90 protein-coding genes, 1 tRNA gene and 2 pseudogenes (2 of these 93 running past the window's edge) are annotated in these 115,343 nt (G+C 71.1%); 41 read left to right on the top strand and 52 right to left on the bottom strand.

The window, feature by feature from the left end; all coding sequences use genetic code 11:
- A protein-coding gene (uvrC, locus tag OG510_RS29400; RefSeq protein ID WP_406140770.1) for an excinuclease ABC subunit UvrC crosses the window boundary here: on the bottom strand, window positions 1-1,645 show its 5' portion. It extends 335 nt beyond the left edge of the window; only the first 1,645 of its 1,980 coding nucleotides appear in the window; the start codon lies at window positions 1,643-1,645; its stop codon lies beyond the left edge, outside the window.
- Window positions 1,646-1,763: 118 nt separating this feature from the next.
- Window positions 1,764-2,189 carry a Rieske (2Fe-2S) protein gene (locus OG510_RS29395; RefSeq protein ID WP_406140769.1) on the bottom strand — a complete coding sequence of 142 codons (426 nt, stop codon included), beginning with the start codon at window positions 2,187-2,189 and terminating at the stop codon, window positions 1,764-1,766.
- Between the two features lie 123 nt (window positions 2,190-2,312).
- Here OG510_RS29395 and OG510_RS29390 point away from each other — a divergent pair, with 123 nt between their 5' ends.
- Complete coding sequence (locus tag OG510_RS29390; protein ID WP_406140768.1) at window positions 2,313-3,230, top strand: carbohydrate kinase; 918 nt, start codon at window positions 2,313-2,315, stop codon at window positions 3,228-3,230.
- Between the two features lie 109 nt (window positions 3,231-3,339).
- Here the strand turns inward: OG510_RS29390 and uvrA are convergent, their stop codons facing one another.
- The gene (gene uvrA / locus OG510_RS29385; RefSeq protein ID WP_406140766.1) at window positions 3,340-6,390 is read right to left on the bottom strand and encodes an excinuclease ABC subunit UvrA; all 3,051 of its coding nucleotides are present in this window, start codon (window positions 6,388-6,390) and stop codon (window positions 3,340-3,342) included.
- Between the two features lie 188 nt (window positions 6,391-6,578).
- Between uvrA and OG510_RS29380 the strand changes: the two genes are divergently transcribed.
- Window positions 6,579-7,202, top strand: a complete 624-nt coding sequence (locus OG510_RS29380) for a maleylpyruvate isomerase family mycothiol-dependent enzyme (RefSeq protein ID WP_406140765.1) — start codon at window positions 6,579-6,581, stop codon at window positions 7,200-7,202.
- A 77-nt stretch (window positions 7,203-7,279) separates the two neighbouring features.
- Window positions 7,280-7,936 carry an MBL fold metallo-hydrolase gene (locus OG510_RS29375; RefSeq protein WP_406140764.1) on the top strand — a complete coding sequence of 219 codons (657 nt, stop codon included), beginning with the start codon at window positions 7,280-7,282 and terminating at the stop codon, window positions 7,934-7,936.
- Between the two features lie 21 nt (window positions 7,937-7,957).
- On the opposite strand, the gene OG510_RS29370 is transcribed toward OG510_RS29375, so the two are convergent.
- The 4 genes from OG510_RS29370 to uvrB all read right to left on the bottom strand — a co-directional run bounded on the left by OG510_RS29370 (window position 7,958) and on the right by uvrB (window position 14,221).
- Window positions 7,958-8,956: a TerC family protein gene (locus OG510_RS29370; protein WP_406140763.1), complete on the bottom strand. Its 999-nt coding sequence runs from the start codon at window positions 8,954-8,956 to the stop codon at window positions 7,958-7,960.
- A 294-nt stretch (window positions 8,957-9,250) separates the two neighbouring features.
- The gene (locus OG510_RS29365) at window positions 9,251-11,164 is read right to left on the bottom strand and encodes a TerD family protein (protein ID WP_406140762.1); all 1,914 of its coding nucleotides are present in this window, start codon (window positions 11,162-11,164) and stop codon (window positions 9,251-9,253) included.
- Between the two features lie 203 nt (window positions 11,165-11,367).
- Window positions 11,368-11,934, bottom strand: coding sequence for a TerD family protein (locus tag OG510_RS29360; RefSeq protein WP_164264775.1), 567 nt, complete (start codon window positions 11,932-11,934; stop codon window positions 11,368-11,370).
- 145 nt (window positions 11,935-12,079) lie between these two features.
- Window positions 12,080-14,221, bottom strand: coding sequence for an excinuclease ABC subunit UvrB (gene uvrB, locus OG510_RS29355; protein WP_406140761.1), 2,142 nt, complete (start codon window positions 14,219-14,221; stop codon window positions 12,080-12,082).
- A gap of 84 nt (window positions 14,222-14,305) precedes the next feature.
- Between uvrB and OG510_RS29350 the strand changes: the two genes are divergently transcribed.
- Window positions 14,306-14,851, top strand: coding sequence for a methylated-DNA--[protein]-cysteine S-methyltransferase (locus tag OG510_RS29350; RefSeq protein WP_406140759.1), 546 nt, complete (start codon window positions 14,306-14,308; stop codon window positions 14,849-14,851).
- Window positions 14,852-14,935: 84 nt separating this feature from the next.
- Here OG510_RS29350 and OG510_RS29345 read toward each other — a convergent pair whose 3' ends face one another.
- Window positions 14,936-15,298, bottom strand: a complete 363-nt coding sequence (locus OG510_RS29345; protein WP_406140757.1) for a cupin domain-containing protein — start codon at window positions 15,296-15,298, stop codon at window positions 14,936-14,938.
- 239 nt (window positions 15,299-15,537) lie between these two features.
- Between OG510_RS29345 and OG510_RS29340 the strand changes: the two genes are divergently transcribed.
- A complete protein-coding gene (locus OG510_RS29340; protein WP_406140756.1) occupies window positions 15,538-16,986 on the top strand; it encodes a WGR domain-containing protein in 1,449 nt (482 codons plus the stop codon).
- Window positions 16,987-17,038: 52 nt separating this feature from the next.
- On the opposite strand, the gene OG510_RS29335 is transcribed toward OG510_RS29340, so the two are convergent.
- Window positions 17,039-17,680, bottom strand: a complete 642-nt coding sequence (locus OG510_RS29335) for a uridine kinase (RefSeq protein ID WP_406140755.1) — start codon at window positions 17,678-17,680, stop codon at window positions 17,039-17,041.
- Between the two features lie 39 nt (window positions 17,681-17,719).
- Here OG510_RS29335 and OG510_RS29330 point away from each other — a divergent pair, with 39 nt between their 5' ends.
- Complete coding sequence (locus tag OG510_RS29330) at window positions 17,720-18,241, top strand: nuclear transport factor 2 family protein (protein WP_406140754.1); 522 nt, start codon at window positions 17,720-17,722, stop codon at window positions 18,239-18,241.
- Between the two features lie 347 nt (window positions 18,242-18,588).
- Here OG510_RS29330 and OG510_RS29325 read toward each other — a convergent pair whose 3' ends face one another.
- Entirely contained in the window at window positions 18,589-19,332 is a 744-nt protein-coding gene (locus tag OG510_RS29325; RefSeq protein ID WP_406140753.1) for a hypothetical protein, read from the bottom strand.
- A gap of 189 nt (window positions 19,333-19,521) precedes the next feature.
- Between OG510_RS29325 and OG510_RS29320 the strand changes: the two genes are divergently transcribed.
- Complete coding sequence (locus OG510_RS29320; protein WP_406140752.1) at window positions 19,522-21,327, top strand: translation initiation factor 2; 1,806 nt, start codon at window positions 19,522-19,524, stop codon at window positions 21,325-21,327.
- A 10-nt stretch (window positions 21,328-21,337) separates the two neighbouring features.
- On the opposite strand, the gene OG510_RS29315 is transcribed toward OG510_RS29320, so the two are convergent.
- Entirely contained in the window at window positions 21,338-23,494 is a 2,157-nt protein-coding gene (locus OG510_RS29315) for an NB-ARC domain-containing protein (RefSeq protein WP_406140751.1), read from the bottom strand.
- 60 nt (window positions 23,495-23,554) lie between these two features.
- Between OG510_RS29315 and OG510_RS29310 the strand changes: the two genes are divergently transcribed.
- From OG510_RS29310 to OG510_RS29275, 8 genes and pseudogenes are all read left to right on the top strand, one after another.
- A complete protein-coding gene (locus OG510_RS29310) occupies window positions 23,555-24,088 on the top strand; it encodes a hypothetical protein (RefSeq protein ID WP_406140750.1) in 534 nt (177 codons plus the stop codon).
- Between the two features lie 180 nt (window positions 24,089-24,268).
- Window positions 24,269-25,537: pseudogene (locus OG510_RS29305) on the top strand (glycosyltransferase); the annotation flags it as partial.
- Window positions 25,520-27,790 carry an RNA polymerase recycling motor ATPase HelR gene (helR, locus tag OG510_RS29300; protein WP_406142615.1) on the top strand — a complete coding sequence of 757 codons (2,271 nt, stop codon included), beginning with the start codon at window positions 25,520-25,522 and terminating at the stop codon, window positions 27,788-27,790. The pseudogene OG510_RS29305 and the gene helR, both read left to right, overlap by 18 nt.
- A 197-nt stretch (window positions 27,791-27,987) precedes the next feature.
- The gene (locus OG510_RS29295; protein WP_406140749.1) at window positions 27,988-29,280 is read left to right on the top strand and encodes an ABC transporter substrate-binding protein; all 1,293 of its coding nucleotides are present in this window, start codon (window positions 27,988-27,990) and stop codon (window positions 29,278-29,280) included.
- Between the two features lie 12 nt (window positions 29,281-29,292).
- Complete coding sequence (locus tag OG510_RS29290) at window positions 29,293-30,222, top strand: carbohydrate ABC transporter permease (RefSeq protein WP_406140748.1); 930 nt, start codon at window positions 29,293-29,295, stop codon at window positions 30,220-30,222.
- Between the two features lie 24 nt (window positions 30,223-30,246).
- Window positions 30,247-31,074 carry a carbohydrate ABC transporter permease gene (locus OG510_RS29285; protein WP_164266585.1) on the top strand — a complete coding sequence of 276 codons (828 nt, stop codon included), beginning with the start codon at window positions 30,247-30,249 and terminating at the stop codon, window positions 31,072-31,074.
- Window positions 31,071-32,066, top strand: a complete 996-nt coding sequence (locus OG510_RS29280; RefSeq protein WP_406140747.1) for a LacI family DNA-binding transcriptional regulator — start codon at window positions 31,071-31,073, stop codon at window positions 32,064-32,066. Before OG510_RS29285 ends, OG510_RS29280 begins: the two co-directional genes overlap by 4 nt.
- Window positions 32,067-32,090: 24 nt before the next feature.
- Window positions 32,091-34,022: a cellulase family glycosylhydrolase gene (locus tag OG510_RS29275; protein WP_406140746.1), complete on the top strand. Its 1,932-nt coding sequence runs from the start codon at window positions 32,091-32,093 to the stop codon at window positions 34,020-34,022.
- 107 nt (window positions 34,023-34,129) lie between these two features.
- Here the strand turns inward: OG510_RS29275 and OG510_RS29270 are convergent, their stop codons facing one another.
- The 4 genes from OG510_RS29270 to OG510_RS29255 all read right to left on the bottom strand — a co-directional run bounded on the left by OG510_RS29270 (window position 34,130) and on the right by OG510_RS29255 (window position 40,522).
- Entirely contained in the window at window positions 34,130-34,576 is a 447-nt protein-coding gene (locus OG510_RS29270; protein ID WP_406140745.1) for a hypothetical protein, read from the bottom strand.
- 108 nt (window positions 34,577-34,684) lie between these two features.
- Window positions 34,685-35,851, bottom strand: a complete 1,167-nt coding sequence (locus OG510_RS29265) for an SWIM zinc finger family protein (protein WP_406140744.1) — start codon at window positions 35,849-35,851, stop codon at window positions 34,685-34,687.
- On the bottom strand, window positions 35,848-38,922 hold the full coding sequence (locus OG510_RS29260; RefSeq protein WP_406140743.1) for a DEAD/DEAH box helicase: 3,075 nt from the start codon (window positions 38,920-38,922) through the stop codon (window positions 35,848-35,850). The genes OG510_RS29265 and OG510_RS29260 overlap by 4 nt, the downstream gene beginning before the upstream one ends.
- Window positions 38,923-39,064: 142 nt before the next feature.
- The gene (locus OG510_RS29255) at window positions 39,065-40,522 is read right to left on the bottom strand and encodes a carboxylesterase/lipase family protein (protein ID WP_406142613.1); all 1,458 of its coding nucleotides are present in this window, start codon (window positions 40,520-40,522) and stop codon (window positions 39,065-39,067) included.
- 220 nt (window positions 40,523-40,742) lie between these two features.
- Here OG510_RS29255 and OG510_RS29250 point away from each other — a divergent pair, with 220 nt between their 5' ends.
- Window positions 40,743-41,087, top strand: a complete 345-nt coding sequence (locus OG510_RS29250; RefSeq protein WP_164267222.1) for a hypothetical protein — start codon at window positions 40,743-40,745, stop codon at window positions 41,085-41,087.
- A gap of 88 nt (window positions 41,088-41,175) precedes the next feature.
- Here OG510_RS29250 and OG510_RS29245 read toward each other — a convergent pair whose 3' ends face one another.
- From OG510_RS29245 to rpsA, 5 genes are all read right to left on the bottom strand, one after another.
- Entirely contained in the window at window positions 41,176-41,877 is a 702-nt protein-coding gene (locus OG510_RS29245; protein WP_406140741.1) for a class I SAM-dependent methyltransferase, read from the bottom strand.
- A gap of 57 nt (window positions 41,878-41,934) precedes the next feature.
- Complete coding sequence (locus OG510_RS29240; RefSeq protein WP_406140739.1) at window positions 41,935-42,303, bottom strand: tetratricopeptide repeat protein; 369 nt, start codon at window positions 42,301-42,303, stop codon at window positions 41,935-41,937.
- A gap of 92 nt (window positions 42,304-42,395) precedes the next feature.
- A complete protein-coding gene (gene coaE, locus OG510_RS29235; protein ID WP_406140738.1) occupies window positions 42,396-42,995 on the bottom strand; it encodes a dephospho-CoA kinase in 600 nt (199 codons plus the stop codon).
- Between the two features lie 45 nt (window positions 42,996-43,040).
- A complete protein-coding gene (locus tag OG510_RS29230) occupies window positions 43,041-43,979 on the bottom strand; it encodes a PAC2 family protein (RefSeq protein ID WP_406140737.1) in 939 nt (312 codons plus the stop codon).
- Window positions 43,980-44,226: 247 nt separating this feature from the next.
- Window positions 44,227-45,741 carry a 30S ribosomal protein S1 gene (gene rpsA / locus OG510_RS29225; RefSeq protein ID WP_406140735.1) on the bottom strand — a complete coding sequence of 505 codons (1,515 nt, stop codon included), beginning with the start codon at window positions 45,739-45,741 and terminating at the stop codon, window positions 44,227-44,229.
- 398 nt (window positions 45,742-46,139) lie between these two features.
- Here rpsA and OG510_RS29220 point away from each other — a divergent pair, with 398 nt between their 5' ends.
- A complete protein-coding gene (locus tag OG510_RS29220) occupies window positions 46,140-46,979 on the top strand; it encodes a class I SAM-dependent methyltransferase (protein ID WP_406140734.1) in 840 nt (279 codons plus the stop codon).
- 4 nt (window positions 46,980-46,983) lie between these two features.
- Window positions 46,984-49,680: an ATP-dependent RNA helicase gene (locus OG510_RS29215; protein ID WP_406140733.1), complete on the top strand. Its 2,697-nt coding sequence runs from the start codon at window positions 46,984-46,986 to the stop codon at window positions 49,678-49,680.
- Window positions 49,681-49,695: 15 nt separating this feature from the next.
- Here OG510_RS29215 and OG510_RS29210 read toward each other — a convergent pair whose 3' ends face one another.
- The 4 genes from OG510_RS29210 to polA form a co-directional block, all read right to left on the bottom strand.
- A complete protein-coding gene (locus tag OG510_RS29210; RefSeq protein WP_406140732.1) occupies window positions 49,696-50,694 on the bottom strand; it encodes a DUF3068 domain-containing protein in 999 nt (332 codons plus the stop codon).
- Between the two features lie 27 nt (window positions 50,695-50,721).
- Complete coding sequence (locus OG510_RS29205; RefSeq protein ID WP_406140731.1) at window positions 50,722-50,862, bottom strand: SPW_0924 family protein; 141 nt, start codon at window positions 50,860-50,862, stop codon at window positions 50,722-50,724.
- 256 nt (window positions 50,863-51,118) lie between these two features.
- The gene (locus OG510_RS29200) at window positions 51,119-52,366 is read right to left on the bottom strand and encodes a lytic transglycosylase domain-containing protein (RefSeq protein WP_406140729.1); all 1,248 of its coding nucleotides are present in this window, start codon (window positions 52,364-52,366) and stop codon (window positions 51,119-51,121) included.
- Between the two features lie 242 nt (window positions 52,367-52,608).
- The gene (gene polA / locus OG510_RS29195) at window positions 52,609-55,320 is read right to left on the bottom strand and encodes a DNA polymerase I (protein WP_406140728.1); all 2,712 of its coding nucleotides are present in this window, start codon (window positions 55,318-55,320) and stop codon (window positions 52,609-52,611) included.
- A gap of 124 nt (window positions 55,321-55,444) precedes the next feature.
- Here polA and OG510_RS29190 point away from each other — a divergent pair, with 124 nt between their 5' ends.
- The 7 genes from OG510_RS29190 to OG510_RS29160 all read left to right on the top strand — a co-directional run bounded on the left by OG510_RS29190 (window position 55,445) and on the right by OG510_RS29160 (window position 64,704).
- The gene (locus tag OG510_RS29190; protein ID WP_406140726.1) at window positions 55,445-57,724 is read left to right on the top strand and encodes an FdhF/YdeP family oxidoreductase; all 2,280 of its coding nucleotides are present in this window, start codon (window positions 55,445-55,447) and stop codon (window positions 57,722-57,724) included.
- A gap of 90 nt (window positions 57,725-57,814) precedes the next feature.
- Window positions 57,815-58,288, top strand: a complete 474-nt coding sequence (locus OG510_RS29185; protein ID WP_406140725.1) for a PaaI family thioesterase — start codon at window positions 57,815-57,817, stop codon at window positions 58,286-58,288.
- 625 nt (window positions 58,289-58,913) lie between these two features.
- A complete protein-coding gene (locus tag OG510_RS29180) occupies window positions 58,914-60,143 on the top strand; it encodes a branched-chain amino acid ABC transporter substrate-binding protein (protein WP_406140723.1) in 1,230 nt (409 codons plus the stop codon).
- Between the two features lie 103 nt (window positions 60,144-60,246).
- Window positions 60,247-61,179 carry a branched-chain amino acid ABC transporter permease gene (locus tag OG510_RS29175; protein WP_164266957.1) on the top strand — a complete coding sequence of 311 codons (933 nt, stop codon included), beginning with the start codon at window positions 60,247-60,249 and terminating at the stop codon, window positions 61,177-61,179.
- 20 nt (window positions 61,180-61,199) lie between these two features.
- Window positions 61,200-62,987 carry a branched-chain amino acid ABC transporter permease gene (locus OG510_RS29170; protein WP_406142611.1) on the top strand — a complete coding sequence of 596 codons (1,788 nt, stop codon included), beginning with the start codon at window positions 61,200-61,202 and terminating at the stop codon, window positions 62,985-62,987.
- Window positions 62,988-62,995: 8 nt separating this feature from the next.
- Window positions 62,996-63,991, top strand: a complete 996-nt coding sequence (locus OG510_RS29165; RefSeq protein ID WP_406140722.1) for an ABC transporter ATP-binding protein — start codon at window positions 62,996-62,998, stop codon at window positions 63,989-63,991.
- A complete protein-coding gene (locus tag OG510_RS29160; RefSeq protein ID WP_164266955.1) occupies window positions 63,988-64,704 on the top strand; it encodes an ABC transporter ATP-binding protein in 717 nt (238 codons plus the stop codon). The genes OG510_RS29165 and OG510_RS29160 overlap by 4 nt, the downstream gene beginning before the upstream one ends.
- Before the next feature lie 100 nt (window positions 64,705-64,804).
- On the opposite strand, the gene OG510_RS29155 is transcribed toward OG510_RS29160, so the two are convergent.
- Window positions 64,805-65,458, bottom strand: a complete 654-nt coding sequence (locus tag OG510_RS29155; RefSeq protein ID WP_406140721.1) for an ANTAR domain-containing response regulator — start codon at window positions 65,456-65,458, stop codon at window positions 64,805-64,807.
- 99 nt (window positions 65,459-65,557) lie between these two features.
- Here OG510_RS29155 and OG510_RS29150 point away from each other — a divergent pair.
- Window positions 65,558-65,632, top strand: a tRNA-Leu gene (locus OG510_RS29150).
- A gap of 119 nt (window positions 65,633-65,751) precedes the next feature.
- Here OG510_RS29150 and pyk read toward each other — a convergent pair.
- On the bottom strand, window positions 65,752-67,188 hold the full coding sequence (gene pyk / locus OG510_RS29145; RefSeq protein ID WP_406140720.1) for a pyruvate kinase: 1,437 nt from the start codon (window positions 67,186-67,188) through the stop codon (window positions 65,752-65,754).
- Between the two features lie 182 nt (window positions 67,189-67,370).
- Window positions 67,371-68,165 (bottom strand): SIMPL domain-containing protein, encoded by a 795-nt coding sequence (locus OG510_RS29140; RefSeq protein WP_406140718.1) that lies wholly within the window; start codon window positions 68,163-68,165, stop codon window positions 67,371-67,373.
- Between the two features lie 158 nt (window positions 68,166-68,323).
- Here OG510_RS29140 and OG510_RS29135 point away from each other — a divergent pair, with 158 nt between their 5' ends.
- Window positions 68,324-70,129: a bifunctional metallophosphatase/5'-nucleotidase gene (locus tag OG510_RS29135; RefSeq protein ID WP_406140717.1), complete on the top strand. Its 1,806-nt coding sequence runs from the start codon at window positions 68,324-68,326 to the stop codon at window positions 70,127-70,129.
- A 126-nt stretch (window positions 70,130-70,255) separates the two neighbouring features.
- Here the strand turns inward: OG510_RS29135 and OG510_RS29130 are convergent, their stop codons facing one another.
- From OG510_RS29130 to OG510_RS29105, 6 genes are all read right to left on the bottom strand, one after another.
- The gene (locus OG510_RS29130) at window positions 70,256-71,659 is read right to left on the bottom strand and encodes a lysine N(6)-hydroxylase/L-ornithine N(5)-oxygenase family protein (RefSeq protein ID WP_406140716.1); all 1,404 of its coding nucleotides are present in this window, start codon (window positions 71,657-71,659) and stop codon (window positions 70,256-70,258) included.
- A complete protein-coding gene (locus OG510_RS29125) occupies window positions 71,656-73,020 on the bottom strand; it encodes a pyridoxal phosphate-dependent decarboxylase family protein (RefSeq protein WP_406140715.1) in 1,365 nt (454 codons plus the stop codon). Before OG510_RS29125 ends, OG510_RS29130 begins: the two co-directional genes overlap by 4 nt.
- Window positions 73,021-73,186: 166 nt before the next feature.
- Window positions 73,187-75,679 carry an aminopeptidase N gene (gene pepN / locus OG510_RS29120; RefSeq protein ID WP_406140714.1) on the bottom strand — a complete coding sequence of 831 codons (2,493 nt, stop codon included), beginning with the start codon at window positions 75,677-75,679 and terminating at the stop codon, window positions 73,187-73,189.
- A 42-nt stretch (window positions 75,680-75,721) separates the two neighbouring features.
- Window positions 75,722-76,558, bottom strand: coding sequence for a phosphotransferase family protein (locus OG510_RS29115; protein ID WP_406140713.1), 837 nt, complete (start codon window positions 76,556-76,558; stop codon window positions 75,722-75,724).
- 13 nt (window positions 76,559-76,571) lie between these two features.
- Window positions 76,572-76,934, bottom strand: coding sequence for a chorismate mutase (locus OG510_RS29110; protein WP_406140711.1), 363 nt, complete (start codon window positions 76,932-76,934; stop codon window positions 76,572-76,574).
- 11 nt (window positions 76,935-76,945) lie between these two features.
- Window positions 76,946-77,824 (bottom strand): helix-turn-helix domain-containing protein, encoded by an 879-nt coding sequence (locus OG510_RS29105; RefSeq protein ID WP_406140710.1) that lies wholly within the window; start codon window positions 77,822-77,824, stop codon window positions 76,946-76,948.
- 89 nt (window positions 77,825-77,913) lie between these two features.
- On the opposite strand from OG510_RS29105, the gene OG510_RS29100 reads away from it, so the two are divergent.
- Entirely contained in the window at window positions 77,914-79,662 is a 1,749-nt protein-coding gene (locus OG510_RS29100) for a glycoside hydrolase family 35 protein (RefSeq protein ID WP_406140708.1), read from the top strand.
- A gap of 101 nt (window positions 79,663-79,763) precedes the next feature.
- Here OG510_RS29100 and OG510_RS29095 read toward each other — a convergent pair whose 3' ends face one another.
- Both OG510_RS29095 and OG510_RS29090 read right to left on the bottom strand, forming a co-directional pair.
- Window positions 79,764-82,871: an endo-alpha-N-acetylgalactosaminidase family protein gene (locus tag OG510_RS29095; RefSeq protein ID WP_406140706.1), complete on the bottom strand. Its 3,108-nt coding sequence runs from the start codon at window positions 82,869-82,871 to the stop codon at window positions 79,764-79,766.
- 121 nt (window positions 82,872-82,992) lie between these two features.
- A complete protein-coding gene (locus OG510_RS29090; protein ID WP_406140705.1) occupies window positions 82,993-83,775 on the bottom strand; it encodes a S1 family peptidase in 783 nt (260 codons plus the stop codon).
- A gap of 134 nt (window positions 83,776-83,909) precedes the next feature.
- On the opposite strand from OG510_RS29090, the gene OG510_RS29085 reads away from it, so the two are divergent.
- Both OG510_RS29085 and OG510_RS29080 read left to right on the top strand, forming a co-directional pair.
- Window positions 83,910-84,800 (top strand): hypothetical protein, encoded by an 891-nt coding sequence (locus tag OG510_RS29085; RefSeq protein ID WP_406140704.1) that lies wholly within the window; start codon window positions 83,910-83,912, stop codon window positions 84,798-84,800.
- A 26-nt stretch (window positions 84,801-84,826) separates the two neighbouring features.
- On the top strand, window positions 84,827-85,270 hold the full coding sequence (locus tag OG510_RS29080; RefSeq protein WP_406140703.1) for a nitroreductase/quinone reductase family protein: 444 nt from the start codon (window positions 84,827-84,829) through the stop codon (window positions 85,268-85,270).
- A 46-nt stretch (window positions 85,271-85,316) separates the two neighbouring features.
- Here OG510_RS29080 and OG510_RS29075 read toward each other — a convergent pair whose 3' ends face one another.
- Window positions 85,317-86,894, bottom strand: coding sequence for a DEAD/DEAH box helicase (locus OG510_RS29075; RefSeq protein WP_406140701.1), 1,578 nt, complete (start codon window positions 86,892-86,894; stop codon window positions 85,317-85,319).
- 95 nt (window positions 86,895-86,989) lie between these two features.
- On the bottom strand, window positions 86,990-87,193 hold the full coding sequence (locus tag OG510_RS29070; protein ID WP_015607926.1) for a cold-shock protein: 204 nt from the start codon (window positions 87,191-87,193) through the stop codon (window positions 86,990-86,992).
- Window positions 87,194-87,670: 477 nt separating this feature from the next.
- Between OG510_RS29070 and OG510_RS29065 the strand changes: the two genes are divergently transcribed.
- Window positions 87,671-88,042 carry a VOC family protein gene (locus OG510_RS29065; protein ID WP_164265988.1) on the top strand — a complete coding sequence of 124 codons (372 nt, stop codon included), beginning with the start codon at window positions 87,671-87,673 and terminating at the stop codon, window positions 88,040-88,042.
- Window positions 88,043-88,067: 25 nt separating this feature from the next.
- Here OG510_RS29065 and OG510_RS29060 read toward each other — a convergent pair.
- The 5 genes and pseudogenes from OG510_RS29060 to OG510_RS29040 all read right to left on the bottom strand — a co-directional run.
- A pseudogene (locus OG510_RS29060) lies at window positions 88,068-88,436 on the bottom strand (VOC family protein); the annotation flags it as partial.
- A gap of 40 nt (window positions 88,437-88,476) precedes the next feature.
- Window positions 88,477-89,088: a HutD family protein gene (locus OG510_RS29055; RefSeq protein ID WP_406140700.1), complete on the bottom strand. Its 612-nt coding sequence runs from the start codon at window positions 89,086-89,088 to the stop codon at window positions 88,477-88,479.
- Window positions 89,089-89,218: 130 nt separating this feature from the next.
- On the bottom strand, window positions 89,219-90,697 hold the full coding sequence (locus OG510_RS29050) for a glutamate synthase subunit beta (protein ID WP_406140699.1): 1,479 nt from the start codon (window positions 90,695-90,697) through the stop codon (window positions 89,219-89,221).
- On the bottom strand, window positions 90,690-95,267 hold the full coding sequence (gene gltB, locus OG510_RS29045) for a glutamate synthase large subunit (protein ID WP_406140697.1): 4,578 nt from the start codon (window positions 95,265-95,267) through the stop codon (window positions 90,690-90,692). Before gltB ends, OG510_RS29050 begins: the two co-directional genes overlap by 8 nt.
- A gap of 334 nt (window positions 95,268-95,601) precedes the next feature.
- Entirely contained in the window at window positions 95,602-96,333 is a 732-nt protein-coding gene (locus OG510_RS29040) for a VIT1/CCC1 transporter family protein (RefSeq protein WP_164265993.1), read from the bottom strand.
- A 304-nt stretch (window positions 96,334-96,637) separates the two neighbouring features.
- Between OG510_RS29040 and OG510_RS29035 the strand changes: the two genes are divergently transcribed.
- The 10 genes from OG510_RS29035 to OG510_RS28990 are packed head-to-tail and all read left to right on the top strand — an operon-like array spanning window position 96,638 to window position 107,960.
- Window positions 96,638-97,675 carry a LacI family DNA-binding transcriptional regulator gene (locus OG510_RS29035; protein ID WP_406140696.1) on the top strand — a complete coding sequence of 346 codons (1,038 nt, stop codon included), beginning with the start codon at window positions 96,638-96,640 and terminating at the stop codon, window positions 97,673-97,675.
- Window positions 97,672-98,631, top strand: coding sequence for a carbohydrate ABC transporter permease (locus OG510_RS29030; protein WP_406140695.1), 960 nt, complete (start codon window positions 97,672-97,674; stop codon window positions 98,629-98,631). The genes OG510_RS29035 and OG510_RS29030 overlap by 4 nt, the downstream gene beginning before the upstream one ends.
- Window positions 98,628-99,482 (top strand): carbohydrate ABC transporter permease, encoded by an 855-nt coding sequence (locus OG510_RS29025; protein ID WP_164265996.1) that lies wholly within the window; start codon window positions 98,628-98,630, stop codon window positions 99,480-99,482. The genes OG510_RS29030 and OG510_RS29025 overlap by 4 nt, the downstream gene beginning before the upstream one ends.
- Entirely contained in the window at window positions 99,482-100,867 is a 1,386-nt protein-coding gene (locus OG510_RS29020; protein ID WP_406140693.1) for an ABC transporter substrate-binding protein, read from the top strand. Before OG510_RS29025 ends, OG510_RS29020 begins: the two co-directional genes overlap by 1 nt.
- Window positions 100,868-100,918: 51 nt before the next feature.
- Window positions 100,919-102,058: an ADP-ribosylglycohydrolase family protein gene (locus OG510_RS29015; protein ID WP_406140691.1), complete on the top strand. Its 1,140-nt coding sequence runs from the start codon at window positions 100,919-100,921 to the stop codon at window positions 102,056-102,058.
- Window positions 102,055-103,248, top strand: coding sequence for an ADP-ribosylglycohydrolase family protein (locus tag OG510_RS29010; protein WP_406140690.1), 1,194 nt, complete (start codon window positions 102,055-102,057; stop codon window positions 103,246-103,248). The genes OG510_RS29015 and OG510_RS29010 overlap by 4 nt, the downstream gene beginning before the upstream one ends.
- On the top strand, window positions 103,245-104,402 hold the full coding sequence (locus OG510_RS29005; protein WP_406140689.1) for an ADP-ribosylglycohydrolase family protein: 1,158 nt from the start codon (window positions 103,245-103,247) through the stop codon (window positions 104,400-104,402). Before OG510_RS29010 ends, OG510_RS29005 begins: the two co-directional genes overlap by 4 nt.
- Entirely contained in the window at window positions 104,399-105,829 is a 1,431-nt protein-coding gene (locus tag OG510_RS29000) for an ADP-ribosylglycohydrolase family protein (protein ID WP_406140687.1), read from the top strand. The genes OG510_RS29005 and OG510_RS29000 overlap by 4 nt, the downstream gene beginning before the upstream one ends.
- Window positions 105,830-105,852: 23 nt before the next feature.
- Window positions 105,853-107,085 (top strand): CaiB/BaiF CoA transferase family protein, encoded by a 1,233-nt coding sequence (locus tag OG510_RS28995; protein WP_406142609.1) that lies wholly within the window; start codon window positions 105,853-105,855, stop codon window positions 107,083-107,085.
- Window positions 107,082-107,960 (top strand): HpcH/HpaI aldolase/citrate lyase family protein, encoded by an 879-nt coding sequence (locus tag OG510_RS28990; RefSeq protein WP_406140686.1) that lies wholly within the window; start codon window positions 107,082-107,084, stop codon window positions 107,958-107,960. The genes OG510_RS28995 and OG510_RS28990 overlap by 4 nt, the downstream gene beginning before the upstream one ends.
- 25 nt (window positions 107,961-107,985) lie before the next feature.
- On the opposite strand, the gene lgt is transcribed toward OG510_RS28990, so the two are convergent.
- The 10 genes from lgt to OG510_RS28940 form a co-directional block, all read right to left on the bottom strand.
- Window positions 107,986-108,969 carry a prolipoprotein diacylglyceryl transferase gene (gene lgt, locus OG510_RS28985; protein ID WP_406140685.1) on the bottom strand — a complete coding sequence of 328 codons (984 nt, stop codon included), beginning with the start codon at window positions 108,967-108,969 and terminating at the stop codon, window positions 107,986-107,988.
- Between the two features lie 85 nt (window positions 108,970-109,054).
- A complete protein-coding gene (locus OG510_RS28980) occupies window positions 109,055-109,879 on the bottom strand; it encodes a DsbA family protein (RefSeq protein ID WP_406140684.1) in 825 nt (274 codons plus the stop codon).
- A gap of 72 nt (window positions 109,880-109,951) precedes the next feature.
- Window positions 109,952-110,800 (bottom strand): tryptophan synthase subunit alpha, encoded by an 849-nt coding sequence (gene trpA, locus OG510_RS28975; RefSeq protein ID WP_406140682.1) that lies wholly within the window; start codon window positions 110,798-110,800, stop codon window positions 109,952-109,954.
- Window positions 110,797-112,044 carry a tryptophan synthase subunit beta gene (gene trpB, locus OG510_RS28970; RefSeq protein ID WP_406140680.1) on the bottom strand — a complete coding sequence of 416 codons (1,248 nt, stop codon included), beginning with the start codon at window positions 112,042-112,044 and terminating at the stop codon, window positions 110,797-110,799. Before trpB ends, trpA begins: the two co-directional genes overlap by 4 nt.
- A 66-nt stretch (window positions 112,045-112,110) precedes the next feature.
- Entirely contained in the window at window positions 112,111-112,257 is a 147-nt protein-coding gene (gene trpM / locus OG510_RS28965) for a tryptophan biosynthesis modulator TrpM (RefSeq protein WP_406142607.1), read from the bottom strand.
- Window positions 112,254-113,063 (bottom strand): indole-3-glycerol phosphate synthase TrpC, encoded by an 810-nt coding sequence (gene trpC / locus OG510_RS28960; protein ID WP_406140679.1) that lies wholly within the window; start codon window positions 113,061-113,063, stop codon window positions 112,254-112,256. Before trpC ends, trpM begins: the two co-directional genes overlap by 4 nt.
- 114 nt (window positions 113,064-113,177) lie before the next feature.
- Window positions 113,178-113,714 carry a DUF2752 domain-containing protein gene (locus tag OG510_RS28955; RefSeq protein WP_406140678.1) on the bottom strand — a complete coding sequence of 179 codons (537 nt, stop codon included), beginning with the start codon at window positions 113,712-113,714 and terminating at the stop codon, window positions 113,178-113,180.
- Between the two features lie 107 nt (window positions 113,715-113,821).
- On the bottom strand, window positions 113,822-114,070 hold the full coding sequence (locus tag OG510_RS28950) for an HGxxPAAW family protein (protein WP_406140677.1): 249 nt from the start codon (window positions 114,068-114,070) through the stop codon (window positions 113,822-113,824).
- Between the two features lie 149 nt (window positions 114,071-114,219).
- Window positions 114,220-114,870, bottom strand: coding sequence for a TIGR02234 family membrane protein (locus OG510_RS28945; RefSeq protein WP_406140675.1), 651 nt, complete (start codon window positions 114,868-114,870; stop codon window positions 114,220-114,222).
- Window positions 114,870-115,343: the 3' portion of an anthranilate synthase component I gene (locus OG510_RS28940; RefSeq protein ID WP_406140674.1), read on the bottom strand. 1,029 nt of this gene lie beyond the right edge of the window; only the last 474 of its 1,503 coding nucleotides appear in the window; its start codon lies beyond the right edge, outside the window; it ends in the stop codon at window positions 114,870-114,872. The genes OG510_RS28945 and OG510_RS28940 overlap by 1 nt, the downstream gene beginning before the upstream one ends.

The raw sequence follows: 115,343 nt of genomic DNA, 5'->3' as shown, positions 1-115,343 counted from the left end.
CGCTCGACCGGGGCAGGACCACCGGGTCGTCGTCGCCCGGCAGCCAGACCTCCTCCAGGCGCTTGGCCAGACCGCAGACGGCGACGTCATCGATGCCCAGCTCGTCCAGCGCGCGCTTCGCGGCCGCCACCTGGGGCTGGCCGCCGTCGACCACCACCAGCTGCGGCGGGTACGCGAACCGCTTGGGGCGGCCGTCCTCCTCGACCGCCTCGGCGGCCTGCTCCTCGGTCCACTCCCCCGTCCGCTCCTTCTCCTGGAGATACCGCCGGAAGCGCCGGGTGAGCACCTCGTGCATGGACCGGACGTCGTCCTGGCCCTCGAAACCCTTGATCTGGAAGCGGCGGTACTCCCCCTTGCGGACCAGACCGTCCTCGAAGACCACCATCGAACCGACCACGTCGTCGCCCTGGAGGTGGGAGATGTCGTAGCACTCGATCCGCAGCGGCGCGCTGTCGAGGCCGAGCGCGGCGGCGATCTCCTCCAGGGCCCGGGAGCGGGTCGTGAGGTCGGACGCGCGCTTGGTCTTGTGCAGCACCAGCGCCTGCTGGGCGTTGCGCTGCACGGTCGCCATCAGGTCCTTCTTGTCGCCGCGCTGCGGGATACGCAGCGAGACATGCGAGCCCCGGCGGTCGGCCAGCCACTGGGTGACGGCGTCGGTCTGCTCCGGGAGGGCCGGGACCAGCACCTCCTTGGGCACGCCCTCGCCCTTCTCCTCGCCGTACAGCTGCTGGAGCGCGTGCTCGACGAGGCCGGAGGTCTCCACGGCCTCGACCTTGTCGGTGACCCAGCCGCGCTGGCCGCGGACCCGGCCGCCCCGTACGTGGAAGATCTGGACGGCGGCCTCCAGCTCGTCCTCGGCGACGGCGATCAGGTCGGCGTCGGTGGCGTCGTTGAAGACGACCGCGTTCTTCTCCAGAGCGCGCTTGAGCGCCTCTATGTCGTCGCGGAGCCTGGCCGCCTTCTCGTACTCCATCTCCTCGGCCGCGTCCCGCATCTCCTGCTCGATGCGCCGTATGTACGCGCCGGTGCGGCCGGCCATGAAGTCGCAGAACTCCTCGGCCAGTTCGCGGTGCTCCTCGGGGGTGACACGGCCGACGCAGGGCGCCGAGCACTTGCCGATGTAGCCGAGGAGGCAGGGGCGGCCGATCTGCGCGGAGCGCTTGAACACCCCGGCGGAGCAGGTGCGTACGGGGAAGACGCGGAGCATCAGGTCGACGGTCTCGCGGATGGCCCAGGCATGGCCGTAGGGGCCGAAGTAGCGCACGCCCTTCTTCTTGGGGCCGCGCATCACCTGCACCCGGGGGAATTCCTCGTTCATCGTCACCGCGAGGGACGGATAGCTCTTGTCGTCGCGGTACTTGACGTTGAAACGGGGGTCGAATTCCTTGATCCAGGAGTATTCGAGCTGGAGCGCCTCGACCTCGGTGGAGACCACCGTCCACTCCACGGACGCGGCGGTGGTGACCATCGTGCGGGTGCGCGGGTGGAGATGGGCCACGTCCTGGAAGTACGAGGACAGGCGTGGGCGCAGGCTCTTCGCCTTCCCGACGTAGATCACCCGGTGGTGCTCGTCGCGGAATTTGTAGACCCCCGGGGAGTCGGGGATCTGTCCCGGCTTGGGGCGGTAACTGGAGGGGTCTGCCATGTCTCCCACCCTACTGGCGGTGACTGACAGCGCGGAGTCACCGCGGGCGGAGTCACCGCGGAGGGCGTACTGCGGGCGGGGTCGCAGCGGGCGGCGTACCGCCTGCGGGGTGGCGGGGTCAGACCTTCTTGTCGGGGCCGGCGATCAGCTTGCCGCCCACCACCTTGACCGGCACGTCAGCGAGCGGCCGGCCGGCCGGGCCCTGCAGCACCTTGCCGGTCGTGACATCGAAGCGGCTGCCGTGGCAGGGGCAGATGCCGACCTTGCCCTCGATCTTCTGCAGGGGGCAGTTCTGGTGGGTGCACCGCGACCAGAGCGCCTTGTACGCGTCGGCGCTCGGCCGGCTCACGATCAGGAACTGGTCCCGGTAGTACTTGACCCCGCCGACCGGTACGGCGTCGGCGGCCCCCAGGTCGACGGGCTTGTCGGGGCCCGACGATGTGCTGCTGCCACCGCCCGAGCAGGCGGTGAGCCCGAGCCCCGCGGCGCCCGCCAGGGCGGCTCCCATGAGGACGGAACGACGGGCGGGCGGCAGACCGGACATGTGAGGCTCCACTGTTCAACAGGCATCGGCGACGGAACCGACCATACCGGTGGAGATCTCCGCCGCCGCAGGCGGTGTTCACGGCGTTTACGGGCCTGGGAACTTCGGCTACGTTCGGGATCTGTGATCACCGTCGCCGGAGAATCCCTGATCGACCTGGTGCCGCAGCACGCCGCCGCGCCCGGTGAACCCCTGCCCGCACTGCTGCCACGGCTGGGCGGCGGGCCCTACAACACGGCTGTCGCCCTGGGCCGGCTCGGTGCCCGGGTGGGCTTCTGCTCCCGGGTGTCGACCGACGGCTTCGGCGACGCGCTGCTCGGCGGGCTGCGGGCGGCCGGGGTGGACCTCTCCCTGGTCCAGCGGGGCCCTGAGCCGACGACGCTCGCGGTGGCGTCGCTGAGCACCGACGGCTCCGCGGGCTTCGGCTTCTACGCCGAGGGGAGCGCGGACCGCCTGTTCGAGCTGCCGGAGCAACTGCCCCACGAGGTGACGGCGTTGTCCCTGGGCACCTGTTCGCTGGTCCTCGAACCGGGTGCGAGTGCGTACGAGGCGCTGCTGCGGCGGGAATCGGCGCGCGGGGTGTTCACATTGCTCGACCCGAACATCAGGGCGGGGCTGATCCAGGACGGTGACGCCTACCGGAAGCGGTTCAGGGGCTGGCTGCCGGATGTCACCCTCCTGAAGCTGTCGGAGGAGGACGCCCAGTGGCTCGGCGGCACCCCGGAGGAGTGGCTGGCCGCGGGGCCGCAGGCGGTGGTGGTCACCCACGGCGGCGACGGGCTGACCGTACGCACCAGGGCGGGCGGCGAGTACGCGGTCCCCGGTGCGGCGGTCGATGTGGTGGACACGATCGGCGCGGGCGACACGGTCAACGCGGCGCTGCTGCACGGTCTCGCGGAGCGGGACGCGCTGTCGGCGACGGCGGTCGCCGCACTGTCCTGCGACGACTGGGCCGAGGTCCTGGCCTTCGCGGCCCGGGCGGCCGCGGTGACCTGCTCACGTACCGGGGCCGAACCGCCGTACGCCCACGAGCTGGCCTGAGCTCCAGCGGCGGGGAAGGGCGCGGGGCCCCGCCCCGCCGGGAGGCCCCGTCCCTCCCCGCCGCTGGAGTCACACCGGCGTCACGCCGGCGTCACGCCTGCCGTCGGCCTCACGAAGAGCGCCGGGCGCGCACCGCCTTCTTCGCCGCCGGCTTCTTCGCGGCCGGCTTCTTCGCCGCCGTCCCAGCCGTGGCCGCCTTGGCCGTGGCGCCGCCCTTCGCCGCTGCCGCCTTCTGTGCCGCTGTCTTCTTCACCGCGGCCTTCTTTACAGCGGCCTTCTTCGCCGGCGCCTTCGTGACCTGGGTGGCGTCGCTGATCCGCTCGGCGTCCAGGATGTCCCGCAGGAACTTCCCGGTGTGGCTGGCCGGGACCCCGGCGACCTGCTCGGGAGTGCCCTCGGCGATGACCAGGCCACCGCCGTTGCCGCCCTCGGGGCCCATGTCGACGACCCAGTCGGCGGTCTTGACGACATCCAGGTTGTGCTCGATGACGATCACCGTGTTGCCCTTGTCGACCAGACCCGACAGCACGTTGATCAGCTTGCTGATGTCCTCGAAGTGAAGGCCCGTCGTCGGCTCGTCCAGGACGTAGACCGTGCGGCCGGTGGAGCGCTTCTGGAGCTCGCTCGCCAGCTTCACCCGCTGCGCCTCACCGCCCGACAGCGTCGGCGCGGACTGGCCGAGCCTGACGTAGCCCAGGCCCACCTCGTGGAGCGTGCGCAGATGACGCGCGATCGTCGGGACGGCCTCGAAGAAGTCCAGGCCCTCCTCGATCGGCATGTCCAGGACCTCGGCGATGGACTTGCCCTTGTAGTGGACCTCCAGGGTCTCCCGGTTGTAGCGCGCACCGTGGCAGACCTCGCACGGGACGTACACATCCGGCAGGAAGTTCATCTCGATCTTGATCGTGCCGTCGCCCGAGCAGTTCTCGCAGCGGCCGCCCTTGACGTTGAAGGAGAAGCGCCCGGGCAGATAGCCCCGGACCTTCGCCTCCATGGTCTCGGCGAACAGCCTGCGCACATGGTCGAAGACCCCGGTGTACGTCGCCGGGTTGGACCGGGGGGTGCGGCCGATCGGCGACTGGTCGACGTGGACGACCTTGTCGACCAGGTCGTCGCCGTCGACCCGGGTGTGCCGGCCGGGGACCGTACGCGCGCCGTTGAGCTCACGTGCGAGGTGGGTGTAGAGGATGTCGTTGACCAGGGTCGACTTGCCGGAGCCGGAGACACCGGTGACCGCGGTCAGCACCCCCAGCGGGAAGGACACGTCGATGTCCCTGAGGTTGTTCTCCCGGGCGCCGTGCACCGTCAGCCGCCGGCCCGGGTCCACGGGCCTGCGCAGGTCCGGGATCGGGATGGCCTTCTTGCCCGCCAGATACTGGCCGGTCAGGGACTCCTTGTTGGTGAGGAGGTCCTTCAGCGACCCGGAGTGCACGACCTTGCCGCCGTGCTCACCCGCGCCGGGACCGATGTCCACGACCCAGTCGGCGACCTTGATGGTGTCCTCGTCGTGCTCGACGACGATCAGGGTGTTGCCCATGTCGCGCAGCCGGACGAGTGTCTCGATGAGGCGGTGGTTGTCGCGCTGGTGCAGACCGATGGACGGCTCGTCCAGTACGTACAGCACCCCGACCAGACCGGAACCGATCTGGGTGGCCAGCCTGATGCGCTGTGCCTCGCCGCCGGAGAGCGTGCCCGCCGCGCGGTTGAGCGAGAGGTAGTCGAGGCCGACGTCGACCAGGAACTTCAGCCGTTCGTTGACCTCCTTGAGCACCCGCTCGGCGATCTTCTTGTCGCGGGCGTTGAGCTTCAGCCGGCCCAGGAAGTCCGCGCACTCGCTGATCGACATCGCCGCGACCTCGGCGATGGACTTCTCCATCACGGTGACCGCGAGGACGATCGGCTTCAGCCGGGTGCCCTCACAGGTCGGGCAGGGCACCTCGCGCATATAGCCCTCGAAGCGCTCCCTGCTGGAGTCGCTCTCCGCCTCGGAGTGCCGCCGCTTGACGAAGGGCACCACGCCCTCGAAGGAGGTCGTGTAGGCGCGCTCGCGCCCGTACCTGTTGCGGTAGCGGACCTCGATCTGGGTCTTGTGGCCGTTCAGCAGGGCCTTCTTGGCGCGCTGCGGCAGCCCGGCCCAGGGGATGTCGGTCCGGAAGCCGAGCTCGCCGGAGAGGGCGCCGACCAGCCGTGCGAAGTACTCCTTGGTGTGGCCGTGTGACCACGGGGAGATCGCGCCCTCGTCGAGGGACTTGTCCTCGTCCGGGACGATCAGCTCGGGGTCGACCTCCATCCGCGTCCCGATCCCGGTGCAGTCCGGGCAGGCGCCGAAGGGCGAGTTGAACGAGAAGGAGCGCGGCTCAAGCTCCTCGAAGGACAGGTCGTCATGGGCGCAGTAGAGGTGCTCGGAGTACATCCGCTCACGCTCGGGGTCGTCCGCCGGCAGATCCACGAAGTCCAGGATGACCATGCCGCCGGCCAGCCCGAGCGCGGTCTCTACCGAGTCGGTGAGGCGGCGCTTGGCGCTGTCCTTCACCGTGAGACGGTCGATGACCACCTCGATGGTGTGCTTCTCCTGCTTCTTCAGCTTGGGCGGATCGGAGAGCTGGATCGTCTCGCCGTCCACCCGGGCACGGCTGTACCCCTTGGTCTGAAGGTCGGAGAAGAGGTCGACGAATTCGCCCTTGCGCTCCCGCACGAGCGGCGAGAGCACCTGGAAGCGGCTGCCCTCGGGCAGTTCGAGGACCTTGTCGACGATGGCCTGCGGGGACTGGCGCGAGATGGGCCGGCCGCACTGGGGGCAGTGCGGCTTGCCGATACGGGCGAAGAGCAGCCGGAGGTAGTCGTAGACCTCGGTGATCGTGCCGACCGTCGAGCGCGGGTTGCGCGAGGTCGACTTCTGGTCGATCGAGACAGCGGGGGACAGACCCTCGATGAAGTCCACATCGGGCTTGTCCATCTGCCCGAGGAACTGCCGGGCGTACGAGGAGAGCGACTCGACATAGCGGCGCTGCCCCTCGGCGAAGATCGTGTCGAACGCGAGGGAGGACTTGCCCGATCCGGAGAGCCCGGTGAAGACGATCAGGGAGTCACGCGGGAGGTCGATCGAGACGTTTTTGAGGTTGTGCTCGCGAGCGCCACGAACGATGAGACGGTCGGCCACGCCGGTCCGCACCTTTCTGAGAGAAGAAGCAGGGGCGGAGCCCCCTCCCCAGGGTATGGGGGGCGCCTCAGCGATGTCGGATGATGCCTTGTTGGATGTCTCTCACGAGCCTATAGCACGCGCATTCGATTAACGGCCATCGGTAAACAGCTTCACCCGAAGGAGTGGAGGGGCCTATCGTCAGCTGCATGATCGACCACGCGCGCGACCTGAGATCTGTGGATGAGGCGACCGAACGGCTCCTGGCCGCGGCCGCCGGACTGGACAACGTCACGGTCGCGGAACCGTCACGGCTTCCCGGCTGGTCCCGCGGTCATGTACTCGCCCACCTCTCACGTAACGCCGACGCGATCGGAAATGTTCTCGCCGGTCTGCCGATGTACGCGTCGGCCGAGGCCCGCGACGCCGACATCGAGCGTGACGCGCACCGCACGCTCGCCGTGCAGCTCGCGGACGTACGTGAGAGCGCAGCCCGGTTCCGTGAGCGCTCGGAGCTTCCCGCGGACTGGTCAAGGACCGTGACCCTCCGCAACGGCGTCACCGACACCGCCGCCCGCATCCCCTTCCGCCGCTGGGTCGAGCTCGAGCTGCACCATGTCGACCTCGGGATCGGCTACGAGCTGGATGACCTTTCCGCGGAATTCACCGAGCGGGAGATCGCCTTCCTGCGTGAGCGCTTCTCCGCCGACCCCGCGGTGGCCGGGGTCACGGGCCCGCCCGCTGCGCTGGTGGGCTGGCTGTCGGGGCGCGGCGACGGCGAGGGGCTGACGGTCCCCGGCGGTGGGGCGCTGCCGGCCCTGCCGCCGCTCTAGAACAACGGCCGGGGCAGCGGCTCCTGAGTCCGCACTCCGGGCACCCGGCCCCACACAGCCGCTCTAGACTCGGCACCATGACGTACAGCGGAGTGGTGAAGGTCGACGGCCCGGCGGACGTACACGAGCTGACAGCTCTGATGATCTCCAAGGTCGCGGTGGGCCCGATGAACAACAACGCGTATCTGCTGCGCTGCCGGGAGTCCGGGGAGCAGATGCTGATCGACGCGGCCAACGACACCGCGACGCTGCTGCAGCTGATCGGTGACGACTCCATCGCCTCCGTGGTCACCACCCACCGCCACGGCGACCACTGGCAGTCCTTGCAGGCCGTCGTGGACGCCACCGGCGCCCGCACCTACGCGGGGCGGTACGACGTCGGCGGCATTCCGGTCGCCACCGATGTCCCGGTGGAGGACGGTGACACGATCAGGGTGGGCCGGGTCGAGCTGAACGTCCGCCGGCTGATCGGCCACACCCCGGGCTCCATCGTGCTCATCTACGACGACCCGCACGGCCACCCGCATGTCTTCACCGGCGACTGCCTCTTCCCCGGCGGGGTCGGGAACACCCATGACGACCCCGAGGCGTTCGCCAGCCTGCTCGGCGGTATCGAGGAGAAGCTCTTCGACCGGCTCTCCGACGAGACCTGGGTCTATCCGGGGCACGGGCACGACACCACGCTGGGCGCCGAGCGCCCGCACCTCGCGGAGTGGCGCGCACGCGGCTGGTGAGCCGGCACCTGCACCCGCCCCTCACACGTCGACGCTGTCCTGGTTGCCCTTGTCCGGCGTCCCGGCCTGTCCAGCGGCTGCTTGCTTCCGGTTGGCGAGGAGGCTGGTGACCGTGGTGACGATCAGGACACCGCAGATGACCGCCAGCGAGACCGGGATGGAGATCTCCGGCACGGGCGCCCCGGACTCGTGCAGCGCGTGCAGCAGCAGTTTGACGCCGATGAAGCCGAGGATGACCGACAGCCCGTAGCTGAGGTGCACCAGCTTCTTCAGCAGGCCGCCTATGAGGAAGTACAGCTGGCGCAGGCCCATCAGGGCGAAGGCGTTGGCGGTGAAGACGATGTACGGGTCCTTGGTGAGGCCGAAGATCGCCGGGATCGAGTCCATCGCGAACAGCACGTCGGTGGTGCCGATGGCCAGCATCACGACCATCAGCGGCGTCATGATCCGCTTGCCGTTCTGCCGGATGAAGAGCTTGGTGCCGTGGTAGCGGTCGGCCACGCCGAGCCGCCGCTCGACCGACTTGAGGAGGCGGTTCTCCTCGAACTCCTCTTCCTCGTCGCCGGATCGCGCTTCCTTGATGAGCTTCCAGGCGGTGTAGATCAGGAACGCGCCGAAGAGGAAGAAGACCCACGAGAAACCGGCGATGATCGCCGCGCCCGCCGCGATGAAGACCGCGCGCAGCACCAGAGCTATCAGGACACCGAACAGCAGCACCCGCTGCTGCAGGTGGGACGGCACCGAGAACTTCGCCATGATCAGGATGAAGACGAAGAGGTTGTCGACGCTCAGCGACTTCTCGGTGATGAAACCGGCGAAGAACTCTCCGGACGCCTGGCCACCGCTGAAGAGCAGCAGACCGAGGCCGAAGAGCGCGGCCAGGACGATCCAGACCACGGTCCAGACACTGGCTTCCCTGACCGATACGTCGTGCGGTTTGCGCCCGATCACGAAGTCGACCGCGATCAGCGCGCCCAGACCAAGAATGGTCAGCGCCCACAGGGTCAGTGAAACGTCCATCACGCCTCCGGCGATTGCTACGGCTACTTGATCAGCGTCGTCGCTGCCGGAGGTCTCTTCCACCCGCGCCGGACGGACCGGCACATCGGGCCGGCGCCCCGGAACCCGAACAGGTCCGTACTGACGGGTGCGCCGCACTTGGGGAGTACTCCCCTCCGCACCAAGAACAGTACAGGGAACACCAAGGGAAGGTAAAGGGATTGGTAAAGGTTAATCCAAAGACCCAGGTCATCAGGCCAGTAGGTCAGTAGGTCAGTAGGTCAGTAGGTCAGTAAGTGAGTAGGTCAGCGAGTGTCAGGCGCGGCGAGCTGTCGCGACCTGGGCGAGCACCGTCCGGAGCACCGCACTGCCCGGCGGCGGCAGCGACGGCTCGTACGTCCAGGCGTGCCCGACCCAGGGGTCGGCGAGGTGGTCATCAGGAACCGGAGTGATACGCAGAAGCGAACGCCACAGCGGATCGAGCACAGGACCGAACTCCCGGGCGTCCTCACGGTCCGCGACCAGCAGCAGATGGACGCCGACGGAAGGCCCTTCGTCGGCCAGGTAGCGCAGCTGTGTGAGGGCGCGGTCGTCGAAGCCGTGCGGGAAGTCATTGACGATCAGCAGCTGCTCCGCCGTGTCCAGCTCGGGCGGGAGAGCGTCGGCCGCGTCCCCGCGCACCGCCATCTGCACCAGATCCACCCACTGCACCAGCCGCGCCAGTACGGCGCCCACGCCCTTGGCACCGGTCGCCGGTGGTGCGTCGAGCACCCCGGAGGCGGTCAGCGGAGCGAGCGGCCCTGTACCCGAACCCGCCGGATCGATCACCTGCACGGTGAACTCCCCCACCGGGTGGACGGCGAGCAGACGGACGGCCAGGGCGACCGCGGTGTCCAGGGCGCGCGCCCGCAGCGCGCCGGAATCGAGCCCGGCACCGGATGCGGAGTCCGGCCCGGCGCCGGTACGGCCGCTGTCGACCCAGAGTCCGCGCTCCAGCGGCAGCCGCACCAGCATGGGGATACGCAGCTCGGGGCGGACCGGCAGGTGCAGATCTCCGAGGCGCAGGGCCAGCGGGGCCCGGGTCGGCGCGCGGTATCCGTGCCAGACCGGGTGGTCCCAGCGGGCGAAGGCCGGCGCCAGGGCCGGCTCGACCACCCGGGACTCGGCGAGCAACTGGCCGAGGTCCCGGTCGAGCACCTCGCGTGCCTGAGCGGTCAGCCCGTCCCGCTTCTCCTGGGCCTGCCGCCTGGCCTCGGCGCCCGCGGGACCGGTACGGCCGCGGGGGTCGGAGAGCGCCTCGTCGATCTCGCGCTCCAGACGTGAATCGGCGAAGTCGACGGCGCTGCGGTACGCGGCTGCTGTGCGGGCCAGATCCTCGAACATGCCCCAGATCTGGTTGTACAGGCGCTCCTCCATGGACCAGCCGGTGGCGTCACCCGCGAGGGGCTGTGGCGGTCCGTCGGGCCGGGCGCCGGGCGGTGTGGAAGGCGACGCCGGGGGCGTTGTCGGGGGCGGTGTCGGGGGCGCGGTGCGCCGCCGTCGCGGATGCGTGTAGTCGACCGGGCCGCCGGGACGGTGGCTGCTCGTTCCGGGGCTGCCGGGGCCCTCGTCGCGTACGGGTCGCGGTTCCTCGTCCCGTACGGCTACGGCCTGCGGGGCCGGCGCCACCGAGCGGGCCGCGCCGTCGGCAACCGAGGTCTGGATCACGTCCGCGAGCTGACGGGCGTCCGGCAGTCCCTGGTCACCGAGCAGATCGGCGAGGCCGCCCGCGTACCCCTGGCCGACGGCACGGACCTTCCAGGCGCCCTGTCTGCGGTAGAGCTCCAGGGCGATGACCGCGGACTCGGCGCCGAGTCCGGTGATGGAGTAGCTGACGATTTCCGCACCGGCCGGCCCGGTGACAGCGGTGAAGGGTGCGGTGACCGAGGCGAACGCGGTGGGTCCGCCGGTGCCTGTGGGCAGCGCCAGCAGGACCTGCACCCGGTGCACGGCCTCCGGCAGCGCCGCCAGGTCCACCGCGAGCCGGTGGTCCGCCGCCGCCTGCCGGGGCACTTCGACACCGGGCAGCCGCGGCGATCCGGGGTGGGCGACCCACTCCGCGCCGCGGACCCTGCCCTGCTCGTCGCTGAGCGTCGCACCGGCCAGGACCGGTTTCCCGGCCGACACCCGGATTTCCAGTCGGGCCACGGGCAAGGGGTGGTTCTGCCCCCGGACCAGCTCGGCCGTCATCGCACGTGCCCCCTCGTCGCGTTGCGCTTCCCGCGTTGCGCTTCGTCACGTTTCAGTTGGTCGTCAGCATGCGGTTCCACGCGCCGGAGCCACGTCGGAACCCGCTCGGGAACCGCTCGGCCCCCCCGCTGGAACGGCCGGTTCCCGGCAGCCTCGGGCCGCCGGGAACCGCTTTCGCGCTCTTCGAGAGCGCCGGGTCGTGCCTACAGGTGCGGCAGGATCGCCGGCATCAGGTCCTGGAACGTACGGCCGTTGGCCGGGTTGCCGATGGCCGTCATCTGCCAGCCGCCGCCCGAGCGGTGCACCTTCGCCATGATCTGGGCGGTGAACTGGCCGCCGCCGTCGAGCGTGTAGCGGGCGAGCTCCTCGCCGTTGGTCTCGTCGACGATGCGGCAGAAGGCGTTCTGCACCTCCTGGAACGTCTGGCCGGTGAAGGAGTTCACCGTGAAGACGATCTGGTCGATGTGGACGGGAACCCGCGCGAGGTCGACCAGGATCGCCTCGTCGTCGCCGCCCTGGCCGGCGCCGCCCACCAGGTTGTCACCGGTGTGCTTCACAGAGCCGTCGTCGCTGACGAGGTGGCGGAAGAACACCACGTCCACCGGCTGCTTGTCGGCGAAGAGCACCGCCGACGCGTCGAGGTCGATCTCCCGCGTGCGGGAACCGAACAGCCCACGGCGCGGCGCCGCCTGCCATCCCAGTCCCATCCGCACCGCGGTCAGGGAACCCCCGTCGTTCTTCTGCAGGCTGATGGCCTGCCCCTTGGTCAGGTTGACGCCAGGGCCCTTGGCAAAATTGGCCGTCACGCGCTGTCCCTTCTTCCTGTTTTCCCCACGTTTTCCCCGCACCCTACGCAGTCGCGCGGACGCCGCAGGAGGGCCGGGACGTTTTTGTGTCGTTCTTGCAACAACGGGGTCAGGCCAGCCCGCCCTCCTTCATCTGGCGCAACTCCTTCTTCAGCTCGCCGACTTCGTCACGGAGCCGGGCGGCCACCTCGAACTGCAGATCCGCGGCCGCGGCGCGCATCCGCTCGGTCATCTCCTCGATGATTCCGGCCAGTTCCTCGGCGGGGCGGTCGGTCGGGACCGCCCGCCCTCCCTTCGCACCCTTGCTGCCCTTGCCGCCCTTGGCGGCCGCACCGCTGAGCGTCGGCACCGGAGTCACCGGCTGCTTGCCGTCCTTGGCCTTGCGGTAGCCCGTGCCGAGCAGCTGCTCGGTGTCGACCTCCTCGCGAGCGATCGTCGCGACGATGTCGTTGATCTTCTTGCGCAGCGGCTGCGGGTCGAGCCCGCGCTCCTTGTTGTACGCGACCTGCTTCTCGCGGCGCCGGTTGGTCTCCTCGATGGCCTTCTCCATCGCCGGGGTGACCCGGTCCGCGTACATGTGGACCTGCCCGGAGACGTTCCGCGCCGCACGGCCGATGGTCTGGATCAGTGATGTGCCCGACCGGAGGAAGCCCTCCTTGTCCGCGTCGAGGATGGCGACCAGCGACACCTCGGGGAGGTCGAGCCCCTCACGCAGCAGGTTGATGCCGACCAGTACGTCGTACTCCCCGGCGCGCAGTTCGCGCAGCAGCTCGATACGGCGCAGCGTGTCGACATCACTGTGCAGATAGCGCACCTGGATGCCCAGATTGAGGAAGTAGTCGGTCAGGTCCTCGGCCATCTTCTTGGTGAGGGTGGTGACCAGGACCCGCTCGTCCTTCTCCGTACGCAGACGGATCTCGTGGACCAGGTCGTCGATCTGGCCCTCGGTGGGTTTGACGACGACCTCGGGGTCGACGAGCCCGGTGGGGCGGATGATCTGCTCCACGAAGCCGTCGCCCCGCGACAGTTCGTACTTTCCGGGCGTGGCCGAGAGGTAGACCGTCTGCCCGATCCGCTTCTGGAACTCCTCCCACTTCAGCGGCCTGTTGTCCAGGGCTGACGGCAGCCGGAAGCCGTGGTCCACCAGGGTGCGCTTGCGGGAGGCGTCGCCCTCGTACATCGCGCCGATCTGCGGGACGGTGACATGCGACTCGTCCAGGACGAGGAGGAAGTCCTCCGGGAAGTAGTCCAGGAGCGTGTTGGGCGCCGTGCCGGGGTCTCGGCCGTCGAAGTGCATCGAGTAGTTCTCGACGCCGGAGCAGCTGCCGATCTGGCGCAGCATCTCCAGGTCGTACGTGGTGCGCATGCGCAGCCGCTGGGACTCCAGCATCTTGCCCTGCTTGTCCAGCTCGGCGAGCCGCTCCTCCAGCTCCTTCTCGATGCCGTTGACCGCTTTCTCCATGCGCTCAGGGCCCGCCACGTAGTGGGTGGCCGGGAAGACATAGAGGGACTCGTCCTCGCTGATGATCTCGCCGGTGAGCGGGTGCAGCGTCGAGAGCGCCTCGATCTCGTCGCCGAACATCTCGATCCGGACGGCGAGCTCCTCGTACACGGGGAAGATCTCGATGGTGTCGCCGCGCACCCGGAAGGTGCCGCGGGTGAACGCCACGTCATTGCGTGTGTACTGGATGTCGACGAACCGGCGCAGCAGCTCGTCCCTGTCCAGCTCCTGGCCGACCTTGAGCGACACCATCCGGTCCACGTACTCCTGCGGCGTGCCGAGGCCGTAGATGCAGGAGACCGAGGCGACCACGACCACGTCGCGGCGGGTCAGCAGCGAGTTCGTCGCGGAGTGGCGCAGGCGCTCGACCTCTTCGTTGATCGAGGAGTCCTTCTCGATGTACGTATCGGACTGCGGGACGTACGCCTCGGGCTGGTAGTAGTCGTAGTACGAGACGAAGTACTCGACGGCGTTGTTGGGGAGCAGCTCGCGGAACTCGTTCGCCAGCTGGGCGGCGAGCGTCTTGTTCGGCGCCATCACGAGGGTGGGGCGCTGCAGCTTCTCGATCATCCAGGCAGTGGTCGCCGACTTGCCGGTGCCGGTCGCGCCGAGCAGGACGACATCCTTCTCACCTGCACGGATACGCTTGTCGAGCTCGGCGATGGCCGTCGGCTGGTCACCGCTGGGCTGGTAGGGACTGACGACCTCGAAAGGCGCCACCGTGCGTTCGATCTTGGAAACGGGCCGCATGCAACCACCGTACGACCACCCACTGACAACCGGGTCCGTTCGCCGTCCGGCCGCGCTGTCGGTGGGCCGCCGTACGGTGGTGTCGTGGAGAAAGAAACGCAGGGTGTCGAGTGGACCACGGTCGGCAGCAGCATCGGCCCGCTGCTGCTGGCCGCGACCAGCAGGGGGCTGGCCGGGGTCGTCTTCCACGCCGCTCCGGCGGTGCGCCGCACCGCGCTGGAGCGGCTGGCCGTCCGGTTCGCGGCCCCGCCCGTCGAGGCGCCGGAGTCGGCGCGGCTGGCCGAGCCCATACGTCAGCTGGCCGCCTACTTCGACGGTGAGCTGCGCGCCTTCACACTGCCGCTGGACTGGACGCTGACCGGGGGGTTCAACCGCCGGGTGCTGCGCGAGCTGGCGGCCGGCGTGCCCTACGGCTCCGTCGTGGGGTACGGCGACCTGGCCCGGCGGGTGGGGCAGCCGGGCGCCGCGCAGGCGGTGGGCGTCGCGATGGCGTCGAACCCGCTGCCCGTCGTCGTGCCCTGCCACCGGGTGGTGGAGAGCGACGGCGGCCTGGGCGGATTCGGCGGCGGCCAGGAGACGAAGCGGCAGCTCCTGGCCCTGGAGGGCGTGCTGCCGCAGCCTCTGTTCTGAGCGGTCGTTCCGTACGGCTGCTCCGGACGGCTGCTCCGGGCGGTTGCTCCGGCGCGGTTGTTCCGGGCTTCGGAGGACCGGGGCTCAGAGGCTGATGTGGTACGCCTTGCGCAACGTCTCGTGGACGGTCCAGGTCGTACGGTCTCCCTCGCGCAGCACACACGCGTCGCCGGGGCCGATCCGCAGCGTCTCGCCGCCCTCGACCGCGACGGTCGCCCGCCCGCTGACGACCACGAACAGCTCGTTCGCCTCGGTGTCGGTCACCACTCCGGGCGTGATCTGCCAGATACCGCGCAGCTGCGTACCGTCAGCCGACTCCCACAGGACCTTGCCGGTGACCACGGGGTCTCCGGAGACGATCTGTGCGGGGTCGAGCGGTTCGGGCTCGAGGTCGGCATCCGGTATGTGCACGGCGAAGGAGGCGGGGGTCTGATCATGTGTCGTCATGGCGGGAACCTTAGCGACCGGGACGGGCTGGATGAATCCGGTGTCCACGGGGACGTGCCGGCCGGTCTCCGTGAAGCCCCCGGTCCCCGGAACCGGCCGTCACGTTCGGGTCCAGGGCGCGCGGGCCAACCGGGCCTGACCAGCCCGATCAGCGCGGCGGGCCGATTGTCAGTGGTGGGATCTAGCTTGGATTCAGTGAGGAACGGCCGAACGGGCCGGTCCCTGGGGAGGGGTGTGCTGTGGTCACTGTCGGGTCGGGAGAGACGACGTATCTGGAGCTGTCCCAGGAGGGCGCCGGGGCGCACAAGTTCTACGAAGTGACCGTCAGCGAGACGACGGTGGCCGTGCGGTACGGAAGGATCGGCGCGGATGGACAGCGCCAGGTCTCGACCTTCCCGACCGCCGCCAAGGCGCAGGCCGCCGCGGCGAAGAAGGTGGGCGAGAAGGTCCGCAAGGGATATGCGCCCGCCGTGCGGGGACAGCGTGCGGCACGCGCGGTGACCCGCCGTCAGGTGACCTCCGCCCCCTCGACGGCACGGGCCACGGCGCCCGTCATCTGGCGCTTCCGCACCGGCACTTCGGCGTTCGGGATCCATATCGACGAGGACCACTGCTGGGTGGGGAACCAGCGCGGCGATGTCTACACGCTGGGTCACGACGGCGAGGTGCTGGCCCGGTTCTCGCTGCCCGACGGCGTCAAGTGCCTGGTCGCGGACGACTTCTGGATCTATGCGGGCTGCGACGACGGCAAGGTGTACGACCTGTCGTCCAAAGTGCCCTTCGCCGCCTACGAGATCGCGGAGGACGTGGACATCTTCTGGCTGGACATCCACGAGGGCGTGCTGAATGTGTCCGACCACAACGGCGGGCTCACGGTCATCGACCACGAGGACGAGTTCCAGTGGTCGCGCCGCTCCAAGGGCAGGAACGCGTGGATGGTCCGGGCCGACGACCACGCGGTCTACCACGGACACACCCACGGCGTGACGGCGTACGCGGCGGACGGCAGCGGCGAGTTGTGGCACACGGACACCTTCGGCGGCGTGCTCTTCGGCTGGCAGGAGGAGACGTCGGTGTACGCGGGCACCGGCCGCCAGGTGGTCGAGCGGCTCGCCAAGGCGACCGGCAGGAGCGAAGCGCGGTACCAGTGCGACGCCGCGGTGTACTCCTGTGCGACATCTGCCGACGGGGAGTACGTCTTCGCGGGCGACCTGGCCTCGTCCGTCTACTGCTTCACCTCGGACGGCACCCGGCTGTGGAAGCTGGGGACGGGCGGCGGTTCTGCGCTCTCCATGCAGTACCACGACGAGAAGCTCTATATCGTCACCACCGACGGCTCGCTGGCCTGCATCGACGCAAGTGAGGCGGCGATCACCGCGGCGCAGGGCGGGAGCCTGCCGGTCGCCGTGGATGTCAAGCAGGCGGCCGCCCTGCCCACCTACACGCCGACGGCGGACGTGGCCACGGTGAGCGCCGTTCCCGCCCCGGGCGCCGGGATCGTCGTGGAGTGCGTACAGGTCGGGGGCCGGCTGCGGGTCCAGGTGGTGTCGGACGGCTATGAGCCGACCTGGCACGTCCAGTTCCCCCGGGGGATACGGCAGGCCGGCGCCCGTTATGTGGTCGACGCCCTGCACTCGTCGTCGGGTGGCTTCTACCGGGTGCGGGGCGAGATAAAGCGCCTCGTGTAGCGGGGCGGTTGCCGGTTCCCGGGCGGGTGGTCCTCGGGCCGCCGGTTCGTTCTCAGGACGGTGGCCCGCTCCAGGCGAGGTGGTCGGGGTGGTCGGCCCGTACGACGACGTCCGCGGTGTCCGCGGGAGCGACCTCCTCCTCGTACCGCTCGAAGGCGGACAGCGTCCACTGCTCGTCCGTACCGGTGCGGCGGCTGAGAGCGCCCGGCGACAGCCGAAGATGGACGCTCAGATCGAAAGGAAACCAGTGTCCGAAGAGCAGTGGCCCGTGCACGATGAGCACGGCTCCATCCGGCAGCTTCTGATACGGGCTGCGGGTGGCACGGTCGGTCACCGGGTCCCAGAGGTCGGGCAGCACGCGTCCGCTGCCGCCCGCCTCCAGCGGCCCGAAGACCTCGCGCCAGAGCGCACCGGTGTCGAACCAGCCGCTGTAGTACGTGTCCGGGTCCCGCTTGCCGTACTCGTACCGCAGTGAGGCCGGGCGCAGGAAGCCCTGCGTACTGACCACATGGGCGGACCGGCCCCTGACCCGCAGCCCCTCGGCGACGGCGGCGGCCAGTTCTCCGGTGGGTGCGGCGGGCGCACCGTCCACCGCGATCTTGGGCCAGGGCCCGCCGTCCGCGGCCTTCAGTTCATCGGCGCTCCGGACCAGAGCACCGGTCAGCCGTTCCCAGGAGATCGCTTCGAGTCGCACACGTTCATCATCGCCGAACCGGTCTCTACGATCGGGCGCATGGATCTGGAATTCGCGCAGAAGTTCGCCGCGGAGTGGCGGGAGGACTGGAACTCGCACGACGTGGAGCGCATCCTCGCGCACTACCACGAGGAGGTGACCTTCAGTTCGCCGATGATCGCGCGCTTCACCGGCGATGCGTCGGGGACGGTTCGCGGCAAGGACGAGCTGCGCGCGTACTGGCGGACGGGGCTCGCCCGCATCCCCGATCTGCACTTCGACGTCATGGACGTACGGGCGGGGGTGGACTCGCTCGTGATCGACTACCGGAACCAGATCGGGGGGCGGGTCTATGAGGTGCTGACGTTCCGGGACGGGCTGGTGATCTCGGGGTTCGGTGCGTACGGGGCGGTCCTCGCCGTCGAGGAGCGGGAAGGAGAGGGGCGCGGCGCCGCAGAACAGGGCGTCGGAGAACAGGGCGTCGGGGCACAGGGCATCGGGGCACAGGGCATCGGGGCACAGGGCATCGGGGCACAGGGCATCGGGGCACAGGGCGTCGGGGCACAGGGAGCCGGAGAGTAACGCGCGGGTGGCATGGAGCGGGCCCGGAGGTATGTCCAACCCCCGGGCCCTGATGATGCCGCCCCACTGCACACGCCGGCGCGCTTGAGGGCACGGGTCAGCTGTTACGTCGTCGCGCTCTGCCATTGAGCTACCGCCCCACGGAGAGGGGCGGGCCGGGGTCGAACCGGCAACCGACGACCAAGCCCGCGCCCGGTCGGACCGGCGATGAGCGGCGAATGCTGAGTCTGGAGCGAGAGTCTGAGACAAAACGCGGCTCATGCCGCTTCATCACGACGAACTTCAGTTTCAGCTTGCGCTCCTCGCGCACCCCGGGCCGCACTGAGGCGGCCGGGGAGTCTTTGACGCTACCCCTGCCCGGTCCCGAAGAGGTAGCCGAATACCGCGTCACCCACATGCTCGTCGGAGACATCGGCGCCGTTCGCGTCCTCGCGTGCGAACTTCACCGCCTGCTGCAGCTTCTCGATCCGGCCCACCAGCTCATTGACCCGGCGGGCGGGCAGCGCGCCGGAGAACTTCACGGTGGTCCAGTAGCCGACCGGTACATCCTCGTAATACACCTCGACCTGCGCCGGGTGATTCTCGGTCGCCTCGACCTTGACGTGGTTACGGGGCACTTTCCTCGTACGGACCGTGCGCACCGGCTCGGTCTTCCAGGCGTCGGTGGAGGGGTCCTGCACCCAGAATTCGGATGCGTCGAGAATCGGCAGCTTCCGCGCGAAGGTATGGAGATCGGTGAGTTGTTTCTCCAGGAACAGCAGATAGGAGACCGGCACGGCGGTGAGCAGTACGCGGCCATCGACCTTCACATCGGCGCGGGCGGAGCAGTTCGCCCAGTCCTTGGTGGCAGTGACGTCGAAGAGCCTGGTCAGGGTGGCGGCCGTATCACGCAGCACGTCCTCGGCCTGCACCTGGACCCGGGTGGACTCGGGCGGCAACTGCTCGCCCTCTTCGTCCTTCGGCTGGTAGGTGCGGGAAATTCCCGACAGCAGGACCGGCTTCTGCAGTCCCTGCTGGGCCGCGGTGAGGTCCTGGTGGGACTTGGACTTGATTCCCTTTTCGACTGCGATGATCTGATTGAGTTTCACCACGGATGGAACGTAGCAGCGACAACTCCCGTGGATCCAGGGATTATTAATGCCGCCGTTCAGGGGGAGAAGGAGCGGGACGGCGCTCCCGGTAGGATCTCGGCATGCCACTGTCCAGGCCGTCGAATCCGCCCACCGCATCCGTCATCAGATGGCAAAAACACCATTCACGACAGCACGCCACGGCCTAGAATGAACAATCCAAACAGCGGGCAGCGGGCAGCGGGCAGCGGGCAGCGGGCAGCGGGCAGCGGGCAGCGGGCAGCGGGCAGCGGGCAGCGGGCAGCGGGCAGCGGGCAGCGGGCAGCGGGCAGCGGGCAGCGGGCAGCGGGCAGCGGGCAGCCTCAAGAAGTCGGTAAGAAGTCGGTTCTCTTCGCGGCGCGTTCCGCGACCGCCCTGCACCGGCTCCTCGACGTCGCACCGGTCTTCGCCGGTGACAACAGGATCGGCCCCCGCCGGTTCACCCTGATCCCCGGCTCGGAGTTCGGGGTCGACGCGCTCACCGCGATAGAGCAGGCAGGCGCGCGCACCATCCCCTGGGAGCAGGCCCTGCGGCAGCCGTACGACTTGATCGTCGCCGCCAGCCCCAAGGGCGATCTGGATCTGCTGACCGGCCCGCTCGCCCTCCTCCCGCACGGTGCGGGCTTCAACAAGTCACTCGCCGGTGAGGGCTCACCCGATTCCGCGTCCGGGCTCGACCCGGCATGGCTGCTGCGTGACGGCCGGCCCCTCGCCGATCTGCACGGACTCGCCCACCCCGGCCAGGTCGCACGGCTCGCGGCCCGGAGCCCGGCCGCCGCCGCCCGTGCGGCCGTGGTCGGCGACCCTGTACTGGACCGGTTGCTCGCCTCGCTGCCGCGCCGTGACACCTACCGCAGCGCCCTGGGGACCGGTGGCCGCCGGCTCATCGCCCTCACCTCGACCTGGGGGCCGGAGTCGCTGCTGGCGCGGCGGCCCGGCCTGCCCGCCGAACTGACTACCCAACTCGACTACGACGCTTATCAGTTCGCGCTCATCCTGCATCCGAACGAGCACAGCAGGACCGGCGAGTACGACCTGCGGCAGGCTCTCGCCCCCGCGCTCGCGTCGGGAATGCTCCTGGCCCGGCCGTACGAGGAGTGGGCCTCGGTCCTCGTGGCTGCCGACGGTGTCATCACCGATCACGGTTCGACGGCGCTGTACGCGGCGGCGCTGGGCATCCCGTTGGCAGCGGCGTGCGACGGCGGCAGCGAACTCATCCCCGGCACCCCGATGGCCGGGATCCTCTCCCGGGTGGCGGCCCTGGATACCCCGGCCGCTCTGGAACCGGCGCTGGCAGCCCACTCCCCCCAGGCCGTACGGGCCCTGGCCGCCCCGGCCTTCGCCGAACGGGGCAGGTCCCTGGAGCAGCTACGGACCGGGCTCTACGCACTGCTGGGCATCGCTCCGCCCACTGACGCGATCGGCGCTCGCCCCCTTCCCTCGCCCGCTCCCGCCTCCCGCACCCCGGCGGCCTTCGCCGTGCGGACGGAAGTGAACGGCGAGCACATCCGCGTCGAACGGCGCCCCGCCCACACCGACCTCCCCGCCCACCACCTCGCGGCCGAGCCGGAACACGCCGCGGTCCCCCAGTCCCAGAGCGCGGCGCTGCTCTTCCGCCGCCGCGCCCGGCAGCGCCGGACCGGGCCGCACTCCGTCACCTGGACAGCGGCAGGCTGGACCGCCCGCGCCCTCGCCGACCACCCGGGGCCCCGTACCGCAGCGGCCGAACTGTCGGGCTCCCGCTGGCTGCTCCGCAGCGCGGAGGCACCGCTGCTCACCGTCCGTATCGAGGGCTCCACCGGCGAAGGGACCGTCGTACGGACCGATCCGGCCGCCGCCCTCTCCGGCGTGCACGCCTGGCTCGCCGACAACCCGCACCCGTGTGCCCCGGTCACCCTGTACTGCCGGGTGGCGGGCCGTACGTACCGCACGCACCTGGCCCCGGCCACCGACGATGAAGCGGCCCACGAGCTGTAAGCGGGACCCGTCAGGAGGGGCTGCCCGTGTCGTCGGATTCCGCGTCCGGAAGGCCCCCTCCCCGTTCGCGGATCGCCCGGGCCGACGCGCGGTGTGCCGATGCCGTCTCCTCGTCGCCGCCGTCCGCCGCGAGTGAGGCGAGCGCCTCCAGGATCCGCACCTCGTCCCGCCCTGAGCCGCGCTCGCGAGCCCCGTCCAGAGCGAGCGCGTACAGCTCGGCGGCCTCCTCCCGGCGGGTGAGCGCCTGCAGCACCCGGCCCAGTTCGAAACCGGTCCTGGCGGTCATCCTTGCGCGCTGCTGCTCGCCGGCCATCGCATGGGCCCGCCCCAACAGCTGTGCCGCCCGCTCCAGTTCACCCAGGGCTGCGGCGGCCTGTCCCAGCAGATGGGTCTGGAGCAGCACCCCGTACGGGTTCTCGATCCGGGTGTGGATCTGCCGGGACTCCTCGAAGTCCCGCGCGGCGGCCGCCCAGTCCCCCTGTTCGGAGCGGACCCGGCCGCGGAACTCCAGTGCGGACGGCCACAGTTTCCGCTCGTTCCCGGCCGGCGCTTCACCGAGCAGCCGGGCGCCGTTCACCGCGAGCCGTACCTCGGTCTCCGCTTCCTCGTACCGCTGCTGTTCCCAGAGTGGGCGGGCCAGTTGGCAGCGCATCCGTGCGAGGGCCGCGATGTGCCCGGCCCGTTGTGCGGCGTCCCGGCCCGTACGGAATGCCTCGGTCACCTCGCCGTAGTGCGCGTGGTCGAGAAAGTGCGTCCACAAGGGCTCGCAGAGCGCCCATGCCTCGGTGTCCATGCCGTGCGCGTACGCGGCACGGACACATCCGTACAGCGCGAGCCGCTCGCCCTCCAGCCACCGCAGGGCACGCTGCTTGCTCGACCCGAACTCCACATCCGGCGCCCCCTCGATCGCGGGCGCGGGCTCGGCGAACGTCATACGCTCTCCCGCGGCCAGCTTGTCCGCCCGCTGCGCCTGTCGCAGATACCAGCGGATCACCCGCCCGCGCGCCTCGGCAGCCTCGGCCTCCCCGCCGTGCCGCCGCGCGCAGCGGACCGCGTGGGCCAGCACCAGATCGTGCATCGCCGGGCGTCCGCCCCGCCCCGGCAGCAGCAGACCGGCCCGCTCCAGCTCCTCCAGGGCGTCCTCGGCCGCTTCCGTGCCCTCGCCGAGCAGTGCGGTCACTGTCTCCTGCGCGAGATACCGGCCGGGGTGCACCGCGAGCAGCCGGTACAGCCGGGCGGCGTCAGGACCGAGGTCCCCGTACGCCGCGTCCCAGACGGCTTCGACCACGGGCAGGCCCCTCTCCGTCAGCTCGTCGGTCAGCTGGGCGGCCAGCCGCAGCAGCCCCCTCCTGCGATGCTTGCGGAGCCACTCGCCCGCGACCTCCAGTGCGGCCGGCAGGCCCCCGCACACCCGGGCCAGGGCTTCGGCTGCCTCGGGTTCGGCGGAGAAGCGCGGGTCGTCGGCGAGTCCGCGCAGCAACCGCGCGGCGTGCTCGTCGCCGAGCGGCCCCAGCGGAATCTCCAGGTCGGCGCCGCCCTTCAGATCGTCGAGCCGGCCCTGGCTGAGGGCGATCACGACGGAGTCCGCCGATGCGGGCAGCAGCTGCTCCAGCTCAAGCCCGACCCGGACGTTGTCGACCACGACGACCAGACGTCTGCCCTGGGTACGGGCCCAGTACTGCCGCCTGCGTCCGGCGTATGCCGGCTCGACCCAGTCCGGCTGCACCCCGAGCGAGCGGAGCAGCTCGCCCAGGACCTCGGCGGTCTCGACGCCGCCGTCCCTGCGGTGGTCGTCCAGGTCGACGAACCGCAGGGCATCGGGGAACTCCCCGGCCAGCGCCCGCGCGAGCCGCACCCCGAGCGCCGTCTTGCCGACGCCGCGCAGCCCATGGACCGTTACGACGAGTGGCCGCCCCGCGGCATTCGCGGTGGCGCCCCTGTCCGTTCCGCCACCGGCCCCTCTGCGGCCGTGAACGGCTCTGATCACAGCGCTCTGTTCGTCGTCCCGGTTGACGAAGTACGCCACGTCGGGCGGTAACTGGACCGCGGTGATCTCGGGGCCCGTATCCGTACTCCCATGAATGTGGACCTCCCCCACGCTTCCGGCCTGGACGACCGTCCCCACTTCGGCATGCCCGCTCACGCTGTTCCGCGTCTCTTCGACCACGTATCAACTCTATGCAGCACCACTGACATTGGGGCACGCCGCAACGGGAAGTAACGTGTCATGACGGATCGCCCGCTGCTCCTCATCGACGTGGATGGCCCCCTCAACCCGTACACCGCCCGGTTCGCCCGGCTGCGCGGCTACACGCCCCACCGGTTCCACCCGGCGAACTGGCTCGCCCGCCAGACCCCGGGGTCGCGGGCCCACCGCCGCGGCCTGCGCGTCCGGCTCCACCCGGAGCACGGCGCCCGACTGACCGCTCTCCCCTTCGAACTGGCGTGGGCCACCACCTGGATGCACCAGGCGAACGAGATGATCGCCCCGGTCATCGGCCTGCCGGGCCCGCTCCCGGTCATCGAATGGCCCGAGCTGTTCGCCAAGGACCCGGACGGCCTCTACTGGAAGACCCGTCCGCTCCTGGAGTGGGCCGCCGGGCGCCCGTTCGCCTGGGTGGACGACCTGATCACGGACCTGGACACGGCGCACGTCGCGACGCACCACGACGCACCCGCGCTGCTCCTGCGGATCAAGCCCCGGCACGGCTTGCGGGCCAGGGACTTCACTACCCTGGCCAACTGGTCGAATTCGCTCTGACCCCGTGCGAATTCGTGCTGACGTGTGCGGCTTCGCGGCGGCCGGAAGCGCGGAGGGCAAAACAAAAGGCAAGGAGGTTTCCCACTCCTTGCCACTTTTAACTTATAGCGCACTGGGGGGCTTGCGGCAAGGGCCCGGTCGTACCGCAGAATCGTCGGCCGAAGCCGGAGCCTACGAAAAATGCGGGGTCGCGAAGTGCGTGTGCTGTTGTCGACGTATGGGTCGCGCGGGGACGTCGAACCGCTGGTGGGGCTCGCGGCGCGGCTGCGGGACCTCGGCGCGGAGGTACGGGTGTGCGCACCGCCGGACGAGGAGTTCGCCGGGCGGCTGGCCGGGGTGGGCGTGCCGCTGGTGCCGGTCGGCCGTCCGGCGCGGGCGCTGACGACCGCCGCGCCACAGCCGTCGGCGCTGCCCCGGCGCGCGGCCGAACTGATCGCCTCCCAGTTCGCCGCGGTGCCCCCGGCGGCCGATGGCTGCGATCTGGTGGTGGCGACCGGTGTGATGCCGGCCGTGGCCGGTGCGCGGTCGGTGGCCGAGAAGCTGGGCATCCGCTCGGTGTCCGTGACCTTCCAGCAGCTCACCCTGCCGTCGCCGCACCACCCGCCACTGGCGTATCCGGGGCGGCCGTTCCCGCCGGAGGTGACCGACAACGAGACGCTGTGGGACCTGGATGCCCGGAGTATCGACGCGCTGTTCGGTACGGCGCTCAACACGAACCGGGCGTCGGCCGGCCTGCCGCCGGTGGACAGCGTCCGCGACTATGCCATCGGCGGCCGACCCTGGCTGGCCACGGACCCGGTCCTGGACCCGTGGTACGAGATCCCGGGCCTCGATGTGGTCCAGACCGGCGCGTGGATCCTGCCCGATGTCCACCCGCTCCCGGCGGACCTCGAGGCGTTCTTGGCCGCGGGGGCACCGCCCGTGTACGTCGGTTTCGGCAGCATGCCCCTGCACGCGTCGAAGGACCGGGCGCCGAAAGGCCGGTCGTCGCAGGATCGTACGGCGCACGACATCGCCCGGGTCGCCGTGGAGGCGGTCCGCGCTCGGGGCCGCCGCGTGATCGTGTCCCGCGGCTGGGCCGAACTGGCTCCGGCCGACGACCGGGACGACTGCTTCGTCGTCGGCGAGGTCAACCAGCAGCGGTTGTTCGGCCGGGTGGCCGCCGTCGTCCACCACGGCGGCGCCGGTACGACGACCACGGCGGCCAGGGCCGGTGCGCCGCAGGTGGTGGTACCGCAGGCGGTTGACCAGCCGTACTGGGCCGGCCGGGTGGCCGACCTGGGCATCGGCGCCGCACACGAGGGTCCGGCCCCGACCGTCGATTCCCTGTCGGCCGCACTCCGGACGGCGCTGTCCCCCGGGACACGCGCCCGGGCGGCCGCCGTCGCCGACTTGGTCCGCACCGACGGGACGGCCGTGGCCGCCCGGCTGCTGCTCGACACGGCCGACCGAACCGAGCCGCCGCCCCCGCCACCGTCCACTCCCACTCCCACCCCCACTCCCACTCCCACTGCCGCAGCCGCAGCCGCAGCCGCAGCCGCAGCCGCAGCCGCGAAGGATCACACCACCGGAGCGTTCGCCCTTCCCCAAGCCCTCGCCGCCAAAGCCGACCCGGCGCTGATCGCCCGTGACGAGCAGCACTTCGCCGCCGTCGCGGAGTGCCTCGACCAGTCCATCGCCGAGCTGTCCGGCCGTCTGGACGCCGAGCGCAAGGCACCGGGTGGCATCGGCCGGCAGGCCATGGACCGGGACCTGGAGATCCACCGGCTGACCGCCCGTCTGCGCACTCTGCGCCGCTTCGGTCTCGACCTGTGCCTCGGACGCATGGTGGGCGCGGACGGTCAAGAGCCCGTGTACGTCGGCCGTATCGGCCTCAAGGACAGCGCCGGCCGCCGTCTGCTCATCGACTGGCGCTCCCCCGCCGCCGAGCCGTTCTTCGGCGCCACCCACGCCCGTCCGATGGGCCTGGCGAGCCGCCGCAGATACCGCTGGACCCGCGGCCGGATCAGCGACTACTGGGACGAGGTGTTCACATCGGACGGGTTCGCCGGGCACGCCGCGCTCGACGACCAGTCCGCCTTCATCGCCAGTCTGGGCGGCAACCGGTCGCCACGGATGCGCGATGTGCTCGGCACCATCCAGGCCGACCAGGACGCCATCATCCGTGCGGGGTCCCGTGGCGCCCTCGTCGTCGACGGCGGTCCGGGTACGGGCAAGACGGTCGTCGCGCTGCACCGCTCCGCCTATCTGCTCCACTCCGACCCCCGCCTGGGCCACCACCGCGGCGGGGTGCTGTTCGTCGGTCCGCACCAGCCGTATCTGGGGTACGTCGCCGATGTTCTGCCCAGCCTCGGCGAGGACGGCGTCCAGACCTGCACCCTGCGGGACCTCGTCCCCGAGGGTGCCGCGGCGGTGACCGAGGCCGACCCGGGTGTCGCTCTCCTGAAGTCCTCGGCCGGCCTGGTCAAGGCGGTGGAGACGGCGGTGAGGTTCTACGAGGAGCCGCCCGCCGAGGCGATGACGGTGACGACCCGCTGGTCCGACATCCGGCTGAGCGCCGACGACTGGGCCCTGGCGTTCGAAGCGGCGGAACCAGGCACTCCGCACAACGAGGCACGCGACCAGGTCTGGGAGGAGCTGCTCACGATCCTGGTGGACAAGCACGACGACGCAGACGCGCCGGCCGGTCAGCTCCGCGGGTCGCTGCTGCGGAACAGGGAGCTGCTCACCGCCTTCCACCGCGCCTGGCCGCTGCTCGAAGCGGCCGACCTGGTCGCAGACCTGTGGTCGGTACCCGCCTATCTGCGGATGTGCGCGCCCTGGCTCGGCCCCGACGACGTACGGCGGTTGCAGCGCCGGGACGCCCGCGCCTGGACCGTGTCCGACCTGCCGATCCTGGACGCGGCACGGCAGCGGCTCGGCGACCCGGAGGCGGCACGGCGCGAGCGCCGGCACCGCGCGTCCGTCGCCGCCGAACGCGAGCAGATGGCCAAGGTCGTCGACAATCTGCTCGCCGCCGACGACGACGGCGAAGGCGTGCTGACGATGCTGCACGGTGAGGACGTACGGAGCAGCCTCATCGACGAGAGCGCACCGTCCGGCGCCGAACCGGACCTGCTGGCCGGGCCGTTCGCGCATATCGTGGTGGACGAGGCCCAGGAACTGACCGACGCCGAGTGGCAGATGCTGCTGCTCCGGTGTCCGTCCCGCAGCTTCACCATCGTCGGGGACCGCGCCCAGGCCAGACACGGGTTCACCGAGTCGTGGCAGGAGCGGCTGGAACGCATCGGGCTCGACGGGATCAGGCTCGCGTCGCTGAGCATCAACTACCGGACCCCGGAAGAGATCATGGCGGAGGCCGCCCCCGTCATCAGGGCCGCGCTTCCGGACGCAAATGTGCCGGTCTCGGTCCGCGGCACCGGCGTCCCCGTCGTCCACGGGCCCGCCTCGGAGCTGACCGCGATCCTCGACGCCTGGCCGGCCGCGCACACCGAGGGGATCGCGTGTGTCATCGGCGATCCCGGATTCCGCTCGACGCGCCGCGTCCGGTCGCTGACCCCGGAGCTGTCGAAGGGCCTCGAATTCGACCTGGTGGTTCTCGTCGACCCGGAGGCGTTCGGTACGGGCATCGAAGGGGCGGTCGACCGCTATGTCGCGATGACCCGGGCGACTCAGCGACTCGTCATCCTCACCAGCTCCTGACCCCGGCGTGGCCAACGGCCCCCGTACCAGGCCAAAATCGCCGGATTCCCCCATCTCCCAGCCCCCCGTTCACCATGTGCAACGGGGGGTTGACCGCGCCCCCGCCGCCTCGTACGGTGCTCGCACCTCGCGGGTGTATCGATTAACCACCTCCCGGGGTTCCCACTCCCCTGCTCCCCCGTAGGAGGCCGCACGCCGTGCGTTCCAAGCTGAATCGCCGTGGGTTCATCTCCGCGGGGGCGGCCGTCGCCGCCGGTGTCGCCGTGCCCGGGCTCTCCGGGTGCGGGCTGGTCGGAGGGGACGAGTCCGACCCCGACACCCTGGTCGTCCACAGTTCGCTGGGCGGCACCGCGCCCGGCTCCGCGACCTTCCGTGCCGTTCTCGACATGTTCCGCAAGGAGAACCCGGGGCTCAAGGTCAAGAGCCTGATCAACGGGGACGAGCTGGGGCAGGTCTACGAGACCTCGCGGCTGGCGCACAAAGAGGCCGACGTCGTCATGGTCAACCTCTACGACAAGACCGTCTCCTGGACGGAACTCGGCGCCACCGTGACCGTCAACGGCTATCTGGACGACTGGGACCTGCGTAAACGTATCCTGCCCGCCGCGCTCGACGAGTGGACCGACGACAAGGGCCGGCTCCGCGCCCTCCCGTACATCGCGAGCAACTGGCCCGTCGCCTTCAACCGCCGGCTGCTGCGCAGGGCCGGTGTCGAGGACATCCCGCTCACCGGCGACGCCCTGATCGCCGCCGCGAAGAAGCTCCGCGCCAAGGGCACCGCCCCCGTCACCATCGGCGGCAACGACTGGACCGGGCAGAAGCTCCTCGCCCAGATCATCCAGTCCTTCCTCACCGCGGACCAGGCCAAGAAGCTCTACGCCACCGGGGACTTCAGCGGGATCAAGGGAGCCAGGGAAGGCATCGAGTACTTCGTCGAGCTGCGGGACGCCGGGGTCTTCACCGACAAGGCCCAGGGGCTCACCACCGACACGATGACCACCCAGTTCAACACCGAGGCCGCCGCGATGCAGTCGGCGATGTCCTCGGCGCTCGCCCGCGTCCCTGACAACGTTGCCGACCATACGGACGTGGGAGGCTGGCCGCTGCCGCCGGGCGCTGTGCACGACAGGCCGACCATTCTGCGGACCTTCACCGTCTCCGGGTTCTGGGTCAGCCCCAACGGCACCAAGAAGATCGGGACCGTCGAGAAGTTCGTCCGCTTCATGTACCGGCCTGAGGTCGTCAGCCGGTTCATCGAGGAGGGCGGCCGGGACATGGCCGTACGCACGGACACCCTGAGCGACCGGTTCCCGCTGGTCGCCAAGGCCCAGCAACTGGGCAGCGACGTCAGCCAGGTCGTGCTGCCCGACCTGTACGTACCCCCGTCGGCCGTCCAGCCGATGATCCAGGCCACCAGCACCGCCTTCACCCCGGGCGTCAGCTCCCGCCGTATTCTCTCCGCGCTCCAGGGCGCGTACCGCAACGCCTGAGGAGGCAACCCCATGACGATGACCTCGTCCGTCAGGCCCGCCTCCCGGCCGGCCGCACCACCCGCGGCCGCCGGGCGCGGGCAGCGCGGGCCGCGCACCACGGTCCTCGCGCTGCCCGCCCTCGTCTGGTATCTGGTCTTCATGGTCGGCCCGATGGTGGCGATCTTCGTGATCGCCGCCCTGCACTGGCCCGGCATGCTCCAGCCGACGTCCTTCGCCGGGGCCGACAACTTCCGCGCACTCTTCGACGACCCGGTCTTCTGGCAGGCCGTGCGCAACACCGGTCTGCAGATGGTCATCGCACTTCCGGTGATGATCGTCTGTGCCTACATGGTCGGCTACTACGTCGCGCAGAAGCCGCCCGGCCACCGGGTGATCCGCTATCTGCTGTTCGTCCCCGGGCTCATCTCCACCCCGGCCAAGGCCATGGTCTTCTACGCCGCCCTCTCCCCGGACGGCCTGGTCAACGGCGCCCTCAAGTCCGTCGGCCTGGGGTCGGTCACCGACGCGTGGCTCGCCAACCCCGACACCGCGCTCTACTGTCTGATCGCCCTGGACGTCTGGGCCGGTATCGGCTTCACCGCCGTCCTCTTCGCCGCGCGCCTCGACAGCGTGCCCGAGGAGATCGGCGAGGCGGCGCAGCTGGACGGCGCCGGGCACTGGCGCGCCATGTGGCGCATCCACTTCCCGGTCATCAAGGAGTACGTCGGCGTCGTCACGATGCTCCAGTTCCTGTGGACGCTCTTCGGCTCCGCGCAGCAGGTGCTGCTGCTGACCCAGGGCGGGCCCGCCAACTCCTCGACCACGCTGTCGTTCCTCGTCTACGAGAAGGCGTTCATGGAGAGCGACCTGGGCTACAGCCAGGCCGTCGGTGTGGTCCTCTTCCTCGCGGGGCTGGCCGGGCTGCTCGCCATCCGCCGCGCCTTCCGCCAGAGCTACTGATCGGAGCCCGACCCCATGGCCACCATGAAGTTCAGAAAGTCCTGGCTCCCCGCGCACATTCTGGTGTGGGCGTACGCCGTCCTGCTCGCGATCCCGCTGTACTACTTCCTGGCGTCGGCGTTCAAGTCCAACGAGGCGATCTTCGCGCACCCGCTCGCCCCGCCGACCTCGCTCGGGTTCGGGAACTTCCGCACCGCCTTCGAGAGCGCCGATCTGGGGATGGCGATCCTCAACTCCGGGATCGTCACGGTGTTCTCGCTGGCGCTGACGCTGGGGCTCGCCATCCCCGCGGCGTTCTCGCTGGCCCGTGCGCGCGGCAGGACCGGCGCAGCCATCGAACGGATCTTCTCGCTCGGCTTCCTCATCCCCACCTTCGCGGCCCTCTTCCCCACCTTCCTGCTCTCGGCGGCCACCGGGCTCTTCCACACCCGCCTTTTCATGGTGCTGTTCCTGCCCGCCACCGCGATGCCGCTGTCGGTGGTCATCCTCATCCAGTTCATGCGGACCATCCCGGCCGAGATGGAGGAGGCCGCCCGGATCGACGGAGCTTCGACGTTCGGGGTGCTGCGGCACATCTACACCCCGATGTGCATGCCGGGCATCGCGACGGTGCTGCTGCTGAACTTCCTGACCTTCTGGAACGAGTATCTGTACTCGCTGATCATCATCGGCCCCGATCCTGACCTGCGGACCATCCAGGTCGCGCTGCCCACCCTCAAATCGCAGATCGGCACCGACTACGGCATCCTCACGGCCGGCACGATCCTCACCCTCGTCCCGGTGTGGATCATGTACACGCTGCTGCAGAAGCGGATGCAGCAGGCCCTGGTCAGCGGCGCGGTGAAGATGTGAGTCCGGCTCCCGCGGCCGGTCCCCGGCCCACGATCAAGGACGTCGCCGCGCAGGCCGGGGTCTCCACGGCGGCGGTGTCCAAGGTCTTCAACAACACCGGCCGGATCTCCGAGCCGACCCGGCGCCGCGTCCTGGAGGCGGCCGGGCGGCTCGGCTGGTCGCCGAGCGCGTCCGCCAGTGCGCTGCGCAGGTCCCGTACCCGTACGGTCGCGATGGTCGTACGCCGTCCCACCGATGTCCTCGGCACCGATCTGCACTTCTCCGAGCTGATCACGGGCCTGGAGAGCGAGCTGTCGCCGCGCGGGTACGGGCTGCTGCTGCACCTGGCCGGCGATGTGCGCGAGGAGACCGCGCTGTACGAGCGGCTCGCCGCCGAGGGCCGGGTCGACGGGGCCGTACTGACCGAGCACCGGGCCGACGACCCGCGGCCGCCCCTGCTGGAACGGCTCGGGCTGCCCGCGGTCCTGCTGGGCGCCGCGCACCGCAGCGGGGTGAGCGAAACGGTCCGCCATCTGCTGGACCTGGGCCACCGGCGCATCGCCTATGTGACCGGGCCGACCGCCCTGCTGCACACCCGTTTCCGGCAGCAGGTCCTCGAGGAGACCCTGGCCGCGGCCGGCCTGGCCCCGGTCGCCGTGCACCACACGGACTTCACCGAGGCCGCGGCCACCGCCGCAACCGAGCGGCTGCTCGCCCTGGAACCGCGGCCGACCGCCATCGTCTTCGCCAATGACTCGATGGCGGTGTGCGGGATCGGCACCGCGCAGCGCGCGGGGCTCTCGGTACCCGCCGACCTGTCCGTCGTCGGCTACGACAACCTGCCCGTGGGCAGCTGGATCCATCCCCGGCTGACCACGGTCGACCAGTACGTCCAGCGGGCCGGCGCGGCCGCCGCACGGACGCTGCTGGCGCGGTGCGGCGAGGACATCCCCCCTGAACCCCTCACCGGACAACCCCGGCTCGTCGTACGCGAGTCGACCGGTCCCGTCTGATTTCCCTTCCCTGGAGCACTACACATGCAGCGCCACAGCGCCCAGCTCGCCCACGACCCGGCCGTTCTGCCCTGGCTCGGCGCCAACTTCTGGTCCCGCACCGGCGGCCCCCTGATGTGGCGGAACTACGACCCGGGGGTGGTGCGCGAGGAGCTCGCCGTGCTGCGCGAGCACGGACTGACCATGACCCGTTCGTTCTTCTACTGGCCGGACTTCCACCCGGAGCCGCACCGGATCGACGAGGACCTGTGCGACCGCTTCCGGGACTTCCTGGACGCGCATGGCGAGTACGGGATGGGTACGGTCCCCACCTTCATCGTCGGCCATATGTCAGGTGAGAACTGGGACCCGGTCTGGCGTGCGGGGCGCGATCTGTACGAGGACGTGTGGATGGTCGGCCGGCAGGCGTGGTTCGCGAGCGAGATGACCCGGCGCTTCAAGGACCACGCCGCGGTCACCGGGTGGCTGATCACCAATGAGATGCCGGGGTACGGGCGGATCTACCAGGTCGACCCGCCGACGTCGGACGTGGTGACGGCATGGGCGCAGTCGATGTGCAACGCGGTGCGGGCGGCGGGCGGGACCCAGCCCGTCTCGCTCGGCGACGGCGCCTGGGGGCAGGAGGTCACCGGGCGCGACAACGGTTTCTCGCTGCGCGAGACCGCAGAGTACGTCGATTTCGTCGGGCCGCACGTCTACCGCTCCGACACCGACACGGTCCGCCAGCACTACCGGGCGGCCTTCGAGTGCGAGCTGGCTTCGGTGACCGGACAGCCGGTGATCCTGGAGGAGTTCGGTCTCTCCACGGACACCGTGTCGGCGCGGAACGCGGGGGTGTACTACCGGCAGACGCTGCACAATTCGCTGCTGGGCGGGGCGACGGGCTGGATGGCCTGGAACAACACCGACTACGACGACCTGTGGGACCAGTCGCCCTACGACCACCACCCGTTCGAGATGCACTTCGGCATCACGGACAGCGAGGGGCGCCCGAAGGAGCCGCTGCGGGAACTCGCCGCTTTCGCCACCGTGCTCGGGCAGGTCGACTTCGCGCACTGCCGGCGCACGGACGCCGGTGCGGCGCTGGTCGTCCCGGCGTTCCTGGAGCGCGGCTACCCATACAGCAGGCCGGCGGACCGCCCGCTGATCTTCTCCTCGCTCCATCAGGGGTATGTCGCGGCGCACGGCGCCGATCTGCCGGTCGGTTTCGTACGGGAGGCGGACGGGCTCGCCGACGACGTACAGCTGTATCTGCTGCCTTCGACCCGCCAGTTGACGACCCGGACCCGGCGGGACCTGGAACGGCGGGCGCGCGCGGGGGCGACCGTCTATCTGTCGTTCTGCTCGGGCGAGCACCCGGCGACCCGGGGGCCGTGGTTCCACGATCTGGACGGGCTCTTCGGGGTGGAGCACCAGCTGTCGTACGGGGTCGCCGAGCCGGTCGAGGACAGCGTCGTCGACCTGACGTTCACGGAGGACTTCGGCCCGTTGAAGGCCGGTGAGACGCTGCGCTTCCCGGTCGCGGGGAACGAGGACAGCGTCGCCTATCTGCCCGTGGTGCCGGTGGACGCACGCGTGGTGGCGACCGACGCGCACGGCCGGCCGGCGCTCCTGGTGAACCAGACGGGGGCGGGGCGGACCGTGCTCGCCACCTACCCGCTGGAGCACATGGCCGCCCGTACGGCGCGCGTCAACCCGGAGCAGACGCACCGGTTGTACGAGGCTCTGGCGGAGGTCGCGGGGGTGGACCGCCCGGTGACGGTGGACACTCCGTACGTCAGCGCCGATGTGCTGGTCCACGAGGACGGACGGCGGTTCGTGTGGCTGGTCAGCCAGTCGCCGGAGACGCTGACCGTGCGGCCGGGCGGCGGCAGGTTCTTCGGCCTCGGCACGGGGGCGGAGTCGCCCGAGGTGACGCTGGAGCCGTACGGGGTCCAGGTCCTCGAACTGCGCTGAGGACCCGGACCGGACCGGGCGGGGCTGTCGGGGTCGGCTGGGCTGTCGGCCGGGTGGCGGCCTCCGGGGGGGGGACGGGCTGTCGGGGGCCGGGGGTGTGGTGTCCGTCAGCGCTGTCTGTCAGATCCCATGCCCCCGGTGTTTCCGACGTTCCCGATGTTCCCGGCCTGGATCACCGTGCTGTGGTGGGCGACCCCGCTGAAGCTGTTGCTGACACTGCCGATCTGCGGGGCGGTCTCCGGTGGCGCCAACTCGTCCAGCAGTGTGCGCAGTTCCGCCGCCGCCCCGGGGTCGGCCAGCAGGGCGCGGCGCATCCGCAACCGCCACTCGCCCTGCACATCGGCGGCGGTCTCCTCGTCGCCGTCCTGCCGGGCCGTCGCCAGTTCGGCGCGGGCCGCGTCCAGTTCGGCCGCGACCGCCGTGGGATCCGCACTGCCGCGACGGGCCAGGAAGGCGGCCACCCGGTCCCGTGTGCGCGACCACGCGTCGGTCGCCATCTGCTGTACGAGCGTGGTCGCCCCCGCCGTCACCAGCGCCGTCAACTCCGCGTCCATCGTGCCCCCTTGTCGGTCCGTGACCCTGTTCGTCCACCGCTTCTGAAGGTTAGGGTCTGTCGTCAAAGTGCCGCCCTCCGGGCAACGACGGCACTTTGACGACAGACCCTAGCGCCGGAGCGCCTCCACCGGGTCGGGGTGCGGGGCGTCGCGCGGCCACCAGTCGTCCCGGCCCGGGTCCGATTCGTACGGGTACCAGCGGTTGTCCCGGCCGAAGCGGAGCTGGAGGGCGCCGCCCGGCACGGTCAGTCTGTTGCGCGAGGGCTGGAAGCGCGGCAGTCCGGCGACGGCCAGGGCGGGCCTGGCCCGGTCGAAGGGGCCGGCCGGCGGGTCCCACGGCGTTTCGAGTACGGCCAGCCCTTCGGCGCCGCCCTGCCGCCAGGCGGCGACCGCGCGCGCCAGATCGGTGGGCGTGCGCCCGGTGGCCGAAGCGAGACCGCGGTAGAGGGCACGGGTGGTGGCGGTCAGCCCGGCGGTGGGGCGGGCCGCCGCCAGCCGGACCGCGTCCTGCCAGGGGGTGAGGCCGCTGACCGGATCGGTGCCGGTGGTGAGCAGCGTGTGGGCGCGCGCGGCGGCGTCGGTGGCCAGGTCGTCGAGGGCCGACGGGTCGGGCGCTCCGGGGGCCTCGGGGTAGGCGGGCGGACGGCCGGGGTACGGCCCGGCGCCCAGCGGCGGTGGCAGTGGCGGCAGGAAGTGCGGGGCGAGTGCCTCCCGTGCGGGGACTCCGGCGGCGGGTGGTGCGGCGGGCTGCTCCCGTGCGGAGTGGGCCGCGTTGCGCCGGGCCAGCTCGTCGAGGAGTTCCCGCTCGCCCCTGCCGCGCATCAGGAGCAGGACGAACGGGTCGGCGTCGAGGAGCCGGGCCGTCTCGTAGCAGAGGGCGGCGGCGTGCTTGCAGGGGCGGCCGGTGTCCGGGCAGGTGCAGGACGGAACGAGGTCGCCCGGCGCCGGGAGCAGGGCGACACCGGCCTCGGCGGCGGCGTCGACCAGCGAGTGGGGCATGTCCTTGTCGAGCAGCGCGGCGATATGGCCCGGCTGGGCGGCGGCCGCTGCCAGGAAGTGGTCCCAGTCGGCGGCGGAGAGCGTACGCAGCCGCAGTTCGGCCCGGTAGGGGCGCGGACGGCTCCCGTGCACATAGGCGAGGATGCGTCCCGGTGCCACGTTCACAGCGGCCACATGGCCGCCGTCCGCGTAGCTCCTGCCCCGTTCGAGGCGTCCGGCGTCGAGCGACAGCGCTTCCAGGGCTGCCACCCAGGCGTTCCCCCACCAGCTACTCATGCGGACCTCCGCAGGGACACCAGGTCGGCCAGTTCCGCGTCGCCCAGCTCGGTGAGGGCGCTCTCACCGGAGCCGAGCACCGCGTCGGCCAGTGCCCGCTTGGCTGTCAGCATCTCGGCGATCCGGTCCTCCACGGTGCCTTCGGTGATCAGCCGGTGGACCTGTACGGGCTGGGTCTGGCCGATGCGGTACGCGCGGTCCGTCGCCTGTTCCTCGACGGCCGGGTTCCACCAGCGGTCGTAGTGGATGACATGGCCGGCTCTGGTGAGGTTCAGCCCGGTGCCGGCCGCCTTGAGGGAGAGCAGGAAGACGGGGCACTCACCGGCCTGGAAGCGGTCCACCATCTCCTCGCGCCTGGCCACCGGCGTCCCGCCGTGCAGGAGCTGGGAGGGGATGCCGCGCGCGGTGAGGTGTTCGGAGAGCAGCCGGGCCATCGCCACGTACTGGGTGAAGACCAGGACGGCGCCGCCCGAGCCGCCCTCGGCGAGGATGGTGTCGAGGAGTTCGTCGAGGAGGGCGAGCTTCCCCGAGCGTCCGGCGAGGCGGGAGGGGCCTTCTTTCAGATACTGCGCCGGGTGGTTGCAGATCTGCTTGAGGGCGGTGAGCAGCTTCATGATCTGGGCGCGCCTGCCGAGGCCCTCACCGGCTTCGATGACCGCCATCGACTCGCGGACGACCGCCTGGTAGAGCGACGCCTGTTCCCTGGTGAGCGGGACGGGGTGATCGGTCTCCGTCTTGGGCGGCAGCTCGGGGGCGATACCGGGATCGGACTTCCTGCGGCGCAGGAGGAACGGTCTGACGAGCCGGGCCAGCCGCTCGACCGCGCCGTCCTCCTCGCCGTTCTCGACGATCCTCGCGTGGCGGGCGCGGAACGTCTTCAGCGGCCCGAGGAGTCCGGGGGTCGTCCAGTCGAGGAGGGCCCACAGCTCGGAGAGGTTGTTCTCCACGGGTGTGCCGGTGAGTGCGACGCGCGCCGGGGCGGGGATGGTGCGCAGGGCCTTCGCCGTCGCCGCGTGGGGATTCTTGATGTGCTGTGCTTCATCGGCGACGACCATCCCCCAGGGGTGCCCGGCCAGTTGGGCGGCGTTGGTGCGCATCGTCCCGTACGTGGTGAGGACGAAGCCGCCGTCGGTACCGGTCAGGGAGCGGTCGGTGCCGTGGAAGCGGCGGACGGGCACGCCGGGGGCGAAGCGGGTGATCTCGCGCTGCCAGTTGCCGAGCAGTGAGGCGGGGCAGACCACCAGCGTGGGCTCGCGGCGGGCGCGGTGCAGATGGAGGGCGATGAGCGTGATGGTCTTGCCGAGTCCCATGTCGTCGGCGAGGCAGCCGCCGAGTCCCAGCGAGGTCATCAGATCGAGCCAGCCGAGACCGCGCAGCTGGTAGTCCCTGAGGGTGGCGTCCAGCCCCGGGGGCTGCGGCAGCGGCGCGGTGTCGGACGTGAGCCTGGAGCGCAGGGCGGCGAGCGCGCCGACCGGGACCGCTTCGACCGTCTCGCCGTCCACGTCGGCGCTGCCGGTCAGGGCCACCGACAGGGCGTCGACCGGTGCGAGGAGCCCCAGCTCCCGCTTGCGTGCCTTCCGTACGAGGGCCGGGTCGACGACGACCCACTGGTCCCGCAGGCGCACGATCGGGCGGTGGGCCTCGGCCAGGACGTCCATCTCCGCCTCGGTCAGCCGGTCGTCGCCGATGGCAAGCTGCCAGCTGAACGAGAAGAGCTGTTCCGCGTCGAAGAACGGGGTGCCGTCGGTGGCCGATCCCGGCGCGGGTCTGACGACCGCGGCCGCGGACAGCGACCGGACCAGCTCCCGCGGCCAGTGCACGGCCACGCCCGCCGCGGCGAGCCGGGGAGCTGCCGGGCCGAGCAGCTCGTACAACTCGTCCTCGGACAGCGGCAGTACGTCGGGCACGGGCCGCTCCAGGAGTCCGGCCAGCGGAGGCCAGACGCGCGCGGCGCGGCGCAGAGCCAGCACGGCGTCGATCCGGACCCGCGGCCCGAAGTGCTCGTCGCCGTCGCCCGCCCAGAGGCGTCCGGCGTCGGCCACCAGTGTCGGATCGGCGAGGCTGTGCACCTGGACGACGGCCGCGGCGGCCCGCCGCTCCCGCGCCGCCACATGCCCGTGACCGGCTGCTCCGGTGTCAGCGACGGGTGTGCTGCCCGCGGGCCTGGAACCGGTGGCCGGGTCACCGGGGCCGGGGCCGGGGCCGGGGCCGGGGCCGGGGCCGGGGCCGTCGAGGACCATCCCGTCAGCGCCCGTGCCATCGGCGGCCATGTCGTCGCCGCCCATCCCGTCGGCGCCTGTCCCGTCGGCGCCCGTATCATCCGGGATGTCGTCCGGCGGGGTGGCCACGTCGTCGGCGCGGTCGAACAGCTCGTAGTTGGAGAGGTCGAGCCGGAGCGAGACCTCTACGCCCGCGTCCGCCCCGGCCGCCACCTCGGCCGCCCACTCACGGAGCCCCGGCAGCCGCTGCGGTGCACGGGCGGCATAGGCGGCCCCGGCCGCGTCCGGAGCGGCCGGGGTGCGCGGCAGGGTGTCGGCGACGGCGTCGTAGAACGCGCGGAGCAGCCCCTCGGGCTCGGGAAGCTCCAGGGGTGTGCGGCCGGGCAGCGGGACGGCGTGTGCCTCGGGCGGCATGGCCGCTGCCACCGACCGCAGATGTGCGACGTCCTCCGCGTCGAGCGGTCCGGCCCGCCAGGCGTCGTGGTCGTCCGCGGTCAGTCCGGGCAGGAACCGCCCGCGCGCCGCCAGGTGCAGCGCGTGCAGTGTCGCCGCGCTCCAGCAGCGGGCGGCGGGGTGGGCCACCGGGGAGTGCCGGGCGGCGACCAGCAGCGGCAGCGCCTCGGTGAGGGGCAGCAGAACGGCGGGCACGGTACTGCGGCGGGCCGCCGCGCCGTGTCGCCTGACGACCACGAGCTCGTCGGGACCGGCGGCCTCGCCCTCCGGATCCCAGAAGGCGAACCGGCCGTCGCGAGGCAGGGCAGCGGGCAGGAAGACCACGGCCTGCCGGGTGAGCGCCGCGGGTCCGGCCCCGCTCGCCCCTTGCGTCTCCGCTGTCTGCCGCACCGCGCTCACCTGCCCTTCCGCCCTGGTTTCCAGCTCTCTGCGAGTGTAGGCGGGGGGTCTGACAGCGGGGCCCGGCAGCTGGGACGGGGCTCGGCCCGCCCCTCAGCAGCCCGCCCCTCAACCGCCCAGCCCTCCAGCGGCCCGCCGCCCCTCAGCGCACCCCTTCCCACAGGGTCCGCTCCGCGGGGCGCGGGTCGTCGACCGGGCCGGACTCGTCGGCGAAGATCATCGTGGTGCGGTGGTCGGGCCCGTACGCCGGCCACCCCGGGTCCCCGGTCTCCGCGAAGGACACCCACGCGCCGTGCATGGTGTCCGCCAGGGCCTGTGGCGGTCGGCTCCCCAGCATCGGGAGATACGTGGGGTCACGCAGATTGTCGAAGACGAAGCCCAGCTCGGAGGCGTGGCAGGCGCCGAGCCTGCCGCCGAACTGCGGGGAGCGCCAGGCGAATTCGTACACATGCGATCCGGGCACGGCCTCGGCCAGCCGGAGCGCGGGAATCCGGTAGAACCAGTCGGTCACCAGCGCGTCGAACAGCTCACCCGGACCGGCCTGCGGGCGGCCGGTCCGGTAGACGTCGAGTGCCAGGTCGGGATCGAGGCCGTACGCCGTCGCGGCCAGTCGCAGCCGCTCGTCCGTGATCGCGTCCAGCCGTCCGGTCGGGACCATGAAGAGGCGGTTCTCCTCCCGGTTGCTGCCGACGAGCAGCTCGACTCCGCAGTCCGGGCCGGGCAGGGCGAGGCCGGAAGCGACCGGTTCGAAGGGCATCGCGTTGAGCGCGGCGTCCCCCCACAGCCGCGGATCGGGACGGCGCCCGATCTCGGCGCGCAGTTCCGTCTGCGCGGCGAGCAGCGTCGCGAGCGGCAGCGCGGCGAATTCATCGGCGGTCGGAGCGACGCCGAGCCGCTCCGCGAGCTGCGCGGCGACCAGCCGGGCGGAGTGGGGGCGCAGAAAGTGATGTGCGCCCCCACTCTGCAGAATGGCCCGCCGGAAGAGCCCGCGGGTCTGTTCCATCCCGAGCAGCACCCCGATGCTCATCGCGCCTGCGGACTCCCCGAAGACCGTGATCCGGTCGGGGGCGCCGCCGAAGGAGGCGATGTTCTCGCGCACCCACTCCAGGGCCGCGATCTGGTCGAGCAGTCCGCGGTTGTCGGGTGCGCCCTCCAGGCTCAGGAAGCCGTCCGTGCCCAGCCGGTAGTTGACCGTCACACAGACCACGCCGTCACGGGCGAACGCGCTGCCGTCGTACGCGGACGCCGACCCCGAGCCGTTCGAGAACGCCCCTCCGTGCAGCCACACCATGACCGGCAGTCCGCCGTTGGGGCCCGGTTCGGGCGTCCGGACACTGAGGTTGAGGCAGTTCTCGCCGTCCTGGCCGAGGTCCTCGGGGATGAGGGCGTCGAATGGGGGCGCGTACGGCGCTCTGGGCGCGGTCGGACCGTGCACATGCGCTTCCCTGACCCCCTGCCACGGTGCGGGCGGCGCCGGCGCACGGAACCGGCGCGCACCGAACGGCGGCGCCGCGTAAGGGATTCCGAGGAAGGACGCCACCCCCGCGTCGTCCATCCGGCCGCGAACGGCGCCCTGACGCGTCATGCACACCGGTTCCATCTGGTTCACGTCTCCACTCTGTGCTTCGGGGGTCCGAGTGTCCGGGGCGACCGGGCCGACCCGCGGTATCCGGGGTCCGGGGCCCGGCCGGTGGAGATCGCTGCGGCCGCCGTCGCGGACCGGGCGCCGTACCCCGCGCGGCCCAGCACCGGATGCCGCGCGGCCCGGAAGCGGGCAGGGTTGCTCCCACCAGTGACTCTCCGTACAGACGGGACCGCGCATGTCCGATCACCGGCGTCACCGGCGCCTCGGCTTCATCGCCGGCGCAGTGCTCCTGCCGTTCGCCGTAGCCGGGTGCTCCGGTCTCAGCCGCACGGCGGTCGGCACGATCTCGTACACCACGCCGGATTCGAAGGTCGTCACCGTCTCGAATCCGTCCGTGAAGGGCTGCCACCCGCTGCCACGCGGGGGTGCGGCAGCCATCGCCAACAACACACTGGTCGACATGTGGCTGTACCCGGGAGCCAAGTGCACGGGGAAGCCGTCGATGTACAACGCGACCACTCTGTCGAACAAGGTGACCCCACCGCTCGTGGCCTGGCGCAGCTACAGCCTGGTCCACTGAGAGCGTTTCGACGGACAACGTTTCCACCGTCAGCGGCGCCCCGCCGGGAAGCTCGTTCACCCATGGCCGCCAGGACATCCGGCGGGGCTCACCGGGCGGGCAGTGCCCGCACCCATGTGCCGTCGTCCGTCAGCGTGCTGTCCACGACGAGCCCCGCCTCACCGAGGTGCCGTGCGAACTCCTCGTGGCTCAGCGGGCGCGACAGGAAAGTCTGCGTCCAGGTCGCTTCGGGGTAGACGTACTCGCAGAGCATCGCGTCCACGCCGTCCCCGACCGGGGTCGCGGACTTGATCCGGACGAGGCCGCCCGCGCTGTTGCGCCGCTCCCTCGGTACGTCGGCGTGCCAGTCGAGTCCCTCGCGCTGCACCAGCACGCATCCGTCGTCCTTCACATGCCGGCGGCAGGTGCGCAGCAGCCCCTGACGTATCCGTGGGTCGCCCGCGTGCACCAGGAAGGACGCCAGCATCACCACGTCATAGGTCTCGCCGGTGTCCAGCTCCTCGATGGGACTGCAGACCGTACGGACGCCGTCGACGCCCGTGATCTGCTCCAGCATGCCGGGCGACTCGTCCACCGCGGTGACCGTGAAGCCCCGCTCGGCCAGCGGGCGGGTGACCCGGCCCGCGCCGCTGCCCAGTTCGAGAATGCTCGCTCCCGCCGGGACCGCCGCAGCGACGATGTCCGGTTCGTCGCCGACCGGCAGCCTTTTGTACAGCTCGACGGAGCACCCGTCGGGCGTCCTCGCTCCTGGCCCCGTGCCGGCGTACCCCTCACGCATCCGGATGTTCATGCCGTACAGAACGAACGTGCCCCGGCGGTCGTTCCCGGACCGTCCGGAACTCCCGGTTCAGCCCTCGGAGTCGAACCGCGCGGCCCGCAGATACTCGGGCTGCGGGTCGAGCGCCGCCGCCAACCTGAAGTGCCGCCTGGCCTGTTCGGGGCGGCCTGCCCGCTCGAAGGTACGGGCCAGGGCGAAGTGCGCGAAGGCATTGTCCGGTTCCCGCTCCAGGACCAGCTGGAACTCCAGCTCGGCCGGGCGGAGTTGCGCGGCGGCGAAGAACGCCCGTGCCCGCAGCAGCCGCGCGGCGGTGTTCTCCGGGTGTGCCGCGATCACCTCGTCCAGCAGCTTCACGGCGCCCCGGGGGTCACGGGCGTCGAGCAGCTGCTCGGCCGCGCGGTAGTCGATGACGTGGGTCTCGGGGTTGCTGTGGGACATCGTTGCCGGCCTTTCTCCGTAATCCCGGAAGTCGAAGTCGAAGTGAAGTCGGAAGTCGCTGAGGCCGCCGTGCACACCCGCCGCGCGGGTGGTCAGCTACCCGCCCGCTCCGTCAGCTGCTCCCAGACCGAGCGCACCTGCGGCTCCAGTGCGTCCAGCGGGCCGTCGTTGTCGATCACGAGGTCCGCGATCTCGCGGCGCTGTTCCCTGGTGGCCTGGGCGGCCATCCGGGCGCGGGCCTCGGACTCCTGCATTCCGCGCAGCCGTACCAGCCGGTCCAGCTGTGTCTCCGGCGACGCGTCCACCACGACCACCAGGTCGTAGAGCGGGGCGAGGCCGTTCTCGGTCAGCAGTGGTACGTCGTGGATGACGACCGATTCCGGCTGCGCCTGCCCCTCCAGCTCGGCGGAGCGGGCTCCGACGAGGGGGTGGACGATCGAGTTGAGTGTCGCCAGCCGGTCCGGGTCGGCGAAGACGATGGAGCCGAGCGCGGGCCGGTCCAGGCTGCCGTCCGGCGCCAGGACCGACTCGCCGAACGCCTCGACCACCGCTGCGAGCCCCGGAGTTCCCGGCTCGACCACCTCACGGGCGATCCGGTCGGCATCGATCAGGACCGCTCCGTAACTGACAAGCAGCCGGGACACTTCGCTCTTGCCGGCGCCGATTCCACCGGTCAATCCCACTTTCAGCATGGCCAGGAGCCTAAGCCCTGTCCGCCGGGGCGGGACTGCCGGGCGTCAGACGTCGCCCTCCCGCTCCGCGAGGAAGCGTTCGAACTCGCGGCCGATCTCGTCCGCCGACGGCAGGTCGACCGCCTCGGCGACCAGATTGCCGCGGGTCTCCGATCCGGCCAGCGCGTCGTACTGGTGCTCAAGTCCCTGGACCAGAGCGGTCAGTTCCTCGTCGCCCTCACCGATCTGACGCTCGATCTCGTCCTGGGTGCGCTGCGCCTCGGTACGCAGGGCGTGCGCGACGCTCGGCAGTACCAGCCCGGTCGCCGCGGTGACGGCTTCGAGCGCCGTCAGCGCCGCGTCCGGGTACGAGGAGCGTGCGACATAGTGCGGCACATGGGCGGCGACCCCGAGCACATCGTGCCCGGACTGCGCGAGCCGCAGCTCCACCAGCGACTCGGCACTGCCGGGCACCTGCGCCTCGTCGAACGGCGACTTGTGTCCGGGCATCAGGTCCGTGCGGTTGCCGTGCGGGGTGATCCCCACCGGGCGGGTGTGCGGGACGCCCATCGGGATCCCGTGGAAGTTCACCGAGATACGCACGCCGAGCCGGTCGACGATCTGCTCGACCGCGGCCGCGAACCGCTCCCACTCGACATCCGGCTCGGGGCCCGAGAGCAGCAGGAAGGGTGCGCCCGTGGCGTCCTGCACCAGCCGCACGTCGAGTGTCGGCGTCTCGTAGTCCGTCCACCGGTCGCGCTTGAAGGTCAGCAGGGGGCGGCGTGCGCGGTAGTCCACGAGCCGGTCGTGGTCGAACCGGGCGACCGGCTGGTGGGGCAGTGTGTCCAGCAGACCCTCGACGATCTGGTCGCCGGTCTCGCCCGCGTCGATGTACCCGTCGAAGTGATAGAGCATGACAAGTCCGGCCGACTCCTGCGCGAGCGCCACATCGACGACTGCCAGGCCCTTCGGCTCCCATGCGTACAAATCTTGCGGATCAAGCACGATTACCGCTCCTCCTCGTGTTCACCGGGGAGAACGTCCCACACGGCTCGCGCATTCCCCGCAGCCACGTCTTCACAGGTGACCACCGGACCGGGGACAGGTGACCACCGGACCGGGGACAGGTGACCACCGGACCGCGGCAGATCCCGACGGCCACACGTGAGGACCTGGGTCCGGACATGAGTGAGGCCCGCCCCCCGGAGGGAGCGGGCCTCACGTCAGCTATTCACCAGCTGGGACCTGAGCGTCAGCTCTGGCCACCGGCCAGCTTCTCGCGCAGGGCGGCCAGGGCCTCGTCCGACGCCAGGGCGCCGGAGTTGTCGTCCGACTCCGAGGAGTACGAACCGCCCGAAGCACCGGCACCGGCGTTGCCACCGCTGGCAGCGGCCGGAGCGGCAGCACCCTCGGCAGCAGCGGCCTCGTCGGCCTCGCGGGACTTGATGACCTGGGCCTGGTGCTGCTCGAAGCGCGCCTGCGCCTCGGCGTACTGGCCTTCCCAAGCCTCGCGCTGGGTGTCGAAGCCCTCGAGCCAGTCGTTCGTCTCGGGGTCGAAGCCCTCGGGGTAGATGTAGTTCCCCTGGTCGTCGTACGACGCGGCCATGCCGTACAGCGTCGGGTCGAACTCGACCGAGGCCGGGTCGGCACCGAAGGCCTCGTTGGCCTGCTTCAGCGAGAGGCTGATGCGGCGGCGCTCAAGGTCGATGTCGATGACCTTGACGAAGATCTCGTCGTTGACCTGGACGACCTGCTCCGGGATCTCCACGTGGCGCTCGGCCAGCTCGGAGATGTGGACCAGGCCCTCGATGCCCTCGTCGACGCGCACGAACGCACCGAACGGAACGAGCTTCGTGACCTTGCCCGGGACGACCTGACCGATCTGGTGCGTACGGGCGAACTGCTGCCACGGGTCTTCCTGCGTCGCCTTGAGCGACAGCGAAACACGCTCGCGGTCCATGTCCACGTCGAGAACCTCGACGGTGACCTCCTGGCCGACCTCGACAACCTCGGAGGGGTGGTCGATGTGCTTCCAGGACAGCTCGGAGACGTGCACGAGACCGTCGACGCCGCCCAGGTCCACGAAGGCACCGAAGTTGACGATCGAGGACACGACGCCGGAGCGGACCTGACCCTTCTGCAGGGTCGTGAGGAACGTCTGGCGCACCTCGGACTGGGTCTGCTCGAGCCAGGCACGGCGGGACAGGACCACGTTGTTGCGGTTCTTGTCCAGCTCGATGATCTTGGCCTCGAGCTCCTTGCCCACGTAGGGCTGGAGGTCGCGGACACGACGCATCTCGACGAGGGAGGCCGGCAGGAAGCCACGGAGGCCGATGTCGAGGATGAGACCACCCTTGACGACCTCGATGACGGTGCCGGTGACGATCCCGTCTTCTTCCTTGATCTTCTCGATGGTGCCCCAGGCACGCTCGTACTGAGCGCGCTTCTTCGAGAGGATCAGGCGGCCTTCCTTGTCCTCCTTCTGGAGAACCAGGGCCTCGATCTCGTCGCCGACCTTGACGACCTCATTGGGGTCGACGTCGTGCTTGATCGAGAGCTCGCGGCTCGGGATGACGCCTTCGGTCTTGTAACCGATGTCGAGGAGAACCTCGTCCCGGTCAACCTTGACGATGACGCCGTCAACGATGTCGCCATCGTTGAAGTACTTGATCGTCTCGTCGATCGCCGCGAGGAACGCGTCCGCGTCGCCGATGTCGTTGACCGCAACCTGCGGCGTGGTGGCGGTGGTCTCGGTGCTGCTCGTCATGTGGGAAAGGGCTCCGGTACGGACATTGAAGTCGTAGGTACTGCTACGCCGGGAGCCCGTATCGCCTCTGCAGACGCCGGACAGCCCAGGAAGCGCCGATCCGGTATTCCGTGCTCGTTGCCGAACACATCGGTGGCGCCTCGATAACCGAGGGGACATGCAACAGATGCAAGCGCAGCCTGCTAGGTCTGAGGAGCGCAGGCTCGCAGCGCAACTTGTAGCATACGGGGACGGCCGGACACGGTCAATGCGCGAAGGCGCACACCCGGGGCGGATCGCACCAATCCCGGCACAACTTCTGTTGTACGAGGCCACATCGCCCCCGGCACCGTCCCGGCGCCGTTTTCCGCTGCCGGGTACCGGCGGTGTCACCGGTACCGACGATACAGACTGGCACGATGAGCGAAGAGTACGAGTACGAGCCCGAGGCGACGCGCCGTGACGCCGGGGACACCGAGAGCAGCCGGGCCAACCGTGGCTGGTGGGACCGCAACGCCGACGAGTACCAGACCGAGCACGGCTCCTTCCTGGGCGACGACCGCTTCGTCTGGGGGCCCGAGGGCCTGGACGAGGTGGAGGCCGAGCTGCTGGGCCCGGCCGATGAGCTGAAGGGGCTCGACGTCCTGGAGATCGGCGCCGGGGCCGCCCAGTGCTCGCGCTGGCTGGCCGCACAGGGCGCACGCCCGGTGGCGCTTGACGTCTCCCACCGCCAGCTCCAGCACGCGCTGCGGATCGGCGAGAACCGGCCCGGCGTGGCCTCGGTTCCGCTGGTGGCGGCCGACGCCTCGGTCCTGCCGTTCCGCGACGGCTCCTTCGACCTGGCCTGTTCCGCGTACGGCGCCGTGCCCTTCGTCGCCGACCCGGTGAAGGTGTTCCGCGAGGTGCACCGGGTGCTGCGGCCCGGCGGGCGCTGGGTCTTCTCCGTCACGCACCCGATCCGCTGGGCCTTCCCCGACGAGCCGGGGCCCGAGGGCCTCACCGTCACCTCCTCCTACTTCGACCGCACCCCCTACGTCGAGCAGGACGAACAGGGCAACGCGGTGTACGTGGAGCACCACCGCACCCTGGGTGACCGGGTGCGGGACGTCCTGGCGGGCGGGTTCCGGCTGGCCGATCTGGTGGAACCGCAGTGGCCCGCGTGGAACACGTCGGAGTGGGGCGGCTGGTCCCCGCTGCGCGGCGGGCTGATTCCCGGCTCGGGGATTTTCGTCTGCGTACGGGACGACGTACGAGACTGACCCGGTGATCCGTACCGGCGCGCTCGACGTGCTTCCCGTCCGTACCGCCGTGCCCGCCCTGGAGCGGGCGCTCGACACGCACGGCGCCGCCGTCCTCTGCGCGCCGCCCGGCACCGGCAAGACCACGCTGGTGCCGCTGGTGCTTGCGGGACTGGTCGCGGGCGCGGACGGGAGCGGACCGGTGCGGGAGGCCGGGAGCGGACCGGTGCGGAAGGTGATCGTCGCCGAGCCGCGCCGGATCGCCGCGCGGGCCGCCGCCCGGCGGATGGCGTGGCTGCTCGGTGAGCAGGCCGGCGGCCGGGTCGGGTTCACGGTGCGCGGCGAGCGGGTCGTGGGGCCGGACACGGTCGTGGAGGTCGTCACCACCGGGGTGCTGCTCCAGCGGCTCCAGCGCGACCAGGAGCTGGCCGGGGTGGATGTGGTCATGCTCGACGAGTGCCATGAACGTCACCTCGACGCGGACACCGTCGCCGCCTTCCTCCTGGATGTGCGGGCCGCGCTCCGCCCCGATCTGCGCCTGGTGGCCGCGTCGGCGACCACCGACGCCGAGGGGTGGGCGCGGCTGCTCGGGGACGCCCCTGTGGTGGCGGCGCACGGTGTCTCGCACCCGGTGGAGACGGTGTGGGCGCCGCCCGTCCAGCCGGTGCGCCCGCCACATGGGATGCGGGTGGATCCCGCCCTGCTCACGCATGTCGCGTCGGTCGTGCGGCGTGCGCTGGCCGAGCGGACCGGCGATGTGCTCTGTTTCCTGCCGGGGGTCGGTGAAATCACCAGGGTGGCGGGGCAGTTGGCCGGTCTGGACGTGGAGGTCCTCCAGGTGCACGGGCGTGCGCCGGCCGCCGTGCAGGACGCGGTGCTCGCGGGCTCGGCCGGGCGCCGGGTGGTGCTCGCGACGTCGGTGGCCGAGTCGTCCCTGACCGTGCCGGGGGTACGGGTGGTGGTGGACGCCGGGCTTGCGCGCGAGCCGCGCACCGACCACGCGCGCGGGCTGAGCGCGCTCACGACCGTACGGGTCTCGCAGGCCGCGTCCCGGCAGCGTGCGGGGCGTGCGGGCCGTGAGGCGCCGGGCACCGTCTACCGCTGCTGGACGGAGGCCGATGACACCCGCCTCACCCGCTTCCCCTCCCCCGAGATCAAGGTCGCCGATCTGGCGGCGTTCGCCCTGCAGGCGGCCTGCTGGGGTGATCCGTCGGCCGGTGGCCTCGCCCTGCTCGACCCGCCGCCCGCCGGGGCGATGGGCGCGGCGCGCGAGGTGCTGGCCGCGATCGGAGCGGTGGACCCGGAGGGCCGGGCCACCGGTCGTGGCGTACGGATGGCACGGCTCGGGCTGCACCCGCGGCTCGCGCGGGCGCTCCTCGACGGTGCGCGGGAGGTCGGCGCACGCCGGGCGGCGGAGGTGGTGGCGCTGCTCAGCGAGGAGCCGCCCAGGGAGTACGGGGACGATCTCACCGCCGCGTGGCGCGCCGCCCGCGCGGGCGGCGACGGCTATGCGGGCCGCTGGCGCAAGGAAGTCCGCAGGCTGGCCTCGGGCGTGGACGGCGCGCGGGGCGGCTCCGGCAGTGAACGGGGCGCCCGGGGCGGCTTCGACGGCGAGAGGCATGCGCGGGGCGGCTCCGGCGGAGGGCCGGGTACGCAGGGCGGCGCGGGTGGCCGGGAACGTGCGCGGGGCGGCTCCGGTGGCGGTGGGCAGGACAGCGGTGGGCGGGACAGCTACGGGCAGGACAGCGACGACGTGGTGGCGGGGCTGGTGGCCGCCCTCGCCTTCCCCGAGCGGGTGGCGCGGGCCAGGGGCGAGGGCGCGTTCCTGATGGTGTCGGGCACCGGGGCGGAGACGGCGGCCGGGTCACGGTTGCGCTCCGCGCCGTGGATCGCGGTCGCGGTGGCCGACCGTCCGGCGACCGCCGCTTCGGCGCGGGTACGGCTGGCGGCCGTCATCGACGAGGACACCGCCCGGCTGGCGGCCGGACATCTGCTCGGCACCGCCGACGAGGTCCGCTGGGCGGACGGTGAGGTGCTGGCCAGGCGGGTGGAGCGGCTGGGCGCCGTCGAGCTGACGGTACGGCCGCTGAAGAACCCGCCGGCCGCTCTCGTACGGGAGGCACTCATCGACGGGCTGCGGCGCGAGGGGCTGGGGCTGCTGCGCTGGACCCCGCACGCACGGGAGCTGCGGCAGCGGCTCGCCTTTCTGCACCGGGAGGTGGGCGGCGGCTGGCCCGATGTGTCGGACGCGGCGCTGCTGGCGCGGCCCGACGAATGGCTGGAGCCCGAGCTGTCCCGGGCCAGGCGGCGGGGCGATCTGGCGCGGATCGAGGCCGGGCAGATGCTCGGCAGGCTGCTGCCCTGGGCGACCGGAGAGGCGGCACGGCTGGACGAGCTGGCGCCCGAGCGGTACGAGGTGCCGAGCGGGTCCCGGATCCGGCTGGACTACGGCGGCGCGCAGCCGGTGCTCGCGGTGAAGCTCCAGGAGATGTTCGGCCTGGCGCGGACGCCGACCGTGGCGGGGGTGCCGGTCCTGGTGCATCTGCTCTCGCCGGCGGGCCGGCCCGCCGCGGTGACGGCCGATCTGGCGTCGTTCTGGCGGGAGGGGTACCGGTCGGTGCGCGCGGAACTGCGTGGCCGCTACCCCCGGCATCCGTGGCCCGAGGACCCGTCGGACGCGGCGCCGACGCGGTACACGAAGGCGCGCCAGAACCGGGGGTAGGCAGATCCGACGGATTCAGACGATGACCGGTTCGGGGTCGGGCAGCCGGGCGTCCGGCCGGTCGGGGTCCCCGGGGCGTCGGCTGCGCGCCTCGAGCCAGAGCGCGAGGGCGAGCAGGCAGATGCCCAGGCCCAGGAAGCCCCAGGGCAGATACGAGGTGAGGAGCAGCACGAGCAGCCGGTTCGACTTCACCAGGTTGACGGTGTAGTTGACGTAGTCGGGGCGCATCTTCACGTCCCCCGCGAACGCCGTGACCTTGGCCCGGCCGCCCAGCAGGGTGCCGCCGCGCAGTTCCTCCTTGTGGATCTCCTCGCCGTTGACCGGGGCGCCGGTGACCGGGTCGACCCAGAACATCCGCTTGGTCGAGTACCAGCGGGTGGTGCCGGTCTTGGCGACGGACTCCGGGGTGATGCCCTTGACCGGCATCTTCTTGGGCATCGACACCTTCGTCCAGGGGATGGTCTCCTCGAAGTAGTAGACGTCGAGGCCGTGGAACTTCACCGTGCCCCGGTAGTGGATCGGGGCCGAGGTGTGGGTCTGGGCGTCGAAGTACTCGTAGTCGCGCTTCTGGGTGAGGAAGGGCCACTTGAACTCGATGCCCGTCCGGCTGACCGGGTCGCCGTCGACCATCTCGCCGGTCGCGTGGACCGGCGCCTGGGTGTGGGCGTCGAAGATGTAGCGCTCGGGGATCTCGGACACCATCTTGCCGTCGGGCCCCGCGACATAGGACAGCGAGTCCCAGACGACGACGTCGCGTCCCGCGCTCTGCTCGATGCGGTTGGATTCGGCCACATTGCCCCGGAGCGTCTGCACGATGGTGACCTGGGGAACCTTCTTGGCCTGCATGGTGCTGTAGTCGAGGAGGGTCGCGGGCTTCGCCTGCAGGACTTCCTCCTGGTACTGGTTGGCCGGGATCTTCGCCAGCCGGGGGAAGGCGTACCAGCGCAGCAGCGGGGACATGGCGGCGCAGAAGACCGCGAAGGCGAGCAGCACCAGACTGGCTTTACGGCGCATGGCCGTCCTCCTACTGGGTCTTGGGGCCTACTGGCTCTTGGGGCCGGGGACGGTGGTGAGCAGCGGTTTGGGCGAGGTCTTGCCGGTGGGTGAGCCGACCGCCGAGATGGTGAGGACGAGGGCGAAGGCCACGGCCAGCCCGATGGCGGCGGCGATGAGGGCGCGCATGCACGGCCTCCTACGGGATCTGATGCATCGTCAGGGATGGGGCACCGTAGCAACGCGGCGGCGAGATGAGAACACGTTGCGCGGACCTGTTGCCGGGAGGGCGGCCCGGCGGGCACGACTGAGCCCGGCCGCACACCGGTTTCGGTGCACGGCCGGGCTCAGTGACTCACGCGGTGGCTCGGCGCGGTGACTCGGCCGACGGCTCGCGCAGGGGCTCGGCCCGGCTCGGTGGCTCGGCCTGTCAGCCGGGTCCAGGTCAGCCGGTGGCGCAGGGAGTCGGGCTGCCGCTCTTGCTCGGGGACGGCGACGGGGAGGGCGAACCGCTCCCGCTGCCGGACGGGGACGGCGTGGGTGACGCGGAGGGACCGGCCGAGCCCGAGGGCGAAGGCGAGGGGCTCGGGCTCGCGCTGTCCGACGGCGAGGGCGAGGGGGTCGGGCAGCCGGAGCCGCTCGGTGAGGGTGACGGCGAACCGCTCGGGCTGCCCGAAGGACTCGGCGACGGCGAGGGCTTGCCGCTCTTGCTGGGGCTCGGGCTCGGCACGGAGATGGTCCCGGTGCCGGTCTTCGTCGGCTTGGGGCTGGGCTTGGACGACGGGAACGGTGACGGGGCGGAGGCGTGCCGGGACGGAGTGCCGCCGGTACGGGTCGGTGCGCCGCTGTCGCCTCCCCCGTGCCCCTGGCCGTCGGGGCCGGTACCGGTGGGCAGCACGCCCGTACCGTCCGGGACGTCGTGGACGCCCTTCCGGTAGAAACCGAGCCAGGACAGGACCGTGCTCAGATACTCCTGCGAGTGGTTGTAGCCCAGGATCGCCTGGTCGAGATCGTGCTGCACGGCGACGTCGCGGCCGTCGGCGCAGAGGTAACGGCCGGTGGCGAGCGCGGCGTCGAAGACGTTGTTGGGGTCCTTCGTGCCGTCGCCGTTCCCGTCCTGTCCCCAGGTGGCCCAGGTGGACGGGATGAACTGCATCGGGCCGACCGCCCGGTCGTGCGTCGCGTCGCCGTCGTACTGGCCGTTGTCGGTGTCGGCGATGTCGGCGAAGCCCGCGCCGTTGAGTACGGGGCCGAGGATCGGGCTGAGCGTGGTGCCCTCGGCGTCCACCCGCCCGCCGCGCGCCTGCCCCGACTCGACCTTGCCGATGGCCGCGAGCAGCTCCCACGGCAGATGGCATCCGGGATCGGTGCCCGCGACGGTCTGCTCCGCCTTGCGGTAGGCGGCGAGCACCGACGCCGGTATGCCGGCGGCGGCCGACCCGGCCGGAGTGGTGACGGGGGTGGCCGGTTCTGCGGGGGTGTTGAGCGGCGGAAGGTCGGTGAAGTACGGGGAGTCACCGCTGACCGGGGTGCCGGAGGGGGGCTTCGCCTCAGCGGCCTGTCTGCTGCTCTCGGGGGCCTGGCTGCCCATGGCGTCGGGCGCCTGCGAAGCGGTCATCGCCGCCACCGCCAGCGCGGCCACCGTGGTCGCCGTCGCTCCCTTGCGCAGCCGGCTGCTGAAATGCGGTGCCATGGATGTGGTCCCTCCCCCTCGACTGATCGCGCTCCCCAGCGCGGGACTCCGGTGACATTACGACAACTACCGCCCCCACGGCACGGGTCACTGACCGTTTTCACCGATTCTTCAGCTGAGATCCGTCCGGCGTCTTTCCGCCGCAGCGCGACATGCCGGAGCCCGTCCGGAGTCCTTCCTGGGCCCGGACGGGCTCCGTCTCGTACACGCCGCGCCCCGCCGGTCTGCCGGGCCGGGAGGGGTCAGTGCGCGGCGGACTCCCAGTCCGCGCCGACGCCCACCGACACATCGAGCGGTGCGCGCAGCTGGGCCGCGGCGGCCATCTCCCTGCGGAGGATCTCCTCCACCTGCTTGCGCTCGCCGGGTGCGATCTCCAGCACGATTTCGTCGTGTACCTGGAGCAGCATCCGCGAGGACAGTCCGGCCTCGGCCAGCGCACGGTCGACCTTCAGCATCGCGACCTTGACGATGTCCGCGGCCGTGCCCTGGATCGGGGCGTTGAGCGCCATCCGCTCGGCCATCTCGCGGCGCTGGCGGTTGTCGCTGTTGAGGTCGGGCAGATAGCGGCGGCGGCCCAGCATGGTCTCGGTGTAGCCGGTGGCGCGCGCCTCCTCGACGACGCGCTGCAGATAGTCCCGCACCCCGCCGAACCGCTCGAAGAAGGTGTCCATCAGCGCGCGCGCCTCGCCGGCCTCGATGTTCAGCTGCTGGGAGAGGCCGAACGCCGAGAGCCCGTAGGCGAGTCCGTACGACATCGCCTTGATCTTGCGCCGCATCTCCGGGTCGACGGCGGACTTCTCCACCCCGAACACCTGGGAGGCGACCGTGGTGTGCAGGTCCTCGCCGGAGGTGAACGCCTCGATCAGCCCGGCGTCCTCCGACAGATGCGCCATCACCCGCAGTTCGATCTGGCTGTAGTCGGCGGTCATCAGCGTTTCGTACCCCTCGCCGACGACGAAGCCGCGGCGGATGGCCCGGCCCTCGTCCGTACGCACCGGGATGTTCTGCAGGTTCGGGTCGGTCGACGACAGCCGGCCCGTCGCCGCCACCGTCTGGTTGAAGGTGGTGTGGATACGGCCGTCCGCGGCCACCATCTTGATCAGGCCCTCGACGGTCACCCGGAGCTTGGCCTGCTCGCGGTGGCGCAGCATGATCACCGGGAGGTCGTGCTCGGTCTGCGCGGCCAGCCAGGCCAGCGCGTCCGCGTCCGTCGTGTACCCGGTCTTGGTCTTCTTCGTCTTGGGCAGACCGAGCTCGGCGAAGAAGACCTCCTGCAGCTGCTTGGGCGAGCCGAGGTTGAACTCGTGCCCGACCGCCGCGTGCGCCTCCTTCACGGCCTGCTGCACCGCACCGGCGAACTGCTGCTCCATGCCCTCCAGATGGGCGCGGTCGGCGGCGATGCCGTGCCGCTCCATCCGGGCCAGCAGGATCGACGTCGGCAGCTCCACGTCGTGCAGCAGACCGGCGGCGCCGACCTCTTCGAGCCGCTCGCCGAACGCGTCACCGAGGTCGAGCACCGCGCGGGCCTGCGTCATCAGGGACTCGGCCTCGGCCTGCTCGTCCGTACCGAAGGCGAGCTGGCCGTCCGCCGAGGCGGCCGGGGCGAGCTCCCGGCCCAGATACTCCACGGCCAGCGGCTCCAGCGCGAAGGAGCGCCGGCCCGGCTTCACCAGATACGCGGCGAGCGCGGTGTCCATCGCCACGCCTTCGACGCGCCACCCGTGCTCGGGGAAGACCCGCATGGCGTTCTTCGCGTTGTGCATGACCTTGGGGCGCTGCGGGTCCGCGATCCAGGCGGCGAACGCCTGCTCGTCGGCCTCGTCCAGCTGTGTGGTGTCGAACCAGGCCGCGGGCCCGCCGGCCGCGGCCAGCGCGATCTCACGGACGCTGCCGGTGCCCAGCGCCCAGCTCTCCACGGTGGCCATGCCCAGCGGCTGTCCGCCGTGCTCGGCCAGCCAGGGGGCCAGCTGTCCTGAGGCCAGCACCGAGCCGTCCAGCTCCACTCCGGCGGCCGGGGCCTGCTGGGCTTCGTCCGCCGCACCCGGGTCGACCGCGAGCAGCCGCTCGCGCAGGCTCGGGTTCCGGATCTCCAGCACATCCAGCACGTGCGCGAACGCCTCCCGGTCGTACGCCGCGCGCTCCAGGTCCGCCGGGCCCTTCGGCAGCTCCACGTCACGGACCATCTCGGTGAGGCGGCGGTTGAGCCGCACCGCCTCCAGGTGGTCGCGGAAATTCTGCCCGGCCTTGCCCTTGACCTCGTCGGCGCGCTCCACCAGCTCGGCGAACGAACCGAACTGGTTGATCCACTTCGCGGCCGTCTTCTCCCCGACGCCGGGGATGCCCGGAAGGTTGTCCGACGGGTCGCCGCGCAGCGCCGCGAAGTCCGGGTACTGCTGCGGGGTCAGTCCGTACTTCTCCTCGACCTTCTCCGGTGTGAAGCGGGTCAGCTCGGAGACGCCCTTGGTCGGGTACAGCACGGTGATGTGGTCGGTGATCAGCTGGAACGAGTCCCGGTCGCCGGTGACGATCAGCACCTCGAAGCCGGCCGCCTCGGCCTGGGTGGCGAGCGTGGCGATCACGTCGTCGGCCTCGAAGCCCTCGATCGCGAAGCGGTCCACCCGCATCGTGTCCAGGACCTCGCCGATCAGCTCGACCTGGCCCTTGAACTCGTCGGGGGTCTTCGAACGGTTCGCCTTGTACTCGGGGAACTCGTCCGCACGCCAGGTCTTGCGCGAGACGTCGAAGGCCACCGCGAAGTGGGTGGGCTCCTCGTCACGCAAAGTGTTCGCCAGCATCGACGCGAAGCCGTAGACGGCGTTCGTCGTCTGACCGCTCGCGGTCGTGAAGTTCTCCGCGGGCAGCGCGAAGAACGCACGGTACGCCAGGGAGTGCCCGTCCATGAGGAGCAGGCGGGGGCGGGTGTCTGCGGTCTGCTTCGATGCTGTCTTTGCCACGGGTCCGATCCTGCCACGGAGCACCGACAATCCAGACCTCCGTACACCTCAGGGGAACCGTTGTCGGTGGCCCATGAAAGGATCGGACACGTACGAAGGATCCGCCCGCTCGAAGGGGAGCGCCATGGCTGCCAAGCCGCCCGCAGGTGACCCGGTCCAGGACGCGCCGCAGGTCGCGGCCCCGAAGCACGCCGCCGCCGGCCTGCCCGCCATCGGCCACACCCTGCAGATCGCGCAGCAGCAGATGGGCGTCGTACGGACCGCGCGGACCCTGCTCAAGGTCAATCAGAAGGACGGATTCGACTGCCCGGGCTGCGCCTGGCCCGAGGGCGAGAAGCGGCACACCGCGGAATTCTGCGAGAACGGCGCCAAGGCCGTCGCCGAGGAGGCGACGCTGCGCCGGGTGACGCCCGCGTTCTTCGCCGCGCACCCGGTCGCCGACCTCGCCACGCGCAGCGGTTACTGGCTGGGCCAGCAGGGCCGGATCACCGAGCCGATGCTGCTGCCCGAGGGCGGCGACCGGTACGAGCCGGTCAGCTGGGAGCGCGCCTTCGAGATCATCGCCGATGAGCTGCGCGCGCTGGACTCCCCCGACGAGGCGCTCTTCTACACCTCGGGGCGCACCAGCAACGAAGCCGCGTTCCTGCTCCAGCTCTTCGCCCGCGCCTACGGCACCAACAATCTGCCCGACTGCTCCAACATGTGCCACGAGTCGTCCGGCTCGGCGCTCTCGGAGACCATCGGCATCGGCAAGGGCAGCGTCTCCCTCGACGACATGCACCAGGCTGACCTGATCATCGTCGCCGGGCAGAACCCGGGCACGAACCATCCGCGGATGCTCTCCGCGCTGGAGAAGGCCAAGGCCGCGGGCGCGAAGATCATCTCGGTGAATCCGCTGCCCGAGGCGGGCCTGGAGCGCTTCAAGAACCCGCAGACCCCCCAGGGCATGATCAAGGGCGCGGCCCTCACCGACCTCTTCCTGCAGATCCGGATCGGCGGCGACCAGGCGCTCTTCCGCCTGCTGAACAAACTGATCATCGAGACCGAGGGCGCGACCGACGAGCTGTTCGTCCGCGAACACACCCACGGGTACGAGGAGTTCGCGGCCGCAGCGCGCGCCGCCGACTGGGACGCGACGCTCACCGCCACCGGCCTCTCCCGTACGGACATCGAGCAGGCCCTCGCGATGGTCCTCGCCTCCAAGCGGACCATCGTCTGCTGGGCCATGGGCCTCACCCAGCACAAGCACGCGGTGCCGACGATCCGCGAAGTCGTCAACATGCTGCTGCTCCGCGGCAACATCGGCCGCCCCGGCGCCGGTGTCTGCCCCGTCCGCGGTCACTCCAACGTCCAGGGCGACCGCACGATGGGCATCTTCGAGCGGCCCGCACCCGAGTTCCTCGACGCCCTGGACAAGGAATTCGGGATCACCTCCCCCCGTCACCACGGCTTCGACGTCGTCCGCGCCATCGAGGCGCTGCGCGACGGCCGGGCCAAGGTGTTCTTCGCCATGGGCGGGAACTTCGTCGGTGCGACACCCGACACCGAGGTCACCGAGGCGGCGATGCGCCGTGCCTCCCTCACCGTGCAGGTGTCGACCAAGCTGAACCGCTCGCACACCGTCACCGGCACCCGTGCCCTGATCCTCCCCACCCTGGGCCGCACCGACAAGGACGTCCAGGCGGGCGGGAAGCAGTTCGTGACCGTCGAGGACTCCATGGGGCTGGTCCACGCCTCCCGGGGCAACCTCACGCCCGCGGGCCCTCGGCTGCTCTCCGAGCCGGCGATCGTCACCCGGATGGCACGGGCGGTCCTCGGCGCCGAATCCACCATCGGCTGGGAGGAGTTCGAGAAGGACTACGCGACGATCCGGGACCGGATCTCGCGTGTCGTACCGGGCTTCGAGGACTTCAACACCCGCGTCGCCGCCCCCGCCGGCTTCTCCCTCCCGCACGCCCCGCGCGACGAGCGCCGCTTCCCCACGGCCACCGGCAAGGCCAACTTCACGGCGGCCCCCGTCGAGTATCCGAAGCTCCCCGAGGGCCGGCTGCTGCTGCAGACCATGCGCTCGCACGACCAGTACAACACCACGATCTACGGCCTGGACGACCGCTACCGCGGCATCAAGGGCGGCCGCCGTGTCGTCCTGGTCAACCCGGACGACGCCCGCGAGCTCGGCCTCGCCGAAGGCTCGTACACCGACCTGGTCAGCGAGTGGAAGGACGGCGTCGAGCGGCGCGCCCCGGGCTTCCGGGTCGTGCACTACCCGACCGCCCGCGGCTGCGCCGCCGCGTACTACCCGGAGACGAACGTCCTGGTCCCGCTGGACGCGACCGCCGACGTCAGCAACACCCCCGTGAGCAAGTCCCTGGTGGTCCGTCTGGAACAATCCGGCACGGCCTGAGCGTTTGCTTAGGTCACCGGGCGGCGGATCCCACCGGAGTCACGCCGCCGGTACCAGCGCAGCAGCCACGACGATCGGAGCCGGACCACCATGGGCGAGCAGACCACCGTGAAGTTCCCTCAAGAGGTCATCGACGAGTACGCCGCGCTCGGCGTCGACCTCCCGGGACTGTTCTCCGCCGGACATCTCGGCGAGCGGATGGACGTACGGATCGTCGAGGCGGCCGCCGACCGCGTCGTCGGCACCATGCCGGTCGAGGGCAACACCCAGCCGTACGGACTGCTGCACGGCGGCGCGTCCGCCGTGCTCGCCGAGACCCTCGGCTCGATCGGTTCGATGCTGCACGGCGGCCCGTCGAAGCTCGCCGTCGGTGTCGACCTCAACTGCACCCATCACCGCGGCGCCCGCAGCGGGCTGGTCACCGGGGTGGCCACCCCGGTCCACCGCGGCCGCTCCACCGCGACCTACGAGATCGCCATCACGGACGAAGAGGGCAAGCGGGTCTGCACGGCCCGGCTCACCTGCCTGCTGCGCGACGTCACCCCCGACGGCTCGGCGGGCTGACACCGGCCGCGGGCGGGCGACCGGGCCCGCCCGCCCGGCGCACACCGATCCGTTGCGCCCCGCACCTGCGCCCCGCACCCGCGTCCCGCACCCTGTGCCCGCGTCCGCGTCCGCGTCCCGCACCCTGCGCCCTGCGCCCGCATCCGCGTCCGCGCCCCCGCGGCCTGATCCGCGGCACCCTGATCCGGAACACCGACCGTCGCGTTTTCACGTAACGCTGCGTAACACAATCGCAAAGAATGAGCGAGTCCGCGCCCCCTCGGCGCCCCGCCGCCGGCCAGTCCGGCGGCGGCTTCGCGACATCCCCGCCGCACACCCGCCGACAGCACCATGATTGCCTCAAGCCCCTTAGCGGAACTGCACGTTCTCACATCCCGGGCAGATACATGGTGACCGCATTTCTCCCAACTGTCCGCAGTGCGCCCGCCGTTCACGGCCCGGGTCATAACAAGACAGTCACATCCTGACCTTCAACGGTCCGCACTTCCGCCACCTGCGCTTAGAGTCACGCCCAGTCACCGCGCCGCCGGGCGCGTCTGCAGCACGGCCCTGCACCAACCCAGTACGGCCCGGCGAGACCTACGGCGCCTCAGCAGAGGCGGCGGCGCCAGGGAGAGGATTCATCGTGCGACAGCGTTCGTTGCTCATACTCACCACCGTGCTGACCACAGGCGCACTGACACTCACCGCTTGTGGATCGCGCGACAACAAGGACAGCAAGGGCAGCAGCGACAGCAAGACCGAGGTCGTCATCGGCGTCGACGCGCCGCTCACCGGAGCGAACTCCGCCACCGGCCTCGGCATCCAGGGCGGCGTCAGGGTCGCCATCGATGACGCGAACAAGAACAACACCGTGCCCGGCGTGAAGTTCAGCATCAAGGCGCTCGACGACAAGGCCCTGCCGCCGACCGGCCAGCAGAACGCCTCGGCGCTCGTCGCCGACAACAAGGTCCTCGGCGTCGTCGGACCGCTCAACTCCGGTGTCGCACAGACCATGCAGCAGGTCTTCGCCACCGCCAACCTGGTCGAGATCTCCCCGGCGAACACCGCCCCCGAGCTCACCCAGGGCAAGAACTGGCAGACCTCGAAGACCCGCCCGTACAAGACGTACTTCCGCACCGCGACCACGGACGCCCTCCAGGGCGGCTTCGCCGCGCAGTACGCCGGGCAGACGCTCAAGAAGAAGAAGGTCTTCGTCGTCGACGACAAGCAGACCTACGGCGCCGGTCTCGCCAAGCTCTTCAAGTCCAACTTCCTGAAGGCGGGCGGCAAGCTGGCCGGCCAGGACCACGTCAACACCGGTGACAAGGACTTCTCCACCCTCGTCACCAAGATCAAGAACTCCGGCGCCGACATCCTCTACTACGGCGGCCAGTACGACGAGTCGCAGATCATCACCAAGCAGCTCAAGGACGCCGGCGCCCACATCCCGCTGATGGGCGGCGACGGCATGTTCTCGCCCACCTACATCAAGACCGCGGGCAAGGCGGCCGAGGGCGACCTCGCCACCTCGGTCGGTGTCCCCGTCGAGTCGCTGCCCGCAGCCAAGGACTTCATCGCGAAGTACAAGGCCGCCAAGTACACCGGTGACTACGGGACTTACGGCGGTTACTCCTACGACGCCGCCACCGCCATCATCAAGGCCGTCGGCGCCGTGGTGAAGGACGGCAAGGTCCCGTCCGACGCCCGCCAGCAGATCGTCGACGCCGTCCAGAAGACGGACTTCGACGGCATCGCGGGCCACGTGTCCTTCGACAAGTACGGCGACACGACCAACAAGCAGCTCACCGTGTACCAGGTCAAGAACGGCGCCTGGAAGGCCGTCAAGAGCGGCGTCTACACGCCCGCCGGCTGACCAGGAACACCGCAGTGCACAGGCCGCGCGGCCACGACCTACCGGTCACCGCGCGGCCCGCAGTCTCCCATCGCTCACTTCCCACCCACATGGAGGCCATGCGGTGAACTCCCTGCCGCAACAGCTGGCCAACGGGCTGTTCCTCGGCTCGATGTACGGGCTGATAGCCATCGGATACACGATGGTGTACGGCATCGTCCAGCTCATCAACTTCGCCCACGGCGAGATATTCATGACCGGCGGCTTCGGCGCTCTGACGGTCTACATGTACGTGCTGCCCGACGGCACCTCGATGTGGATCGCCCTGCCGGCCATGCTCGTGGGCGGCGCCATCGTCGCCGTACTCGTCGCCGTCGGAGCCGAACGCTTCGCCTACCGGCCTCTGCGCGGCGCACCACGGCTCGCACCGCTCATCACCGCCATCGGCCTCTCCCTCGCACTGCAGCAGGCGGTCTTCAACTGGTACCCGGGCGCCGAGAACGCCCGCGTCTTCCCGCCCCTGCCCGGCGGCCCGTACCACCTCGGCTCCATCGACATCCAGAGCGGCGACCTCTTCCTGATCATCGCGGCCCCCCTCTGCATGGCCGCACTCGCCGTCTTCACCCGGACCTCCCGCACCGGCCGCGCCATGCAGGCCACCGCCCAGGACCCCGACACAGCCCAGCTCATGGGCATCGACACCAACCGCATCATCGTCATCGCGTTCGCCATCGGCGGCCTCTTCGCCGCCGTCGCGGGTATCGCGTACGGCTTCAAGATCGGCAACGTCGATTACAGCATGGGCTTCCAGGCCGGCCTCAAGGCGTTCACCGCGGCCGTGCTCGGCGGTATCGGCAACATCTACGGCGCCATGCTCGGCGGTCTCGTCCTCGGTGTCGCCGAAGTCATGGCCACCGCTTACATCGACCAGGTGCCGGGCATGCAGCAGCTCGGCGGCCAGGCATGGTCGGCCGTCTGGGCCTTCGTCCTGCTGATTCTCGTACTGCTCCTACGACCACAAGGTCTACTGGGCGAACGCGTCGCGGACAGGGCGTGACGGACATGGACACCACGGACATGGACACCAACGACGCCGGCCGGGCCACCGAGCCCACCGGCGCGGCGCCGCTGATCCCGCTGCCGCTGACCGCCGCACGCGCGGTCACCGCGGCGGGCGCCGTCATCACCATCGTCAGCGCCTTCCTCTCCTGGACCTGGAAGTCCGACTTCGCCGACGACCTGACCTACTCGGGGAACCCCTCCGGGCTCCAGTTCCTCGCGGTCATCGGTGGCGTCGTCACCCTCCTCTTCGTCCTCGGCCACGCCCGCGTACGCGGACTGCGCTGGCTCAACCCCAGCGGCGCCACCGCCCCGGTCTTCCTCGCGGCACTCGCCGCGTTCGCCGTCGTCTGGTACGTCGTCCTCGCCATCGCCTTCGAACTCGGCGGGCTCGTCAACCTCGACCCGGGCGGCTGGATCGCGGCCGTGGGCAGCGCACTCGCCCTCGCCGGCACCCTGGCACTGCCCAGGCCGGGCACCACGGCCAAGTCCTACTTCGCCAAGGCCGACCCGATCCCCGCCGCCCGTACGCTGCCGGCCTGGGGGCAGCGGGTGGTCATCACCGCCGCCACCGTGCTCGGCCTGATCGTCTTCACGTACGGCATCGGTGTCCCCGACGAACAGCCGGAAGTCTTCGTCTCGTTCGTCCTGCTCGTCGTCTTCACCGCCTGGGCCGCCTTCGGCGCCGGGCTCACCGACCGCTTCTCCGAACTCAACGCCCGGCACAAAGGATTCGCCACCTCCATGGCCTTCCTCGCCGCGGCGATCTTCCCCTTCACCCAGAGCGAGGACCACAACGCCAACCTCGGCGTGAACATCCTCATCTTCGGCACCGTCGCCCTCGGCCTCAACATCGTCGTCGGCCTCACCGGACTGCTCGACCTCGGGTACGTCGCGTTCCTCGGCGTCGGCGCCTACGCGGCCGCACTGGTCTCCGGCTCCGAGTTCTCCACGTTCTCCGGCGTCCAGTTCCCCTTCTGGGCGGCCGCCCTGACCGGAATGGCAGCCTCGCTGATCTTCGGCGTCCTCATCGGCGCCCCCACCCTGCGACTGCGCGGCGACTACCTCGCGATCGTCACCCTGGGCTTCGGAGAGATCTTCCGCATCGCCGTGAACAGCCTGGACGGCTCATCGGGCCCCGACATCACCAACGGGCCCAACGGCATCCCCTCCATCCCCGACCTCGAACTCTTCGGGTTCAACCTCGGCGCTTCCCACGACATCGCCGGCTTCACCATCGGCCGCTTCGCCAACTACTTCTTCCTCATGCTGGTGATCACCGGACTCGTCGTCCTGGTCTTCAACCGCGCCGCCGACTCCCGTATCGGCCGCTCCTGGATCGCCATCCGCGAGGACGAGACAGCGGCCACCGCCATGGGCATCAACGGCTTCCGGGTCAAGCTCATCGCCTTCGCACTCGGCGCCACCCTCGCGGGTCTCGCCGGTACGGTCAGCGCCCACGTGACCTACAGCGTCACACCCGCCCCGTACCAGTTCGCCGGAGCGGCGCCGCCCAACTCGGCCTTCCTGCTGGCGGCCGTGGTGCTCGGCGGCATGGGCACGGTCGGCGGCCCGATCCTCGGTGCCACCTTCCTCTACCTCATCCCGGAGAAGCTCGGCTTCCTCAAGCAGTACGAACTGCTCGCCTTCGGCATCGCGCTCGTCCTGCTGATGCGCTTCCGCCCCGAAGGCGTCATCGCCAACCGGCGGCGCCAGCTCGAATTCCACGAGGACAGCGCACCCGGCCTGCCGGACCAGCGGAAACCCGGCGACGACACCGTCCCCGCAGGCAAGGCAGGGGCGTGAGGAACGACATGACCACGCAAACGACCACGCAGGCCCCGGAAGCCACCGGCGCCCCCGTGCTCCGGGCCGAAGGCGTCATCATGCGCTTCGGCGGCCTCACCGCCGTACGCGACGTCGACCTCACCGTCAACGCCGGAGAGATCGTCGGCCTCATCGGCCCCAACGGCGCGGGCAAGACCACCTTCTTCAACTGCCTCACCGGCCTCTACGTCCCCACCGAGGGCAAGGTCAGCTACAAGGGCACCGTCCTGCCGCCCAAACCGCACCTCGTCACCAAGGCGGGCATCGCCCGTACCTTCCAGAACATCCGGCTCTTCGCCAACATGACGGTCCTGGAGAACGTCCTCGTCGGACGCCACACCAGGACCAAGGAGGGCCTCTGGTCGGCCATCGTGCGCGGCCCCGGCTTCCACCGTGCCGAGGCCAGATCACGTGAACGGGCCACAGAACTCCTGGAGTTCATCGGTCTCGCCCACAAGGCCGGGCACCTCGCGCGGAACCTCCCGTACGGCGAGCAGCGCAAGCTCGAAATCGCCCGCGCCCTCGCCAGCGAACCGGGGCTGCTGCTGCTCGACGAACCCACCGCGGGGATGAACCCGCAGGAGACCCGCGCCACCGAGGAGCTCGTCTTCGCCATCCGGGACCGGGGCATCGCCGTCCTCGTCATCGAGCACGACATGCGGTTCATCTTCAACCTCTGCGACCGCGTCGCCGTCCTCGTCCAGGGCGAGAAGCTCGTCGAGGGGACGTCGGAGGTGGTCCAGGGCGACGAACGCGTCATCGCGGCCTACCTCGGAACGCCCTTCGAGGGCGCGCCGGGGGACGAGGAGGTGGCCGAGGTCGAGGCGGCCGAGGCCCAGAGCGCGACAGGCCCCAGCAGCACCACGAGCGACACAAGCACCACAAGCGCCACGAGCACCACGAGCACCACCAGTACCGACAACAGCACCACCAGCGACACCAGCACCACCGGCGACACCGGTACCGAAGGAGACACCCAGTGACCGCTCTCCTGGAGGTCCAGGACCTCAGGGTCGCCTACGGCAAGATCGAGGCCGTCAAGGGAATCTCCTTCAGCGTCGGCGCCGGCCAGGTCGTCACCCTGATCGGCACCAACGGCGCGGGCAAGACCACCACGCTGCGCACCCTCTCCGGGCTCATCAAGCCGGCCGGCGGCACGGTCACCTTCGACGGGAAGCCGCTCGCGGGCATCCCGGCCCACAAGGTCGTCGCCCTCGGTCTGGCCCACTCCCCCGAGGGCCGGCACATCTTCCCGCGCCTGTCGATCTTCGAGAACCTCCAGCTCGGGGCGTTCCTCAGGGACGACAAGGACGGCATCGAGAAGGACATCCAGCGCGCCTACGACCTCTTCCCGATCCTCGGCGAACGCCGGAAGCAGGCGGCGGGCACTCTCTCGGGCGGTGAGCAGCAGATGCTCGCCATGGGCCGGGCGCTGATGTCGCAGCCCAAGCTGCTGATGCTCGACGAGCCCTCCATGGGGCTCTCGCCGATCATGATGCAGAAGATCATGGAGACCATCGTCGAGCTCAAGTCCCAGGGCATGACGATCCTGCTCGTCGAGCAGAACGCGCAGGCGGCGCTCTCGCTGGCCGACCACGGGTACGTGATGGAGATCGGCCGGATCTCGCTCTCCGGCACCGGCCATGACCTGCTGCACGACGAGTCGGTCCGCAAGGCGTACCTCGGCGAGGACTGAACACGGCCCCGCCGGCCCCGCACCACGGAAGCCGGACGGCCCGCCCCGAATCTCCCGGGGCGGGCCGTCCGGCTTCTCACCGTCGTGGCGCTGTGTGCGCCTACTGCTCCTTGGCCGCCTTCTTCTCCTCGGCGTCCTCGATGACCGCCTCGGCGACCTGCTGCATCGACATCCGGCGGTCCATCGACGTCTTCTGGATCCACCGGAAGGCGGCGGGCTCGGTGAGCCCGTACTGCGTCTGCAGCACCGACTTCGCCCGGTCCACCAGCTTCCGCGTCTCCAGCCGCTGCGAGAGGTCCGCGACCTCCTGCTCCAGGGCCTTCAGCTCGGTGAAGCGGGACACGGCCATCTCGATGGCGGGCACGACGTCGCTCTTGGAGAACGGCTTGACGAGGTACGCCATCGCTCCGGCGTCCCTGGCCCGCTCCACCAGGTCGCGCTGGGAGAAGGCGGTCAGCATCAGGACCGGCGCGATGGACTCCTCGGTGATCTTCTCGGCGGCGGAGATCCCGTCCAGGACGGGCATCTTCACATCGAGGATCACCAGATCGGGCCGGTGCTCCCGGGCCAGCTCGATGGCCCGCTGACCGTCACCGGCTTCACCGACGACCGCGTAGCCCTCTTCCTGGAGCATCTCTTTGAGGTCGAGGCGGATGAGGGCCTCGTCCTCGGCGATGACGACACGGGTCGTCAGCGGCGGGACGTGCGACTTGTCGTCGTCGGCGACAGGCTGGGGCGACTCGGGGGCGGTCACGGGGCTCCTCATTCCAAGGCTGGTACAGCTCCCCATGAGCGTACCTAGCTACGGTATGGTGGACGCGCAGCGGGTCAAGGTTAACCTTCGATCCTGCGAGCCCCGGTAGCCCAATTGGCAGCAGGCAATGGATTCAAAACCCATACAGTGTCGGTTCGAGTCCGACTCGGGGCACTTTTTCCTTCAATTCCAAGGTTCAGCCCTGGTTGGCGTTCTCTGTTCGCCCCGGCCCCTTTCCCGTACCCCGCATTCCTGAATTCGGGCAATACGGGAAAGCCGTCGCAGCAATCCCTCTACTTCGGGGAATCGTCCTCCCCCACATGGTGCACGCGGACCAGATTGGTGGAGCCCGCGACGCCGGGCGGGGAGCCTGCGGTGATGACCACGATGTCGCCCTTCCGGCAGCGGCCCGCCTTCAGGAGTTGTTCGTCCACCTGCGCGACCATTTCGTCCGTGGACTCCACATGCGGGCCGAGATAGGTCTCGACGCCCCAGGTGAGGGTGAGCTGGGCGCGGGTCGCCGGGTCGGGGGTGAAGGCCAGCAGCGGGATCGGGGAGCGGTAGCGGGAGAGCCGCTTCGCGGTGTCGCCCGACTGTGTGAAGGCCACCAGCAGCTTCGCGCCCAGGAAGTCGCCCATCTCGGCCGCCGCGCGGGCGACGGCGCCGCCCTGGGTGCGGGGCTTGTTCCGGTCGCTCAGGGGCGGCAGTCCGCGGGCGAGGATGTCCTCCTCGGCGGCCTCGACGATGCGGCCCATCGTCCGGACCGTCTCCACCGGGTACTTGCCGACGCTGGTCTCGCCGGAGAGCATCACGGCGTCCGTGCCGTCGATGACCGCGTTCGCGACGTCGGACGCCTCGGCGCGGGTGGGCCGGGAGTTGTCGATCATCGAGTCGAGCATCTGGGTCGCGACGATGACGGGCTTGGCGTTGCGCTTGGCCAGCTTGACGGCGCGCTTCTGGACGATCGGCACCTGTTCGAGCGGCATCTCGACACCGAGGTCACCTCGGGCGACCATGATGCCGTCGAAGGCCGCGACGATTCCGTCGATGTTCTCGACGGCCTGCGGCTTCTCGATCTTGGCGATGACGGGGAGCCTGCATCCCTCCTCCCTCATGATCTGGTGGACCTCGTTGACGTCCTGGCCGCTGCGCACGAAGGAGAGCGCGATGATGTCGGCCCCGGCCCGCAGGGCCCAGCGGAGGTCGTCGGCGTCCTTCTCGGACATCGCGGGGACCGACACCGCGACACCGGGCAGGTTGAGCCCCTTGTGGTCGGAGACCATGCCTCCCTCGACCACCAGGGTGTGGACCCGTGGGCCGTCGACCGAGGTGACTTCGAGGGCGACCTTGCCGTCGTCGACGAGGATGCGCTCGCCGGTGGCGACGTCACCGGCGAGGCCGTCGTAGGTGGTGCCGCAGCTGCTCCGGTCGCCCCGGGCACCGGGGGCGACGGTGATGGTGAACTCGTCGCCGCGTTCAAGGAGTACGGGACCTTCGGCGAACCGGCCCAGGCGGATCTTCGGGCCTTGAAGATCCGCGAGGATGCCGACGCTGCGGCCGGTCTCCTCAGCCGCCTTGCGGACGCGGTGGAAACGCTCCTCGTGCTCGGCGTAGCTGCCGTGGCTGAGATTGAATCGGGCCATGTCCATTCCGGCTTCGACCAGTGCCTTGATCTGGTCGTACGAGTCGGTCGCGGGGCCCAGGGTACAAACGATTTTTGCTCGGCGCATGATTCGAGCGTATGCCTTACCGATGGGTAAGTGATGGGTCACACATGACTACTCAACCACCTTTACATGAAAGGCTATTGACAACTGTTGAATTGTGCGCGGGGGCGCTCTGATGAGCAATTCCCGAAGCCCGCGTGAAGGGCCCGCGTGAAGGGCCTGCGCGAAGGACCTGCGGGGGCCGGTCAGAGTGCGGGTGGCGACATGGTGAACCGGGCGTTCACCTGTGCGTGAACGGTCTGGCGCTGGGGTTCGAGGTCGATGGCGCGTGGCTCGTCCGAAGCTCCCGGCGCACCCGGGGCACCGAACATGCGGCTGCCTGCGAAGCCGGGGGCCGGCGGGCGGGGGCCGTCCGCGCCGGGGTCGGAGAGTTCGACGAGGGCGGTCAGCTGGGCGCCGAGCGCCTCGGCGTACTCACGGGCGCGGGTGACGGCGTCCTGCACGGCCTGCCGACGGGCGTCGCGGTGGGCGGGCGATCCGGGGCGCAGCGCCCACCAGGGTCCGTCGACGCGGGTCAGCTCCAGGTCGGCCAGGCGGGAGGTGAGTTCGCCGAGTGCGGTGAAGTCGTTCAGCACGACCGTGATCCGGGCCTGGCCGAAGTAGGCGCGGACCTTTTCGCCCCGGCCGTGCTGGGCCAGTTCGGGGCTGACGGAGAGGGCGCCGCTCTCCAGTTTCTCGACGGCCGCGCCGTATCCACGGGCGAGTTCGATGATGGCCGTGTTGCGCCGGGTGAGGTCGTGCAGCGCCGCCCTGCGGTCCTTGCCGCGTGCGCTCGCGGTGACGGTGAGGGTGGCGGTCTCGGGTTCGACTTCGAGGCTCGCCTCGCCGCGGACGGCGACGCGGGGGGTGTCGGGTGTGCCGTAAGGGGCGGCGGGCTGCGGGGCGTTGCCGGCCGGGGGCCCGGTCACGGGCCCGGTCGCGGGATCGGTCGCGGGATCGGGCGCGGGATCCGTCAGGGGGTCGGTCATGGGGTCGGTCATGGGGCCCACTGTCGCACCCCGGTACGACAGTGTGCGGTCATCAGATCGAAACCTGCGGGGGGTGTTGCTCCGCGTGGCTCCTGGGTCAGAATCTACGCGCGTTGTGCATGGTTGCAGTCCGCATCTACGCGCGTTGTGTTCGTGACGAGGGAGACGAAATGCCGCTCAACCGTAGGACGTTCCTGGGTACTTCGGCCGCCGCCGGCGCCGGTGTGGCCATCGCCGGAGGCACCGCGGTGCCCGCCGATGCGCGGGGGCTCGGCCATGACCACGGCCGTCCGCAGCGGCGGTACTCGTTCACCGTGATGGGGACGACCGATCTGCACGGTCACGTCTTCAACTGGGACTACTTCACGGACAAGGAGTTCGACGACGACGCGCACAACGATGTCGGCCTGGCGAAGATCTCGACGCTGGTCAGCGGGATCCGTAAGGAGAAGGGCCGCCACAACACCCTGATGATCGACGCGGGCGACACCATCCAGGGCACCCAGCTGTCGTACTACTACGCGAAGATCGACCCGATCACGGCGAAGCACGGTCCTGTGCACCCGATGGCGCAGGCCATGAACCACATCGGCTACGACGCCGCGGCGCTGGGCAACCACGAGTTCAACTACGGCATCCCGGTGCTGCGGAAGTTCGAGGAGCAGTGCCGTTTCCCGCTGCTCGGGGCCAACGCGCTGGACGCGAAGACGCTGAAGCCCGCGTTCGCCCCGTACGTCTTCAGGACGCTCCGCACCCCGCACGGCCGGGATGTGAAGGTCGCGATCCTGGGCCTGACGAACCCGGGCATCGCCCTGTGGGACAAGACGAACGTCCAGGGCAAGATGGTGTTCCCCGGGCTCGAGGAGCAGGCGGCGAAGTATGTGCCGCGGCTGCGTTCCATGGGCGCCGATGTGGTGATCGTGGCGGCGCACTCGGGGGCCGACGGCACGTCCTCGTACGGGGACCAGATCCCGTACGTGGAGAACGCGGCCGCCCTGGTGGCCGAGCAGGTGCCGGGGATCGACGCGATCCTGGTGGGGCACGCGCATGTCGAGATCCCCGAGAGGTTCGTGGCGAACAAGAAGACCGGGAAGCAGGTCGTGCTCTCCGAGCCGCTGATGTGGGGCGAGCGGCTGACGGTCTTCGACTTCGACGTGGTGTGGGAGAAGGGTCGCTGGACGGTCGAGAAGGCCGGGGCGCGGGTGCTGAACTCCAATACCGCAGCCGAGGATCCGGCGCTGGTCAAGCTGCTGACGGACGAGCACAAGAAGGTCGTGGCGTACGTCAACCAGGTGATCGGGACGTCGTCGGCGGCGATGACCACGGCGGACGCCCCGTGGAAGGACGAGCCGATCATCGATCTGATCAACGCGGTCCAGACCGACACGGTGAAGGCGGCGCTGGCCGGTGGCGAGTACGCGGCGCTGCCGGTGCTCTCGCAGGCGTCGTGTTTCTCGCGTACGGCGCAGATTCCGGCCGGTGATGTGACGATCAAGGATGCGGCGGGGCTCTACCCGTTCGAGAACACGCTGGAGGCGCGCCTGGTGACGGGTGCGCAGATCAAGGACTATCTGGAGTTCTCGGCGCGCTACTACGTGCAGACGGCGGCGGACGCGCCGGTCGACACGTCGAAGCTGACGAACGCGGACGGCACCCCGGACTACAACTACGACGCGGTGTCGGGTCTGACGTACGAGATCGACATCGCGAAGGCGGCGGGGGCGCGGATCGCGAAGCTGTCCTTCGGCGGCAAGGCGATCGATCCGGCGGCGCAGTTCGTGCTGGCGGTGAACAACTACCGGGCGAGTGGCGGCGGGAACTTCCCGCATGTGCCGACCGCGAAGCAGCTGTGGGCCAATTCGGACGAGATCCGGAACACGATCATCGCGTGGGTGCAGGCGAAGGGGACGGTGGACGCGTCGGAGTTCGCCTCGGTGGACTGGAAGCTGACGCGGGACGGTACGCCGGTCTTCTAGGTCGTCCGTCCGGCGCGGGCCGGGCCGGGATTCCCGGTCCGGCCGGTGCCGTGCGCTCAGCCGCGTAAGCCTGTCAGCCCCGTCAGCCCCGTCAGCCCCGCCAGTCCCCTCAGCCCCGCCGGCCCCTCAGCCGCGTTCCGCCAGTGGGACGAGGCCGGTGCGGCGCTGTGGGGGCAGGGCGTGCTCGCGGTCGAGGCCGAAGCTGGTGAACGCGGTGCGCCGGGGCAGCGGGTAGGGGTCCTTCCCGGTGAGGGAGTTGAGGATGGTCGCGCTGCGCCAGGCGGCGAGGCCGAGGTCGGGGGCGCCGACGCCGTGGGTGTGGCGTTCGGCGTTCTGTACGTACACGGAGCCGGTGACGGTGGGGTCGAGGAGCAGCCGGTACTGGTCGTCGATGCGGGGGCGCTCGGAGGCATCCCGCCGCATGTACGGGTCGAGGCCGGCCAGCATGCCGTCGAGCGGGCGTTCCCGGTAGCCGGTGGCGAGGACCACGGCGTCGGTGGTGAGGCGGGAGCGGGAGCCCTGCCGGGCGTGTTCCAGGTGGAGTTCGACCTTGGTGCTGGCGACGCGTCCCGCGGTGCGTACGGTGACGCCCGGGGTGAGGACGGCGTCCGGCCAGCCGCCGTGCTGGGTGCGGCGGTAGAGCTCGCCGTGGATGGCCGCGATGGTCTCGGCGTCGATGCCCTTGTGGAGCTGCCACTGCTGCGGGGCCAGGGAGTCGCGTGCGGACTCGGGCAGCTGGTGGAAGTAGCGGGTGTAGTCGGGGGTGAAGTGCTCAAGGCCGAGCTTGGAGTACTCCATGGGGGCGAATGCCTCGGTCCTGGCGAGCCAGGTGATCCTCTCGTGGCCGGCAGGGCGGGCCCGGAGCAGGTCGAGGAAGATCTCGGCTCCTGACTGGCCCGCGCCGATGACGGTGATGTGGCCCGCGGTGAGGAGCCGTTCGCGGCTGGCGAGGTAGTCGGACGAGTGCACGACGGGCACCGTCGGTGCTTCGGCGAGCGGTTTGAGGGTCTCCGGGATGTACGGCTCGGTGCCGACGCCCAGGGCCAGGTTGCGGGTGTGGGCGCGGCCGAGTGCCTCGGCCTCTCCTTCGGCGTCGAGCTGGGTGAAGTCGACTTCGAAGAGGGCGTGTTCGGCGTTCCAGCGGATGGCGTCGACCTGGTGGCCGAAGTGCAGTCCCGGCAGGTTCTCGCTGACCCAGCGGCAGTAGGCGTCGTACTCGGTGCGCCTGATGTGGAAGTGCTCGGCGAAGTAGAAGGGGTAGAGCCGCTCGCGTTCCTTGAGGTAGCTGAGGAAGGACCAGGGGCTGGCGGGTTCGGCGAGGGTCACCAGGTCGGCGAGGAAGGGGACTTGGAGGGTGGCGTCCTCGATGAGCAGGCCGGGATGCCAGTGGAAGGCGGGGCGCTGTTCGTAGAAGGCGGTGGAGAGTTCGGTGAGGGGGTGGGCGAGTGCCGCGAGGGAGAGGTTGAACGGGCCGATGCCGACCCCCACCAGGTCGTGGGGCTGGTCCACGGGAGACTGCTGGTCCGTCATCGGGGCGTACTGCCTTCCAGGAGTTTGAGGAGAGCTTCCAGGTCACCGGTGGTGGCGTGGGGGTTGAGCAGGGTGGCTTTCAGCCAGAGGCGGTTGTCGGCGCGGGCCCGGCCGAGGACGGCGTGGCCTTCGGTGAGGAGGGTGCGGCGGATGGCGGCCACGGTCTCGTCGTCCGCTCCGGTGGGGCGGAAGAGCACGGTGGAGATGGTGGGACGGTCGTAGAGGTCCAGGCCGGGGCGGCCGTCGATGAGGTCGGCGAGTTCCGCGGCGATGGCGCAGGTGCGGTCGACGAGGGCGGCGAGGCCGGTCCTGCCGAGGGCGCGGAGTGTGACGGCGATCTTGAATACGTCGGGGCGCCGGGTAGTCCGCAGGGAGCGGCCGAGGAGGTCGGGGAGGCCCGCTTCGGTGTCGTCGTCGGCGTTGAGGTAGTCGGCCTGGTGGGTGAGGGCGTCCAGGGCGGCCGGGCCGGGGACGGCGAGGATGCCTGCGGCGACCGGCTGCCAGCCGAGTTTGTGCAGGTCGAGGGTTACCGAGTCGGCGCGTTCGAGGCCGTCGAGCAGGGGGCGATGGAGGTCGCTGAAGAGGAGCGGCCCGCCGTATGCGGCGTCGATGTGGAGTTCGGCGCCGTGCAGGTCGCAGAGGTCGGCGATCTCGGGGAGCGGGTCGATGAGTCCGGCGTCGGTGGTGCCGGCGGTGGCGGCGACCAGGACGGGGCCGTGGGTCGCGGTGAGTGCCGCGTCGAGTGCGGCGAGGTCGATGACGCCCGAGGGCGCGGGGACGGTGAGGGGCTCGGGGAGGCCGAGGAGCCAGGCGGCGCGGTGCAGGGAGTGGTGGGCGTTGGCGCCGCACACGATCCGGACGGCGCCGTGGCGTTCACGGGCGAGCAGCAGGGCGAGCTGGTTGGACTCGCTGCCGCCGGTGGTGATGAGCGCGTCGCCCGCCGGGTAGATCTCGGCGGCGATGGCGCGGGTGACGAGGGCTTCGAGTTCGGAGGCCGCGGGGGCCTGGTCCCAGGAGTCCATCGAGGGGTTGAGGGCGGATGCGGCGAGGTCGGCGGCTGCGGCGACGGCCAGCGGCGGGCAGTGCAGATGGGCGGCGCAGCGGGGGTCGGCGGGGTCGGCCGCGCCTTCGGTGAGGGTGTGGACGAGGGTGCGCAGGGCTTCCTCGGCGCCGGTCCCGGTGTCGGGCAGGACGGGCCGGGCGGTGGCCCGTACCCGTGCGGCGACGGTGTGCGGGCCGCCGGGCGGCAGCGGGCCGATCCGTTCGGCGGCTCCGTCGCGCAGCGCGTCGAGGACGGTACCGACGAGGGGCCGCAGGGCGTCCGGCCCTGCGGCCCCTCCGGCGAGTGGCGGCGTACTCATACGGATGTCCTTCGGTGCGCTCGGGGCTGTCGCCCCAGCCTGTACGGGGGACAGGCGGCGCGCCCGAAGAGCACAACGACTCAACCCGAAAGTGGTACTGCCGGGGTGCGGGGGGAAGTTGGCGTTCCCCTGGTGGTACAAGGGGGCCGCCGCCCCGCACCCCTGGTCAGGCGCCGCGGACCGCCAGGGCGCGCCGCAGGTCGTCGAGCTGGTCGGTGAGCTTGCGGCGCAGCGCGGGGATCATGTCGCTGTCGCGCAGGCAGGCTTCACCGCGGGCGAGGGCCTCGGCGGTGATCTCGTACGCGGGGAAGGCGTACCGTCCGGCGGCTTCGGCGATGGCGGGGCCGCGACGGCCGGCGAGGGCGACGGCGTCCTCGTAGTAGCGCTCGGTGTAGGCGGCGACGAGGGAGCCCTGTTCGGGCTGCCAGAAGCCGCGGGCGGTGGCGGTGAACAGGTAGTTGGACAGGTCGTCCGAGGTGAACATCTGCTGCCAGGCGTCGGCCTTGGCCTCCGGTGCGGGGAGCGCGGCCCGGCAGCGGGCGGCGCCTTCCTGTCCGGTGGCGCTGATGTCCCGGTCGAGTTCGGCGGCGATGGCGCTCTCCTCGACGGCGCCGAGGGCGGCGAGGCGCTGGAGGATGCGCCAGCGCAACTCCGGGTCCAGTTCGGGGCCGCCGGGGACGCCGCCGTCGGCGAGCCATGCCTGGATGCCGTCGGGCTGGGTGGCGGCGTCGATGAAGTGGCGGACGGCGATGAGGCGGAGCCCGCTGTTGTGGCCGTCCTCGGTGCGGCGGATCAGCGCGCGGCAGACCGTGCTGAGCGTGGCGAGTGCGGCGGTCCGGTCGGCGGGCGGCAGATAGCGGTCGGCGATCTGGGTGGCGGCGAAGGTGAGGACGCCCTGGACGATGGCGAGGTCCGACTCGTGCGGGAGGTGGGCGAGCGCCGCGTCGAGGTAGGCGGCGGGCGGCAGTTCGCCGTCGCGGACCATGTCGCGTGCGGCGTTCCAGACGACGGCGCGGGTCAGCGGGTCGGGGAGGCCGGAGAGCGCGCGTACGGCGGTTTCCCAGGAGGTGGCGTCGAGGCGGACCTTGGCGTAGGTGAGGTCGTCGTCGTTGAGGAGGAGCAGGTCGGGGCGGCGGCCCTGGAAGGTCCGGGTGGCGTCGTCGGCGGGTACGTCGATCTCGAAGCGTTCGCGCAGGACGAGGTGGGCGGGGTCGACCGGGTCGTGGTCGTACGCGCCGACGGCGATGCGGTGCGGGCGGCTGCCGGTGCGGGTGACACCGAACGACCAGGTGTTGTCGGTCTCGGTGACGGCGGGGGTGAGGGTGTCGACGCCGGTGGTGCCCAGCCACTGCGCGGCCCAGCCGTGGACGTCGCGGTCGGTGGCGGACGCCAGGTTGTCGATGAAGTCGGCGAGGGTGGCGTTGCCGAAGCGGTGCCGGGCGAAGTGGGTGTTGATCCCGGCGAGGAAGTCCTTCTCGCCGAGCCAGGTGACGAGCTGGCGCAGCGCGGACGCGCCCTTGGCGTAGGAGATCCCGTCGAAGTTGAGCATCGCGGACGCGGTGTCGGGGACGAGCGCCGGGTCGGGGGCGACGGGGTGGGTGGAGGGGCGCTGGTCCGCGTCGTACCCCCAGCTCTTGCGGGCGATGGCGAAGTCGACCCAGGTGCCGGTGAAGCGGGTGGCTTCGGCGAGGGTCTGGTAGCCCATGTACTCGGCGAAGGACTCGTTCAGCCAGATGTCGTCCCACCACTGGAGGGTGACGAGGTCGCCGAACCACATATGGGCCATTTCGTGGGCGATGACCATGCCGCGGGTCTGGCGCTCGGTGTCGGTGACGGCCGAGCGGTAGATGAACTCGTCGCGGAAGGTGACCAGGCCCGGGTTCTCCATGGCGCCCGCGTTGAACTCCGGGACGAATGCCTGGTCGTAGGAGTCGAAGGGGTACGGCTCGTCGAACTTCTCGTGGTACCGGTCGTAACAGGCGCGGGTGATCTCGAAGATCTCGTCGGCGTCCGCGTCGAGGTGGGGCGCGAGTGAGCGGCGGCAGTGCAGGCCGAAGGGGAGCCCGGCGTGCTCGGTGGTCACGGAGTGCCAGGGGCCGGCGGCGACGGCGACGAGATAGGTGGAGATGGGCTGGGTGGGCGCGGCCTGCCAGCGGCCGTCATCGGTACGCCCGACGACGGCGTTGGCGAGGACGGTCCAGCCTTCGGGCGCGGTGACGCCGAGCTCGAAGACGGCTTTGAGGTCCGGCTGGTCGAACGCGGCGAACACCCGCTGGACGTCTTCCATGAACAGCTGGGTGTAGACGTAGGTCTCGCCGTCGGTGGGGTCGGTGAACCGGTGCATGCCCTCGCCGGTGTGCGAGTACCGCATCGCGGCGTCGACGCGCAGCTCGTGCTCGCCGGCCGCGAGCGCGGTGAGCGGGAGCCGGTTCCCGGTGAGCGTCCCGGGGTCGAGGGGCTGTCCGTCCAGGGTCACCGAGCGCAGCTCGGCGGGCTTGAGCTCGACGAAGGTGTCCCCGGCCGCGAGGGCGGTGAAGCGGATGACGGTACGGGAGTCGAAGGTCTCGTCGCCCCGCGTCAGATCGAGGTCGATCGTGTACCGCTGGACATCGAGGAGCTGGGCTCGGAGCTGCGCTTCGTCGCGCGTCAGTACGGACATGGGCCCATCGTGCCGTACACCGCGGGCACCGCGCACGGGGGTTCAGCCCAGCAGCCCGAGCAGTCTTCCCGCCTGCCGGGCGACCGTTCCCCGCGGGTTGCGGGGGCGGGCGCCGTGGCTGTCGGCTTCGAGCATCAGGAGCCACATCAGGGCGGTGAGCCTGCGCAGGTCGCGGAGCCTGGTGCGCTCGGGGCGGGTGAGGGGGAAGTGTTCGATGAGGGCCTCGGCGTCGAGGCTGCTGTCGGACCAGACCGATACGTGTTCGGCGATCTCGGCGAGCTCCTGGAGGCGGTCGGCGCGGCCCGCGCTCTCGAAGTCGACGAGGTGGACGCGGCTGCCGTCCCAGAGGTAGTTGGCGAGGTTGCCGTCGGCGAAGCCGAGCACCGGTGCGGCAGGTTCGGCGGCCACCAGGGTGTCCAGGGCGGGAGTCACGACCCAGCGGGCGCCGGCGTCGAGCGCGGTGGCGCTCCCCTGCCTGTCATCCGTGGTGCGTCCGGCCCTGCCTCGCGGGGCCTCGGCGCACTGGTCGCGTACCGCTGTGAGGATGTCGCCCGGTGCCCAGAGCCTGGGCGGCAGGGCGTCGATCTCCGTACGCGGGAGCGCCTGCTGGAAGCGGGTGAGGGCCGCGGCCAGTGGCTCCAGCTGCTCGGGGCCGACCTGTGTGCCGCGCAGCGGGGTGCCGGGGACGCGCGTCATCGTGACGGTGGGCGGGGTTGCTGTCCGCTCCACCGGTACGGGAGCGAGGCCGGGTGCGTGGCGGGCGAGGAGGGTGAGCGTCCGCCATTCGCGCTCGGGCTCGCCGCGGTCCCAGCTGCGGAAGCGCTTGACGACCGTGGTGCGGCCGATGTCGACCGTGTGGTTGGTGGTGAGGTCGGTCATCGGCGGGCACCGGTCAGCTGTCGGCGGCGGAGCCGTCGGTGGAGCTGCTGCCCGCGCCGTCCGCAGCGCCCTCCGCCGCGCCCTCAGCGATGCGCTCGTGGTGTCTGATCACTTCCGCGACGATGAAGTTGAGCAGCTTCTCGGCGAAGGCCGGGTCGAGTTTCGCGCTCTCGGCGAGGCTGCGCAGCCGGGCGATCTGGCGGGCCTCGCGGGCCGGGTCGGCGGGCGGGAGCTGGTTCTGTGCCTTGAGGAGGCCGACCTGCTGGGTGGCCTTGAAACGCTCGGCGAGCATGTGGACGACGGCGGCGTCGATGTTGTCGATGGACCCGCGCAAACGGTCCAGTTCGGCCTGTACGGACAGGGCTGTCTCGGTCATGGTCGTCGAGCTTACGTCGTGATCGTCGGCGGGTTGTCGGGGTCCGGTATCTGGTCACTCCAGCCGCCGGGGACGGTGTGTCCCTGCTGCTGGCGGAAGACGACCGGGGCCTTGCCGACCCGGCGGGTGAACAGCCGGGAGAAGTACGCCGGGTCGTCGTAGCCCACCCGGCGGGCGACGGCCGCGACCGGCAGATCGGTGGCGGCGAGCAGTTCCTTGGCGCGGCCGAGCCTGATGCCCAGGAGGTAGTCCTTGGGGCTGCAGCCCGCCCCCTGCCGTACCGCGGTGCGCAGTTCGGCGGGGGTCATGCCGTGCCGGGCCGCGTGTTCGGCGACGGTCAGCGGCTGGAAGGCGTCGCGGGCGAGCGCCTGGAGGACCGGAGCGCCTTCCGCGTCGGTGTCGGCGCGGGCTCGGCGCAGCGCGACGAGCAGTTCGTGCACGGCGGCCCCGGTCTCCACTTCGAGCAGCGGGTTTCCGCGGCGTGCGGCGCGGACGATGCGCCCCACGGCCGCGCGCGGTCCCGCGACGTCGGTGAGCGGCACGACGGGCCGGTCGGGTTCGATGTAGCCGAGCTCGGTGTACGTGGCGGTGGCGGGCCCGGTGAAGTCGACGAAGGACTCGTCCCAGCCGGTGGCCGGATCTGCGCCGTAGTGGTGGGTGGCGCCGGGTGTGATCCAGAGGAGCGCGGGCGCGGTGACGGCCGTACGCCGTCCGTCGGCGCCGCGGTACCAGCCGCTGCCCGCGCCGACGACGACCGCGACATGGTGGTCGAGCGTCCGCGGGCCGACGGCGGGCAGGGTGCCGTGCTGGAGGCCCACGCCGAGGCAGACCAGGCCGAGCTGGTGGTGGACGGGGCTCGGCGTGAAATAGCGCATCCAGGTGTGGTACATCCCGTTTCCGTCCTCTCCGTTCGGCTCCGTCCAATGAGCGTTGATCTTTGTCCATGGACCGGGCCGCCGCCAGAGGTGAGAGTGTCGACGTGGCTGATTTCACTGTGGGTGACGAGGATTTCCTGATCGACGGGCGGCCGGTCCGGCTGCTGTCGGGGGCACTGCACTACTTCCGGGTGCACGAGGACCAGTGGGGACACCGGCTGGCCATGCTCAGGGCCATGGGGCTCAACTCCGTGGAGACGTACGTCCCGTGGAATCTGCACGAGCCCCAGCAGGGCCGCTTCCACGATGTGGGGGCGCTCGGCCGGTTCCTGGACGCGGCGCACGAGGCCGGCCTGTGGGCGGTGGTCCGCCCGGGACCGTACATCTGTGCCGAGTGGGAGAACGGCGGGCTGCCGCACTGGCTGACCGGCGCGCTGGGCCCGCGGGTGCGTACACGTGACGCTGAGTATCTGCGCCATGTGGACCGCTGGTTCCACCGGCTGCTGCGTGAGGTCGTCCCCCGCCAGATCGACCGCGGCGGGCCGGTGATCATGGTGCAGGTCGAGAACGAGTACGGCAGTTACGGCTCCGACCAGACCTATCTGCGCCATCTCGCAGGGCTGCTGCGCCGCCTCGGGGTGAGTGTCCCGCTCTTCACGTCGGACGGGCCCGAGGACCATATGCTCACCGGCGGTTCGGTCCCCGGGGTGCTCGCCACGGCCAACTTCGGCGCGGGCGCGCGCGAGGGCTTCGACGTGCTGCGCAGGCACCGGCCGAAGGGGCCGCTGATGTGCATGGAGTTCTGGTGCGGCTGGTTCGACCACTGGGGCGCCGAGCCGGTCGTACGGGACCCTGCGGACGCCGCACAGGCGCTGCGGGAGATCCTGGAGTGCGGCGCTTCGGTGAATCTGTACATGGCGCACGGAGGGACGAACTTCGCCGGCTGGGCGGGCGCCAACCGCTCGGGCGAGCTGCACGACGGCCCGCTGCAGCCGACCGTGACCTCGTACGACTACGGCGCGCCCGTCGACGAGTACGGGCGGCCGACCGAGAAGTTCTGGCTCTTCCGCGAGGTGCTGGCCCCGTACGCGGACGGCCCGCTGCCCGAGCTGCCCGAGCCGCCCGCCGCGCTGGCCGCGCCCGTCGCGACCGCCCTGCCCGAGTGGGTGCCGCTCGGTGAGGTGACGGACGGGCTCGGCGGCCCCGAGCGGGTCACGGGTGCTCCGCCGTCCTTCGACGAGCTGGATGTCGACCGGGGTCTGGTCCGCTACCGGGTCCAGGTGCCGGGCCCGCGCCGGCTGTATCCGCTGACCGCGCCGGGGCTGCGCGATGTGGCGCAGCTGTACGTCGACGGGGCGCGCACCGAGCTGGGCGCGCCGGTGCCGGGGCCCGCTTCGGTGGAGCTGTGGGTGGAGTCGCTCGGCCGGGTCAACTACGGTCCCCGGCTGGGCGAGCCGAAGGGTCTGACGGGCGGGGTGCTGCACGAGCGGCAGTATCTGCACGGGGTACGGGCGCGGGGGCTGCGGCTCGACGCGTTCGACGACGCGGTGGCGGTGGCGAAGCTGCCGTTCCGTCCGGTGCTGCCGGGTGAGCCGGATTCCGGGGCCCGTGGGCTGCACCGGGGGACCTTCGATGTGACCGGGGCCGGGGACGCGACGCTCGAACTGACCGGCTGGGTGCGGGGCTTCGTCTGGGTGAACGGCTTCTGCCTGGGCCGCTACTGGTCGGCGGGGCCGCAGGATTCGCTGTTCGTACCGGGCCCGGTACTGCGCGAGGGCGAGAACGAGGTGTGGGTGCTGGAGCTGGCCGGGGCCGCGGCCGATTCCGGCGAACCGGGGCTGGTCCTGCGCTGAACCGGGCCCTGCGCTGAACCGGACCCTCCCCCAATCCCGTTCGGCAGCGGGCCGGTCCTCCGCCGAGGACCGGCCCGCTTTCGTCGGATGTCTTCCCGCGCCTACACCTCGCGGACCTCGAACGCGTCGATGGCGAACTCGGCGACGCCGTCGTCACCGACCTTGCGCAGCCCCACCCAGGCGTCGCCGTCGGCGGGCGCGGTGAACTCGTAGCTCAGCTGCGTGGGCGCGGTCGCCACGGGCAGTGCCCTGCGGTCCAGCTCACGGGCCGCGGGCTCGTCGACGCCGGTGATCCAGGCGTACTGGCCCGCCGTGTCGTTCTCGTACCGGAAGGAGACCCGGTACCGCTTGGACGGTTCGAAGCGGACGGTGTGCTGCACGGTGCGGTAGACCAGGCCGTCGTTCTCACCGCGTGACTTGAGCGACTGGCCGCCGTCGATGACGTCATCGATGGCCTTGCCGTTCCAGCCTCGCTGGGTGAACGGGGCGTGCCGCTGGCCGACATGGGTCCGCGGGTCGGTCGAGCCGCCGGCGTCGCCCTTGACGAAGACACCCCAGCCCTGCGGGACGTTCTCGAAGTCCTCGAAGGCCACCGTGCCCGCCTTCCGGGTGGGCTTCGCCGCGGCGATCCGCAGGTTGTCGAACCTGATCCGCGCGTCGCCCGCCGCCGCCCGCAGCGTCAGGTCGACGCGCCCACCGCTCTCCGGCACGGTGAAGTACGTGAACATCCGCTGGAAGCGGGAGTCGTGCTTACGGTCGGCCGCGACATAGTTGCCGGCGCAGGAGGTGTCGGTCCAGTTGGTGGCGGTGACACCGTCGGCGGTACGGATCTCCAGGGCGGCCCGGCGCCGCTCCCCCGCCTTCTTGCCGACCTCGACCTGTACGGACGCCACATAGGTCCCGGCGGGCAGCCGGCCCAGGCGCTGGCCGACGGTGGTGGCCGCTCCGGCGCCGATCACCAGCTCGTAGTCGCCGATGGTGTTGCGTACGACGGACGCCGGCGCCCCGGCCGGTGTGGTCTGCCAGCCCTTGAGGGAGCCGGAGTTGAAGCCGGGGTCGTACACCGGGGTGCCCTGGCCCCAGTGCGGTTCGGCGACCGCCTTCGCGCGGGAGCGGTACAGCACATAGGGCTGTCCGGCGGTGGCGTCCACGGTGACCTTGCCGGAGCGGACCGCCAGGTCACCGGCGTGCACCCGGCCCTGGTCGGTGAGCCGGTAGAGCGCGACGCGCGAGGAGTGCGACCAGCCGCGCGGCAGCTGCCAGGTGGTGGAGCCGCCCTTGGGGTTGTAGTGGTAGAGCTTCTCCGGGTCGGTCGCCCTGCGGGGCTCCCAGGGCAGCAGATAGCTGCCGCCGGTGTAGACGACCCGTCCGTCGGTGGTGATACGGCGGTCGCCGTCCGCGTCGCCGACGACGGTCCCGGTGGGGCCGAAGAAGGTGATCTCGTGCTCGGTCCACCGCTTGACCGGGTACGCCTGGAGGTACTTCGCGGGCAGCGCGTCGGTCCAGATGATGTCGTAGAAGGCGTGCCAGTCGGTCTTGTTGACCCAGCCCTCGAAGTTGCCCATCCGCCCGGCGCCCAGCAGGGTGGGCCACTTGTCGGAGAAGACGTCCTTCTGGTGGTTGCGGATGAAGCGGATCAGCTGGGAGTTGATACCGCGCGAGGTGTCGGCGCCGTAGTCGGTCTCGTTCGCCCAGTGCGACCAGACCGAGGAGCGCTCCAGGCCGTGGCCCCACTCGCTGCTGACGGTCCAGCCCTGCTCGCGCAGTGCCCGCTGGAGCCGGTCGCCGTTCCAGCCGGACTCGCGGAAGACATCGAAGTAGATGGCGTTGAGCGCGGGATGCGCGTCGTCGCGCAGGTCCTGGAGCCGCTTGATGATGTCGCCGGAGACCAGGTCACGCCGGGAGTCGATGCGGTAGGACTGGTCGAGCCAGTCCCACTGCTTGTCGGTCTTGTCGACGAGCTTCTCGGAGAAGGCGTGGGCGACGGGGTAGGACTCGGTGGCGTTGACGTGCACGCTGAAGTCGCTGTTCCACTTGCTGCCCTCCGCGACGAGGGTGTTCATGTCGGCGAGGCCGCCGGCCCGCTCGTTGTAGTTGCCCGCGTAGTCGGGGTGCGCCGAGTCGTGGCCCTCCGACTGGTACCCCTTGAGCAGCGTGTACTGGCGCAGCCCGTCCGTGGCGAGGGAGATCCGCTTGACGTTGTCGAGCGTGGCGAGGAACGGGTTGGTGGCCTGCGAGGCGAAGTTGAAGGGGATGTGCGGGACGACCCGCAGATGGGTGTCGTCCACTCCGAGCGGCGTCACCATGATGTCGCGGAAGGCGATGGCCGCGTCCTGCCAGTCGACCACGCCGTCGCCGTTGCGGTCCCGGGTGAGGACGACGGTCGCGTACGGCAGTGGCTCGGTGGCGTCGACCGGTGAGGTGTCGGCGCGGTGGGTCCACTGGCCGCAGGCCAGCTGCGCCTTGACGTAGCCGTCCTTCTTGACGGTCTGCCGCCACATCCGGCCGTTCTCCCAGGTGGCGCCCGGGGTGGCGTCCGGCTTGTCGTAGACCGTGTTGGTCTCGACGGCGCCGCCGAGCCTGTCGTGCGCCACCACGGCGTACGCGCAGCCGGCGGGAGCCGCGTCCGCCGTACTGTCCGCCGTGACCTCGACCAGGGTGTCGCCGCTCTTCGCCTTGTCCAGGTCGAGCTTGGCGGCCAGCAGGGTGGCGCCCGGCTGGTCGCTGCGTACGGAGAGGAAGGCGAGCGCGGGGATCTCCAGCGTCCCGACGCGCAGCGCCGCGGTGTCGGCGATGCGGGTGACCCGCCAGTCGGTCTGCCATCCGTCGACGCGGATCTCGACGCGGATCTCGGTCCCGCCGTCGAAGGCGAGGGTGTACGCGATCCGGTCACGGCCGGGCCTGGACGTCACCTTCGGGGTGTGCGCGGTCCCGTCGATGAGCACCGAGGTGACGGGGTCCTCCTGCCCGTGCAGCAGCGCGCCCGTCCGGCGGTCGGTGTACGACACGATGCGCGGGAAGCCCCGGTCGACGCGGACGTCGAGGGCTTCGGAACGCAGGACGGTCTCGGCTCCGCCCGCGGTCCCGGAGCCGGTGGTCGCCGCGTCCGCCGCGAAGGCGGACGGGGCTGCGAACGCCGCACCGACACCGGCAAGCGCGGTGGCGGCTACAACGGTCCTGCGGCTGGGCCCTCGGTCTACTTCGTGCACGCTCGCTCCTCCATCGCGACGATCATCCGTGCACGTCACGATGGAGGGGCGGGGCGTGTGAGCCTATGGACAAAGGAGGGACAGCTGTTGGACTAAAGCGATGTGCTGCCCGCGGCCCGTCTCAGTGCAGCGTGTCCGCGGCCGCCTTGATGTCCGCCGAGAGCGCCGACACCTGGGCGTACACCCCGGGGTAGCCCGGCTCGGCGCAGCCCTGGCCGAAGCTGACGATCCCGACCTGGACCCACTCCCCCTGGTCGTCCTTGCGGAACATCGGGCCGCCTGAGTCGCCCTGGCAGGTGTCGACCCCGCCCTTCTCGACATCGCCGGCGCAGATCTCGTCACCGGCGTTGAACTGCGATCCGTACGCCTCACCGCACTGCGCGTCGGTGACATAGGGGACCGTCGCCTGCCGCAGATAGCGCTGCTGGCCGCCGTTCTCGCTCGTGGAGCCCCAGCCCGCGATCGTGAAGGTTCCCTTGTCGTACGCCGTACTGGTGACGGTGGGCAGGGTCGGCAGGTCGAAGGGCTTGGCCAGTTTGATCAGCGCCCAGTCCTTGCCCTTGCCGTCGTAGCCGGGGGCCTGGATGACCTGGGTGGACTTGATGTGCACGGCCTGCGGGCCCTGCAGGTCGACGGAGCCCGCGGTCGCGGTGATGGAGGTGTTGGCGCCGGAGCCCGACACGCAGTGGGCCGCGGTGAGGACGATGTCCTTGGCGTAGAGGGCGCCGCCGCATCCCTGGGAGAGATGCACCATAAAGGGGTACTGGCCCTCCGCCACCCGGGTGCCTCCGACGACGGGTTCGGGGGCGGCGGCCGAGGCCGGGGCGGGCTGGAGGCTGAGGACTGCGAGTACGGCGGCGCCGGCGGCCGCGCATCGTCCGATGGTGCGCTCTGACTGGTTCAACGGGCTTCCTCTCGTGGGGGCTGAGGGATCCTCAAGCCCTGCCCGGGGCAGGACCTGGTCCCACCGTCCGGAACGGGCTGCTCCCACGACAATGGCCGCTGTCCGGGGTTTCCGCCCGGTCGTAGAGTGGACGTGTGACGGACGGCAGCGAGGTCGTACACGGTTTTCCGCACCTGGAGACGGTGCAGGCGGCGATCACGGCGCTCCACAGGCGCCTCTCGTACGACGGTGTCCTCAGCTACGCGCCGAGCCTCGCCCCCGTCGACGCCGCCTTCTCCGACCTGGACGATCTGCATCTGGGCACCCAGCGGGTGGCCCGTGCGCTGGTCCACCATCTGCGGCTGCCCGACGCCCGGATGATCGTCGGCTTCCGCGAGATGGAGCACGCGGCGGCGGTCGAACTGGCGGCGGGGCCGGAGTACTTCATCGAGCTCAACGACCGTTTCCGTACCCACAGGGCCGACATCGGGGCGGCGCTCGCCCATGAGGTCACCCATGTGCTGCTGCACCGGCTCGGCCTCGGCTTCGCGGGGACCCGGGACAACGAGATCCTCACCGACACGGCGGCGGCCTACCTCGGGGCGGGCTGGCTGCTGCTCGACGCGTTCCGCGAGGACGCGGTGTCCAGCCAGAAGCTCGGCTATCTCACCCCGGAGGAGTTCGGGTATGTGCTGGCGAAGCGGGCGGTGCTCTTCGACGAGGACCCGTCGATCTGGTTCACCAGCCCGCAGGCGTACACGGCGTACACGAAGGGGCGGGCCAGGGCCGGCCAGGACGGCAGCCGTCCGCCGCTGACCGCGGCCGGGTGGGCCGGGCGCCGCGCCTACGCGAAGCACCGCAGAAACGCGCTGGAGAACGGCGGCCGCTCCGCTCCCGGCCTGCCGTACGCCTTCGAGCAGGCACCGGACGGACTGCGCGTCAGTTTCGCCTGCCCCACCTGCCATCAGCGGATCAGGGTGCCGGTCCGCGGCCGGGTGCGGGCGCGCTGCGGGCTGTGCCACACCGTCCTGGAATGCGACACCTGAGAAACGCGACACCTAGGGTGTGTCCCATGCGCGTAGAGACGAAGCACGCACTGGTGCGGCCGCTCCAGCGGTATCTGATCAACCCGCCGGTCCGGCTGCTGCTGCGGCTCGGGGCCGCGCCCGGTTACGCGCTGCTCGAAACGCGCGGGCGGGTCACCGGGCAGATCCGCACCACGCCGGTCGGCGAGGGCAGGGACGGGCGGGTGTTCTGGATCGTCGCGGAACACGGCATGCACGCCGGGTACGTCCGCAACATCCGGGACTGCCCTGACGTGCGGGTACGCCTCCGCGCTGGACGGCGCTCCGTCTGGGTGCCGGGGACGGCGGAACTGCTCCCCGACGACGACCCGTACGCACGGCAGCGCACCCTCGCCCGGGGGCGTCCGCTGCGCGCGCTGAACGCGGCGACCGTACGGGCCATGGGGACGGAGCTGCTGACGGTCCGTATCGACCTGCACCCCCCGCACTGACGCCGGGCCCGCCGTCTGACGGCAGGGCCCGGCCGCGCTCGGTCCGTCAGGCGGCGGCCCTGCGGCCGCCCTGGCCACCACGGCCCTGACCGCCGCGCCCCTGGCCACCGCCACCGGCACCACGGCCTGCGCCGCCACGGCCCTGACCGCCCTGGCCGCCTCCGCCGCCCTGGCCCTGACCGCCACGGCGGCCCCGGCTCCCGCGGCCCTGACCTGCCGGGGCGCCGGCCCCGTTCGCGGGCCTGCTGGGCCTGGAACGCCGCTGCGGCGCGGTGGCCTGCTGCGGTACGTCGATGACGATCGCGACGCCCGAAGGCTCCTGCGCCCCGGTGATCCGGGTGAGCTCCTCGTCGCTCGACCTGACCCTGGCGGTCCTGGGGGTGATGCCCGCGTCGGACATCAGCCGGGTCATCTCGCGCTTCTGCTCCGGGAGCACCAGGGTGACGACGCTGCCCGACTCACCGGCCCGCGCGGTGCGCCCGCCGCGGTGGACGTAGTCCTTGTGGTCGGTGGGCGGGTCCACGTTGACGACCAGGTCGAGGTCGTCGATGTGGATGCCGCGCGCCGCGACGTTGGTCGCGACCAAGGCGGTGACCTGGCCGTTCTTGAACTGGTCGAGGGTGCGGTTGCGCTGCGGCTGGGAGCGGCCGCCGTGCAGCCCGCCCGCCCGTACGCCGCTGGCCAGCAGCCGCTTCACCAGGCGGTCCACGGAGCGCTTGGTGTCCAGGAAGAGGATCACCCGGCCGTCGCGGGCCGCGATACGGGTCGTGACGGCCTTCTTGTCGGTCTCGTCGGCGACGTAGAGGACGTGGTGGTCCATCGTGGTCACCGCGCCCGCGGACGGGTCGACGGAGTGCACGACCGGGTCGGTCAGGAACATCTTGACCAGCCGGTCGATGTTCTTGTCCAGGGTGGCCGAGAACAGCATCCGCTGACCGCCGGGCTCGACCTGCTTGAGCAGGGCGGTGACCTGCGGCATGAACCCCATGTCGGCCATCTGGTCGGCCTCGTCGAGCACGGTGATGCCGACCTGGTCGAGGCGGCAGTCGCCGCGCTCGATGAGGTCCTTGAGCCGGCCCGGGGTGGCGACCAGGACCTCGGCGCCGCGCCGCAGCGCGCCGGACTGCCGGGAGATCGACATCCCGCCGACGACCGTGGTCAGCCGCAGCTGGACCGAGGTGGCGTACGGCGTGAGCGCGTCGGTGACCTGCTGGGCCAGCTCACGGGTGGGCACCAGCACGAGCGCCAGCGGCGCCTTCGGCTCGGCGCGGCGGCCCGCGACCCGGGCCAGCATGGCGAGCCCGAAGGCGAGCGTCTTGCCGGAGCCGGTGCGGCCGCGGCCCAGCAGGTCACGGCCCGCGAGGGAGTTCGGCAGCGTCGCGGCCTGGATCGGGAAGGGGTCGGTCACGCCCTGGGCCGCGAGGGTCTTCAGGAGCGCGGCGGGCATGTCCAGCTCGGCGAACGCCTCGACGGCGGGCAGCGCGGGGGTGATGGTGTCCGGCAGCGTGAATTCGGCCGGCCTGGGAGCTGCCTTGCGGGCCGGAGACTTTGCGGGGGCCTTGCCTCGGCCCCTCGGCGGACTGGTGCGTGCGGGACGTGCCGGGCGTTCAGCGGAGCGGGTCATGCGGTTCAAGCCTTCCTGCCGGATGTAGGACAGCACAAACCGGGACCCGCACCTTGGAGGTGCGGGCCCCGGTCAGCGAGGTACGCGTCCGACAATTAGGCCGGGACGATGTTCTCCGCCTGCGGGCCCTTCTGGCCCTGCGTGACGTCGAAGGAGACCTTCTGGCCCTCCTGGAGCTCACGGAAGCCCTGGGTGGCGATGTTCGAGTAGTGGGCGAAGACGTCGGCGCCGCCGCCGTCCTGCTCGATGAAGCCGAAGCCCTTTTCCGAGTTGAACCACTTCACGGTACCGGTGGCCATAACATTCTCCTCAACAGGTGCAGTGCCGGAAATTCGCACTTTACGAATTCCGCGTCGCCGCATTGAACCCCATCCGGAGAAAGCCGGAAAACAATAATGCGCCTGTCGGAGCATTCCCGTCAGGCGCACATAAAGTTCATGGGTACCAAAACTGCAACAACGTCAGCCTAGCACGCTTGTCGCCCGGATGTCTGGACGCAACGGCACCCGGATGATCTCCCCGCACGCCTCCGACCGGTGGTTCCGGGCCCGTACGGAGCAGGGCGTCCGGCCAACTCGCCTCAGCGCAAGAACAGTTGCCGCGAAAACCAGGACCGCCGGGTAAGCCGGCGGAGGACGGCGAGATACCCGGGCGGCGAACCGGAAGGAGTGAGGGAGTCCCGCCACTGTTCGATTGGCGTTCACCCCGCGCCCATGACGTACGGGACGCCCCCTCCCCGTACAGGGCCCGGCGGCCCGCAGCCTAGGATTCCGGGCATGATCGCCGAATTGCAGTGCATAGTGCTGGACTGCCCCGAACCCGCAGACCTGGCCGCGTTCTACCGGGCAGTCCTCGGCGGCAGCATCGACCGACCCGACCCCCGCTGGGAACTCAGCTCCGACTGGACCACGCTGCACACCGCGTCCGGTCTTGTCCTGGGTTTCCAGCGCGCCGAGAACCACCGCGCGCCGGCCTGGCCCGACCCGACCAGGCCCCAGCAGTTCCATCTGGACTTCGGCGTGCCCGACCTCGACCGGGCGGAGGTCGAGGTGCTGGACGCGGGCGCCAGTCTGCTCGACGACAGCGCGCCCGGCTGGCGCATCTACGCGGACCCCGCGGGGCACCCCTTCTGCCTCGTCCGGCACTGACGTTTCAGCCCCCGGGTCAGTCCCCGGACCGTTCGGCCGTGCTCCGCTCGACACAGAACTCATTGCCCTCGATGTCGGCCAGCGTCGCCCACCCCCGCCCGTCGGGCCTGCGGTGGTCCTCGACGAGCGTGGCGCCCAGCGCGAGCAGCCGCTCGACCTCCGCCTCCCGGGTGCGGTCCGTCGGCTGGAGGTCCAGATGCAGACGGTTCTTGATCTGCTTGGGCTCGGGCACCTGGATGAAGAGCAGCCCGAAGCCGGTGGCCTGGATCAGCGCCTCGGGGTCGCCGGGCTTGTCCTCGTCGGTGAGCGGGATATCGAGGACCTTGGCCCAGAAGCTGCCCAGCTCATAGGCGTTGGCGCAGTCGACCGTCACATGGCGCACAAATGAAGTCATGATCGCATCATGCCTCAACACGCGTGCGGGGCAAGGGAATTCAGGCGCTGCGCTGCCTGCTCCGCAGGGTGACCAGGGCTGTGTGACCGTCGGCCCGCAGCACACCGGGGGACTCCCCGGTCACCACCGCCGCGTCATAGGGCCCCAGCGCCACGCCCGTGCCCGTCCCCGTGCCCGTGCCTGTCCCCGTGCCCGTGTCCTCCAGGACCGCGGTCCCGTCCAGCGCGACGACCAGCACGGTGGCCTCCGGCGGGACGGCGACGGTGAGCCTGCCGCGTACGACCGAGACGAGCGCGTCGGTGAGCGCCTCGCGGTACATCACGTTGAAGTTGACGACGGGGCCTTCGAGCAGCCGCCCGTGCGTCGCCACGTCACCGGCGAACCGGTGCGGCACGAAGCGCTCGTCCGCGCGCAGCGGGACCCCGCCGGCCGTCAGCTCCATCCCCGCGCCCTCCACCACGGTGAGGACCCTGGTGACCTCGGGGAAGACGGAGAACGGCCCGTCGGCGCCGACATCGGCCAGGCTCACCCGCCAGGCGAAGGCGTCCATCCCGGCGTCCTCGGGCCCGGCGGCGATCTCACGGGTGACGCCGCCGCCGTTCTTCCAGGGCGCGGCCGCCCGGCCCGCGGCCCGCAGTATCCGTACCGTCATGATGCGAACCGCTCCACTCTCTCGTCGCCCCGGGACGCGCCACGGCGCCCACCCAGTGTCCGGTCGGGGACAAGGCAGGCGCCGCGTTCAGTTCCGCACCCCATTGTGCGGGACGTTCTTTTGGGGGCCGTCAGACCGTCAGTGCCCGGTCCGTCGGCTTGATCGGGGCGTGCAGCTCGCTGGCGCCCGTGAGGAAACGGTCCACGCCGCGCGCCGCCGAGCGGCCCTCGGCGATCGCCCAGACGATCAGCGACTGACCGCGGCCCGCGTCACCAGCAACGTACACGCCGGGCACATTGGTCGCGAAGTCGGCGTCGCGGGCGATGTTGCCGCGGGCGTCGAGTTCGAGGCCGAACTGCTGGACGAGGCCGTTGGCCTGGTCGGTGCCGGTGAAGCCCATGGCCAGGGTGACCAGCTCGGCGGGGATGCGGCGTTCGGTGCCCGGCTGCTGCTCCAGCTTGCCGTCCTTGAACTCCACCTCGACCAGGTGCAGGTACTTGACGTTCCCGACCGTCTCCCCCTCCTCGGGCTCCGAGCCCTCGAAGTGGGTGGTCGAGACGGCGTAGATGCGCTCGCCGCCCTCCTCGTGCGCGGAGGTGACCTTGTAGAGCATCGGGAAGGTCGGCCAGGGCTGGCCCGGGTTCCGCTCCTCGCCGGGGCGGGGCATGATCTCCAGCTGGGTGACGGACGCGGCGCCCTGGCGGTGGGCGGTGCCCACGCAGTCCGCGCCGGTGTCGCCGCCGCCGATGACCACGACGTGCTTGCCCTCGGCGGTGATGGGGGCCACCGTGAGGTCGCCCTCCTGCACCTTGTTGGCGAGCGGCAGGTACTCCATGGCGAAGTGGATGCCGTTCAGCTCGCGGCCCGGTACGGGCAGGTCGCGGGAGACCGTCGCACCGGCCGCGATGACCACCGCGTCGTACCTGCGGCGGAGCTTCGCCGCGTCGATGTCGCGGCCGATCTCCGTCTCGGTGCGGAACTTGGTGCCCTCCGCGCGCATCTGCTCGATGCGCCGGTTGATGTGGGACTTCTCCATCTTGAACGCGGGGATGCCGTACCTGAGCAGTCCGCCGATGCGGTCGGCGCGCTCGTAGACGGCGACCGTGTGCCCGGCGCGGGTCAGCTGCTGGGCGGCGGCGAGACCGGCCGGTCCGGAGCCGATGACCGCGACCGTCTTGCCGGAGAGCCGCTCGGGCGGCTGCGGGGTGACGTCGCCGCTGTCCCACGCCTTGTCGATGATCGAGACTTCGACGTTCTTGATGGTGACGGCGGGCTGGTTGATGCCGAGGACACACGCCGACTCGCAGGGAGCCGGGCAGAGGCGCCCGGTGAACTCCGGGAAGTTGTTGGTGGCGTGCAGCCGCTCGGACGCCGCCGACCAGTCCTCGCGGTAGGCGTAGTCGTTCCACTCGGGGATGAGGTTCCCCAGCGGACAGCCGTTGTGGCAGAAGGGGATGCCGCAGTCCATGCAGCGGCCGGCCTGCTTGCTGATGATCGGCAGCAGGGACCCGGGAACGTAGACCTCGTTCCAGTCCTTCACCCGCTCCTCGACGGGGCGGGTCTTCGCGACCTCGCGGTCCGTGGTCAGAAAGCCCTTGGGGTCAGCCATTGGTCGCCGCCTCCATCATCTTCTCGGTGGTCTCGTTCTCGGTGAGACCTGCCTGCTCAGCGGCGTCCTTGGCGGCGAGCACTGCCTTGTAGGTGGTGGGGATGATCTTGCTGAAGCGGGCGGCCGCGGTGTCCCAGTCGGCCAGCAGCTTCTCGGCCACGGTGGAGCCGGTCTCCTCCTGGTGGCGGCGCACGACGTCGTGCAGCCACTGCTTGTCGGTCTCGTCGATCTGCTCGATCGCACCGGCGTTGCCGGCGTTGACGTTGTCGCGGTCCAGGTCGATGACGTACGCGACACCGCCCGACATACCGGCGGCGAAGTTCCGTCCGGTCTCGCCGATGACCACGGCGTGCCCGCCGGTCATGTACTCGCAGCCGTGGTCGCCCACGCCTTCCGAGACGACCGTCGCGCCGGAGTTGCGGACACAGAACCGCTCGCCGGTGCGGCCGCGCAGGAACAGCTCGCCGCCGGTCGCGCCGTACGCGATGGTGTTGCCCGCGATGGTGGAGTACTCGGCGAGGTGCTCGGCACCGCGGTCCGGGCGGACGACGACCCGGCCGCCGGAGAGCCCCTTGCCGACGTAGTCGTTGGCGTCGCCCTCAAGCCGGAGTGTCACCCCGCGTGGGGCGAAGGCGCCGAAGGACTGGCCCGCGGAGCCGGTGAAGGTGATGTCGATGGTGTCGTCCGGCAGGCCGGCGCCGCCGAACTTCTTCGTCACCTCGTGGCCGAGCATCGTGCCGACGGTCCGGTTGATGTTCCGGATGGCGGCCTGGGCGCGGACCGGCTGGGCGGCCTCGGCCGAGTCGGCGGCCAGTGCGTCGGCCGCCAGCTTGATCAGCTGGTTGTCGAGCGCCTTCTCCAGGCCGTGGTCCTGCGCCGCGGTCCGGTGGCGTACCGAGCCGTCGGGCAGGTCGGGGACGTGGAAGAGCGGGGCGAGTTCGAGCCCCTGCGCCTTCCAGTGGTTCACGGCCCGCTCGGTGTCGAGCAGCTCGGCGTGGCCGACGGCCTCTTCGAGCGTACGGAAGCCCAGCTCGGCGAGGAGCTCGCGGACCTCTTCGGCGATGAACCGGAAGAAGTTCACGATGTACTCGGCCTTGCCGGAGAAGCGCTCGCGCAGCACCGGGTTCTGGGTGGCGATGCCGACCGGGCAGGTGTCGAGGTGGCAGACGCGCATCATGACGCAGCCGGAGACGACGAGCGGCGCGGTCGCGAAGCCGAACTCCTCGGCGCCGAGGAGCGCGGCGATGATGACGTCACGGCCGGTCTTCAGCTGGCCGTCGGTCTGTACGACGATGCGGTCGCGCAGGCCGTTGAGCAGCAGCGTCTGCTGGGTCTCGGCGAGGCCGAGCTCCCAGGGGCCGCCCGCGTGCTTCAGCGAGGTCAGCGGGGACGCGCCGGTGCCGCCGTCGTGTCCTGAGATGAGGACGACGTCCGCGTGTGCCTTGGAGACGCCGGCGGCGACCGTGCCGACACCGACCTCGGAGACCAGCTTCACATGGATGCGGGCCGCCGGGTTGGCGTTCTTGAGGTCGTGGATCAGCTGGGCGAGATCCTCGATGGAGTAGATGTCGTGGTGCGGCGGCGGCGAGATCAGGCCGACGCCGGGGGTGCTGTGACGCGTCTTGGCGACCCACGGGTAGACCTTGTGGCCGGGCAGCTGGCCGCCCTCGCCGGGCTTCGCGCCCTGCGCCATCTTGATCTGGATGTCGTCCGCGTTGACCAGGTACTCGCTGGTCACACCGAAGCGGCCGGACGCGACCTGCTTGATGGACGAGCGGCGCGCCGGGTCGTACAGCCGGTCGGCGTCCTCGCCGCCCTCACCGGTGTTGGACTTGCCGCCCAGCTGGTTCATGGCGATGGCGAGGGTCTCGTGCGCCTCCTTGGAGATGGAGCCGTACGACATGGCGCCGGTCGAGAAGCGCTTGACGATCTCGGATGCGGGCTCCACCTCGTCGAGCGGGATGGACTCGCGGCCGGCGGCGAAGCCGAACAGGCCGCGGAGCGTCATCAGCCGCTCGGACTGCTCGTTCACCCGGTCCGTGTACTTCTTGAAGATGTCGTACCGGCCGGAGCGCGCCGCGTGCTGGAGGCGGAAGACGGTGTCCGGGTCGAAGAGGTGCGGCTCGCCCTCGCGGCGCCACTGGTACTCGCCGCCGATCTCCAGCTTGCGGTGCGATGCGGAGATGCCGGACGCCGGGTACGCCTTGGCGTGCCGGGCGGCGACCTCGGTGGCGACGACGTCGAGTCCGGCGCCGCCGATCTTGGTCGCGGTGCCGTTGAAGTACGTGTCGACGAAGGACTGGTCGAGGCCGACGGCCTCGAAGACCTGGGCGCCCCGGTAGGAGGCGACGGTCGAGATGCCCATCTTGGACATGACCTTCAGGACGCCCTTGCCGAGGGCGTAGATCAGGTTGCGGATGGCCTGCTCGGGCTCCAGGCCCTCGATGAAGGTGCCGGCGCGGACCAGGTCCTCGACGGACTCCATGGCGAGGTACGGGTTGACGGCGGCGGCGCCGTATCCGATGAGCAGCGCGACATGGTGCACCTCGCGGACGTCACCGGCCTCGACGAGCAGCCCCACCTGGGTGCGCTGCTTGGTGCGGATGAGGTGGTGGTGGACGGCCGATGTGAGCAGCAGCGAGGGGATCGGGGCGTGCTCGGCGTCGGAGTGCCGGTCGGAGAGCACGATGAGCCGGGCGCCCGCCTCGATGGCGGCGTCGGTCTCGTCGCAGATGTCCTTGAGCCGGGCGGCGAGGGCCTCGCCGCCGCCGCTCACCCGGTAGAGACCGGCGAGCGTCGCGGCCTTCATCCCCGGCATGTCGCCGTCGGCGTTGATGTGTATGAGCTTGGCCAGCTCGTCGTTGTCGATCACCGGGAAGGGCAGCGTGACACTGCGGCAGGCGGCCGCGGTGGGCTCCAGGATGTTGCCGGCGGGGCCGAGCGTGGAGCGCAGCGAGGTGACGAGCTCCTCGCGGATGGCGTCCAGCGGCGGGTTGGTGACCTGCGCGAAGAGCTGGGTGAAGTAGTCGAAGAGCAGCCGGGGGCGCGCGGAGAGCGCGGCGATCGGCGAGTCCGTGCCCATGGAGCCGAGCGGCTCGCCCGAGGTGCGGGCCATCGGCGCGAGGATGACGCGCAGCTCCTCCTCGGTGTAGCCGAAGGTCTGCTGGCGGCGGGTGACCGAGGCGTGGGTGTGCACGATGTGCTCACGCTCGGGGAGGTCCTCCAGCTCGATCTCGCCGCTCTCCAGCCACTCCTCGTACGGCTGCTCGGCGGCGAGGCCGGCCTTGATCTCGTCGTCCTCGATGATGCGGTGCTCGGCGGTGTCGACGAGGAACATCCGGCCGGGCTGCAGCCGGCCCTTGCGGACGACCTTCGCGGGGTCGATGTCCAGGACGCCGACCTCGGAGGAGAGGACGACGAGGCCGTCGTCGGTCACCCAGTAGCGGCCGGGGCGCAGACCGTTGCGGTCGAGGACCGCGCCGACCTGGGTGCCGTCGGTGAAGGTGACGCAGGCGGGGCCGTCCCAGGGCTCCATCATCGTCGCGTGGTACTGGTAGAAGGCCCGTCGTGCCGGGTCCATCGACTCGTGGTTCTCCCACGCCTCGGGGACCATCATCAGCACGGAGTGCGGGAGCGAGCGGCCGCCGAGGTGCAGGAGCTCCAGGACCTCGTCGAAGGAGGCGGAGTCCGAGGCGTCCGGGGTGCACAGGGGGAAGATCCGGTCCAGCTTCTGCGGTCCGAAGAGGTCGGACGCGAGCTGGGACTCGCGGGCCTTCATCCAGTTGCGGTTGCCCTTGACCGTGTTGATCTCGCCGTTGTGCGCGACGAAGCGGTACGGGTGGGCGAGCGGCCAGCTCGGGAAGGTGTTGGTGGAGAAGCGCGAGTGGACCAGGGCGACCGCGGTGGCGAAGCGGCGGTCGGAGAGGTCAGGGAAGAACGGCTCCAGCTGCCCCGTGGTGAGCATGCCCTTGTAGACGATCGTGCGGGCGGAGAGCGACGGGAAGTAGACACCGGCCTCGCGCTCGGCGCGCTTGCGCAGGACGAATGCCTTGCGGTCGAGCGCGATGCCCGTCGCGGGGGCGTCCTGGCCCTGGGGCGCGTCGGCGACGAAGAGCTGGCGGAATTCGGGCATCGTGGCGCGGGCGCCGCTGCCCAGCAGGTCCGGGGTCACCGGGACCTCGCGCCAGCCGAGGACGGTGAGCCCTTCCTCCGCGGCCAGCGTCTCGATCCGTGAGACGGCGGCGGGGCTGTCGTCGAGCGGCAGGAAGCCGATACCGACGGCGTACGCGCCCGCTTCGGGGAGCTCGAATCCGGTGGCCTCACGCAGGAAGGCGTCCGGCACCTGGAGCAGGATTCCCGCGCCGTCGCCGGAGTCCGGCTCGGATCCGGTGGCGCCGCGGTGTTCGAGATTGCGCAGTACGGTCAGCGCCTGCTCGACCAGCTCGTGGCTGGCCACGCCGGTAAGAGTGGCCACGAACCCGACACCGCAGGCGTCGTGTTCGTTGCTGGGGTCGTACATCCCCTGCGGGGCGGGGCGACCCTCCATGGGCGACCAGGCGTGGATGCGCATCGGCTCTCCCGTCGTCGTCGTGGCATATGCAAGTGCATAGGGACGACGTTGGCCCTCTGCGAAATTTCGAGCAGGTTACATGATGGAATGCTTCTCGAAAACCGGATGTTTCATTCCAGCATGCGGACACCGCAGAGCGGTGGAGGTGGGGGCGACACGGCCGGATCGGCGTCCGTGGGGCCCGGAACGGAGCAGGCGACGTTGCCTGCGGCGCTTCCGCCTTATGCCCGGTGGTTCAGCACTCAAAACCGCCGGGTAACCGATACCTCGATACCTATGATGCACCCTGCATAAAGCCTCACCCCGCCGTGCGCCCGAAGCCGCCCCCGGCCGGTCAGCCCACCGCGGTGCCGAAGAGCGCTCCCAGCGCGTACGTGATCCCGGCCGCCGCTCCGCCCAGCGCCAGCTGCCGCAGCCCGCTGTACCACCAGGAGCGCGCGGTGACCCGCGCCACCACGGCGCCGCAGCCGAAGAGCCCGATCAGCGCCAGCAGCAGCGCCGGCCAGAGCGCGGTGGCGCCGAGCAGATACGGCAGCAGCGGGAGCAGCGCGCCCAGCGCGAAGGCACCGAAGGACGACAGGGCGGCGATCAGCGGGGACGGCAGGTCGTCCGGGTCGATGCCCAGCTCTTCCCTGGCGTGGATCTCCAGCGCCTGCTCGGGGTCGCGGGAGAGCTGCTCGGCGACTTCGGCCGCCAGTCGGGGCTCCACCCCGCGTGAGACGTAGAGCGCGGCCAGCTCCTGCATCTCGTCCAGCGGGTGCTTGCGCAACTCCCGGCGCTCGACCTCGAGTTCGGCCTGGACGAGCTCACGCTGCGAGGCGACCGATGTGTACTCGCCCGCGGCCATCGAGAAGGCTCCGGCCGCCAGGCCCACGAGCCCGGTGATCACGATGGTGCGGTGCGAGACGTCGCCACCGGCGACACCGGTCATCAGCGCGAGGTTGGAGACCAGTCCGTCCATCGCACCGAAGACGGCGGGGCGCAGCCAGCCGCCGTTCACGTCCCGGTGGGTGTGGTTGTCGCGGTGCGCCTCGTGCAGCGCCGCCTCGTTCTCCATGATGGACATCGGTCCCCGCCCTTCTCTCTTCGTCAGCGCCCCCGCTCCGCGCGGCGAACCCGGGAACAGAGTCGAAAGTACGCACGAAAAATGGCCCCCGCCAGCAAGGAAGGCCGTACTTACCAGGGGCGCGGAGGGCCGGGACCAGCCCGGATGTGATCCCCCCGGAGCGCCATGGAGACATGGATCACACGGCAGCCGCATTGACGTCCCGGAGACGGGTCTTCAGTATCTGTAAACGTTTCCAGTTGCTGGAAACGTTTACAGCTCACTCGCTCACCCACTCCACGTCACGGATGCTCAGGGGGCAGGCATGCCGCAGAACGGGACGCCGACCATCGTGTCGATCGCCGAGCGCGCGGGGGTGTCCATCGCGTCCGTCTCCCGGGTGCTCAACGGTGTGGGCGCCCGCCCCGACACCGTCTCCCGGGTCGAGCGCGCGGTCGCCGAGCTCGGTTACGTACCGAACGCCGTGGCCCGCTCGCTCAAGGGCGGCAGGACCCGGCAGCTGACCTTCGCGATGGAGGACATCGGCAACCCGGTGTACGTGGCGATGGTCCGCGGCATCCAGGCCGTCACCCGGGCCGCCGGATACCGGCTGCTGCTGCACTCCACCGACGCGGTCGTGGAGGACGAGCTGGCCGCGATCCGCAGTCTCGGCGACCGCACCAGCGACGGGCTGATCCTCTGCCCCATCCGCATCACCGGCGCCTATGCGAAAGCGCTCGCTTCGGCGGCCGCCCCGGTCGTGATCATCGGATCGCTGCCGGAGAACGTCCCCGTCGACAGCGTGCGCGCCGACTCGGTGCGCGGTGTCGGGCTCGCCGTGCGCCATCTGCACGAGACGGGCCGGCGCAGGATCGCCTTCGTCAACGGCCCGCTCGACACCGTGCCCGGCCGCAACCGTGCGAGCGGCTACCGCAAGGCGCTGGAGAGCCTGGGCCTGCCCTACGACGAGTCGCTCGTGGTGAGCACCGGCTTCGCCACCGAGTCCGGCGCGGCGGCGGCCGAGCGGCTGCTGGCCGCCTCCCCCGACGCGCTGTTCTGCGCCAACGACCAGCTGGCCGTCGGCGCGGTCCGCACCCTGCACTCCCGCGGGCTGCGCATCCCCGACGACATCGCCGTGGCCGGGATGGACGACAGCACCCTGGCCCAGGCCGCCTGGCCGCCGCTGACCAGCGTCGACCTGGGCTCCGTCGAGCGCGGCAGGCGGGCGGCCGAGCTGCTGCTCGCCCGGCTCGGCCAGGGAGCGGCCCCCGAAGCCCCGCAGCACAGCACCGCCGTACCCCGCCTCGTCGTACGCGCCTCCACCGCGCCGGCGACCGACCTGGAGAACCCGAGGTCCGTATGAGTCTCACCGCAGCCCGTGGCAAAGACGCCGCGGGCCACCGCGGCACCCCACCGCCCCGCACCCCTGACCAGCGCAAACGGGCGCTCGGTCTGGACCGGGGCGCCTGGTTCCTGCTGGCACCCGCCCTGCTCCCGGTCCTGGTGCTCAGCGTGGGGCCGCTGCTGTACGGCATCTCGCTCGCCTTCACCGACTCGCAGGCGGGCCGCACCACGTCGACGCAGTTCACCGGGCTGGCCAACTTCACCGATCTGCTGCACGACTCGCTGTTCTGGGAGTCGTTCCGGATCGGCATCGTCTGGGCCGTCAGCGTCACCGTGCTGCAGTTCGTGATGGCGCTGGGCCTGGCGCTGCTGCTCAACGAGAATCTGCGCTTCCGCTGGCTGGCCCGGACACTCGCGCTGGTCCCGTGGGCGATGCCCGAGGTGGTCGTCGGGATCATGTGGCGCCTCGTCTACCACCCGGACGCGGGCATCCTCAACAAGACCCTGACGCAGCTGCACCTGATCAGCGACAACGTGGACTGGCTGACCAGTCTCTCGGTGGCGCTCCCGGCGGTGATCGTGGTCGGTGTCTGGGCCGGGATGCCGCAGACCACCGTGGTGCTGCTGGCCGGTCTGCAGAACGTGCCGGTGGAGCTGAAGGAGGCCGCGCAGCTCGACGGCGCCGGGCTGTGGCGGCGTTTCACCACCGTCACCTGGCCGGCGGTCAGGCCGGTGGTGATCGCGGTGACCTCGCTGAACTTCATCTGGAACTTCAACTCCTTCGGCCTGGTCTATGTGCTGACGCAGGGCGGACCCGGCGGCAAGACCCGGCTGCCGATGCTCTTCTCGTACGAAGAGGCTTTCAAGTACGGCCAGTTCGGCTACGCGGCCGCGATGGGCCTGGTGATGGTCGCCCTCATCGCGGTCCTCCTCACCGTGTTCCTGCGCAAGAAGCTCAACGAGGAGGCGGCATGAGTGTCCCCGCACGGCTCAGGGCCCGGCGGACGGCCGGCCGCACCGGGCAGTATCTGGCGCTCCTGTGCTATCTGGTCTTCCTGGCGTTCCCGCTGGTGTGGCTGGTGTCCACCGCGTTCAAGTCGCCCAGGGAGCTGGGCTCCATCAGCCCGACCTGGCTTCCCCAGCACCCGACCCTGGACAACTTCAGGGCCGCGTTCGACGCGCAGCCGCTGCTGCACTCGGCGCTCAACAGCCTGATCGTGGCGGGCAGCGCGACGGTGATCTCGGTGGCGCTCGCGGTGCCCGCCGCCTACGCCCTGGTCCGCTTCCGCAGCCGGATGTCCACGGTGGCCAACGGCTGGGTGCTGGTCAGCCAGATGTTCCCGTTCGTCCTGATCATCATCCCGCTGTTCCTGGTGCTGAAGAACCTGCACCTGATCAACTCGCTGGCCGGTCTGATCGCGGTGTACGTGGTCTGGAACCTGCCGTTCTCGCTCTGGATGCTCCAGGGGTACGTCAAGGCCGTGCCGGTCACGCTGGAGGAGGCCGCGGCCGTCGACGGCGCCGGGCGGCTGCGGACCCTGGTCAGTGTGGTCTTCCCGCTGCTCACCCCGGGGCTCGTCGCGACGGCGATGTTCACCTTCGTCACCGCCTGGAACGAGTTCTTCTTCGCCCTCGTGCTCCTCAAGTCCCCGGAGAACCAGACGATGTCCGTGATCCTGACCCGTTTCCTCGGCGCCGAGGGCGTCGCCGACCTGGGGCCGCTCGCCGCGGCCTCGGTCATCGCGACCATCCCCAGCCTGCTCTTCTTCGCCCTGCTCCAGCGCAGGCTGGTCGGCGGCATGCTCGCAGGGGCGGTGAAGGGCTGATGCGCACCTCTGTCCGGGCCCGCGCCCATACCCGTACCCGCGCCCGTACCGGGATCCGTACCCGCCGCTCCGCCCGGATCCGTACCGCGGTGACGGCGCTGGCCGCCGCTGCCGGGCTCGTCCTCGTCGCCGGCTGCGGCGGAGCGAAGAGCGACGGCTCATCGGGCCGTATCACGCTCCAATTCCTCAGCCTGGCCTGGCAGAAGGACTCGGTGGCCGCCAACAAGGCCCTGGTCGCGCAGTGGAACAAGCAGCACCCCGACGTCCGGGTGAAGTATGTGCAGGGAAGCTGGGACGGCATCCACGACCAGCTGCTCACCTCCTTCGAGGGCGGCCAGGCGCCGGACATCATCCATGACGACGCGTCGGACCTCACGGACTTCGCGTACGGCGGCTACCTCGCCGACGTCCGCGGGATGCTGCCGCCGTCACTGAAGAAGGACATTCCGCGGCAGTCCTGGGACATGACCACCTTCGGCAAGGGTATCTACGGCGTGCCGTTCCTCCAGGAGCCACGCGTCATGGTCGCCAACACCAAGCTGCTCAAGGCTTCCGGCGTACGGATCCCCACCGCCGCCCACCCCTGGAGCTGGGCCGAGTTCGAGCAGGCCGCCAAGAAGCTCACGGCCCGCGGTCCGGGCGGCGAGACCCGGCGGTACGGGGTCGCCTGGTCGATGAAGGAGCCGGTGAGCCAGTCCGTCAACAGCGCGGCGTCGACCGGCGGGCAGATCTTCAGGACGTCCGGCGGGAAGAACAAGGTGAGCTTCGACGCCGCGGACTCGGCGGTGTCCCAGGTCATCAACCGGCAGATCAACGACGACCACACCGCGCCCAAGAGCAGTCTGGGCATGGGCGGTTCGGACACCCTGCCCGGCTTCTTCGCGGGCAAGTACGCCATGGTCCCGCTGAACTTCTCCTTCCGGCAGCAGGTCCAGCAGCAGGCTCCCAAGGGCTTCGGCTGGACCGTCCTGCCGATGCCCGCGGGGCCCGGTCCGCACGGCAGCGCGCAGGGCGTCGTCCCGCAGACCCTCTCGGTCTCGCAGGACTCGCACCACAAGCAGGCGGCGGTCGACTTCATCTCCTTCCTCACCCAGGGCAAGAACGCCGCCCGGCTCGCCCTCGGCGACTGGCTGCTGCCCAATAGCCGCTCGGCGCTGAAGGACCCGGCGCTGCGCACTCCGGCGAACGGCTGGCTCACGGGCAGCCGGATGGCCGGCGACCTGGTCCCCTCCCCCGTACTCGGGGTGCGCGGCTACGCCGAGTGGAAGGACAAGATCGCCACCCCCGCCTTCCAGGAGTACTACAACGGCTCGATCGGTCTCGGCTCGCTGCGCTCCAAGCTGACCGGCGATGGCCAGCGGGTCCTCGACCGGTACCAGCGCTGACGCCTCCCGCGTCCGCGCCCGCACAACCCCAGAAATGAGCACGATCAGCCCATGAGCGGCAGCCCAGGCCCGGCCCCCGAAGCAGTCACGGCGCACGGACCACCCCAGGCCCGGCTCCGGCGCGAGCGGCCGGCGCTCCCCCGTACGCTGCGCGACCGCGCCCGCGGCGCCCTCCTCGGCCTCGCCGTGGGTGACGCCCTGGGCGCCCCCGCAGAGAACATGAAGCCGTCCAGGATCAGGGAGCGCTGGGGCCGTATCGAGGGCTTCGTACTGGACGAGCCCGCCGGTACCGACGACACCGAGTACGCGATCTTCTCGGGGATGCTGCTCGCCGAGCACGGTTCGGCGCTGACCGTCGCCCATGTCGAGGCGGCGTGGCACCTGTGGATCGCCGACCGCGACGAAGGCCCGTTCCGCGGCGCCGGGTTCAGCGAGCGCGGCACCCTGGAGAACCTGCGGCGCGGTCTCGCCGCCCCGATCTCCGCCCAGCACCGGCACGCCTGGAGCGACGGACTCGCCATGCGGGCCGCGCCGTTCGGGGTGTACGCGACGGGCCGGCCGGCCGAGGCGGCCCGGCTGGTCGCGGTGGACGGCACGGTCAGCCATGACGGCGAGGGGATCTACGGCGGGCAGGCCGTCGCCGCTGGGGTGGCCGCCGCGATGGTGAGCGACAGCCCCGACGCGGTGGTGCAGGCCGCTCTCTCGGTGATCCCCGAGGACTCCTGGACCGCGCGCTCACTGCACCGCGCGGTCAGTGCGGCCCGGCGGGCGGTGCCCGCTCCTGACGGCTCGCCGCTGCCGGTCGAGCGCGCGGTGCGCTCGGCCGTCGTGATCGGCGGTTACCCCTGGACGGATCTGGCACCCGAGGCGGTGGGCCTGGCCTTCGGGGCGTTCATCGCCGCCCGCGGCGACTTCCGCGGCTCGGTGCTGACCGCGGTGAACATGGGCCGCGACGCCGACACCACGGCGGCCGTCGCGGGCTCTCTCGCGGGGGCGCTCGGCGGCGAGAGCGGCATCCCGGCCCACTGGGCGGCGGCCATCGGGCCGGTGCGCGGCAGCTGTCTGCCCGCCATGGCCGGCCGCCACATCCTCGACGTCGCCGACGGTCTCCTGCCGCCGGACACGGCGGCCGGCCGAGCGACCGCACCGGAGAACGAACCGGAGAACCACGACAGACAGGCCGCCTCGTGACGACAGAGCTGACTCATCCCGCCCCAGGGCTCACCGGCCGCGACCCGCACCGCCGGGTCGAGGGGCTGCTCCTGGGGATCGCGGCGGGCGACGCCGCGGGCTGGCCGGCCGGCCGGCACCGCGCGGCGCTGCTGCCCAACTGGACCCGCAGACTCACCCGCGAACTGGACACCTTCGCCGAGCAGAACGCCACCACCACCCTGCCGGTGCCCATCGCGCTGAACCAGCCGCCGGCCCCGCTCCAGCTGGGCCCTTCGGACGACGCCGAGTGGGCCACGTTCACCGCGCGGGCGATCCTGTCGGCGGCCTCGTCGGGGCACAGTGACCTCTCTCCCGGGCAGCGGGTGCGTTCCGCGCTCGCGCTGGCCTGGAACGCGCTCGCCGACGAGGTGGCCGCCGCCTCCGCGCAGGCCGACGAGATCGAGTCGGCGCTGATCCCGCTGCGCGCGCGGATCTCCGTACGGGCCGGGCTGGGCAATCTGGCGGCGGGGCTGCGGCCCCCGGCCACCGGCCACGACAATCCGCACCACTTCGACGACGCGGCCTGTGTGCGCGCGGCGGTACTCGCCGTGGTGCACCCGGGCGACCCGGCGGCCGCCGCCGGCCTCGCGGAGTTCGACGCCCGCTACACGCAGGACGGCGACGGGGTGCACGGCGCCCGCGCGATGGCCGCCGCGGTCGCCGCCGCGCTGGGCGGGGCGACGGCCGCCGCCTGTGTGGACGAGGCGCTCGCGCAGCTCCCCGAGGGCAGCGAGATCCGCCGCAACGCCCTGCACGCGGTGGCGCTCGCCCGCACCGCGACAGCCGCCGGGACGGGCCGCCCCGGCAGTGCCTTCGCCCTGGTCCCCGTCCTGGAGCACGAGATCGTCGACCACGTCTACAGCTACGGGATCGCCGCGGCCGAGACGGTCCCGGTCGCCCTGGCCATGACCCTCGCGGCGGGCGGCGCGCTCGCCGAAGCGGTGCCGTCCGCCGCCTGTCTGTCCCGGGTCGCCGACTCGGCGCCCGCGCTGGCCGGCGCCCTCACCGGCGCCATCGGCGGCGCCGATGCCCTGCCCGACACCTGGCGGGACAGCTGCCGCACCCTCGTCGGCTGCGCCCTGCCCCAGCTGGCCGGCACCGATCTCGTCGAGGTCGCCGCACGGCTCGCCTCCCATCTGCCTGTCTTCCCGGAAGGAACCCGCTCATGACCGTGCCCACCCCATCCCTGGAGGACCGCACCACCGGAGCCCTGATCGGCGCCGCCGTCGGGGACGCGCTCGGCGGCCCGGTGGAGGGCTGGACCCCGGAGGCCATCAGCGAGCGGCACGGCGGCCGTGTGCAGGGAATCGTCGAGCCCTTCTACAAGGACGAGTGGCGTACGGCCCGGCCGATCGCCCCGTACCACAAGGGCGACGGGCACGTCACCGACGACACCCTGATGACCCATGCGCTGATCCGCGTCTACGAGACGGTGCGCGACCACCTCGACGCGTACGCGGTGGCCGACCATCTGGTGCCCGACCTGATGGGCACACCGCGCTGGATCCCCGAACTCGAGGCGGAGGCACTGCCGTTGCAACGGATCTTCCTCGCCGAGAAGTGGATCGTGGCGCGGCTGCACTACGGGCATGTCGACCCGCGCGAGGCCGGGGTCGGCAACATCGTCAACTGCGGCGCCGCGATGTACATGGCGCCCGTCGGCCTGGTCAACGCGGGCAGCCCGGCCAACGCGTACGCCGAGGCCCTCGACATCGCGGGCGCCCACCAGTCCAGTTACGGCCGCGAGGCCGCCGCGGTCTTCGCGGCTGCCGTCGCGGCGGCCTGCAAGCCGGGCGCGACCCCCGAATCGGTGGTCGGGGACGTCATCGGGCTGGCGAAGGACGGCACCCGCGCGGCGATCGAGGCGGTCTGCGAAGTGGCCGCCGCGCACGACGGGTTCGAGTCGGCGCTGAAGCCGCTGCGGGAGGCGGTGACCCCCTTCGACACCGTGGGCCCCGAGTACCGCAAGCCGTCGCTCGGCGCCCGCCGGCCGTCGCGGCTGCACTCCATCGAGGAGCTGCCGGTGGCGCTCGGGATGCTGCTCGCGGGCCGCGGGGAGTTCCGCGAGACCGTCCTCGGCTCCGTCAACTACGGCCGGGACTGCGACTCCATCGCCACCATGAGCGGCGCGATCGTCGGCGCGCTCCACGGTGAGGGCGCGGTGCCCGCCGACTGGGCGGGTCAGGTCGCCACGGCCAGCCGGCTCGATCTGCACGCCCCGGCCACCGCGCTCGCGGCCGTCACCCGTGAGGTGTTCGCCCATGACCTGGAGCGGCGCCGTGAGCACGAGGCGCTGTTCGGCGCCATAGCGGGTGCCAGGTGACCGCCCCGGGCGCCCCGGCCGTGACCGGCCGGGCGCTGCGGCTGACCTGGGTGCAGCCCGAGGACCTGGTGGGCCACGAGCTGGCGCAGGCCGCGCAGGACGGGCGCGATCCGGTGGCGGCCCGGCAGCGGTGGACCACCGCGGGCGGCCATCTGGCACCGGCCCGCGCGGGCGCGTCCGCGGAACCCGCGACCCCGGAGCTGCGCGCGCTCGCCGGGGAACTCCTGGACGAACTGGGCGCCACCGTATCGCCGTTGGCGGCCGACGAGCCGACCGGCCTGGACGCGATCAGGGCGCTGTGCCCCGCGTGGCCCGCGCCGACGGCCGCTCCGGCGGACCGGGACGCGCTGCGCGCACGCCTCGAAGCGTCCTGGCTGGGCCGGGCGGCGGGCTGCGTACTCGGCAAGCCGGTCGAGAAGCTGACGCTCGAAGGCATCAGGGCCATCGCCCGCTCCACCGGCAACTGGCCGCTGGACGACTGGTTCACCGAGGTGGGCCTCGACCCCGATGTGGCCGCCGCCCATCCGTGGAACCGCCGCTCGCGCCCCACCTCGCTCGCCGAGAACATCGACGGCGCCCCCGAGGACGACGACCTCAACTACCCGCTGCTCGGCCTGCTGTTGCTCGACCGGTACGGCCCGGACTTCAGCACCGCGGACGTGGCGCAGCTGTGGCTTGACGAGCTGCCGGCCGGCCGTACCTTCACCGCCGAGCGGGTCGCGTACCGCAATCTGCTCGCCGGGGTGGAGCCGCCGGACACCGCCGCGTACCGCAATCCGTTCCGTGAGTGGATCGGCGCGCAGATCAGGGCCGATGTCTTCGGCTGGACCCACCCGGGCGACCCGGGCGCGGCGGCCGGCGCGGCCTGGCGGGACGCGGTGCTCACCCATACGGCGAACGGGGTGTACGGCGAGATGTTCGCCGCCGCCGTGATCGCGGCCGCGGCGGGCGGCGGCGCGGACGTCCACGCCTGTCTGCGCGCCGGTCTGTCGGTCGTGCCGCCCGGCTCCAGGTACGCGGCCGCGGTGCGCTTCGGTATCGACCGGGCCGCCGCCGAACCGCTGGGCAGCGCCGCCGCGTTCGAGTCGGTCGTGGACGAGCTGCACACGGCGTACGGCGACCACCACTGGGTGCACGTACTGCCGAACGCGGCGCTGCTCGCGGCCGCGCTGACCCACGCGGACGGCGACTTCACCGGCTCCGTCTGCCGCGCGGTGTCCGGCGGCTGGGACACCGACTCGAACGGTGCGACGGCGGGCAGCGTCGCGGGGCTGCTCGCGGGCGGCCCGCGCGCGCTGCCGTCCCGCTGGACAGCGCCGCTGCACAACCGGCTGGCCACCACGGTGGGCGGCCTGGACGGCATCGGCTTCGACACACTCGCCGAGCGCACGCTGCGCCATGTGCGGCGAGGGGACCTACCGGCATGACGAGGGCAGTGGAGGCACCACAGATGCACGACGAGACCGCGGAGACACCGGACGCGGACGCGCCCCGGCCCTCCCCCCTCCAAGGACTGCGCGTCCTCGATCTGGCGACGCTCTTCGCCGGGCCGCTGGCCGCGACGATGCTCGGCGACTTCGGGGCCGAGGTCATCAAGGTGGAGCACCCCCGCAAGCCCGACCCCTCGCGCGGGCACGGCCCGAGCAAGGACGGTGTGGGGCTGTGGTGGAAGCTGCTGGGCAGGAACAAGCGGAACATCACGCTGGACCTTTCCTCGCCCGACGGCCGCGATGTGCTGCTGAAGCTGGCGGCGGGAGCGGATGTGGTCATAGAGAACTTCCGGCCCGGCACCCTGGAGAAGTGGGGCCTGGGCTGGGCGGAGCTGTCCGCGGCCAACCCGCGGCTCGTGCTGGCGCGGGTGACCGGGTTCGGCCAGTTCGGTCCGTACGCCCGGCGCCCGGGGTTCGGCACTCTCGCCGAGGCCATGAGCGGGTTCGCCGCCATGACCGGCGAGCCGGACGGACCGCCGACGCTGCCGCCCTTCGGCCTCGCCGACTCGGTGGCCGCGCTCTCCACCGCGTACGCCGTGATGACGGCCATCGCCGGGCGGGACGTGACCGGGTGCGGCCAGGTCGTGGACATGGCGATCATCGAGCCGATGCTGGCGGTGCTCGGCCCGCAGGCCATCTGGTACGACCAGCTCGGCTACGTACAGCCGCGCACCGGCAACCGGTCGAACAACAACGCGCCGCGCAACACCTACCGCACCCGCGACGGCAGTTGGGTGGCCGTGTCGACGTCGGCCCAGTCGATCGCTGAGCGGGTGATGCGGCTGGTGGGGCGGCCCGAGGTCATCGACGAGCCGTGGTTCGCCTCCGGTGCGCAGCGCGCCCGGCACGCCGACGAGCTGGACGCGGCGGTCGGCGACTGGATCGCCCGGCACGACCGGGCCGAGGTGGTGACGGCGTTCGAGGAGGCCCAGGCGGCCATCGCGCCGGTCTACGAGATCGGCGATGTGATGGCGGACCCGCAGTACCGGGCGCTGGGCACGATCACGGAGGTCCCGGACGAGGAGCTGGGCACCATCCGGATGCAGAACGTCCTCTTCCGGCTCTCCGGGACTCCCGGCGCCGTCAAGTGGGCCGGACGCCCGCACGGCGCCGACACCGACGAGGTACTGACCGGGATCGGCCTGGCACCGGCCGCTATCGCGGCCCTGCGGGATTCGGGTGCGGTCCGGTGAATGTGTCGTCGGAGGCGCTGCCCGCACCCAGCCCGGTGCGGACCGTGCTGACCTGGTTGTACGTGCCGGGCGACCGGCCCGCCGTGGTGGCGAGGGCGCTGGCGTCGGGCGCCGATGTGGTGCTGGTCGACCTGGAGGACGCGGTCGCGCCGGACCGCAAGGCGTACGCGCGTGACGCCACGGCCGAACTCCTCACCGACCCGTCCCCCGGCCCCTCGCCGGTGCATGTGCGGATCAACGCGCTGGACGGTCCGCTCGCGGAGCGGGACGTACGGGCCGTCGCCGGGCTGCCGGGGCTCGCGGGCCTGCGGCTACCGAAGGCGGGCGGTCCCGCGGAGGTGCGCGATGTGGCCGGCTGGGCGGCCGAAGCGGGCCGCGCGGGCATCGCGCTCTATCCGATCCTGGAGTCGGCGCTCGGGGTGGAGCGGGCGTACGAGATCGCCACCGCCACCCCTTCGGTGCGGGGGCTTGCGCTCGGCGAGGCGGATCTGCGGGCCGATCTGGGGGTGTACGACGAGGCGGGTCTCGCCTGGCCGCGGAGCCGTGCGGTGGTCGCGGCGCGGGCGGCGGGGCTGGCCCCGCCCGCCCAGTCGGTGTACGCGGACGTCCGCGACCTGGAGGGACTCGCGGCGTCCTGCGCACGCGGCAGGACACTGGGCTTCCTGGGGCGCGCGGCGATCCATCCGAGGCAGCTGCCGGTGATCGAGGAGGCGTATCTGCCCACCGCGGCCGAGGTGCGGGCGGCGCGGGACATCGTGCTGGCCGCGCCCACCGACGAGGGGGCGCTGGCGCTTCCCGACGGCCGGTTCGTGGACGCGGCCGTGGTGGCGGGCGCCCGGCGCACGCTGGATCTCGCGGAACGCCGGCGGGTCTGAGACGCGGCCGGGGCCGGCGGGCCGGTCAGCCCTTCTCGGCCCGGGCTTCCGCCTTGACCCCGGCTCCGCCGCCGTCACCGTCGCTGTTGCCGTCGCCGTCAGCCGCAGAGTCCTCAGCCACGGAATCCTCGGGCGCGTCCTTGGGCGCCGAGTCCTTGGCGTCCTTTGTGTCGGCGGCCGCGGCTGCCGCCTCCACGGCGGCGGGCTCGACGATCTCCTCACGGCCGGGGCGCAGCCTCGACGAGATGACCAGGTACGCCACCGCGAGCAGGAACATGATCAGCGCGGTCCAGTCGTTGAGCCGCAGCCCGAGGATCCGGTGCGCGTAGTCGACCCGCATGTGCTCGATCCAGGCGCGGCCCACACAGTACGAGGCGACGTACAGCGCGAACGCCCGCCCGTGGCCGAGGGTGAAGCGGCGGTCGGCCCAGATGACGAGGAGGCCGACGCCGACGCACCAGAGCGACTCGTAGAGGAAGGTCGGGTGGTACGTCCCGGCGATCCGGTCGGTGCCTTCGCTGATCTTCAGCGCCCAGGGCAGATCGGTCGGCTTGCCGTACAGCTCCTGGTTGAACCAGTTGCCCCAGCGGCCGATGGCCTGCGCGAAGGCGAGGCCGGGCGCCAGGGTGTCGGCCCAGGCGGGCAGCGGGATCCCGCGACGGCGGCAGCCGATCCAGGCGCCGACCGCGCCGAGCGCGACCGCACCCCAGATGCCCAGGCCGCCTTCCCAGATCTTGAAGGCGTCGACCCAGTCCCGGCCGCTGCTGAAGTACAGCTCGTAGTCGGTGATGACGTGGTACAGCCGGCCGCCGACCAGACCGAAGGGCACGGCCCACACCGCGATGTCGGCCACGGTGCCGGCGTTGCCGCCCCTGGCGACCCAGCGTTTGTTGCCGTACCAGACGGCGACGAAGACACCGATGATGATGCAGAACGCATAGCCGCGCAGCGGGATCGGTCCGAGATGGATCACGCCGGTCGACGGACTGGGGATGAAGGCAAGGTTCATGGCACCGCCGACGCTACATGGCCGGGCGGGCCGTCGGACCACCCACCCGGCAACGTATGCGTAACAAGGCCCCTCCCCGGCGTGCTCAGGAAGCGGGCGCCGGTGAGACCGTGCCCGCCTTCTTGCCCTGGTTGGCCTCGGTCACCCACTTCTTCAGATTGGCGGGCGAGATCTGCTCGTCGCCCTTCTTGGGGAAGACCGACGAGCCGTTGAGCTCGACGGTCGGGGTGCCGCTGAAGCCGCCCTTCTGGAACGCCTCGTTCGACCGCTTCACCCAGCTGTCGTGCTTCCCGCTGTTCACACAGGAGGTGAAGGCGGCCGTCCTCAGCCCCTTGACCTTCCCCGCGAGGTCGAGCAGCTTGCTGTTCTGCGCGTAGGGGTCGGTGGTCTCCTCGGGCTGGTTCTCGTAGAGCACGTCGTGGTAGGCGGGGAACTTCCTCTCGTCCTGCGCGCAGGCGGCCGCGTTGGCCGCGCGCAGCGAGCCCGTGCCGCCCATGTTGCTGTCGATGAGCGTGGCGATGTGGTACTCGACCTTCAGCTGACCGGACTTCTCCAGCTCGTGGACCGTGCTGCGGAAGCCGTTCTCGAACTGGCCGCAGGCCGGGCAGCGGAAGTCCTCCCAGACGGTGAGCGTGGACGGTGCGTCGCTCGCCCCCACCGGGACGGCCAGGCTGTCCTTCCCGGTCGCGCCGCTCGGCACGGTGAGGGGGCTGTTCGCTCTGGAATCGCCGCTGTCCTTGCCGGAGTTGGCCGCGACCACTCCGATCACGGCGGCCAGCGCCAGCACCCCCACCACGGAGCCGCCGACGATCATTCCCCGCTTGCGCCGGTCACGGGCCTTCTGCTTCTCGCGCTCTTCGACGAGCCGCTCGCGGGCGGCCCTCTTCGCGTCTCGGTTCTTCTCGCTCACACCCGCAGCAACGAACCGGGGAGGCACGAGCGTGCCTCCCCGGTCCCAGTTCCACCCGTACGAGCGACGGCGTCAGCTTCCGCGTACGCCCTTGGCCAGGTCGCCCGCCAGTTCGCGGACGCCCTCCAGACCCGCGGCGTCGTTCTCCGCGTCGAGCATCCGCTTGACGAACGCGGATCCGACGATCACTCCGTCGGCGAACCCGGCGACCTCGGCGGCCTGCTCGGCGTTGGACACCCCGAGCCCCACGCACACCGGCAGCTCGGTGGTGGCGCGGGTGCGCCGCACGAGCTCCTGGGCCTGCTCGCCCACGGAGTTCCTGGTGCCGGTGACCCCCATCAGCGAGGCCGCGTAGACAAAGCCGGAGCCGGCGGCGGTGATCGTCGCCAGCCGTTCGTCCCTGCTGCTCGGCGCGACGACGAAGACGGTCGCCAGACCGTGCTTCTCCGCGTGCTCGCGCCACAGTGCGGACTCCTGGACCGGCAGGTCGGGCAGGATGCAGCCGGCGCCGCCCGCGTCGGCCAGCTCGGCGGTGAACCGCTCGACGCCGTACCGGTCGATGGGGTTCCAGTACGTCATGACGAGGATGGGCGCGCCGGTGGCCTCGTACGCCTCACGGACCGTGCGCAGTACGTCGGCGATCTTCACGCCGCCCTTGAGCGCGATGTCGTCGGCGGTCTGGATGACCGGTCCGTCGAGGACGGGGTCGCTGTGCGGGAGCCCCACCTCGACGATGTCGGCGCCGCCCTCGATGACGGCCTTCACCGCTGCGATGCCGCCGTCGACCGTGGGGAAGCCGGCCGGGAGGTACGCGATGAGCGCCGCCCGGTCCTCCGCCTTCGCCCCGGCCAGGACCGTGCTGAGGAGCGCCGTGTTTCCGCCGTGCCCACCGGTTCCGCTGTTTCCGCCGTTGCCGCTCACTTGGCCGCCACCTCCGCGTCCGCGCTGTAGAGCCCGAAGTAACGGGCAGCCGTGTCCATGTCCTTGTCGCCGCGGCCTGACAGGTTGACCACGATCAGGCCGTCCTCGCCCAGTTCCTTGCCGAGGTCCAGCGCACCGGCCAGCGCGTGCGCGGACTCGATGGCCGGGATGATCCCCTCGGTGCGCGACAGCAGGCGCAGCGCCTGCATGGCCTCGTCGTCGGTCACCGCGCGGTACTCGCCCCGCCCGGTGTCCTTGAGGTAGGCGTGCTCGGGGCCGATGCCGGGGTAGTCGAGCCCGGCGGAGATCGAGTAGGGCTCGGTGATCTGGCCCTCATCGTCCTGGAGTACGTACGAGCGGGAGCCGTGCAGGATCCCCGGCTCACCCGCGGAGAGCGTGGCCGCGTGCTCGCCGGTCGCGATGCCGTGCCCGGCGGGCTCGAAGCCGACCAGCCGCACGGACGTGTCCGGGATGAACGCGTGGAAGAGGCCGATGGCGTTGGACCCGCCGCCGACACAGGCGGCCACCGCGTCGGGGAGCCGGCCGGCGCGCTCCAGGATCTGCCGCCGCGCCTCGACGCCGATCACCCGGTGGAAGTCGCGCACCATCGCCGGGAAGGGGTGCGGCCCGGCGACCGTGCCGAAGAGGTAGTGCGTACGGTCCACGTTGGCGACCCAGTCGCGGAACGCCTCGTTGATGGCGTCCTTGAGGGTGCGGCTGCCGGACTTCACGGCGACGACCTCGGCGCCGAGCATCCGCATCCTGGCGACGTTGAGCGCCTGGCGCTCGGTGTCGATCTCGCCCATGTAGACGGTGCATTCGAGGCCGAACAGGGCGCAGGCGGTCGCCGTGGCGACGCCGTGCTGGCCGGCGCCGGTCTCCGCGATGACCCGGGTCTTGCCCATGCGCTTGGTGAGCAGCGCCTGGCCGAGCACGTTGTTGATCTTGTGGGAGCCGGTGTGGTTGAGGTCCTCGCGCTTGAGGAACATCCGTGCGCCACCGGCGTGTTCGGCGAACCGCGGTACCTCGGTGAGGGCGCTGGGCCGGCCGGTGTAGTTGACCATGAGGTCGTTCAGCTCGGCGGCGAACGCCGGGTCGGCCTTCGCCTTGTCGTACTCGACGGCGACCTCGTCCACCGCGGCGACGAGCGCCTCGGGGATGAACTTGCCGCCGAAGGCGCCGAAGTAGCCCTCGGCGCTGGGGATCCGGCCGTCCGGATCCGGGATGAAGAACTCTGAAGACATGCGTGATCTCCGCAGGTACGTAAGGGGTGGTACGCAGGAGGTGAGAGGTGTGGCTGAGCTGTCCGCTCAGCGACGCCATCGCATGCCGTTGATCTGGCCGGGCTCGGACCCGATGTGGTAGCGCACCCGTCGCCCGTGCACCCGCCGGGCGGGCGCACGGCAGCCGCGGGGCTTGCACCCACGCGAGAGACGGGCGATGGCCATGGGGGTCAGTCCCGCCCGTGCCGCAGGGCGGGGTGGGCGCCGGCGGCGACCAGGTCGGCGACGGCTCCCTTCGGGTCGCGGCCGGTGACCAGGGACTCGCCGACCAGCACGGCGTCGGCGCCGTCGTTGGCGTAGGCGATCAGGTCGTGCGGGCCGCGGACACCGGACTCGGCGACCTTGACCACGTGCGAGGGGATCTCGGGTGCGACGCGCTCGAACGTGCCGCGGTCGACCTTGAGGTCCTTGAGGTTGCGCGCGTTGACCCCGATGATCCGGGCACCGGCGGCGACCGCCCGCTCGGCCTCGTCCTCGTCGTGCACCTCGACCAGCGGGGTGAGCCCGATGGACTCGGCGCGCTCGATCAGCGAGACCAGCGCCTCCTGCTCCAGGGCGGCGACGATCAGGAGCACCAGGTCGGCTCCGTACGCCCGCGCCTCCCAGAGCTGGTACGCGGTGACGATGAAGTCCTTGCGCAGGATCGGGATGTCGACCTTGGCCCGGACGGCCTCCAGGTCGGCCAGCGAGCCGCCGAAGCGGCGCCCCTCGGTCAGTACGGAGATGACGGACGCGCCGCCCGCCTCGTAGTCGGCGGCGAGCGCCGCGGGGTCGGCGATGGCGGCCAGCGCGCCCTTCGACGGGCTGGAGCGCTTGACCTCGCAGATGACCTTGACGCTGTCGCCGTGCAGGGCCGCGACGCCGTCCCTGGCCTGGGGGGCCTTCGCCGCGCGGTCCTTGAGCTCGTCGAGGCTGACGCTCGCCTGCCGCTCCGCGAGGTCGGCGCGTACGCCTTCGATGATCTCGTCGAGCACACTCACGCGAGCGGCCCCCTTCCGGGACGTGTGGATGGATCAGGATCAGCCAAGGTGATGCTATCCGTAGAAGACCCGGGGCCCCGCATCCGGTCGGTGCGAGTTCCGGTCCGTGGACACTCAGGGGGCCAGGAAGGACCCCACCGGGAAGTTGCGCAGCACGCTGAAGACCAGGGCCACGGCGCCGATCCCCCACCAGAGCGCGGGCCGCATCGTGAACCGCGTGGCCCGTCCCTGTACGGCGCGAACCAGCCACACCACCATCACCACGGCGAACACCCCGTACCCGACGACGGCGAGCGCGTTGTCACCGAGGGCCGCCAGGAAGTGACCGTGGGCGAACTCGTGGGCGCTGCGCAGCCCGCCGCAGCCCGGGCAGTAGACACCGGTGAGCGCGTAGAGCGGGCAGACCGGGTAGTGGCCGGGGTGGTTGGGGTCGACCGCGCCGACATAGGTGAAGGCGGCGGCGACGGCGGCCAGGGTGCCGAGCGGTACGAGAACCCTCCGTACGAGCGGCTCGGGGGCGGCCGGGGGCACCGGGTGGCCGGGGGCCTGGAGCCAGGCCGGATGCGGTGCCGCGCCCGGATGCGGGGCCGGGACGGGGCCCGGGGCCTGGGCCGGGGCGCGGAGGGCGGCGGGGGCTGCGTTGGGGTCCACGCGGCGATTCTCCCTGTTCGTACGCGAAGGCGCAGCTCAAACGGGAAGGCGCAGCCCGGGTGACCGGACTGCGCCCCGTGGTACGACGGTGCTCGCGGGAGAGGGCGTCAGTGCACCTGCGCCTGGGCGGCGCGCGCCCTGGCCTGGATGCTGGCCTCGGACTCCTTCGGCATGCCAAGACCCGCGGCCTTCATGCCGAGTCCGACGACGCCGCCGAGGACCACGACGACGAGTCCGGCGATGACCCCGACCGGGCTGGCCATCACCATGAAGGCGCCCGAGACGCAGAAGCCGATGAAGGCGATGATGACGCCGGTCCAGGCGGCCGGGGTGTGTCCGTGGCTGGTGCCCGCCATGAGTTGCTCCTCGTTGCTGTGTGTCCAGGCCCTCTAAGGGCGTGTTCCGCGGTCGCCCGTCCCAGCCGTGGCCCGGCCGGGCGCCGGAAGCTCATGCCCATTGTCGCGCACCGCGGTGCGCGGGGATGAGCTGGGGGGTGAGCTGTCCGTCACGCTTCGCGCGTGGGGTCCTCACCGCGGTCGAGCGCCTTCCATATCTCCTCGGGGCGCTCCGGGTCCGGCGCCGTGCGCGGCCGGCGCGGCCGCGGGGTGCCGTCGCGCTCGTACCTGCTGGACATGGCGGGCCACTGCCTGCCGTAGCGCAGGGCGAGCAGGCCCGCGACGAGGATCAGCAGGCTGCCGAACGCGGCCACGTACGGCCAGGCCGTGTGGGAGAGCGCCTCGATGGTGGTGGCGGTGTTCCCGGCGGATGTGGCCGCCTTCTCGTCCAGCGCCGAGCTGTCGCGCGCTCCGGCGACGGCCGCGGCGGCCGCACCGGCCCCGCAGACCGCGAGCAGCGCCGAGACGAAGAGACGGCCCGCCCTGCGTACCGCGAAAACGGCGACGAGAGCGGCGAGGCCGACGATCGCGAGCGCCGTGGGCACTCCCGTGACATCGCCGCCGTCGGCCGTCAGCGGCAGCGCGCCGCCGCCGACCGGGGCATTGCCCGTGGCCCAGGTCTGGCCGGAGGCGAGGAGGACGACGGCAGCGCCGACTGCGCCGAGTATCAGAGCGGTGGCAAGACTGCGGCGGCCGCCCGGGGAGGCGGCGGCCGGTCCTGCTTCGGATCGGGGCGGGGGTACGGCACTCACGCCCTCCACTATCCCTTACGTCCCTTCGGCCCGGTGAGGCGGTTGGCCGAACCGACGGCGCGGAGCACGGCAGCCGCCTTGTTGCGGCACTCGTTGTCCTCGGACACCGGATCGGAATCGGCGACCACGCCCGCCCCGGCCTGCACATAGGCGGTGCCGTCGCGCAGCAGGGCCGTCCGGATGGCGATGGCGGTGTCCGAGTCGCCCGCGAAGTCGAGATAGCCGACGCAGCCGCCGTAGAGGCCGCGCCTGGTCGGCTCCAGCTCGTCGATGATCTGCAGCGCGCGGGGCTTGGGGGCGCCGGAGAGCGTGCCGGCGGGGAAGCAGGAGGTGAGGACGTCGAAGGCGGTGCGCCCCTCGGCGACCCGGCCCGTCACGGTGGACACGATGTGCATGACGTGGGAGTACTTCTCGACCGACATGAAGTCGACGACCTCGACGGAGCCCGGCTCGCAGACCCGCCCGAGGTCGTTGCGGCCGAG

The sequence above is a fragment of the Streptomyces sp. NBC_01089 genome (assembly GCF_045162975.1).
Classification (GTDB): domain Bacteria; phylum Actinomycetota; class Actinomycetes; order Streptomycetales; family Streptomycetaceae; genus Streptomyces.
Note: the sequence above shows the minus strand (reverse complement) of the source record. Positions and strands in the feature narration are given on the sequence as shown.

Coding starts and splice junctions, on each gene's coding strand:
- OG510_RS29055 (WP_406140700.1), bottom strand. CDS start 89,088: ATGACGGTACGGATACTGCGGGCCGCGGGCCGGGCGGCCGCGCCCTGG.
- OG510_RS29025 (WP_164265996.1), top strand. CDS start 98,628: ATGAGTGTCCCCGCACGGCTCAGGGCCCGGCGGACGGCCGGCCGCACC.
- OG510_RS29075 (WP_406140701.1), bottom strand. CDS start 86,894: ATGACCCGCTCCGCTGAACGCCCGGCACGTCCCGCACGCACCAGTCCG.
- OG510_RS29125 (WP_406140715.1), bottom strand. CDS start 73,020: ATGAGTACGCCGCCACTCGCCGGAGGGGCCGCAGGGCCGGACGCCCTG.
- OG510_RS29165 (WP_406140722.1), top strand. CDS start 62,996: ATGACCACGCAAACGACCACGCAGGCCCCGGAAGCCACCGGCGCCCCC.
- OG510_RS29365 (WP_406140762.1), bottom strand. CDS start 11,164: ATGACGGCCGAGCTGGTCCGGGGGCAGAACCACCCCTTGCCCGTGGCC.
- OG510_RS29245 (WP_406140741.1), bottom strand. CDS start 41,877: ATGAACATCCGGATGCGTGAGGGGTACGCCGGCACGGGGCCAGGAGCG.
- OG510_RS29320 (WP_406140752.1), top strand. CDS start 19,522: ATGAACAATCCAAACAGCGGGCAGCGGGCAGCGGGCAGCGGGCAGCGG.
- OG510_RS29130 (WP_406140716.1), bottom strand. CDS start 71,659: ATGACGGACCAGCAGTCTCCCGTGGACCAGCCCCACGACCTGGTGGGG.
- OG510_RS28950 (WP_406140677.1), bottom strand. CDS start 114,070: ATGGCGGGCACCAGCCACGGACACACCCCGGCCGCCTGGACCGGCGTC.
- OG510_RS29250 (WP_164267222.1), top strand. CDS start 40,743: ATGTCCGATCACCGGCGTCACCGGCGCCTCGGCTTCATCGCCGGCGCA.
- gltB (WP_406140697.1), bottom strand. CDS start 95,267: ATGCGCATCCACGCCTGGTCGCCCATGGAGGGTCGCCCCGCCCCGCAG.
- OG510_RS29200 (WP_406140729.1), bottom strand. CDS start 52,366: ATGGCACCGCATTTCAGCAGCCGGCTGCGCAAGGGAGCGACGGCGACC.
- OG510_RS29030 (WP_406140695.1), top strand. CDS start 97,672: ATGAGTCTCACCGCAGCCCGTGGCAAAGACGCCGCGGGCCACCGCGGC.
- OG510_RS29330 (WP_406140754.1), top strand. CDS start 17,720: ATGGATCTGGAATTCGCGCAGAAGTTCGCCGCGGAGTGGCGGGAGGAC.
- OG510_RS29210 (WP_406140732.1), bottom strand. CDS start 50,694: ATGCGCCGTAAAGCCAGTCTGGTGCTGCTCGCCTTCGCGGTCTTCTGC.
- pyk (WP_406140720.1), bottom strand. CDS start 67,188: ATGCGCCGAGCAAAAATCGTTTGTACCCTGGGCCCCGCGACCGACTCG.
- OG510_RS29190 (WP_406140726.1), top strand. CDS start 55,445: ATGGCTGCCAAGCCGCCCGCAGGTGACCCGGTCCAGGACGCGCCGCAG.
- OG510_RS29050 (WP_406140699.1), bottom strand. CDS start 90,697: ATGGCTGACCCCAAGGGCTTTCTGACCACGGACCGCGAGGTCGCGAAG.
- OG510_RS29040 (WP_164265993.1), bottom strand. CDS start 96,333: ATGTCCATCATGGAGAACGAGGCGGCGCTGCACGAGGCGCACCGCGAC.
- OG510_RS29270 (WP_406140745.1), bottom strand. CDS start 34,576: ATGGACGCGGAGTTGACGGCGCTGGTGACGGCGGGGGCGACCACGCTC.
- rpsA (WP_406140735.1), bottom strand. CDS start 45,741: ATGACGAGCAGCACCGAGACCACCGCCACCACGCCGCAGGTTGCGGTC.
- OG510_RS29140 (WP_406140718.1), bottom strand. CDS start 68,165: ATGACCGACCCCATGACCGACCCCCTGACGGATCCCGCGCCCGATCCC.
- OG510_RS29290 (WP_406140748.1), top strand. CDS start 29,293: ATGACGATGACCTCGTCCGTCAGGCCCGCCTCCCGGCCGGCCGCACCA.
- OG510_RS29065 (WP_164265988.1), top strand. CDS start 87,671: ATGATCGCCGAATTGCAGTGCATAGTGCTGGACTGCCCCGAACCCGCA.
- OG510_RS29395 (WP_406140769.1), bottom strand. CDS start 2,189: ATGTCCGGTCTGCCGCCCGCCCGTCGTTCCGTCCTCATGGGAGCCGCC.
- OG510_RS29105 (WP_406140710.1), bottom strand. CDS start 77,824: ATGTACCACACCTGGATGCGCTATTTCACGCCGAGCCCCGTCCACCAC.
- OG510_RS29205 (WP_406140731.1), bottom strand. CDS start 50,862: ATGCGCGCCCTCATCGCCGCCGCCATCGGGCTGGCCGTGGCCTTCGCC.
- OG510_RS29375 (WP_406140764.1), top strand. CDS start 7,280: ATGACGTACAGCGGAGTGGTGAAGGTCGACGGCCCGGCGGACGTACAC.
- OG510_RS29135 (WP_406140717.1), top strand. CDS start 68,324: ATGCCGCTCAACCGTAGGACGTTCCTGGGTACTTCGGCCGCCGCCGGC.
- OG510_RS29240 (WP_406140739.1), bottom strand. CDS start 42,303: ATGTCCCACAGCAACCCCGAGACCCACGTCATCGACTACCGCGCGGCC.
- OG510_RS29110 (WP_406140711.1), bottom strand. CDS start 76,934: ATGACCGAGACAGCCCTGTCCGTACAGGCCGAACTGGACCGTTTGCGC.
- OG510_RS29285 (WP_164266585.1), top strand. CDS start 30,247: ATGAAGTTCAGAAAGTCCTGGCTCCCCGCGCACATTCTGGTGTGGGCG.
- uvrB (WP_406140761.1), bottom strand. CDS start 14,221: ATGCGGCCCGTTTCCAAGATCGAACGCACGGTGGCGCCTTTCGAGGTC.
- pepN (WP_406140714.1), bottom strand. CDS start 75,679: ATGTCCGTACTGACGCGCGACGAAGCGCAGCTCCGAGCCCAGCTCCTC.
- OG510_RS29080 (WP_406140703.1), top strand. CDS start 84,827: ATGCGCGTAGAGACGAAGCACGCACTGGTGCGGCCGCTCCAGCGGTAT.
- OG510_RS29275 (WP_406140746.1), top strand. CDS start 32,091: ATGCAGCGCCACAGCGCCCAGCTCGCCCACGACCCGGCCGTTCTGCCC.
- OG510_RS29220 (WP_406140734.1), top strand. CDS start 46,140: ATGAGCGAAGAGTACGAGTACGAGCCCGAGGCGACGCGCCGTGACGCC.
- OG510_RS29170 (WP_406142611.1), top strand. CDS start 61,200: ATGGACACCAACGACGCCGGCCGGGCCACCGAGCCCACCGGCGCGGCG.
- OG510_RS29370 (WP_406140763.1), bottom strand. CDS start 8,956: ATGGACGTTTCACTGACCCTGTGGGCGCTGACCATTCTTGGTCTGGGC.
- coaE (WP_406140738.1), bottom strand. CDS start 42,995: ATGCTGAAAGTGGGATTGACCGGTGGAATCGGCGCCGGCAAGAGCGAA.
- OG510_RS29015 (WP_406140691.1), top strand. CDS start 100,919: ATGAGCGGCAGCCCAGGCCCGGCCCCCGAAGCAGTCACGGCGCACGGA.
- OG510_RS29380 (WP_406140765.1), top strand. CDS start 6,579: ATGATCGACCACGCGCGCGACCTGAGATCTGTGGATGAGGCGACCGAA.
- OG510_RS29310 (WP_406140750.1), top strand. CDS start 23,555: ATGACGGATCGCCCGCTGCTCCTCATCGACGTGGATGGCCCCCTCAAC.
- OG510_RS29265 (WP_406140744.1), bottom strand. CDS start 35,851: ATGAGTAGCTGGTGGGGGAACGCCTGGGTGGCAGCCCTGGAAGCGCTG.
- OG510_RS29070 (WP_015607926.1), bottom strand. CDS start 87,193: ATGGCCACCGGTACCGTGAAGTGGTTCAACTCGGAAAAGGGCTTCGGC.
- OG510_RS29035 (WP_406140696.1), top strand. CDS start 96,638: ATGCCGCAGAACGGGACGCCGACCATCGTGTCGATCGCCGAGCGCGCG.
- OG510_RS29115 (WP_406140713.1), bottom strand. CDS start 76,558: ATGACCGACCTCACCACCAACCACACGGTCGACATCGGCCGCACCACG.
- OG510_RS29005 (WP_406140689.1), top strand. CDS start 103,245: ATGACCGTGCCCACCCCATCCCTGGAGGACCGCACCACCGGAGCCCTG.
- OG510_RS29255 (WP_406142613.1), bottom strand. CDS start 40,522: ATGGAACCGGTGTGCATGACGCGTCAGGGCGCCGTTCGCGGCCGGATG.
- trpB (WP_406140680.1), bottom strand. CDS start 112,044: ATGTCTTCAGAGTTCTTCATCCCGGATCCGGACGGCCGGATCCCCAGC.
- OG510_RS28995 (WP_406142609.1), top strand. CDS start 105,853: ATGCACGACGAGACCGCGGAGACACCGGACGCGGACGCGCCCCGGCCC.
- lgt (WP_406140685.1), bottom strand. CDS start 108,969: ATGAACCTTGCCTTCATCCCCAGTCCGTCGACCGGCGTGATCCATCTC.
- OG510_RS29020 (WP_406140693.1), top strand. CDS start 99,482: ATGCGCACCTCTGTCCGGGCCCGCGCCCATACCCGTACCCGCGCCCGT.
- OG510_RS29185 (WP_406140725.1), top strand. CDS start 57,815: ATGGGCGAGCAGACCACCGTGAAGTTCCCTCAAGAGGTCATCGACGAG.
- OG510_RS29345 (WP_406140757.1), bottom strand. CDS start 15,298: ATGACGACACATGATCAGACCCCCGCCTCCTTCGCCGTGCACATACCG.